At 35.2% G+C, this 115343-nt stretch carries 102 protein-coding genes (2 of these 102 cut by a window edge); 29 read left to right on the top strand and 73 right to left on the bottom strand.

Annotation, left to right across the window (positions count from 1 at the left end; all coding sequences use genetic code 11):
• The 3 genes from MHH42_RS03500 to MHH42_RS03490 form a co-directional block, all read right to left on the bottom strand.
• A protein-coding gene (locus MHH42_RS03500; protein WP_001081109.1) for a hypothetical protein crosses the window boundary here: on the bottom strand, positions 1-364 show its 5' portion. 110 nt of this gene lie to the left of the window's left edge; 364 of the gene's 474 nt are visible here — the first part of the coding sequence; its start codon is at positions 362-364; the stop codon falls past the left edge of the window.
• Entirely contained in the window at positions 357-575 is a 219-nt protein-coding gene (locus MHH42_RS03495; protein ID WP_000154014.1) for a helix-turn-helix transcriptional regulator, read from the bottom strand. Before MHH42_RS03495 ends, MHH42_RS03500 begins: the two co-directional genes overlap by 8 nt.
• A gap of 111 nt (positions 576-686) precedes the next feature.
• Entirely contained in the window at positions 687-1961 is a 1275-nt protein-coding gene (locus MHH42_RS03490; protein WP_001105797.1) for a 3D domain-containing protein, read from the bottom strand.
• A gap of 220 nt (positions 1962-2181) precedes the next feature.
• On the opposite strand from MHH42_RS03490, the gene MHH42_RS03485 reads away from it, so the two are divergent.
• The 3 genes from MHH42_RS03485 (at position 2182) to MHH42_RS03475 (ending at position 4537) form a co-directional block, all read left to right on the top strand.
• The gene (locus MHH42_RS03485) at positions 2182-3126 is read left to right on the top strand and encodes a methyl-accepting chemotaxis protein (RefSeq protein WP_000495005.1); all 945 of its coding nucleotides are present in this window, start codon (positions 2182-2184) and stop codon (positions 3124-3126) included.
• Positions 3127-3258: 132 nt separating this feature from the next.
• Positions 3259-4071: an undecaprenyl-diphosphate phosphatase gene (locus MHH42_RS03480; RefSeq protein ID WP_340892902.1), complete on the top strand. Its 813-nt coding sequence runs from the start codon at positions 3259-3261 to the stop codon at positions 4069-4071.
• A gap of 178 nt (positions 4072-4249) precedes the next feature.
• A complete protein-coding gene (locus MHH42_RS03475; protein WP_000471246.1) occupies positions 4250-4537 on the top strand; it encodes an antibiotic biosynthesis monooxygenase in 288 nt (95 codons plus the stop codon).
• 86 nt (positions 4538-4623) lie between these two features.
• Here the strand turns inward: MHH42_RS03475 and MHH42_RS03470 are convergent, their stop codons facing one another.
• Entirely contained in the window at positions 4624-4827 is a 204-nt protein-coding gene (locus MHH42_RS03470) for a hypothetical protein (protein ID WP_001268327.1), read from the bottom strand.
• Between the two features lie 171 nt (positions 4828-4998).
• On the opposite strand from MHH42_RS03470, the gene MHH42_RS03465 reads away from it, so the two are divergent.
• Positions 4999-6150 carry a VanZ family protein gene (locus MHH42_RS03465; protein WP_070174235.1) on the top strand — a complete coding sequence of 384 codons (1152 nt, stop codon included), beginning with the start codon at positions 4999-5001 and terminating at the stop codon, positions 6148-6150.
• 7 nt (positions 6151-6157) lie between these two features.
• Here MHH42_RS03465 and MHH42_RS03460 read toward each other — a convergent pair whose 3' ends face one another.
• From MHH42_RS03460 to bdhA, 6 genes are all read right to left on the bottom strand, one after another.
• A complete protein-coding gene (locus MHH42_RS03460) occupies positions 6158-7471 on the bottom strand; it encodes a D-arabinono-1,4-lactone oxidase (protein WP_097837725.1) in 1314 nt (437 codons plus the stop codon).
• Positions 7459-8631: an amino acid deaminase/aldolase gene (locus MHH42_RS03455; RefSeq protein WP_097837724.1), complete on the bottom strand. Its 1173-nt coding sequence runs from the start codon at positions 8629-8631 to the stop codon at positions 7459-7461. Before MHH42_RS03455 ends, MHH42_RS03460 begins: the two co-directional genes overlap by 13 nt.
• A 106-nt stretch (positions 8632-8737) precedes the next feature.
• Positions 8738-9739: a sphingomyelinase C gene (gene sph / locus MHH42_RS03450; RefSeq protein ID WP_000837526.1), complete on the bottom strand. Its 1002-nt coding sequence runs from the start codon at positions 9737-9739 to the stop codon at positions 8738-8740.
• 73 nt (positions 9740-9812) lie between these two features.
• On the bottom strand, positions 9813-10664 hold the full coding sequence (gene cerA / locus MHH42_RS03445; protein WP_097837723.1) for a phospholipase CerA: 852 nt from the start codon (positions 10662-10664) through the stop codon (positions 9813-9815).
• A 264-nt stretch (positions 10665-10928) separates the two neighbouring features.
• Positions 10929-11273 carry a potassium channel family protein gene (locus tag MHH42_RS03440; protein ID WP_340892896.1) on the bottom strand — a complete coding sequence of 115 codons (345 nt, stop codon included), beginning with the start codon at positions 11271-11273 and terminating at the stop codon, positions 10929-10931.
• A 119-nt stretch (positions 11274-11392) separates the two neighbouring features.
• A complete protein-coding gene (gene bdhA, locus MHH42_RS03435) occupies positions 11393-12445 on the bottom strand; it encodes a (R,R)-butanediol dehydrogenase (RefSeq protein WP_340892895.1) in 1053 nt (350 codons plus the stop codon).
• A gap of 225 nt (positions 12446-12670) precedes the next feature.
• Here bdhA and MHH42_RS03430 point away from each other — a divergent pair, with 225 nt between their 5' ends.
• A complete protein-coding gene (locus MHH42_RS03430; protein ID WP_000873273.1) occupies positions 12671-13825 on the top strand; it encodes an MFS transporter in 1155 nt (384 codons plus the stop codon).
• An 18-nt stretch (positions 13826-13843) separates the two neighbouring features.
• On the opposite strand, the gene MHH42_RS03425 is transcribed toward MHH42_RS03430, so the two are convergent.
• The 12 genes from MHH42_RS03425 to MHH42_RS03370 form a co-directional block, all read right to left on the bottom strand.
• A complete protein-coding gene (locus MHH42_RS03425) occupies positions 13844-14173 on the bottom strand; it encodes a hypothetical protein (protein ID WP_000964464.1) in 330 nt (109 codons plus the stop codon).
• A 16-nt stretch (positions 14174-14189) separates the two neighbouring features.
• Entirely contained in the window at positions 14190-14531 is a 342-nt protein-coding gene (locus MHH42_RS03420) for a hypothetical protein (protein ID WP_000665295.1), read from the bottom strand.
• 321 nt (positions 14532-14852) lie between these two features.
• The gene (inhA2, locus tag MHH42_RS03415; protein WP_016107545.1) at positions 14853-17252 is read right to left on the bottom strand and encodes a M6 family metalloprotease immune inhibitor InhA2; all 2400 of its coding nucleotides are present in this window, start codon (positions 17250-17252) and stop codon (positions 14853-14855) included.
• Between the two features lie 471 nt (positions 17253-17723).
• The gene (gene fsa, locus MHH42_RS03410; protein ID WP_000667666.1) at positions 17724-18371 is read right to left on the bottom strand and encodes a fructose-6-phosphate aldolase; all 648 of its coding nucleotides are present in this window, start codon (positions 18369-18371) and stop codon (positions 17724-17726) included.
• Positions 18372-18405: 34 nt separating this feature from the next.
• On the bottom strand, positions 18406-19332 hold the full coding sequence (gene rbsB / locus MHH42_RS03405; protein WP_000758982.1) for a ribose ABC transporter substrate-binding protein RbsB: 927 nt from the start codon (positions 19330-19332) through the stop codon (positions 18406-18408).
• A 14-nt stretch (positions 19333-19346) separates the two neighbouring features.
• Positions 19347-20282 carry an ABC transporter permease subunit gene (locus MHH42_RS03400; RefSeq protein WP_001074641.1) on the bottom strand — a complete coding sequence of 312 codons (936 nt, stop codon included), beginning with the start codon at positions 20280-20282 and terminating at the stop codon, positions 19347-19349.
• Between the two features lie 2 nt (positions 20283-20284).
• The gene (rbsA, locus tag MHH42_RS03395; protein ID WP_016107544.1) at positions 20285-21769 is read right to left on the bottom strand and encodes a ribose ABC transporter ATP-binding protein RbsA; all 1485 of its coding nucleotides are present in this window, start codon (positions 21767-21769) and stop codon (positions 20285-20287) included.
• Positions 21770-21787: 18 nt separating this feature from the next.
• Positions 21788-22183, bottom strand: coding sequence for a D-ribose pyranase (gene rbsD, locus MHH42_RS03390; protein WP_000716145.1), 396 nt, complete (start codon positions 22181-22183; stop codon positions 21788-21790).
• On the bottom strand, positions 22180-23076 hold the full coding sequence (gene rbsK / locus MHH42_RS03385) for a ribokinase (RefSeq protein ID WP_001132872.1): 897 nt from the start codon (positions 23074-23076) through the stop codon (positions 22180-22182). The genes rbsD and rbsK overlap by 4 nt, the downstream gene beginning before the upstream one ends.
• A gap of 13 nt (positions 23077-23089) precedes the next feature.
• Positions 23090-24061: a ribose operon transcriptional repressor RbsR gene (rbsR, locus tag MHH42_RS03380; RefSeq protein ID WP_016107543.1), complete on the bottom strand. Its 972-nt coding sequence runs from the start codon at positions 24059-24061 to the stop codon at positions 23090-23092.
• Between the two features lie 137 nt (positions 24062-24198).
• Entirely contained in the window at positions 24199-25812 is a 1614-nt protein-coding gene (locus MHH42_RS03375; protein WP_000437662.1) for an MDR family MFS transporter, read from the bottom strand.
• Positions 25813-25831: 19 nt separating this feature from the next.
• Entirely contained in the window at positions 25832-26290 is a 459-nt protein-coding gene (locus MHH42_RS03370; RefSeq protein ID WP_001132370.1) for a MarR family winged helix-turn-helix transcriptional regulator, read from the bottom strand.
• A gap of 271 nt (positions 26291-26561) precedes the next feature.
• On the opposite strand from MHH42_RS03370, the gene glpT reads away from it, so the two are divergent.
• The gene (glpT, locus tag MHH42_RS03365; RefSeq protein ID WP_000466380.1) at positions 26562-27911 is read left to right on the top strand and encodes a glycerol-3-phosphate transporter; all 1350 of its coding nucleotides are present in this window, start codon (positions 26562-26564) and stop codon (positions 27909-27911) included.
• A 128-nt stretch (positions 27912-28039) separates the two neighbouring features.
• Here the strand turns inward: glpT and MHH42_RS03360 are convergent, their stop codons facing one another.
• From MHH42_RS03360 to MHH42_RS03345, 4 genes are all read right to left on the bottom strand, one after another.
• Positions 28040-28156, bottom strand: a complete 117-nt coding sequence (locus MHH42_RS03360; RefSeq protein WP_000834733.1) for a DUF4027 family protein — start codon at positions 28154-28156, stop codon at positions 28040-28042.
• Between the two features lie 208 nt (positions 28157-28364).
• Positions 28365-28787, bottom strand: coding sequence for a universal stress protein (locus tag MHH42_RS03355; protein WP_000277986.1), 423 nt, complete (start codon positions 28785-28787; stop codon positions 28365-28367).
• A 108-nt stretch (positions 28788-28895) separates the two neighbouring features.
• Positions 28896-30347, bottom strand: coding sequence for a SulP family inorganic anion transporter (locus tag MHH42_RS03350; protein ID WP_016107542.1), 1452 nt, complete (start codon positions 30345-30347; stop codon positions 28896-28898).
• Positions 30348-30501: 154 nt separating this feature from the next.
• Complete coding sequence (locus tag MHH42_RS03345) at positions 30502-31749, bottom strand: cell wall-binding repeat-containing protein (protein ID WP_016107541.1); 1248 nt, start codon at positions 31747-31749, stop codon at positions 30502-30504.
• A 175-nt stretch (positions 31750-31924) separates the two neighbouring features.
• On the opposite strand from MHH42_RS03345, the gene MHH42_RS03340 reads away from it, so the two are divergent.
• Complete coding sequence (locus MHH42_RS03340; RefSeq protein WP_016107540.1) at positions 31925-32617, top strand: response regulator transcription factor; 693 nt, start codon at positions 31925-31927, stop codon at positions 32615-32617.
• On the top strand, positions 32614-34005 hold the full coding sequence (locus MHH42_RS03335; protein ID WP_097854574.1) for a sensor histidine kinase: 1392 nt from the start codon (positions 32614-32616) through the stop codon (positions 34003-34005). The genes MHH42_RS03340 and MHH42_RS03335 overlap by 4 nt, the downstream gene beginning before the upstream one ends.
• Before the next feature lie 13 nt (positions 34006-34018).
• Here MHH42_RS03335 and MHH42_RS03330 read toward each other — a convergent pair whose 3' ends face one another.
• Positions 34019-34540, bottom strand: a complete 522-nt coding sequence (locus tag MHH42_RS03330; RefSeq protein ID WP_016107538.1) for a dihydrofolate reductase family protein — start codon at positions 34538-34540, stop codon at positions 34019-34021.
• 106 nt (positions 34541-34646) lie between these two features.
• On the opposite strand from MHH42_RS03330, the gene MHH42_RS03325 reads away from it, so the two are divergent.
• Entirely contained in the window at positions 34647-35588 is a 942-nt protein-coding gene (locus tag MHH42_RS03325) for a helix-turn-helix transcriptional regulator (protein ID WP_097895837.1), read from the top strand.
• 51 nt (positions 35589-35639) lie between these two features.
• Here the strand turns inward: MHH42_RS03325 and MHH42_RS03320 are convergent, their stop codons facing one another.
• The 15 genes from MHH42_RS03320 to MHH42_RS03250 all read right to left on the bottom strand — a co-directional run bounded on the left by MHH42_RS03320 (position 35640) and on the right by MHH42_RS03250 (position 54116).
• Complete coding sequence (locus MHH42_RS03320; protein WP_016107537.1) at positions 35640-37064, bottom strand: DUF4367 domain-containing protein; 1425 nt, start codon at positions 37062-37064, stop codon at positions 35640-35642.
• A complete protein-coding gene (locus MHH42_RS03315; RefSeq protein WP_000869287.1) occupies positions 37030-37587 on the bottom strand; it encodes an RNA polymerase sigma factor in 558 nt (185 codons plus the stop codon). Before MHH42_RS03315 ends, MHH42_RS03320 begins: the two co-directional genes overlap by 35 nt.
• 179 nt (positions 37588-37766) lie before the next feature.
• Entirely contained in the window at positions 37767-38201 is a 435-nt protein-coding gene (locus MHH42_RS03310; RefSeq protein WP_000388979.1) for an HIT family protein, read from the bottom strand.
• A 61-nt stretch (positions 38202-38262) separates the two neighbouring features.
• Positions 38263-38640, bottom strand: a complete 378-nt coding sequence (locus tag MHH42_RS03305; protein WP_000778840.1) for an OsmC family protein — start codon at positions 38638-38640, stop codon at positions 38263-38265.
• Positions 38615-40042, bottom strand: a complete 1428-nt coding sequence (locus tag MHH42_RS03300; RefSeq protein ID WP_001187119.1) for an amino acid permease — start codon at positions 40040-40042, stop codon at positions 38615-38617. The genes MHH42_RS03305 and MHH42_RS03300 overlap by 26 nt, the downstream gene beginning before the upstream one ends.
• Positions 40043-40247: 205 nt before the next feature.
• Positions 40248-40892 (bottom strand): amino acid ABC transporter permease, encoded by a 645-nt coding sequence (locus MHH42_RS03295; protein ID WP_000345979.1) that lies wholly within the window; start codon positions 40890-40892, stop codon positions 40248-40250.
• Positions 40893-41549, bottom strand: coding sequence for an amino acid ABC transporter permease (locus tag MHH42_RS03290; protein WP_016107533.1), 657 nt, complete (start codon positions 41547-41549; stop codon positions 40893-40895).
• An 87-nt stretch (positions 41550-41636) separates the two neighbouring features.
• Positions 41637-42467, bottom strand: coding sequence for a glutamine ABC transporter substrate-binding protein GlnH (glnH, locus tag MHH42_RS03285; RefSeq protein WP_016107532.1), 831 nt, complete (start codon positions 42465-42467; stop codon positions 41637-41639).
• A gap of 12 nt (positions 42468-42479) precedes the next feature.
• Positions 42480-43208, bottom strand: coding sequence for an amino acid ABC transporter ATP-binding protein (locus MHH42_RS03280; protein WP_165406238.1), 729 nt, complete (start codon positions 43206-43208; stop codon positions 42480-42482).
• A gap of 138 nt (positions 43209-43346) precedes the next feature.
• Positions 43347-44807: an alanine/glycine:cation symporter family protein gene (locus MHH42_RS03275; RefSeq protein ID WP_097854572.1), complete on the bottom strand. Its 1461-nt coding sequence runs from the start codon at positions 44805-44807 to the stop codon at positions 43347-43349.
• Between the two features lie 159 nt (positions 44808-44966).
• Positions 44967-45938, bottom strand: a complete 972-nt coding sequence (locus MHH42_RS03270; protein WP_000401664.1) for a phosphotransferase enzyme family protein — start codon at positions 45936-45938, stop codon at positions 44967-44969.
• Between the two features lie 216 nt (positions 45939-46154).
• A complete protein-coding gene (locus MHH42_RS03265) occupies positions 46155-46754 on the bottom strand; it encodes a TasA family protein (protein ID WP_016107529.1) in 600 nt (199 codons plus the stop codon).
• Between the two features lie 252 nt (positions 46755-47006).
• Positions 47007-51248: a S8 family serine peptidase gene (locus MHH42_RS03260; RefSeq protein WP_016107528.1), complete on the bottom strand. Its 4242-nt coding sequence runs from the start codon at positions 51246-51248 to the stop codon at positions 47007-47009.
• Positions 51249-51649: 401 nt separating this feature from the next.
• Positions 51650-52291 (bottom strand): response regulator, encoded by a 642-nt coding sequence (locus MHH42_RS03255; RefSeq protein ID WP_000590680.1) that lies wholly within the window; start codon positions 52289-52291, stop codon positions 51650-51652.
• Position 52292: 1 nt separating this feature from the next.
• The gene (locus tag MHH42_RS03250) at positions 52293-54116 is read right to left on the bottom strand and encodes a GAF domain-containing sensor histidine kinase (protein ID WP_000655902.1); all 1824 of its coding nucleotides are present in this window, start codon (positions 54114-54116) and stop codon (positions 52293-52295) included.
• Between the two features lie 407 nt (positions 54117-54523).
• On the opposite strand from MHH42_RS03250, the gene gerKA reads away from it, so the two are divergent.
• The 3 genes from gerKA to gerKC are packed head-to-tail and all read left to right on the top strand — an operon-like array spanning position 54524 to position 58218.
• The gene (gerKA, locus tag MHH42_RS03245; RefSeq protein WP_016107526.1) at positions 54524-56026 is read left to right on the top strand and encodes a spore germination protein GerKA; all 1503 of its coding nucleotides are present in this window, start codon (positions 54524-54526) and stop codon (positions 56024-56026) included.
• The gene (locus MHH42_RS03240) at positions 56007-57113 is read left to right on the top strand and encodes a GerAB/ArcD/ProY family transporter (protein ID WP_340892888.1); all 1107 of its coding nucleotides are present in this window, start codon (positions 56007-56009) and stop codon (positions 57111-57113) included. Before gerKA ends, MHH42_RS03240 begins: the two co-directional genes overlap by 20 nt.
• Positions 57094-58218, top strand: a complete 1125-nt coding sequence (gerKC, locus tag MHH42_RS03235) for a spore germination protein GerKC (RefSeq protein WP_016107524.1) — start codon at positions 57094-57096, stop codon at positions 58216-58218. Before MHH42_RS03240 ends, gerKC begins: the two co-directional genes overlap by 20 nt.
• A gap of 31 nt (positions 58219-58249) precedes the next feature.
• On the opposite strand, the gene treC is transcribed toward gerKC, so the two are convergent.
• The 3 genes from treC to treR all read right to left on the bottom strand — a co-directional run bounded on the left by treC (position 58250) and on the right by treR (position 62202).
• Positions 58250-59911 (bottom strand): alpha,alpha-phosphotrehalase, encoded by a 1662-nt coding sequence (treC, locus tag MHH42_RS03230; protein ID WP_340892886.1) that lies wholly within the window; start codon positions 59909-59911, stop codon positions 58250-58252.
• A gap of 13 nt (positions 59912-59924) precedes the next feature.
• Positions 59925-61352 carry a PTS system trehalose-specific EIIBC component gene (gene treP / locus MHH42_RS03225; protein WP_340892885.1) on the bottom strand — a complete coding sequence of 476 codons (1428 nt, stop codon included), beginning with the start codon at positions 61350-61352 and terminating at the stop codon, positions 59925-59927.
• Positions 61353-61491: 139 nt separating this feature from the next.
• Entirely contained in the window at positions 61492-62202 is a 711-nt protein-coding gene (gene treR / locus MHH42_RS03220) for a trehalose operon repressor (protein WP_000987224.1), read from the bottom strand.
• A gap of 450 nt (positions 62203-62652) precedes the next feature.
• Between treR and MHH42_RS03215 the strand changes: the two genes are divergently transcribed.
• The gene (locus MHH42_RS03215) at positions 62653-64050 is read left to right on the top strand and encodes an amino acid permease (protein ID WP_000448439.1); all 1398 of its coding nucleotides are present in this window, start codon (positions 62653-62655) and stop codon (positions 64048-64050) included.
• Positions 64051-64081: 31 nt separating this feature from the next.
• Here MHH42_RS03215 and MHH42_RS03210 read toward each other — a convergent pair whose 3' ends face one another.
• The 3 genes from MHH42_RS03210 to MHH42_RS03200 form a co-directional block, all read right to left on the bottom strand.
• Positions 64082-65785, bottom strand: a complete 1704-nt coding sequence (locus tag MHH42_RS03210) for a putative bifunctional diguanylate cyclase/phosphodiesterase (protein ID WP_016107522.1) — start codon at positions 65783-65785, stop codon at positions 64082-64084.
• Positions 65786-66262: 477 nt separating this feature from the next.
• A complete protein-coding gene (locus MHH42_RS03205; RefSeq protein ID WP_016107521.1) occupies positions 66263-66580 on the bottom strand; it encodes a hypothetical protein in 318 nt (105 codons plus the stop codon).
• Positions 66580-66726 carry a hypothetical protein gene (locus MHH42_RS03200; protein ID WP_000274355.1) on the bottom strand — a complete coding sequence of 49 codons (147 nt, stop codon included), beginning with the start codon at positions 66724-66726 and terminating at the stop codon, positions 66580-66582. The genes MHH42_RS03205 and MHH42_RS03200 overlap by 1 nt, the downstream gene beginning before the upstream one ends.
• A gap of 335 nt (positions 66727-67061) precedes the next feature.
• Here MHH42_RS03200 and MHH42_RS03195 point away from each other — a divergent pair, with 335 nt between their 5' ends.
• From MHH42_RS03195 to MHH42_RS03185, 3 genes are all read left to right on the top strand, one after another.
• The gene (locus MHH42_RS03195; protein ID WP_340892882.1) at positions 67062-68591 is read left to right on the top strand and encodes a cardiolipin synthase; all 1530 of its coding nucleotides are present in this window, start codon (positions 67062-67064) and stop codon (positions 68589-68591) included.
• Positions 68592-68718: 127 nt separating this feature from the next.
• The gene (locus tag MHH42_RS03190; protein ID WP_340892881.1) at positions 68719-69612 is read left to right on the top strand and encodes an ATP-binding protein; all 894 of its coding nucleotides are present in this window, start codon (positions 68719-68721) and stop codon (positions 69610-69612) included.
• 3 nt (positions 69613-69615) lie between these two features.
• On the top strand, positions 69616-71499 hold the full coding sequence (locus MHH42_RS03185) for a vWA domain-containing protein (protein WP_001248839.1): 1884 nt from the start codon (positions 69616-69618) through the stop codon (positions 71497-71499).
• Positions 71500-71535: 36 nt separating this feature from the next.
• Here the strand turns inward: MHH42_RS03185 and MHH42_RS03180 are convergent, their stop codons facing one another.
• From MHH42_RS03180 to MHH42_RS03170, 3 genes are read right to left on the bottom strand one after another with little or no spacing between them, the layout of a single operon-like run.
• Complete coding sequence (locus MHH42_RS03180) at positions 71536-71958, bottom strand: NUDIX hydrolase (protein ID WP_016107518.1); 423 nt, start codon at positions 71956-71958, stop codon at positions 71536-71538.
• Positions 71959-72017: 59 nt separating this feature from the next.
• Positions 72018-72983 (bottom strand): L-threonine 3-dehydrogenase, encoded by a 966-nt coding sequence (locus MHH42_RS03175; protein ID WP_000723133.1) that lies wholly within the window; start codon positions 72981-72983, stop codon positions 72018-72020.
• 44 nt (positions 72984-73027) lie between these two features.
• Positions 73028-74218 carry a glycine C-acetyltransferase gene (locus MHH42_RS03170; RefSeq protein ID WP_000095899.1) on the bottom strand — a complete coding sequence of 397 codons (1191 nt, stop codon included), beginning with the start codon at positions 74216-74218 and terminating at the stop codon, positions 73028-73030.
• Positions 74219-74431: 213 nt separating this feature from the next.
• Here MHH42_RS03170 and MHH42_RS03165 point away from each other — a divergent pair, with 213 nt between their 5' ends.
• The gene (locus MHH42_RS03165; RefSeq protein ID WP_340892880.1) at positions 74432-75163 is read left to right on the top strand and encodes a class I SAM-dependent methyltransferase; all 732 of its coding nucleotides are present in this window, start codon (positions 74432-74434) and stop codon (positions 75161-75163) included.
• 31 nt (positions 75164-75194) lie between these two features.
• Here the strand turns inward: MHH42_RS03165 and MHH42_RS03160 are convergent, their stop codons facing one another.
• The 3 genes from MHH42_RS03160 to MHH42_RS03150 are packed head-to-tail and all read right to left on the bottom strand — an operon-like array spanning position 75195 to position 78088.
• Positions 75195-76016, bottom strand: coding sequence for an ABC transporter ATP-binding protein (locus tag MHH42_RS03160; protein ID WP_001167946.1), 822 nt, complete (start codon positions 76014-76016; stop codon positions 75195-75197).
• 12 nt (positions 76017-76028) lie between these two features.
• A complete protein-coding gene (locus MHH42_RS03155) occupies positions 76029-77087 on the bottom strand; it encodes a FecCD family ABC transporter permease (protein ID WP_000760041.1) in 1059 nt (352 codons plus the stop codon).
• On the bottom strand, positions 77084-78088 hold the full coding sequence (locus MHH42_RS03150; protein WP_000925228.1) for a FecCD family ABC transporter permease: 1005 nt from the start codon (positions 78086-78088) through the stop codon (positions 77084-77086). The genes MHH42_RS03155 and MHH42_RS03150 overlap by 4 nt, the downstream gene beginning before the upstream one ends.
• Before the next feature lie 172 nt (positions 78089-78260).
• Here MHH42_RS03150 and MHH42_RS03145 point away from each other — a divergent pair, with 172 nt between their 5' ends.
• Both MHH42_RS03145 and MHH42_RS03140 read left to right on the top strand, forming a co-directional pair.
• A complete protein-coding gene (locus MHH42_RS03145; protein ID WP_001010273.1) occupies positions 78261-79229 on the top strand; it encodes an ABC transporter substrate-binding protein in 969 nt (322 codons plus the stop codon).
• 380 nt (positions 79230-79609) lie between these two features.
• Positions 79610-80959: a peptide MFS transporter gene (locus MHH42_RS03140; protein ID WP_000338302.1), complete on the top strand. Its 1350-nt coding sequence runs from the start codon at positions 79610-79612 to the stop codon at positions 80957-80959.
• A 37-nt stretch (positions 80960-80996) separates the two neighbouring features.
• Here MHH42_RS03140 and MHH42_RS03135 read toward each other — a convergent pair whose 3' ends face one another.
• Both MHH42_RS03135 and MHH42_RS03130 read right to left on the bottom strand, forming a co-directional pair.
• The gene (locus MHH42_RS03135) at positions 80997-81176 is read right to left on the bottom strand and encodes an acid-soluble spore protein H (RefSeq protein WP_016107514.1); all 180 of its coding nucleotides are present in this window, start codon (positions 81174-81176) and stop codon (positions 80997-80999) included.
• A gap of 191 nt (positions 81177-81367) precedes the next feature.
• The gene (locus MHH42_RS03130) at positions 81368-81655 is read right to left on the bottom strand and encodes an ArsR/SmtB family transcription factor (protein WP_000081428.1); all 288 of its coding nucleotides are present in this window, start codon (positions 81653-81655) and stop codon (positions 81368-81370) included.
• An 810-nt stretch (positions 81656-82465) separates the two neighbouring features.
• Between MHH42_RS03130 and MHH42_RS03125 the strand changes: the two genes are divergently transcribed.
• A complete protein-coding gene (locus MHH42_RS03125; RefSeq protein WP_016107513.1) occupies positions 82466-84085 on the top strand; it encodes an L-lactate permease in 1620 nt (539 codons plus the stop codon).
• Between the two features lie 85 nt (positions 84086-84170).
• On the opposite strand, the gene aspA is transcribed toward MHH42_RS03125, so the two are convergent.
• From aspA to gloA2, 3 genes are all read right to left on the bottom strand, one after another.
• On the bottom strand, positions 84171-85607 hold the full coding sequence (gene aspA / locus MHH42_RS03120) for an aspartate ammonia-lyase (RefSeq protein WP_016107512.1): 1437 nt from the start codon (positions 85605-85607) through the stop codon (positions 84171-84173).
• Positions 85608-85780: 173 nt separating this feature from the next.
• Entirely contained in the window at positions 85781-87079 is a 1299-nt protein-coding gene (locus MHH42_RS03115) for a hemolysin family protein (RefSeq protein WP_016107511.1), read from the bottom strand.
• 108 nt (positions 87080-87187) lie between these two features.
• A complete protein-coding gene (gloA2, locus tag MHH42_RS03110) occupies positions 87188-87574 on the bottom strand; it encodes an SMU1112c/YaeR family gloxylase I-like metalloprotein (RefSeq protein WP_098180366.1) in 387 nt (128 codons plus the stop codon).
• A 91-nt stretch (positions 87575-87665) separates the two neighbouring features.
• On the opposite strand from gloA2, the gene MHH42_RS03105 reads away from it, so the two are divergent.
• The 3 genes from MHH42_RS03105 to MHH42_RS03095 all read left to right on the top strand — a co-directional run bounded on the left by MHH42_RS03105 (position 87666) and on the right by MHH42_RS03095 (position 91688).
• Complete coding sequence (locus tag MHH42_RS03105; RefSeq protein ID WP_000668851.1) at positions 87666-88844, top strand: NupC/NupG family nucleoside CNT transporter; 1179 nt, start codon at positions 87666-87668, stop codon at positions 88842-88844.
• A gap of 330 nt (positions 88845-89174) precedes the next feature.
• A complete protein-coding gene (locus MHH42_RS03100; protein ID WP_002105716.1) occupies positions 89175-90191 on the top strand; it encodes an LCP family protein in 1017 nt (338 codons plus the stop codon).
• A 234-nt stretch (positions 90192-90425) separates the two neighbouring features.
• Positions 90426-91688 (top strand): VanW family protein, encoded by a 1263-nt coding sequence (locus MHH42_RS03095; RefSeq protein ID WP_000777338.1) that lies wholly within the window; start codon positions 90426-90428, stop codon positions 91686-91688.
• 54 nt (positions 91689-91742) lie between these two features.
• Here the strand turns inward: MHH42_RS03095 and MHH42_RS03090 are convergent, their stop codons facing one another.
• Together MHH42_RS03090 and MHH42_RS03085 are read right to left on the bottom strand one after the other, a co-directional pair.
• Complete coding sequence (locus tag MHH42_RS03090) at positions 91743-92015, bottom strand: hypothetical protein (RefSeq protein ID WP_000288801.1); 273 nt, start codon at positions 92013-92015, stop codon at positions 91743-91745.
• Positions 92016-92030: 15 nt separating this feature from the next.
• Entirely contained in the window at positions 92031-92549 is a 519-nt protein-coding gene (locus MHH42_RS03085) for an RNase A-like domain-containing lipoprotein (RefSeq protein WP_000822696.1), read from the bottom strand.
• A gap of 399 nt (positions 92550-92948) precedes the next feature.
• Between MHH42_RS03085 and MHH42_RS03080 the strand changes: the two genes are divergently transcribed.
• The gene (locus MHH42_RS03080; protein ID WP_000852217.1) at positions 92949-93497 is read left to right on the top strand and encodes a TVP38/TMEM64 family protein; all 549 of its coding nucleotides are present in this window, start codon (positions 92949-92951) and stop codon (positions 93495-93497) included.
• Positions 93498-93560: 63 nt separating this feature from the next.
• Here the strand turns inward: MHH42_RS03080 and MHH42_RS03075 are convergent, their stop codons facing one another.
• From MHH42_RS03075 to MHH42_RS03065, 3 genes are all read right to left on the bottom strand, one after another.
• The gene (locus tag MHH42_RS03075) at positions 93561-95261 is read right to left on the bottom strand and encodes a M4 family metallopeptidase (protein WP_000730354.1); all 1701 of its coding nucleotides are present in this window, start codon (positions 95259-95261) and stop codon (positions 93561-93563) included.
• Between the two features lie 165 nt (positions 95262-95426).
• Positions 95427-95555 carry an NprX family peptide pheromone gene (locus tag MHH42_RS03070; RefSeq protein ID WP_000733136.1) on the bottom strand — a complete coding sequence of 43 codons (129 nt, stop codon included), beginning with the start codon at positions 95553-95555 and terminating at the stop codon, positions 95427-95429.
• A gap of 14 nt (positions 95556-95569) precedes the next feature.
• Positions 95570-96829 carry a helix-turn-helix transcriptional regulator gene (locus MHH42_RS03065; RefSeq protein ID WP_001187940.1) on the bottom strand — a complete coding sequence of 420 codons (1260 nt, stop codon included), beginning with the start codon at positions 96827-96829 and terminating at the stop codon, positions 95570-95572.
• A gap of 199 nt (positions 96830-97028) precedes the next feature.
• On the opposite strand from MHH42_RS03065, the gene MHH42_RS03060 reads away from it, so the two are divergent.
• Positions 97029-98492 carry a nicotinate phosphoribosyltransferase gene (locus MHH42_RS03060; RefSeq protein ID WP_001110354.1) on the top strand — a complete coding sequence of 488 codons (1464 nt, stop codon included), beginning with the start codon at positions 97029-97031 and terminating at the stop codon, positions 98490-98492.
• A gap of 202 nt (positions 98493-98694) precedes the next feature.
• Here the strand turns inward: MHH42_RS03060 and MHH42_RS03055 are convergent, their stop codons facing one another.
• The 8 genes from MHH42_RS03055 to fdhF form a co-directional block, all read right to left on the bottom strand.
• Positions 98695-101061 carry a heavy metal translocating P-type ATPase gene (locus tag MHH42_RS03055; protein ID WP_016107506.1) on the bottom strand — a complete coding sequence of 789 codons (2367 nt, stop codon included), beginning with the start codon at positions 101059-101061 and terminating at the stop codon, positions 98695-98697.
• A gap of 20 nt (positions 101062-101081) precedes the next feature.
• Positions 101082-101459 carry an ArsR/SmtB family transcription factor gene (locus tag MHH42_RS03050; protein ID WP_097872797.1) on the bottom strand — a complete coding sequence of 126 codons (378 nt, stop codon included), beginning with the start codon at positions 101457-101459 and terminating at the stop codon, positions 101082-101084.
• 291 nt (positions 101460-101750) lie between these two features.
• Positions 101751-102299 carry a class I SAM-dependent methyltransferase gene (locus MHH42_RS03045; RefSeq protein WP_000894486.1) on the bottom strand — a complete coding sequence of 183 codons (549 nt, stop codon included), beginning with the start codon at positions 102297-102299 and terminating at the stop codon, positions 101751-101753.
• Between the two features lie 129 nt (positions 102300-102428).
• On the bottom strand, positions 102429-103844 hold the full coding sequence (locus MHH42_RS03040; protein WP_001284896.1) for an amino acid permease: 1416 nt from the start codon (positions 103842-103844) through the stop codon (positions 102429-102431).
• 103 nt (positions 103845-103947) lie between these two features.
• Positions 103948-105081, bottom strand: a complete 1134-nt coding sequence (gene ald / locus MHH42_RS03035) for an alanine dehydrogenase (protein WP_001219740.1) — start codon at positions 105079-105081, stop codon at positions 103948-103950.
• 368 nt (positions 105082-105449) lie between these two features.
• Positions 105450-107321: a glycerophosphoryl diester phosphodiesterase membrane domain-containing protein gene (locus MHH42_RS03030; RefSeq protein ID WP_097872796.1), complete on the bottom strand. Its 1872-nt coding sequence runs from the start codon at positions 107319-107321 to the stop codon at positions 105450-105452.
• A 168-nt stretch (positions 107322-107489) separates the two neighbouring features.
• Positions 107490-107972, bottom strand: a complete 483-nt coding sequence (locus MHH42_RS03025) for a DUF1641 domain-containing protein (protein WP_001040512.1) — start codon at positions 107970-107972, stop codon at positions 107490-107492.
• Positions 107973-107984: 12 nt separating this feature from the next.
• Positions 107985-110921, bottom strand: a complete 2937-nt coding sequence (gene fdhF, locus MHH42_RS03020; RefSeq protein ID WP_016107503.1) for a formate dehydrogenase subunit alpha — start codon at positions 110919-110921, stop codon at positions 107985-107987.
• A 301-nt stretch (positions 110922-111222) separates the two neighbouring features.
• Here fdhF and fdhD point away from each other — a divergent pair, with 301 nt between their 5' ends.
• Positions 111223-112029, top strand: coding sequence for a formate dehydrogenase accessory sulfurtransferase FdhD (fdhD, locus tag MHH42_RS03015; protein WP_000397291.1), 807 nt, complete (start codon positions 111223-111225; stop codon positions 112027-112029).
• A gap of 226 nt (positions 112030-112255) precedes the next feature.
• Positions 112256-112762, top strand: a complete 507-nt coding sequence (locus MHH42_RS03010; protein WP_000405887.1) for a GNAT family N-acetyltransferase — start codon at positions 112256-112258, stop codon at positions 112760-112762.
• A gap of 455 nt (positions 112763-113217) precedes the next feature.
• Here the strand turns inward: MHH42_RS03010 and MHH42_RS03005 are convergent, their stop codons facing one another.
• Positions 113218-113340 (bottom strand): hypothetical protein, encoded by a 123-nt coding sequence (locus MHH42_RS03005; protein ID WP_001068390.1) that lies wholly within the window; start codon positions 113338-113340, stop codon positions 113218-113220.
• Between the two features lie 329 nt (positions 113341-113669).
• Between MHH42_RS03005 and MHH42_RS03000 the strand changes: the two genes are divergently transcribed.
• Positions 113670-114341, top strand: coding sequence for a response regulator transcription factor (locus tag MHH42_RS03000; RefSeq protein WP_000238941.1), 672 nt, complete (start codon positions 113670-113672; stop codon positions 114339-114341).
• 64 nt (positions 114342-114405) lie between these two features.
• On the top strand, positions 114406-115343 hold the 5' portion of the coding sequence (locus tag MHH42_RS02995; protein WP_000041010.1) for a HAMP domain-containing sensor histidine kinase. It continues 508 nt past the right edge of the window; 938 of the gene's 1446 nt are visible here — the first part of the coding sequence; the start codon lies at positions 114406-114408; its stop codon lies beyond the right edge, outside the window.

Raw genomic sequence — 115343 nt, 5'->3', positions numbered from 1 at the left:
GAGAAAGAGTTAAAAACCCAACCGCACAAGGCAACACATACCATAATGACATAAATGTAGTACGACAAGCCTTTTCTGTAATTGCCTTTTCACGCTCATCTTCTTGAGGAAATAATAGTGGAAACATCCAATACGAGAGCTCTTTATATTTTTTCTTTTGAATTTTATAAAGAACCGTCGATACAATACCAAATGTTAAAAGTAATCCGAGCGGTATTAAACTTATTGAAACTTCAAATGGTACTCTCTTCGTTTGAATAAAATTAGCGACTTCAATAGTAAAATAATACAACTCAATAAAAGCCCAACCTGCTAATACCATCAAAAGTACATTTAGCATATAAGAAAATACAAGTCTATTCATCCTCTTTCCCCTCCTTATTTAAAACAAACACATCTTCCATCTTTAACTGGAACACATCACAAATCGTAAGTGCCAATAACAACGACGGAACGTAATCCCCTTTTTCAATTGCAGCAATTGTTTGTCTCGTCACTCCAACCTTTTCTGCTAATACACTTTGCGAAAAATTGAAGCGAGCCCTTAATTCTTTCACTCTATTTAAAATGGTCAATTTTACCACCTCTCACCATTATTGTATGCTATCCTTAACAAAATGTAAACTCAACTTAACAAGTTTTGCAAAAAAAATCCAACTTTACGTATTGTAAAGTTGGATTACGTGTTAGTTTAAAATTGTAACTTTAACATTTTTTCTGCCCCAATTACTAGATGAAGCTTTATCAGGCATTAAAACATCGATTTTGTGACCTTTAATCGCGCCACCAGTATCTGCTGCAATTGCTTGCCCGTATCCTTCAACATATACAGTAGACCCTAATGGAATAACACTTGGATCTACAGCAATTAATTTCATTCCTGGGTTTGCAGTTAAATTATAAGGTTTACCACCTGGTCCCCATGCAGAGTATACTTGTTGGCCTGGTGCATAACCATTTTCACCTGGATCTGCTGTATAAGCTGTTGCATGTACATAGATTTCTCTTCCACCAGCAGTTGGCTTCGAAGGTTGTGCAGGTTCTACCTTCGAATTATTATTAGCAACAGGTTCAGCTGGTTTATTAGCTTTCTCTTGCTTTTGTTTTTCAGCAATTTCTGCTTGTGCTTTCACTAAAGCTTCTTGCTCAGCCTTTGCAGCCGCTTCTGCTTTCGCACGCTCTTCTGCTGCAATTCTTGCTGCTTCTTGCTCACGAGCAATCGTTTCTTGTACTGCCTTCATATTTGACTCAATTTTAGCTTTTTCTTCTGCTGCTAAATTAAGTTGGCTTGCAATCTGGTTATATTTAGCTTGAACTGCTTGTAAGTTATCTTGACGCTTTTTCAAGTTATCTTGCAAATCAGCTTGCGCTTTTGCTAATTTTTGTTTGTCTACTACTAAAGATGCTTCTTTTTCGTCAATTGTTTTCTTATCTTCTTCAATTTGACGAAGATCTTGTTCTTGTAGACGTAAAATTTCTTTATCAGCTTCTAAAATAGTAGAAACTGCATTCATACGTTGTAAGAAATCTGCAAAGTTTTTTGACTCTACAACAACTTCTACTACTAAACTTGTATTTGAACTGTTTTGAACAGAAACCATACGTTTTCTCATAATATCTTTACGAGCAAGGACTTTATCCTCTAAAACGACAATTTCATTCTTTTTTTGCTCAATCTGCTTATGCGTTTCATCGATTTTACGTTGAATAGCAGCTTGATCCTCTTTATTTTTTGCAATTGTATTATTTAAGTTATGTAGTTCGTTTTCAATACCTTGAATCTCTTTACTAACAGCTTGCTTCTCTTGCTCTTTCTTCTGCATATCTGCATCGTTTTGCTGCAATTGCTGTTGCATGTTGTTAAGTTTCTCGTCGTTTGACTCTGCTTTTACAGCGACTGTACTAGAAAGACCGATAATTCCTGCTAATACTAGACTACTGATTCGCTTAAAATAGTTCATAATCCGACTCCCTTCTTATACAGTTATACATGATTTATTTTACAGTTTGTTTACAATACTATTAAATACAGTTTATTTTTCATGACAAAAAATAGGGAATTATAAATAAAATGTAATAGATTCTTAAATATTTAACAATTCCTATATTTAAAAATTATAAAAGATGCTAAAATCCAAATATAGAGAAAATATAACTTCCAAAGGCGGTTGAAATAAATACATGTTTACTCAAAAGAAATCACTCCAACATAAAATTGATCAATTAGAAGATCGTATAAAAGAATTAGAGGCAGAATTAAAACAAAAAGATATTGAAAAACAAAATATGATTTCTTCTATCCATGACCGTGTGCAAAACGTCGTTCAAGAGCATCAACTTGTAAATAACCAGCACCATACACTTCAAAATTTAATTCAGCAATTAAACTCGTGTTTTGAAAATGTTTCAACACGTACAACAAATTCTAATGAATTAAATAGTGAAATGTTACAAAAAGAACAAAGCTTAATTCAGTCTATTGAAGAGATTATTGACTGCTCTAATGAAGGAAAAGAATCTGTTCACCGTTTACTTATTGTAATTAATAAATTAGGTGAACAATCTCAGCGCACGTCTAACAGTATGAATCATTTAAGTGAACGCTCAAAAGAAATCGAGCAAATTGTAGAAGTCATTCAAAACATTGCAGCACAAACAAATTTACTTGCGTTAAATGCAAGTATTGAAGCAGCGCGTGCTGGAGAGCACGGTAAAGGTTTCGCGGTTGTTGCCAATGAAGTAAGAAAACTAGCAGAAAGTACGGCAGAGAGTACAAAAAATATTGGCAACTTAACGAAAAAAATTCAAGAAGAAATTGAAAAAGCATACGAAAACACAAAAGATAATTTACATTTAGTCGATGAAGGTGTAGAAATGAGTGCCGATACAAACGCTAGAATCGAAAACATTTTAATTATGATTCAAACGTTACAAAATGGTGCTACAAATGTTATTCAAGCAATTGAAAACCAAAAATCTTGTAATGATGATATATTACGAGAATTTGCAAACACTCAACAAATGTTCCAAAAATTAAATACTACTATTATGAACCATATTCATGATGCAGAAAAAGTCGATGTTCAATTGACTAATGGTCTTCAAGAAACAGTATCTTCTCATTAACAATAAAAACCCCTTATATCTCTATAAGGGGTTTTTATTATATTTCGAATATTTATTTCTTCCCAATATTCATCTATATCTTTGTTATAATGGGAAAGTTGTTTCTTTAGACTAATTAACAAGGAGGATGTTATGGAACAATTTTACTACATTTTAAAATACTTAATTCTTGGTCTGTTCCAAGGACTAACAGAACCAATTCCGATTTCTTCAAGTGGTCACCTCGTTTTAGCACAACATTTGCTAGGACTAAAAATAGAAGGATTTAGCTTTGAACTACTTGTTAATTCAGCTTCATTACTAGCTGTGTTACTTATTTATAGAAATGATTTAATTCGTCTAACAAAGAATGGTCTATCTTATATATTTACAAGAGCAGAAGATGCAAAATCAGATTTCTTCTTCATTATTTACCTTGTAATTGCAACTATTCCAGCAGGTGTAATTGGCGTTTTATTTAAAGATTATATCGATCAGTACTTAAAAGGTGTGAAAATGGTTGGGATTTCCCTTCTTATTACCGCTATCGGCCTTTGGATTATTCGAAACTTACGTGGACGTAAAAATGATGGCGACCTTTCTATGAAAGATGCAATCATTATCGGTCTAGCACAAGCTTGTGCACTAATCCCTGGAATTAGCCGATCTGGCGCTACAATTGTAGCAGCGATGTTACTCGGTATGAAGCAAGAGACCGCTCTTCGCTTCTCATTCTTACTATATATTCCTGTTAGTTTAGGTGGATTATTGCTAAGTATTACAGACATTGCTAAAGATCCTAATTTAGACACATTATTCGTACCATATATCGTTGCATTTATAGCAACATTTATCATGACATATATTTCTTTAAAATGGTTTATGAACATTATGGCAAAAGGAAATTTAAAATATTTCTCTTTCTATTGTATTATCGTAGGGGGACTTACTATCATTTTCTTATAAAGTAAACTTACAAATTTAAAGCGAGTCATTCTACTACACAAAGATGGCTCGCTTTTTTATACTTCTATTAAGTTGAAGTGCATTATTTACTTTAAATTTTCAGAATAGTATAATATCAATTATATTCCTACTAATAAAAATCCGTCTTCTTTACTACTATTATAAAAGAGGTGTTCATATGTTTATTGTTACTAAACTAATTCATATTAAATATGGCTATGAGAATGATTTACTATATTCACTTAAACAATATTATCCATCAACTGGAACAAATGGTTTTATTAACATAGAATTTTCACCTATGCATCGTACAGATGATGGAGAAAAATATATGGTCCGTATGTTATGGAAAACACAACAAGATTACCATGCGTGGCTTTCTCAAAGAAACGAAAATGAAAATTGGAAGCACAAAATACAAAACTATATCCTTTCTTCCAAATCCAATGCTACTTATATGCATTAAACTCCACTCGATATTCCTAAAGAGCTTTTCCTAATGTAAAATGATAAAACCCTCTTACCTTTTCTCATCCAGTAAGAGGGCTTCCCTTATTTATAAACTTTCTTTTCTTGACAATACAAACGAATAACATGTTTATTTTGTTGAAATACATCATGCGTTAGGCGAATAATAATAAAATTTCGTTTTGTTTGATCATCATGAACAAAAATCTGTTCTCCCTCTTGAAAACGCCATGCACTTTCAAAATTCGTAATATGATCTCCACTTACAGAAAAAAGTTCATATCGCATATCTAGTACCCTCTCTCAACTTATATAATCACAATATCCTTATATTAAATTTAGTATAACTTAATTTCGATAAAATTTGTAATTTTTTCTATTTCGAAATATTTTAACTTTGTTTTATACTCTTTTTAGCGCTATAATGATAAACGAATTTTCATTGAAAGGAGCTTCATTTTGACTGCATATTTATTTCCAGTAAAAACAGCATTTATTTTATTTCCTATTTTAGCAATGTTTCTGTTAATTCCATTTTTAATATTTAATTATCGAAAATACGGTTATTTAAATAAATGGCGCTCATTTATTTTATATTCATTACTACTCTATTTATTAAATGCCTATTTTCTTGTTATTTTGCCATTACCACAAACGTATGATACTTGTAGCCTACAACCAGCTAATACACAGCACATGCAACTCTCACCATTTTATTTCATACAAGAGATTAGTAATCATACATCGGCAATTTTAGCGAAACCAACTACTTACTTCTATTTATTAAAAGAATCTGCGTTTTTACAAGTAGCATTTAACGTTCTATTAACCGTTCCATTCGGTGTTTATTTACGTTATTATTTCCGACGTAGTTTCTTACAAACAGTTTGTATTTCTTTTTGTCTTTCACTATTTTTTGAACTAACACAGGTAACTGGACTATACGGTATATACAATTGTGCATATCGCTTATTCGATATCGATGATCTATTTTTAAACACATTAGGCGGCGTAATTGGTTTTATCATTGCACCAATATTTACGTACTTCCTTCCGAAAACAAGCGAATTAGATAGTCATATTGATTTAGAAACGAAACCAGTCGGATTCGTTCGTCGTCTTATCGCTATGCAAATTGATTGGCTGTTCTTATCTATCGTCGTTCCTGTCATTAAAAATAAAGGAAACTCTCTATTTATTTCTAATATCCAATCTTACACAAATGTATACGAACTCCTTTTCATTACATGTTCAATCTTTATTTACTTTATTATCATTCCATACTTTACAAATGGAAGAACGATAGGAAAAGCTTTGCTTCGTATTTACATTAAAGGAAAATCAGATCGTATTACGATGAAGGAACTATTCATCCGTTACGGTATATTCTATTTCGTTTTAGGTGGAATCAATTATATTCTTTCTAGTAGCTCTATCTTAAATCTTACAGAGCCTTTAGTATTACTAGTTATACTGTTATTCCAATTCGTAATTAACGGCATATTTATTATTCATGTTTTCTTACATGTATTTAGCCGTGATAAGTTACTATTCTACGAGCATATTAGTCAAACAAGAAATGCGATTATACTAAAAAAAGCTGACAAGTAATATTTTGTCAGCTTTTTTTCATAATCGTAAATAACTTTTCTGTATAAGGGTTTAAAAACATTCCTGTTTCATCTAGCGACTTCCTCATTTTTAGAAACGAATGCAATTCTGGATATATGTTTTGTAACTTTTCGTATGTTAACGTATGCATTTTCCCCCAATGTGGACGACCTTCATATTTCAGAAAAATTTTCTCCACTTCACCAAAATAAGCGGCATACTTCATACCTTTATACATATGAACGGCGATATATGCCGAGTCCCTTCCATACGCTGGACTAAGCCATATATCATCACCTTTCACGTAGCGACATTCAATCGGGAAGTGCACCTTATACTTTTTCTTTTCAATAAGACTTGAAATTTCTTCTACAACAGCTCTCATATGCTTTGAAGGGACACTGTACTCCATTTCATAAAATGGAACCGTACGTGATGTAGCGAACACTTCATAGCTTGGGCCAATTATTTTTGTGTTTGGTGCAGCCTTAGCTGATAATCGACTTACTCCTTTACTTATGGAAGGAAACCATTTGCACCCTTTAGATAACAAAGAGAACATCCTATTTTCAAGTAACTCCACCTTTAGTTTATGCCATTTTAAATCAGTTCCTTTACTCGTTGTTTCATTTGTAAACTTCACCTGTACTTCATTTGAATAAGGAAAAACGAAAAACTCAAAATGACGATTCTTCTTATATTCTTCTAACTTGTTCATTACAGTAGATAGTGACTGTTTTTCGCTTTCATAAACGAGCGAATATGATGGGATAATCTTTAATTTTATCTTTACGATAATACCTAGCATTCCAAGCGATAACTGAAATGCTTTCCAATATTCGACGTTCTCGGTTTCTGAACAAACTATACTCTCACCTGTTGATAAAACTGTCGTAATCTCTATAACTTGTGTTGATAAACTCCCAAAGGTAACACCCGTCCCATGCGTCCCCGTACTAATTGCTCCTGCAATAGATTGTGAATCAATATCCCCTAAATTTTCTTGTGCATAACCTTTTTCTTCAAGTAACTTCCCTAGGTCATGTAGCTTTGTTCCTGCCCATACTTCGGCAACCATCTTCTCTGCATCAATATTCACAATGCCCTTCAATTCGTCTAAAGAAACTAAAATTTCTTCTGTTTGCACGAGAGGCGTAAACGAATGCCCTGAACCGACAACACGAATTTTCTTCCCTTTTTTTCGTGCAAGCTCTACAACTTCTACTACATCTTGTATAGTTTCTGGATACATCGTATAATGCGGCGTTCCTTCTACATTCCCTGTCCAATTTCTCCATTTTTTCCCCTCTATAGAAAGCATTGGCCATCCCCCCGATATGTTGAATACTCCCCAATAATCTTCCCTTGTTTCACACGATACAAAATTGGAAACCGCTCACATAATTCCCCAGCTTTACTATGACGAAACAATATAGAATCTCCTATATTCACTCGCTCTTCACCGTTATAATGAACGGGAGTTTGTACCTCACCAGCACCTTCTAAAGCTAATAGTTTTGCACCATCTGGTCTCCAAACCTCAGGATCTTTATCTTTACCAACTGCGCCTGAAGCAATATATCCACCACCTAGGCAAGTATAGATAAACGGAGCTGGTTTACGTACAACTGGTAAAGCAAATCCGACAGCTGGATGAAATTGTACTTCTTTATAATAGTCAAACAGTCTAGGGGCATAAAAAGCAGAACCTATTGTAATCTCTGAAACTGAGTTATCTTGCTCAGTTGTTTTTATACTTCCTGTTCCACCCCCATTTACAAACCTAAGTTCAATGCCAAGGTTTTGTATTTCTTTTACGATACGTCCTCTTCTTTCTTTAACTTCTAACACTGATTTCTTCTTTAAATAAGAAATTACTTTACTTTTTATCCATTGATTCGGTATATGATCTCCAACCCCAGCAATTTGAGCTTCATATCCCATTACACCATCTAATATTAAAGATGATGAGTTCTTCACCTTTTCTACTATTTCCAAAGCGCTCCGCACATCTTTTACCGGGGATCTTTTTACACCAAAATGAAATTGTAAAAAACGGCTACTCATATCAATATCCAAACAAACACGAAAACACCCTTTAGACTTCTCAGCAATTTTTTCTAAATAAACAATATGCTCTTCACAGTCCACCATACAAGTTATAATAAGCCCTTTCTTTGTTAGCAAACTAATTTCATATAAAGCCCTGTCATCATAAGCTGGATATCCTAATAATAAATCATTAAATCCTTGTTCAATTAAAAACAAAGCCTCTCTAGGTGAAAAACACATAATACCTTGAAATCGGTTGTTTGTAGCTAAAATCCGTTTCATAATTGGAACGGATCGTAATGATTTACTCGCTATTCGAATCTTTTTATCGCCACTTAGCTCTATAACCGATTGAATATTTCTTTCCAAAGCTACTTCATCTAAAAATGCACACGGTAATGGAACTTCTTTAAAAATTCCTCGATCCACATTTTTCGCTCCTCTTCTATATATGTCTTATACATATTGGAAAGAAAGAGTGATTTTCCTGTTTGCAAATAAAAAAAGTTTCTTCTTTACGAAGAAACTTTTTTGACTACTTCATAGAAATAGTAGCCTCTACTGGATAATGATCAGAGTAATCATTATACGTATATTTTTTAAACCATGATGTAACAGTCCATTGTGGAGATTTCGGCTGTAACACTTTATTTTCTATATGCGATGGGTTCGCATGATCTTTACTTGCAATAATATAATCTAAATACTCGGCAGGGCTATCGGGGAAATTGTATTTCGCAATACTGTTTGTCGTCGCATCCCAAGTCGCTGTATGTCCAGTATAAGATGGAATAGAAGCATGTAATGTTTTAAACATAGATGCATACTCTGAATCACTATTATTCTCAGCGTTTATTTTATTTACGTTCATATCTCCACCAATTAACACATACTCGTTATTTGGTATATTTTTATTTTTAATAAATTCTTGAATTTCTTGTAGCTGTTTTGTACGTACAGATGCAGGTGAAGTTTTTCCACACATACTATCTTCAGCTTGTAAATGCGTCCCAATTACATGAACAAAACTATCATTTCTCTTAATTTTCGTGTATACAAATCCTTTATTTGATAAATTATCTGGTCCGCAGCCTTTTTCGAATACATATTGAATTTTTTCAACGATTGGCCATTTACTCACAATCGCAACGCCCCCATCTTCAGGAGTCGAAGATGAATAGTTCCCTAATGTTTTATCCCATTCGTTTCCACTACTACGACCTAATACCGCCGTTTGATTTGGATATTCTCTCTTCAAATTTCCTAACAAACGATCTGAGGCGCTATTATCAAACACTTCATTTAATATAACAACGTCCTGATTCTTTATATAACCTGCCGCTCCAATTAAATCAGCACGCTCACTTTGTCCCCAATTCGGATATAAGTTTGTTGATAGCATGTACACGTTATGCGTCATTACTTTTAATGTATTATTTTGATTTGTAGGCGTTTCTGCTTGAGCTGAAGATCCACTATATAAAGCTCCTAAACCAATTCCAAAGCTAAGTACACCTTTTAGCAATTTACTTTTCACGTTTCATACCTCCATGTGTATAGTGATAAAAAGGCCAAATACTCTATTCTGAGATTTGACCTTTTTTAAATACTTAACGATTTCCGTACGTATCAAACCAAAGCTGGATGTATCCAGCAGTAACACGTTGTGCATCCATTAAACGCTTACCTGTCATTGGTGTAACTTCAGCGCGCCATTTATCTGCATAATCTTGCGATACAGCAGCTCTCACGAACCAATCTTTCGTATTATCATTTACAATGCCAGCGTAATCTTGTTTCGCAACTACTGCCGCTCCATGAATCCAATCTTCTGGATTTGTACCTTTCCAGTTCCAATATCCATTTCCATCCGTTACTTTGTAATTATCTTTTATCGTATCTACAAAGTTTTCATATTTAGAATGGAACCCTTGTGGATACGAAAGATTTGTAAAGTTTGCCGCATGCATCGGTTGGTTTACATCTCCTAAATAATGAAGAGATAATCCTAAATAGAAGAATGCTTGTTTCATATCTTTATTTTTGTATGACTCACCAGCTAATTTAAAATATTTAGCTCCAGTTTCCTTCGCCTGCTTTGCATATGGAATATACGTTTTCCCGTTATCAGGGTCATAGAAGTGTGAAGCAAATGTGCTATTATCATAATAAGGATTTTCATAGTCAGCAGCATAAATACCATTCTCTAACTCCGTACGCCATTCTTTTAATAGTGCAACTCGCTCTTGTTTTACAAGTGTTGTATTACGAGACATAATATCCATTGCACGGTTTACAATCCATAAATGAGAGTTTACGCCTTCTTTATGTTTATCTTCAGCAGACCAGCGCGGAATAACGCCTACTCTCTGTCCTCCATCGTTTTCATGAGCAAACGCAACACTTTGTAACGGTGCTACTAACGTAATAGCTGCTGCTAAAGCAAGAACTTTCTTTTTCATCTGAAATCCTCCATTTTATAATTGAATTATTGTAAACATTTTGCTAGGATCCTATGATGTCGTCTGGTTAACCTATGACTAGAATATCCCACCTTTCATAAAATTTCTATCACTAAATTAAAATATGCAAATGTTCATATCATTATAACTTTATACATAGTGAATATAATGAATGAATGCACTTACATTGTAATAAAGTATTGTTAAGCTACTGCAAATACTTGTCTAAACTAATGTAAAAAAAGAGTAAAACAATTACATGCTTTACTCTTTTCTTCTATTCGATAATATACTTGGTAGTTGCACATTAACCGCCAACTTATGAATAAATCCAAACACTAATCCAATCCCGATAAATATGTATAGTATCGTAAATATCTTCCCAAAATCAGTTTGAGGACTAAAATCTTTATCGCCTACAGTTGTCAGTGTCACAACACTAAAATATAAAGCATCAAGGATACGTAATCCTTCCACTGTGCTATAAAAGATTGTACCCGATATTAAAGTCAAAATTGTTAATACGAATAAAACTTGAAATTCTTTATCCTTCCACGCTCGCAAACAGACTCTTAGCATACGTTTCAATGTTAAAAAAAATGAAAGCATTCAACTTTCCCTCCCAACCAAAAGTACATTTAGTCAAAGGAAAGTCTATCACCTTTCCGTATAGAAAAAAAGTAGCCCTCTTCTATTTCTAGAAAAGGACTACTTTTTTCAATTCTTTATTATTTGGGTGAAACAAGAATTTTCACTTGTGTTTTATCTTTTACAAGTGCTTCAAATCCTTCTTCAACAACTTGATCCACTGTAATTTTTTTCGTAATTAATTTCTCTGCTTGAATTTGACCAGAGCTAATTAATTTAATAACAGATGGGAAGATGTGACGGTATCCAAGAATACCGATAACTTCTTTTTCTTTTAATACAAGGTTGTTCGGAGTAATTGTTGCATCTTTTTCCCATACGCTAACAATTACCGTTTGTCCTTCGAAACTTGTACTTTCAATTGCTTGACGTAGTACAACCTCAACACCTGTTACTTCGAAGCTAACATTTACACCTAAACCGTTTGTTAAGTTACGAATTTCTGCTAATACATCTTGAGTTGCTGGATTTAATACGTAATCCGCACCTGCTAATTTTGCTAACTCTTGACGTTCTTTAGAAAGTTCAACTGCGATAACAGGAGTTGCTCCTGCTGCTTTAGCTGCTTGGATAACAAGAAGTCCAATTGGACCACAACCAAATACTGCTACAGCTTCCCCTTCTTTTAATTTACTTTGACGTACTGCATGAACTGCTACTGCTGCTGGTTCTACAAGTGCACCTTGTTCATACGTCATTTCATCTGGAATATGATGAACCATATCTTCTGGTACTACTGTATATTCAGAGAAACCACCACCGTCTCCACCAAGACCGTGGAAAACAAGCTGTTCACAAACATTGTAATGTCCATGTTTACAAGCTTCACATTTACCACAAGAATAAATTGGTTCTACAACAACGCGGTCTCCCACTTTATGAGATGTAACTCCTTCACCAATCTCTATTACCTCACCACTAAACTCATGACCTAAAATAACAGGTGTTTTCACATGTGTTAATGGATGTTCTTCTGTTGGAATAAAAATAGGCCCTGCTAAATATTCATGCAAGTCTGTCCCACAAATACCACACCATTTAACTTTGATTTTCACTGTTCCTGGTTTGACTGTTGGTTCTGGTACTTCTTCTACTCGTACATCACGTTGATTATGCCAAAGTAGTGCTTTCATTTTATACATCCCTCTCTATGTATATACTTAACCTGGTGAAGTTTACAATTCTATTATAATACTTCTATCCATATATTTCAAAAAAACAATCACATTCCCACTAATTTTTTACAAATAACGTTCAATATTTTGTCACTTTGTACTTTTTTCCACATCTGTTAATTCAATTTCATTGCAGGTGAAATTAGCATTGTGCCATAATAGCATAGGAGAGGTGAATATCGCTTGAAATATTTTATTTACTTTATCGTTATCGTGGCATTTTTAGATACATTTTCACAATTACCTATTATGAGTACTTTCGCTCAAAGTCTTGGAGGAACCCCTCTTATTATCGGGCTAGTTGTCGGTATGTACTCATTCGCTAATATGATCGGTAATATTATTGCTGGAGCCGCTGTCGATAAATTTGGTGCAAAAAAAATCCTTTATATAAGCATGGGAATTACGAGTTTCATAGTCTTGTTATACACCGTTGTTCAAAGTGGTGAACAACTATTAGTTGTTCGCTTTATGCATGGATTTAGTGATGGCTTTTTAATTCCTGCTGCCTTTACATTTTTATCAAAACAAACAAATGCAAAAAGACAAGGAAAAGCAATGGCTCTATCTGGTGCTGCTGTTGGAACAGCGGCAATCGTAGGACCTGCTTTCAGCGGTATTATGAAAGCAACAGCTGGTGTAGAATGGGTCTTCATTACTATCTCTATTTTAATGGCTCTTGGTACCATCGTATCTCTATTCTTCTTACCAAATAACGTATCAAGAAAAGATACATCAAGAACGCAAATGATGAACAAAGAAGATATGGTTGAACTTTTAAAATCAGAACCGTTATTACAAGCATATATTGGTGCTTTCACATTAATGTTTTCACAAGGGATTGTCACTTATATGTTACCAGTAAAAGTTGAGGCATTAGCGCTTAAAGCATCTACAACAGGCATGATGTTAAGTGTATTTGGTATTACTGCTATCCTCTTCTTCTTGCTTCCAACAAATCGTATTTACGATCGATTTAATCGTTCGAAACTAATGCTAATCGGAATTGCAGTTATGGCATTCGCATTATCTTTACTCGGATTATTTGCTACAAAAGGTATGCTCTTTATCGTAATGATGATTTATGGAATTGGATTCGCAATCCTCTTTCCGTCTATTAACGCTTTACTCGTTGAAAATACTACAGACGATAATCGCGGAAAGGCATTCGGATTATTTTATGCATTCTTCTCATTAGGAGTTGTTGCTGGTTCCTTTACAGTTGGAGCAATCGGGGCATCACCTAGCGTCAGCTTCATTATCGGAACTGCATTCTTATTAACCTTTGCCAGTATGATTTACGTAAGAAGCAAAGTAAAAAAGACAATGATGGGTTAATTCCATCATTGTCTTTTTTTAAAATGCATATTGATATAACCCATAATATAACGGCAAAGTTGGGATCACACCAATTAATTTGAATATAAAAGGTAGCGGTTCATCCTTCTCTTCATATAAACGTAAAATAAAAACGGCACTCAAAGTCCAAATAATGCTAAACACGAAGATGCATTTCCAAACGATTGAGGTTAATATTTCTACATCGAAGACAAAACCAAATAGCCCTATCCACGTAATAATGGACACTACAAAATCAAATTTTTGAATTGGTGTTTGAAACATCCCTCTTATTAATGAAGTAATAGTTAATATCGCTACAATTACTAAATAAATTTTCCACAACATAATGATAAGCTCCTGTTCAATTTTTCACTTTCAATAAACCATACTTAATAAATAAGCTGGCATTATATTTTTCATAGAAATAATACAACGGATAACAAAATAAGAAGAAAATAAGTACGGTTGGTACATTGTCTATAATAGAAAAATATTTTCCTAGCAATTCTTTAATGCTCTCACCAATCATAATAAACAGTGGGATTATACAAATTGCCGCTAATATTAAACATGGCGTTATCCTTATTTCTTTCAGCTTCACCTTACAATGTGGACACCTTAATGAAAAAAGATGTGGGATGTCGATAATATGTTGTGCAGTAATATTTCCTTTACACTGTGGGCATACAATTGTTTCTTTCATTTATAACTTCTCCTTTCTACTCACAAAAAAAAGCTCTATCGAATAGAGCTCTTTTTTCGCCTAATATACATTACTTCTGCGTATAACCAAGTAATACTGTAAATAAACTTATGTATAAAAGCAATACTACTTTCTCCCTAAAAAAAAGAAACTGAATAAATACCGACGATACTTCGACAATTTCCTCGGAAATATTTCCTTTCCCCATATAATTTGATACACTACATATGAACAGACACTTGTATTACATAAACTAAAATAATAACTTACTGTACAAATTAAAAAGCACATTCTTCATATGAAGAATGTGCTTTTATTTTATTAACGCTTAATCCAAACCGCACCTGCAGACTTATCCTCTGCTTGTCCAACAACTTGGAATTTAAGACCAAGATTTGGCACTTTTCGTCCTGCATCAGCAATTTGCTTGTTACTGTATACTTTTGAATCATCAAATGTTGTAACACCTTGTAATCCAGCATAATTAAACTGTCCACGTGTTAATGAATTTACACTCCATGCTGGTGTTTGATCAAATGAAAATGCAGCGTCTGCAATTTGCATGCCTGTATTACCGTACGCTGATTTCCCGTTCAAATTACCAACAAACGCTTCTGGATGAGAGTCTACAACCCCAAGGAAGCCTTCACCTGGATGCACCCCAACCCAGTTATCTTTGAAACTATCATCTGCATACCAAACGACAAGACCTGTATTGTATACCGGACCTCTTCCTGCTTTTAATCCATTATCTGATCCAGCGTAGTTTCTCCACTCTAAATAATAATAATGAGCTTTCTTCTCTGTCCCATCAGAAACAACGAATCCATTTAACTGCATTTTTGACTGTCCTTCTGCATCATCAGAGAATACACCTTGTCCGTCAACAGTTACACTTACATTATCCATCGCGAAACCTTTATATGTTACAGCTGGATCTGTAATGTAGTCGAATTGTAGTTTCACTTTCTTCCCTTTAAATTGACTTAAATCGTATGATTTATCAATCCATTTCCCATCTGTTGTATCTTTATCTCCTTGTACTACTTTTTCTCCAAGTCTATCAATTAATGTTTTTGTTCCATCTTCTGTTACTGCATGTACTTCAACAAAATCGCACTCTGCTTCTAACTCATAATTTGCTTTATAATCGAATTTTGCATGTGTTCCTTTTGTTAAATCAAAGAATGGTGTCTCTAGTGTTGTGTGCATATCATCTCCTCTTGTACTATAATATGCATGCTTTCCAAACTCAGGTTTAATCGTTTCAACACTCTTACCTGGCAAATTAACACGTACAACACCTGGACGATTTGATTTCGTAACACTTTGATCAATATATGTAGGAATTCCTACACCACGCTTAATTTTATCGTAATCTACTTCTAAAATTTTTGCCCAGTTGCCACCCATATTCTTTTGTAAGAAGTCTTTATTTTGTGGTGAAAAACTAGTCGGCTCTGTTCCTGCAATTTTTCCTGTCCAACTGCCTCCACTCATTAATGACCAAGCTTCAACAGGTGATCCAGCTCCAGTATATTTCGTATCATATTCATCCGGTAAACCAAGGTCATGTCCAAATTCATGTGCAAACACACCTACAGCGCCATCTTCTGGTTCAATTGTGTAATCATGCGCTGCTACTTTTCCACCAAAGTAATCTACCTTTGATTTTGTCCCTTCAATCGCTACTGGATCTGTAGCTAATTTTGAACGATGTGACCAAATTGCATCATCACCTAATTTACCGCCACCAGCTTCTTGACCAACACCAGAATGAATTACCATTAAATGATCAATTACACCATCAGGTTCATTTTGATTCCCATCGCCATTTGTATCATATCTATCGAATTGATCAAACTGAGATAAGTCTAACCCTTTCTCAGCAGCTGCATGTAAAGCTTCCTTCACTAAATCACGTGCACCTTTTGGACCTTTATTATCGTGACCACTACTACCATCAGCTCCATAATCAGATGCTTTTCCTGGAACAGTTAGCCACTCCGTTACATATCCGTCTGTCGTATAGCTACCGCCAGACTGCTCTTCATAATATTGTTTAAATGTTTTTACTTTCGAACCATCAAATAATGTATAAGGCTCATTACCAAACAACATCTTTTGATAATGTTCTCTACTAAAGTCTTTCGAATACATATAACCTGGTGTTTGATCAATATTATTATGTTTATAATCACTAAATTCAACGAGTAGCACTAATACTTTATCAGATCGAACAGATCCCTTATATGGAGCTTGCTTTGCCTTGGAAGTTGGAACTTGTCCATTCAATTGCTTTTTATTTGGTTCCGGCTTTTGCTCAGGGCTAACATTTTTTTCAGCCTTCTTTACGTTCTCCTTTTCTTCCATCTTTTTCTCTTTTACCTTTTTCACGAAATCAGATGCTTCTTTTGCCGTATCCTCTGGAAGAATTTCTTTATTCGCTTGATCTCCTTGCTTCTTTTCAATATACTGCTCGACAGCTTTTTTCGTTTCTTCTTTAGAAGATGCTGGATTAATTGTTCCTCTTTCTTTCAGCGCTTCCGCTAAACGATCTTCTTGAATTAAATTGTAATCAATTGGTGTTGTAGACACATTATCTTTTTCTTTCGCTGGCGTTTCTGCGTATGCTAACGGAGCACTCATTACAGATGTACATCCGATAATTGCCGCAATTGCTAACGTTGATAGTACTTTAAATGGAGCTTTTCTTTTCATCCTCTGTCTCTCCTTTTATAAAACTTAAAATTCAGATAAATAAGTGCGTTTAAATCGAAATCCCGGCTTTCTGCCCTCCCTATATAAAAAGGCATAATTCTATAAACGTTAAGCTTTCTGTTATAGAATCATGCCCTCCAGTTTTCTGGTCAGACCCTCTATCTTTTTATCCCACTATTTGCTAGGCAGTAAGACTCCCACCTCAAAATTCAGCGAACCCGAGGAAGTTAATTGGGAGATAACTGCCCGTAAAAGCCCAATTGGCGAGGGCTAATAATCCGGTGGGGGATGAACAACCCCCATCACTGATTAAAGTGTTACTTTATATCGAAATATAAAAAATAAAGAGTGATTTGTATATATTAAATAGCTTATATTAAAAATTTAAAAGACAATATGCAAAATTGCATGAAAATTCCTTCAAATAAAAAAAGAACCCTAGTCAATTAAACTAGGATTCTCGATTTCATATTATTTCTCTTGTGTTTTTTCCCAATCAGCTAGGAATTTCTCAATCCCTTGATCTGTTAATGGGTGCTTCACTAATGAAGCAATTACGTTTGCTGGGATTGTTGCAATATGTGCACCATTTAGTGCTGCGTCAGTTACGTGAACGCTGTGACGTACAGATGCTGCAATGATTTCTGTTTCAATGCCGTGAATTGCAAAGATTTCTGCGATTTGGCGAATTAAGTCCATACCGTTATGACCGATATCATCTAGGCGACCTAAGAATGGTGAAACGTATGTCGCACCAGCGCGAGCTGCAAGTAATGCTTGAACTGCTGAGAATACTAATGTAACGTTTGTACGAATTCCTAAATCTGAAAATGCTTTTACTGCTTTTAAACCTTCCGTTGTCATCGGTACTTTTACAACAACGTTTGGAGCAATCTTCGCTAATTCTTTTCCTTCTTCAATCATTTTATCAGCTTCTAAGCTAATTACTTCTGCACTTACAGGTCCTTCTATAAAGCTGCAAATTTCACGAATACGCTCATGGAAATCTACGCCTTCTTTTGCTACAAGTGATGGGTTTGTCGTTACTCCAGCTACTACGCCTAATGCATTTGCCTCTTTAATTTCGTTAATGTTTGCTGTATCAATAAAGAATTTCATTTGTTATTCTTCCTTCCTAATTTTCATTTTATATTTATTTATTTTTTTTAATAAGCTCTAATTCAATCGGAATAGATTTGTCCACTTTTTTACCTTGTGTTATTTCTTTTGCTGTTTGCATCGCCTTCTCTCCGATTAATTCCGGTTTTTGAGCGACTGTTGCAGCCATACGCCCATCGTTAACCGCTTTCACAGCATCGTCTGTTGCATCAAATCCAACAACTACTACATCCGTTTTCCCAGCAGATTTTAATGCCTCAAGTGCCCCTAATGCCATTTCATCGTTATGAGCAAATACCGCTTTAATATCGCTATTCGCTTGCAAAATATTTTCCATAACAGATAAACCTTTTGCACGATCGAAATCAGCTGCTTGTTTTGCTACTACTTTTAAAGACTTATCAGCTACGTTATGGAATCCTTTCCCACGCTCACGAGCAGCTGAGGATCCAGGGATTCCTTCTAACTCAGCAACGTTCGCTCCCCCGCCAACTAATTCACGAATGTAATCACTAGCCATTTGACCACCTTCGATATTGTTAGAAGCAATGTGCGAAACAACTTTACCTGAATTCGCAACGCGGTCTACTGTAATAACAGGAACATTCGCTGCATTTGCCGCACTTACTGCTGAAGCAACAGCATCTGAATCGGTTGGATTAATAACAACTACGTCCACACCTTTTTGAATTAAATCTTCAACATCGTTCGTTTGCTTTGCTGCATCGTTTTGTGCATCAACAGCAATCAATTCAATGCCACTATCTTTCGCTTTCTTTTCTGCACCTTTTTTCAAAGTCACGAAAAATGGATTGTTTAAAGTTGAAACAGAGAATCCAACTTTAATAGTTTTATTTCGACCTTTATCGCTAGAATCCTTTGCCCATTCTGGTGGTTCCATTGAACAACCAGCAGTAATGACCATAATACATGCAACGAGTATAAGTAACCATTTCTTCATGAACTGCCCCTCCATTACGCTTCTTTTCGACGATCAATTAATACAGCTAGTAAGATTACAAGTCCTTTTACAACTTGTTGGAAGAAAGAAGATACACCTAATAAATTTAAACCGTTATTTAGTACACCGATAATAAGTACACCGATGAATGTACCAACAATCCATCCTCTTCCTCCAGAAAGACTTGTCCCTCCTAATACAACTGCTGCAATTGCATCTAATTCGTAAGAAGTACCCGCAGTCGGCTGTGCTGAATCTAATCGTGATGTTAAGACAATACCTGCAAGCGCTGCCAAGATTCCGGAAAGACCGTAAATCATTACTTTAATTCTCGTAACATTAATACCTGATAGTGCTGCTGCTTCTTCATTTCCACCAATTGCAAATGTACGGCGACCAAATGTCGTTTTCTTCAAAATGAAGTACAGCACTGCGAAAGCGATCATCATTGTAACAGCTGGTACCGGAATACCAAGAAAATAACCGCGGCCAAACATTTGGAACATTAAATGATCACCAAGACCAGTGATCGGACGTCCGTCCATATAAACAAGCGTCAACCCACGAAAAATAGTCATTGTTGCTAAAGTCGCAATAAATGGAGCTACTTTTCCTTTCGCAATGATGATACCGTTTACAATTCCCATTACAAGACCAGCAAGTAGTCCAACTGCCATTGCAAGGAACGGGTCCATGCCACTTGCCATCATTCCAGCAACAAGTGCACTTGATAATGCTAAAATAGAACCTACCGATAAGTCAATACCCCCTGTTAAAATTACAAAGGTCATTCCGAATGCAATAAGCGCATTAATCGATACTTGACGCAGTATATTAAATAAATTTGGAATTTCAATAAATGCTGGATTTAAAGCTGTAATTACGACAATAATTAATACTAAACCGATTAAAGAACCGAGTTGTTGTAATACATTCCCCTTCTTAGCCATCCTTACTCTCCCCCTGTAGCTAGTGCCATTATAGACTCTTGTGATGCCTCATCTTTCCCTAAAATACCGCCGACTTTTCCTTCATGAATAACAAGAACTCGATCGCTCATCCCTAAAACTTCGGGAAGCTCAGATGATACCATAATAACGGCATCTCCTTGTTCAGTAAGCTTATTCATAATAGAGTAAATTTCTTTTTTCGCTCCAACATCCACACCTCTTGTTGGCTCATCTAAAATGAGTAACTGCGGATGAATACCTAACCATTTCGCAATTACAATCTTTTGCTGATTTCCACCAGAAAGAGATTTCACCGCTTGCTCTCCACTAGATGCTTTCACATTAAGAAGTTTCATCATGTCCTCTGTAAACTGTTGTTCTAGTTCGTTACTAAGGACACTTCCCTTTGAAAGACTTTCTAAATTCGGTAACGCTAAATTTTCTCGAATTGAGAAATCTAACACTAATCCTTCAGACTTTCTATCCTCTGTAATGAAAGCAATTCTTTGTCTAATTGCATCTATCGGACTATCAATCTTTACTTCTTGTCCGTTTATAAAAATTTGTCCAGAGTCTAAAGGTTCATATCCAAATATCGCTTTCATAATATCTGTGCGACCAGCTCCCATCAAGCCAGCTACACCAAGAATTTCACCTTTTCTAACTTGAAACGAAACATTTTCAAATTTCCCCTTTTTCGTTCCGTTACGCATTTCAAAAATTACTTCACCAATTTGACTATTTCGCTCTGGGTAACGTTCACCAATGCTGCGCCCCACCATCATACTCACTACTTCATCAAATGACGTTTCCGGAATTAATCTTTTCCCTACATATTCTCCATCACGCAAAATTGTAATAGCATCACATATTGAGAATATTTCTTCCATGCGGTGTGAAATGTAAACGAATGAAACCCCTTCTTTACGTAACTTATTTATAACTGTAAAGAGCGTTTCAATTTCACGATCCGTCAGTGCCGCAGTTGGTTCATCCATAATAATAACGCTTGCGCTTGTCATCAATGCTTTCGCAATTTCAATAATTTGCTGTTGTCCAACTGATAGCTCTCCTGCTAACATAGCACCTTTTACATGTAATCCTAGCTCCGCCAATTGCTGCTGCGCAATCGCGTTCATTTGACGAGTACGTAAAATACCTGTTTTCCCATACATTAACTCTTTACCGAGAAACATATTTTCAGCTACTGTTAAATTTGGCAATATGTTCAGTTCTTGATGTATAAATGCAATGCCGTACTCTTCCGCTTCTTTCGCATTTTTAAAAGTGCGTTCTTGCCCATCAATCGTGACTGTTCCACCATCTTTTGTATATACACCTGTTAAAATCTTCATGAGCGTCGATTTACCCGCTCCATTTTCCCCCATCAATGCATGGACTTCTCCTGCTTCAATCATAAACTGTGCATTCTTCAAAACAGGATTTCCACTGAACGCCTTTGAAATGTTTTTCATTTCAATACGCATTCTCATCACTTCCTTTTATTAAAAAATCACGCCTGCATGCAAAATTACATTGGCATAAGGCGTAGCCTCTCCTGTACGGATAATTGCCTTCGCTTTTTTTGTATTTTCTTTAAATTGTTCATGTGATACATATTCAAATGCTGGTTCTTTTAATTGCAGCTCAATCTCTTTATTTACTTCCGCATTATTGATAATGACTTCTTCTGCTAACGTCACTTTTTCAATTGCCATATCATCAGCTACAACTTGTAATACATCTAAAAAACTCGGCTTTCCAAGTTCAACAGCTAAATCAATTCGCTTTACTCCATCAGGAATCGGTAATCCGCAATCAGCAATTACAAGCGTATCTGTATGTCCGAGTGAAGCCAGGACTGCCGCAATCTCACTGTTTAATACACCGTGCTTTTTCATCCGACAATCACCTGCACTTCACGTACTCTATCTCTCGTCGGCATACCGCCTTGTGCCCCAAGTTTTGTTACAGAAAGGCCTCCAGCAATATTCGCAAAACGAATTGCTTTTTGAAGCGTTTCTCCTTCAGAAAGTGCAACTGCTAACGCACCATTAAATGTATCACCAGCTCCAGTCGTATCCACTACATCAACAGCAATGCTAGGAATATGTAGAATCTCCGTACCATTATGGAAACGAACACCGTTAGAACCTTCTGTCATCAATAGTTTATTTGGATATTTCGCCAGTAAATCTTCAATTGGTGATGTAAAATCATCTAATACAATGCGGCACTCATGTTCATTTGGCGTAATATACGTTGCCTTTTCTAATATGTCTTCTGATAACACTTGTGCTGGCGCTGGATTCAACATAACTGGAATTTTATGTTCTTCGCAAATAGATAGAACATACTTTACTGTTTCAAGCGGAATCTCTAATTGTAGAACAACCATATCAGCTTTTACGAGAAGATCTTTTGAACGATCTACAACCGATTCATTCACAAGAGCATTTGCTCCTTGTACGACAACAATACTGTTATCCTCTTCTGCTAAAACGATATGAGCAATTCCTGTCGTTCTATCTGTAACCGGTACCACATAGTCGATAAAAACACGTTCGTTCTCTAAATTTTTTCTAACTACTGTTCCGTAATCATCATTTCCTACTGCTCCAACCATTGCTACATTGGCACCTAATCTAGCTGCAGCAACTGCTTGGTTCGCCCCTTTCCCTCCTGGGATCGTATGAAATGCTTCACCAATTACTGTTTCTCCTGCTTTCGGCCGTTTCTTTGAAACAGCCACTAAGTCCATTGAAATACTACCTACTACTGCAATATTTGGCATCTGTTTCATCTCCTTACTTCGTTGTATTTCTTTCTATAATTTTAATCGGTAAACGATAGTGTTTCTCTTCCAATGCATTTCCTTCCATTTGCTCTAACAACAACTCTGTTGCAATTTTCCCCATCTCATATATTGGCTGTGCAACAGTTGTAATAGATGGATACATCATTTCTGTTAAAGAAATTCCATCGAATCCGATAATTTGTAAATCGTCAGGAATAGCCATTCCTTTTTGAAGTGCAGCCTTTACAATACCAATTGCAATTAAATCATTCCCAGCAACAATACCATCAATATGCGGGTATTCTTCTAATAATTCCATTGCTACACGCTCACTATTTGCTGGGTCAAATGTACTCTCTGCAATCATATATGAAAGATTATTTTGCGTAATGATATCTACAAAACCTTCAAAACGCTCATTCGCTGTACTTACATCACGTGGTCCACGAATATATGCAATATGTTTGCATCCTTTATCTATTAACAACCTTGTCGCATCCTGACTTCCTGCATAGTTATCAGCATATACAGTAGGAATACGCTCATTAAACATACGGTCAATCGCAACGACTGGAACTGATAAATTCATGTAATTTATACTATTTTGTGGATTCGTTGCTACAATAAATCCATCTACATTATTTTGTCTAAGTACATCAATGTATTGTTTCTCTTTTTCTAAACTTTCATCAGAGTTACAAAGGACAACTGTGTAACCTTGTTTATGTGCTACATCTTCTACGGCACGTGCAACTTCTGGAAAGAATGGATTCACGATATTTGGAACTACTAACCCAATTAAACGAGATTTTTTATTATATAAAGAACGCGCTACTGTACTAGGTTTATAATCTAGCATTTCAATTGCTCGTTCTACTTTCTTTAACGTATCCTCATGAACATATCCATTTTTATTTAACACTCTGGAAACGGTCGCAACAGATACTCCCGCTAATTTCGCAACGTCTTTAATCGTACTCATTCTCTTTTCTCCTCATTTCATGTAACCGTTTACAGAAAATAATATAACGCATTTATAAAAATACGTCAATCATTTCTCACAAAAAAGCTTTTAAGGTTATACTCAAAAAAGCATCGCCTAATGGCGATGCTTTTTCATTACGAATATGATACAGTTTTTTCTTGTTCTTCTACAGCAGGCTCTTCAGCATCTTTTTTACGATCCGACAGTTTAATTTTCTGTAAGAAAATCGTAAAGATAGCGCCTACTATGATAAATACTAATCCTGTTAAGAATACAGTATGAAGTGAGTCTACTAAAGAATTTTTCAAAATTGGTACGATACTGTTAGCAAATGCTTCTGGCATTTGTTTTAATGCCTCTGGACTAAATAGCATCGAATATAAACCTTGTGGGTCTGTATGAATCATATCTTTAAATTTTGTTACCATTTGTCCCGCTTCTTTCGGGAATGTATCTAATACAGGTACTAACTTATTTGTTAATGTTGTACCTGACGTGTTATTCATAATTGATCCTAAAATTGTAATACCGAATGTCCCACCGATTTGACGGAAAAACTGACTTGATGATGTTACGACACCAAGGTCTTTTTTCGGGAAGCTTTCTTGTAACGCTAATGTTAAAGTCGGCATTACAAGACCCATGCCTAAACCGATAACCATCATATAAGAAGTTGCAGTCAGTTTAGTTGTGTGCATATCCATCGTTGTTAATAACCAGAAACCACCAGCCATAATGAGCATACCTGCGATAATTTGTGGTTTTACACCGACTTTTAATACAAGTTGCCCACCAATAATACTCATAACAATCATTGTAATCATCATCGGTGTCATAATCGTTCCCGATTCAGCAGCACTTACTCCTACAATACCTTGCATGAAGAATGGTACGAACATAATCGCACCGAACATTCCGATACTCATAAAGAATCCAATCGCATTAAGTATTGTAAACGTACGGTTTTTAAAGAAATGCATCGGTAAAATTGGTTCTTCAGCTTTCGTTTCAACGATAACGAAACTAACGATACCAATTACAGCTAGTGCAAATAAACCGATAATTTGCCAAGAATCCCATGCGTAATCTTTTCCGCCAAACGTTAACGCAAGTAATAAACTTACAACACCGAGAATCATCGTAAAGATTCCAGCGATATCAATTTTAATTGGTCCCGTTTGTTTATGTGATTTTAATCCCATTGCGATAAAGACTGTTGCTAAAATACCAACTGGTAAATTAATGTAGAATACCCATCTCCAGTTCACTGCGTCTACAATCCAACCACCAACTTGTGGTCCAATTACAGAAGCAAGACCGTATAACGCACCAAAAATACCTTGCCATTTCGCACGTTCTTTTCCCGTGAACATGTCTCCAATAATAATCATAGCCATCGGCATCATAATACCGCCACCAAGACCTTGGATACCACGGAAAATAATTAATTCTGTCATACCATTTGCCATACCACATAACGCTGAACCAATCATAAAAATAACTAGCCCTGTTATATATACGTTACGACGCCCAAGTAAATCCGCTAATTTACCTGCAATTGGTACGACTGTCGTTGATGTTAACATATAAGCTGTTGTTAACCATGTCATTAAGCTTAGTCCGCCAAGTTCACCAACGATACGCGGCATCGCTGTACCAACGATTGTTCCGTCTAACGCAGCAAATAGCATCGCAATTACTAAACCAATTAACAACAACTTTCTATTTGTATTGCCTTGTTGCTCCATGTAATCTCCTCAATTCCTCTTATTTATTCTCTTTTTTCTCTTGTGTCCCGCAAATAATGGTTTCTAACTTTTCAAAGAGGCGCAACAAATCTTCTCGTTCTTGTAATTCTAATTGTGAAAAGTATTTTGCGATATGCTCATTACGAGCTGCCATCGCCTCTTTTACTGTATTTTTCCCCTTTTTCGTTAGCTCAATGACAACAACACGGCGATCATTATCATCGTGATAACGCTCTACTAACTCATGATCAATTAAACGGTCGATCATTACTGTAATGGCGCTCGGTTTTACGTACATTTTCTCCGCCAATTGTGTCGCTCTTGAAGCTCCGTAATGATCTAAAATCTTTAAAATATAAAATTGCGGTGGTGTAAGTCCTGATGCTTGCATTTGTTCCAATAGCTCTGTTTGCATTTTCTTTCCTATAGCGAATGTAAGAGCTTGAATCTTATCAATATGAGTCATATCATTTGGCATGTTATCCACCTCTTATTTAAACAATAAAATATTTAACGTATTTAAATATTAATCCCACGAACAAAATCCGTCAATACCTTTTATTCATAAAAACGTTTACATTTTTGTCACAAAGTTGTATAATTTTCGTCGAAGTTAATATTGACAGTCACGGAGAATCGGAGTATACGGCTATGAATCATAAAAAAGGGAACTTTTTTATATTTCATGGCCTTTTTATATTCTCTCTGTCTTAAACGCTTCCAATTAATTAGGGGAGGATTTTCATTTTATGTTTTTCACACAATTATTTAAACCTGCGCCCCATGCAGAACGCTTACCAGCTGATCGCATTGATAGCGAATACCGTAAATTACGTTTACAAGTATTTTTAGGTATCTTCATCGGTTATGCAGGTTACTACTTTGTTCGAAAAAACTTTTCACTAGCAATGCCATACTTAATTGAACAAGGCTTTAGTAAAGGGGAACTTGGGGTTATCCTTTCAGCAGTATCTATCGCTTACGGATTAAGTAAATTTCTTATGGGTATCGTATCCGACCGTTGTAATCCTCGCTACTTTTTAGCAGCTGGGCTATTTTTATCAGGTATCATTAATATTATTTTCGGCTCATTTTCTTTCATTACAACGAGCATTATACTTATGTTTGTACTTCAGTTTTTAAATGGATGGGTACAAGGGATGGGATGGCCTCCTTGTGGTCGTACGATGGTTCACTGGTTCTCTATTAGTGAACGTGGTACAAAAATGTCTATTTGGAACGTCGCTCATAACGTCGGCGGCGCACTTATGCCTTCTCTCGTTACATTAGGCTTATACTTCTTTGCAAATGACTGGAAAAGTATATTTTACTTCCCAGGTATTCTTTCAATTTTAGTTGGTATTTATGTATTAATTACGATGAGAGATACACCCCAATCTTGTGGATTACCGTCTATTGAGGAACATACTGGCGAATATCCATCAGGTGAAAAAGTGAAAGATCGCGAACGCGAACTTTCGGTAAAAGAAATTTTATTTAAATACGTACTAAACAATAAATTTTTATGGTACATCGCTATCGCGAACGTTTTCGTATATTTCGTACGTTACGGCGTTGTAGACTGGGCTCCTACTTATTTAGTAGAGGAAAAAAGCTTTACTCATAGTAGCTCACGTACAGCTTACGCTCTATATGAATGGGCTGGTATTCCAGGTACACTTCTTTGCGGATGGATGAGTGATAAACTATTTAAAGGACGCCGCGCACCTGCTGGTATTTTATTTATGGTCGGTGTATTCATTGCCGTTCTTGTTTACTGGCTAAATCCTGCTGGTCACCCAATCATTGATAGTATCGCACTTGTTTCCATTGGATTTTTAATTTACGGACCTGTTATGCTAATTGGTCTTCACGCACTTGACTTAGCACCAAAGAAAGCTGCTGGAACTGCAGCAGGCCTAACTGGTTTCTTTGGTTACCTAGGCGGAGCTACTTTTGCTAGCGCAGCTATGGGCTTTATTGTAGATGCATTCGGATGGGATGGCGGATTCATTTTATTACTTGTATCTTGCGTACTTGCAATGTTCTTCCTTGCCCTTACTTTAAATACAGGATCTGCAAAGTCAAAACAAGCTTAAACAAAATATAAATATGTAAACAAACATAAAAATAGCTCTTAGCGTTTATTCTATACGCTAAGAGCTATTCTTTATTTACAGCACTTTTCTTACTAGCTATAACAATCAATTCCTTCCCTACTATAAAATTAAAAAATTTGATGAAATACCTTTATTAATACAGCTAACGTAACAGATGCAGCAAATCCCCCTAAACAAATTAAGCTTACCCCTTGACTATATGATAAATTTTGAAATGATTTCATACCTTCCATCCTCCCTATCTCCCCTTTGATACTTTTATTTTACCAATGGGAAAATTTTCATAACATCGATTTTCCTAACAACAAACTTACAAATTTGTAAGTTAACATCTTTTCAACTTATATATCTAGTATTTCCACAAAAGGATGTCATTTATACATAAAAAAAGACCTCGGGTATCCCAAAGTCTTAGTTACGTGCTATTTCATTTTATTTTATAATCATTACTGGACATTTCACTCGTTTTGCTATTTTATGACTTACGCTACCAAGCATCATTTCTTGTAATGTATTTAATCCTCTGCTCCCAGCAATAACAAGATCTATATCCCCTGTATTTACATATTGAACGAGCGTATCACCAGGATCACCATGCAGAATCGTAAATTTATAAGAAATCTTCTCTTCCTTTAATAATCCTTCAATCTCTTTTAATTTATCTTTCCGACTAGCTGATATTGTTTCAAAATCTGTTTGTCCGTGTATAATATCTGATTTTGCTGTTCTATTATCTACGACATATACAATTTCAACATTTGCTTCTTCACTACATTTCGCAATATGTATTGCATGCTCCGCTGCCCGAAGTGCATGTTCAGAACCATCACATGCTAATATGATTTGTTTGTACATATGCTGAATCCCCTTTTCATTATCTTACTCGTATTATAATACAAAAGCCCCTTTTTTGTTTTTTAAAAGGGGCTAATAAATAGTATAAGATTAAAAAATCATAGTCCTTTAGCCAGCAATCCTTTTATTATAAGCCGCTAAATTTGTAACGAGCTTCGAACTACGTTCATTTAATCCCGTTATACTTACTTTTACACCAATCTGTTCATACTTTATGATAACTTTATCAATTGCGGCCACTGCTGAATCATCCCATACGTGTGCATGAGTAAAGTTCATTTCAATTTCTTTTACATCTTCATTAAATGAAAAAGCATTTATAAAATCTGCCGTAGATGCGAAGAATAGTTGGCCATGAATTTCGTATATTTTCTTATTTTCAATATATAAATGTTTCACGTGAATCTTTGCCATGTTGAATGCAAATAAAACAGCACTAATTACTGTCCCAATAATCACGCCTAATCCTAGATTGTGGGTGATAAGAACAACGAAAACCGTTACGATCATGACGAACGCATTTCCTTTTGGCACTTTATGAATCGTCGCTACAGAGTTCCAATCAAATGTTCCAATTGAAACCATAATCATAACTGCAACTAAAGCTGCCATCGGAATATGAACAACATAATCACCTAAAACAAATAGTAATACGATTAAAAATCCGCCCGCTACAAATGTTGATAAACGCCCTCGTCCACCTGACTTAATGTTAATAACAGATTGGCCAATCATTGCACATCCTGCCATTCCTCCGAAAAATCCAGCAACAATGTTCGCAATCCCTTGTCCACGTGCCTCTTTATGTTTATTACTTTCTGTATGTGTCATATCATCTAAAACCGAAGCAGTTAATAAAGACTCTAGTAAGCCAATAATTGCAAGCATAACTGCGTATGGCAAAATAATACCTAATGTCTCAAGTGTAAACGGAACATCAGGAATACTAAAGAACGGTAATTCTTTCGGTAAGCTTCCCATATCCCCTACTGTTTTCAACTGTAATCCACTCATAAGCGCAATGCTTGTCACAATAATAATTGAAATAAGTGTAGACGGCACAGCCGTTGTAATACGTGGAAATAAATATATAATTGCAAGTCCTAATGCGACAAGCGCATACATTTGCCAAGTTGCATTTTTAAACTGCGGCAATTGCGCTGTAAAAACTAAAATTCCAAGTGCATTTAAAAAACCACTCATAACAGATTTCGGAACAAACTTCATAAATGAGCTCAGTTTGAACACACCAAAAATAATTTGGACAATACCTGTTAATATTGTCGCAGCAAATAAATATTGCAAACCGTGATCTTTAACGAGCGTCACCATTAATAATGCCATTGCACCTGTTGCAGCTGAAATCATCCCAGTTCTTCCACCAACAAACGACATGGTAACCGCAATACAAAAGGCTGCGTATAATCCAACAGTCGGATCCACGCCTGCAATAACAGAGAAAGCAATCGCTTCAGGAATTAACGCTAAAGCAACAACAATTCCTGATAGCACATCCCCTTTCACGTTGGAGAACCAATCATTTTTTATCGTTTGAAACAAAATACCCCTCCTCTACTCTTCTATCATTTGATTTTCTCCATAAGAAAATCATGCCGACTGCACGAAGGCTATTATATAACGAGTAAAGGATATTGCGCTATGTAAAAGTTTCCTAAAAAAAGACGCTATCTTCGTAGCGTCTTTTCTCGTTTCATTAATGTCCACCGTGACCTTGACCACTTTCTTGAACAATCTCTAATCTCTCATCTAATATTCCTTGTGTTTCAAATGAAATATTACTCGTACTGCCTAAAAGGAAACCATGGTTATATGGTCCCAGTGTTGGGTCAGCTTTAAACTTTGGCTGAATACTAGCAAGGAAGTCATACACTGGTTGTGAAGCTTTACCTTCTTCTAATAATACAACAGGTGCGTGTTTACCCATATGTGAAAACGGTGCTCCTGCAATTGCTAAGTCTGGTGTTTCGCTTGAAACAAATGACAAACCGTGACCTGGTTTTGTGAATCCCCAGCCGAACTTTGTTTTTTCATCTTTAAACTTCGCAAATGCGATAGAATTTTCTAGTGGAGTCTCTCCACTAATACGCGTTACTTTCCCATATTTACTTAACTCTCGTTCTACTTCTTTTGAAACGATTTTCTCTGGTCCTAACACATATATATTCGCTTTATCTTTTCTCATCTTTAACGCCTCAATTGTCGCTTCTGGCACTTTATTCTTTTCTGTATAGAGTAGTGGCTCTGGCATATGAGAAATCCAGTTTACAGCTGGTGTTGTATACAAACGTCCTTCTTCTTCAGACGAACCGACAATAACGCTATTTGGATAGCTTCCTGTTATATCGGCATATTCTTTATCAACATCTTTAGCAAATATAGCTGGATCTGTTTCTTTTATTTGCTTTACTTTATATTCTTTTAATTGCTCAAGGATAGATGCACTTACATCCCCCATCACCATAATTTGTGTTCCATCTTTCGTTCCGAGCGGATTTAATCGTTTTATTTCTTTTAACGTCATTTCAGGTACCTTTTCTTTTTCTATAAATAAAATCGGCCCATTATTCGGATGGTGAATAAGATCCGCACTCGCAATACTTAATTGCCACTCATTTACTGGTACTAAAATAATAGCGCCTGGCTGATTCTCTTTATGCGTTGCTGGCCATATCGTTTGCGAAGTTAGTACTGCCATTTGCAATGGATCATTTGTATTTAATCTCGTTACGTTTTTTAAACTTGTCGTTAATAAATCATTCGATGCCCCTTTATTCATTTCTTTCGGCGCAGTTACCTCTTGATTCATTTTCATTTCCTTTTGCTCTGTTTTCTTCTCTTTTGTAGATTCATGGTTTTTATGGTCTGTATTCGTTTGTCCGCATGCAGCAAGACCAACTGCTGTAATTATTGTTATCCCAAAAATTCGGGTCATTTTTTTCACTATACCGCCTCCGTATTAATCATTTTTGAGCCAATATGATTACCTAAAATGTAATTTCAACTCCATAATAACAAGCAATTCTGAAGAAATTATGCAGACACATCATAATCTGCACCATTTCTTCATGATTTTGCATTACACTTTAAGTAACGATTATAAATATGGAGGGCTCTCTATGATTGATATACTACTCGTAGACGATGAACCGAGAATGCTTGAATTATTAACGCTTTATCTTACTCCAATCGGATATAACTGCGTATGTGCGACGTCAGGAGAAGAAGCTATTTTACATATAGAAAACCGAAACTTTAAATTTGTTTTACTGGATATTATGATGCCAAAGATGGACGGATGGGACACGTGCAAAAAAATCCGCTCATTTAGTAACGTTCCTATTATTATGGTTACCGCTCGTGATCAAACAGTTGATGTCGTCCAAGGATTAAAACTCGGAGCGGATGATTACGTAACGAAACCTTTCCATGAAGAGGAACTTTTCGCAAGAATTGAAGCTGTTTTAAGGCGCACAAATGAACATAAACAAATCCAATATCACGGCATTCTATGGGATGAGGCGAAGCACTTTGCTTCTGTATATAATGAAGAACTTCTTCTCACACCAATCGAATTCTCTTTACTCGGATTATTTTTACGCCATGTAAATTATGTATTAAGCCGTGATCAGCTCATTGAACGAATTTGGGGATTAAACACAAATACCGAAGATCGCACAGTCGATTCACATATTCGTAATTTGCGTGATAAATTGCGAAAAGCAAATTTCCCTATTGATCATCATTTAAAAACTGTGTACGGGGTAGGTTACAGGTGGGTTGATACCGAATATTTAGGAGCGAAACGATGAAGCGAATTTCTATTCAATTCGGATTTTATTTTTTAATTGTTACACTTTTAATCGAAAGCGTCCTCTTTGTTTTGCTCTATTATAGTCTGGTAAACAATAGAGTGAATGAAGAAATGACTGCTCTATTAAAACGAGGAAATAGTCATCGAGATGTACTTGAAAAATATTATGATAAACAAACAATCTCTCACGTTGCATTAATGGAGTCTGAAGCTGAAACTACTGTTGTTATTACAAATGCAAATAAAGCAGTACTAGCTAAATCTAACGAAATAAACACGACTATAAAAAATCATATTAGTGGAATGCAAACTCGAACCGACCATAACGGAGCTATTATAGAAAATCATTGGAAAACATCTAATTATATTTGTACAGTTAGCCCCATTGTAGTGGGTGGAAAACATGAGGGCTATGTGTACATGTTTCTTGGAACTGAATCAATTGAAGAGATGGTTAATAGGCTAACAAAACAATTCATTATTGCCGGTATCATCACATTTCTACTAACAGCCATCACCATTTTTCTATTATCCCGTTTATTAACAAAGCCATTGTTACACATGAAACATGCCACTGAAAAAATGAGTAAAGGTGATTTATCCGTTTCATTAACGACTACTCGAAATGATGAAATTGGTGAACTCGCACAATCTATTCAAACGCTCGCAAATGATTTACATTATATGAAAACGGAAAGAAGTGAATTTCTAGCAAGTGTTGCTCACGAATTACGTACACCTTTAACATACGTAAGAGGTTACGCTGACATTGCCTTAAAAGACAGCACACCTCCTGAACAACGTTTACGATATTTATCTATAATAAAAGATGAGTCTGATTATATTACGAACTTAGTTCAAGATTTATTTTCACTCGCTCAAATGGAACAACATAACTTTTCTATTCAAGTAAAGGAAGTACATTTACACACTTTCCTTACTCGCATAGCCGAAAAAGTAAACGCCATGTATAAAGAAAGACACATTAAAGTTTCTTTCACTTGTCCTCCTACACTGTTAGTCAACTTAGATGAACAGCGATTCGAACAAGTGATAGTGAACATTTTAAATAACGCTTATAGACATTCAAAAGAGCATTCTCATATCAACATTTCTGTTACAGAAGAATATAAGCATATTTCCATCACCATTGAGGACGACGGTGAAGGTATTCCCCCTGAAGACCTCCCTCACATTTTCGACCGCTTTTATCGTGTTGATAAAGCAAGAACACGATCTACAGGCGGAACTGGTTTAGGGCTATCTATCGTAAAAGAAATTGTAGAACTACACGGCGGAAATATTATTGTAACGAGCGAAGTCGATTACGGGTCTTGCTTTATAATTTCATTACCATCTATAAAGAAACACGACTACCATCAATAGTCGTGTTTTTTTATCACTTTACTTTATAATATAAATTTACAAATTGCCCAAAACGTTTCGTATCTGTTAAAGTTAAATTGATTTCCGGATTCTTGTCTTGAAATAACGGAACTCCAGAACCTAATATATGCGGTGTAATCGTGACAACATATTCATCAATTAGATTATTCTTAAAGAACTCTCTTAATAAACTCCCTCCACCAACCATCCATATTTTAGATCCTTCCTGCTCTTTCAACCTTTTCGTAAACTCCACTACATCTTCATTTACAAACTCCACGTGTTCGTTTGAACCTTTTTCCGAGTTAGAAAAAACATAACATTTTTTATCTACATACGGGAATGTTTCCGTATGCTCTACTACATAATCGTACGTTCTTTTTCCCATAATTATTGTATCAATCGTTTCGTACATTTCTGTATAACCGTTGTCTCCCTCTCCTTCCGTTTCCATTAACCACTGTAAATCGTCATCTTCTTTCGCAATAAATCCATCTAAGCTCGCCGCAATAAATAAAACAATTTCACGTGACATATTTTTTCCTCCTTACGTTTCATCTTGATAAAATTATGATGTAAGCAATATACTAACAGTAAAACATGACAATTAATGTCATATTAAAAAGAAACAGGTGGTATATTTGTCAAAAGCTAAACGCTTATTAGATATTCTTATATTTGCTTCTGCGAAAAAAACATTTACAGCGCAAGAAATAGCTGATGAATTTAATATTTCCGTTCGTACTGTTCATAGATACATTTTAGATTTAAGTGATATGGGGTTGCCTATTTATGCTGAACAAGGTCGTAACGGAGGATATAAAGTATTAACGAATAGGGTCATTCCGCCTATTTTATTTACCGAAGAAGAAGCCGTATCCATCTTTTTTGCTTTTCAATCTTTAAGCTACTATCGAGACTTGCCTTTCAATACAGAAATCAATTCTGTTACTCATAAACTGTATAGCTCTCTTCAAAATGAGGCGAAAGCGAAAGTTGATAAAATCCGCTCTTATATCGCCTTTTGGAATCCTAAGAGAACAATTGATACACCACTTTTAAAAGAAGTGTTAACAGCGGCTATTGAAAATAAAAATTTACACTTTCAATACGAATCTAAATCAGGGATAAAAACAAAACACGTTCACCCTATCGGTGTATATGCTCACGATAGTTTATGGTATTTGCCATCCTATGACTTTAGCAGGCAGAAAGTATTACTGTATCGTGTTGATCGTATTCTTTCTATACTATCCACGGAAGAAAACGAAGATACTTTTATGAATTTAGAAGAATGGTTTGCCTCTAACTCTAACGTAATAAACATTCCTACTCAGTTACATGTTTTACTCACAACCGAAGGCGTACGCCAATGTAAAAGCGTTCCTTACCTTGAAGAGTTCATTGAAGTAAACGAAGATGGGACGGGGTATATACATTCAACAATTGATAAAGGTGAAATTCATTTTATTACGCCTTTATTTTATAGACTAGGAAAAGATGCAAGAGTTTTAGAACCAAAGGAATTAATAGATGGTCTACGTATACGTGCGAAAGAAATTTTAAATATGTATGAAAATTAAAAAGCTGCTAAATATAAGCAGCTTTTTAGTCTAGTTATTCCTATTGTTTTATTATTGGCGAATATCGAACCACCAACGATTTTTCGCATTCATATTCTCCGTCCCACTAAACCCACTGTAACGGAAAGCATCAAGGAAAATTGAATCTAGCTTATCCTCATCTACAAAATAACCTAAGTTAACTTTTACCGTTTGTCCTGGTCGGATACTGCCAATATTGTAAAAGCTTTTCCCTTCTCCGTGAGGTTCTAAATAATCAACTTCGCCTGTCATAATATTTTTTTCCGCAATTCCATCTCTTTCAGCGTAGTTCCATGCATTACCTTCAGATTTAAGCAACTTTATGGATGGATGCATATAAATTTCTTCTGTCGACTTTTTCCCAATATTTTTCACTTTTGTTGTTAAGTAAACAAATTTAGGATTAACTAATTTTGATTCTACTAGTTTATCAATTGAATCTTTACCATTTCCGAGTTTATATTCATCCCGTCTGTATGGTAGCAATTCTCCTATCTGATTTAAAGCCTTATTCTTGCTTAGTATTTCTAAGCCAAGTTCATTAAAGTTTTCTTGTTTAAAATCTTTGATTGAATCGAAGACTTCAACTTTTTCTATCACATATTCAATTTGGCTGTTATCCATGATTATAGTTACTGGAGCCTTTTGCCCTATATGAAATAGTCGTTTGCTATCTTTTTTCAAAGGAATCACCTTAGTTTTTTTAGGTTCATCTGCTTTGCTAAAACGATTTTCATCATATTCTACTATATGTGATGCCTTTTCTTTTGACGTAGGTTCAAGTGAAATGCTCCCTAACACTTCCATCATTTGTTCTTCGTTTATATCGGATCCAATATAACTCTCTAACATAATCCCTTCTTTCTCAAAAAAGAGAAAGACCTTTCTGTCAAACATTACATTGTTGTTTCCTGTTTCTTTATGGACAATTACTGCTTTCCTACCATTTATCTCTTTTTCTTCGTAACTTTTCGAATACAGAGTTTGAAAATCTGTATTTTCCCCTACCCTCCGAAGAGCGAATGAAAATCCCCCCATTGCGTAGTTATCTTTAAATGAATATTTCATAGCACTGTCATCAATTGCTTCCATATTTTCTGGCAATTTACCAATCTTTAACTTATACCACTTATCACTCTTTTTCGAATCCTTATTTGTTACTGAAACATTTACTTCATAATTTTGTTTTTGGACAATCATATTATAGACTTTCACTGCACCAAAAACGGTTGTCGGCATACCAATCAATAAGCAGGCAGCAGCGATTAACATACGGTGTCTTTTACGCTTTTTCTGCGATTGTCCATCTTTCAGCTTCATTTCCTCCATAAACAATTTCTTTTTGCGCGTATATGTATGTGAAAATTCATGTTGTTCTTCGAGTTTATCAAAATCATCTAAAGCAATCTTTTCAGCAAGTTCATATATTTCTTTGGAGTTCTTTGAATTCGTCATGTTGTATACCTCCCATCATATTTTGAACTCGTTTTCGAGCGCGTTCAAACTGCTTACGGACATTGGCCTCCGTTATCCCCATGACACTTGAAATTTCTTGATACGTTAAGTTATAGAAGACTTTGTACTTAAACACCTGTCTGTTCGATTCATTTAACTCTTTTAGCAATGTATCAATTTGAACCTCAGACATTTTACGTTTTTCCCACTCTTCAATATTTTCATCTACTGCTTCTATTGATTCTCTTTCATATTCTTCTAAAAATGTTTCATGTCGTTTATTTTTCCGGTAACTATCAATCGCCTTATTTTTCGCGACCCTCAAAGTGTAGCGTTTAAGCTCTTGAGTGTTCAAGCTATGGAGCTTTTCCAAGTTCTTATAAAGAGTAATAAACGTCTCTTGAACTGCATCTTCAGCCTGCTGAATATTATTTAAAATAGAATACGCTACATAATAAACTTTTTGTTCGTACAACTCGTATAGCTCTTCCATCTTTTCATAATCGTTGTTTGTAACTTTCATATAATTCCTCCTCTCATTCTATATAACGAATGAGCGATATACTTTGTGACACTGCAGCATTCTTTAATAGATAAAATTTAATAATAGAATAAACAAAAGCCCAATTTCTCTATTTTAACTGAGAAATCGGGCTTTTGTTTATTAGAATTTTCCTGACTGTCCCCTTAAGAATATCACTCTTACGCCTTTTCGGGATGCAGTATGTTCTCTATCGCTTCTTTTAACAATGTCTTTGTTTCTTCAAAGTTATGATTCTGTTTTTCTCCAGGTTGTACCGTATAAAACTCGGCAAACGAGCGCTCTTTATATCTCGGTACGACATGCATATGGTAATGCGTTAACTCATTAAAGATTCCACCATTTTGACAAATTGTAACTCCATCTGGTTTATATAATGACTTAATCGCTTTTACAATAAGCTTAGAAGCATCCATAATCGATTTTGCTACAACATCATCTAATTCGTCCACTTCTACAACATGATGCTTTGGCACAATTAAAATATGTCCTGGATAGAAAGGGGCATGATCTAAAAAACATGTTACATATTCATTTTCATATACTTTATATATTTTTTCCTCTTTGTTTGCTAATTTACACCCTAAACATTCCATTAAATTTCTGCTCTTTCTAAAACATAAAAACGTGAGAGCCGTAGTCTCACGTTTTTATGTTTCACCCTATTAATTCAATCGTTTCCGTAACCTTTATACTATCTTTTACAGATTGAACAATCGTACAATTTTTCACTGCAAGTTGCAGCGCCTTGTCCAACTGCTCTTCTGTAATGTTTTGTGCTTTGATTTTATAGTGCAAATGAACACTTTCAACTGGTTTTGATAAAGCTTCACTTCTACCAATTTCGGTTTCAATTGTAAACGTATCGTATGTAATACGTTTCTTTTCTAAAATTGTTCGGAAGACAATTGCACTACATCCTGCGATAGAAGAAACGAGTAATTGTAACGGTGAATACCCATTTTCTTTTCCAATCGCTAATTGACCGTACGATAAATCTGCTTCTATATCATCGTGTTTGATTGTTAGTTTCATTTGTTTTTTCCATCTCCACTTTCATCGGTTTCTTCCGTTTCTTACTCATATAATAATATATGTAGCAGAAAATGATAAATGGAATACCACAATATAACGCCATTCTTTGTTCAGGAATAAACGCTAAACTAATAACAACGATGCTATTTGTAATTAAAGCTAAAATTGGAACAATCGGGTATAGTGGTGTTCTATACTTTAAGTCCTCTAATTTCCCTCCGCCTTTTATATACTGACTTCTAAAACGAAGTTGCGATAGCGCAATAATGATCCAACTTGAAACAGCCGATAAACCAGCTATCGATAATAAGTACATGTACACTGTATCTTCTGCAAGGAAACTTGTGAATAGAGATAATCCAGCTACCGCAATCGTTACGACTAGCGCTGTAATTGGAATACCACGTTTATTTACTTTCTTGAAAGAAGTTGGTGCCATTCCTTCATTTGCAAGTGACCATAATATACGCGTTGCTGCATATAATCCTGAATTCGCTACAGATAATAAAGCAGTAATAATAACGAAGTTCATAATATCAGCTGCATACGGAATACCGATTTTATCAAATACAACTACGAATGGACTTTCAATTACGCCTGCTTCTTTCCAAGAAATTAATCCTACTAAAATCGTCATTGTTAAAATGAAGAATAACATAATGCGCCATACTGTATTACGAATTGCGCGTGGAATTGTTTTTTCTGGATCTTTACTTTCTCCTGCTGCAATCCCGATTAACTCTGTTCCTTGGAATGAGAAGTTAACCGTAATCATTGTAAGTAATACGGCAGCTAGTCCATTCGGGAATAACCCGCCATCGCTTACGAAGTTAGAGAAAAGAGGTGCCGCTTCTTTTCCATCGTATGGTAAAAATCCTAGTAATGCACTACCACCAAGTAGAACGAATGCAATAATTGTAACTACTTTAATACTAGAGAACCAAAACTCTAATTCAGCGTAACTTTTCGCTGAGATAGCGTTTGAAGCATATAAAATAACTCCGAATACGAGACACCATACCCAAACATCAACAGTTGGAAACCATCTTTTCATCATTAAACCGATCGATGTTAATTCCAGTCCTACTGTTACTGCCCAGCCAAGCCAATATAGCCAGCCGATCATAAAGCCTGTTCCTGGTCCAATAAACTTCGTCGCATACTTTTGGAAAGACCCTGAAACTGGCATTGCTACCGTTAGTTCTCCAAGACAAAGCATTGTTAAATACATAATAAATCCGCCCACTAAATATGAAAGGATGGCACCCCCTGGTCCAGCCTGATTAATAGTGTAACCTGAACCTAGAAAAAAGCCAGTTCCGATTACACCACCAAGTGCGATCATAAATAAATGTCTACTCTTCATCGTACGATGTAATTTCTCATTTGTTGGTTGCTGCATCTTAATCCTCCCCCTACAAGTACCCCTATCTCTTTTTAAAATTTTCTGATAATAAAAATATACACGAAAGCGATTACAATTTCTATATAAAATTAACACTTTTCTGATAAAATAATATAAAAAATCGAATTATTGCAAGATTTAGATACTATTTAGAGGAAAATAAGGAGAAACAAGGAAAAAACCCTTACATATATTGTAAGAGTTAACGAAGCTCTAATCTTCTCGATAAAATTGATAAACTATAATTCACTATAAAATACATACAAGCCACTACTATAAAAGTCGGAATCATATAATTTACATTTTGCCCGCTAATAATTTGAGCATTATGCATAAGCTCTGGCAATGATATAACAACTGCGAGCGACGTATCTTTTAGCAATGAAATAAACTGACTAACAAGCGGGGGGACCATTCTTCTTAATGCTTGCGGCAAAATAATATGCCAAAGCGCTTGCACATACGTTAACCCTGAAGACCTTGCAGCCTCAATCTGCCCTTTTTCGATAGATAATAGACCGCTTCGAACAATTTCAGATATCATTGCCGCTTCAAATATTGTTAAAGCAACAATTGTAGCTGTTATAATTTCTAACTTCAATCCCGCTTCTGGAAGTGCAAAATACGTAAAAAATATAATTAAAAGTAGCGGTAAATTTCGAATCACTTCCACGATAACTCCTAATATTTGTGAAACGACAGGTATTTTCGTATAGCGCAATATTCCTATTACACTACCAATAATAAAGCTAAGTACAATTGCTACGAGCGCTACCTCTAACGTTATAAGTAATCCTTTTAACAAAAAGAGGATATGATCACCTGTTATTGCTCCTTTAAAATCCATTTATACCGCCTCCTTTGCCAAGCGTTTTTCTAAATAACGCACTAGCATACTGAGCGGAATTGTTAATATTAAATAAAACATCCCGACAAATATATACACATCGAACGTAACAAATGTCTTCGTTGAAATTAAATCTCCTTGATACATTAAATCAGCACCAGCAATAATTCCAAGTATTGAGGAGTTTTTAACTAAATTGAGAAATTGGTTTCCTAAAGGGGGGATTACAATTTTCATAGCTTGGGGTAAGACGATATAATACATTCCTTGCACATACGTTAATCCTGAAGAACGCGCAGCCTCCATTTGCCCTTTTGCCACTGATAAAATGCCAGCGCGAATTACTTCCGCAATAAACGCTGCAGTATATACGGTAAGCGTAAGTGTTCCTGCTACAAAACCATTTAAAGTAATTCCTATTACAGGTAAAGCGAAATAAAATATAAATGCAATTAATACGAGTGGAATATTTCTTACAAACTCTACAAAAGCGGACCCCACCCAATTTAAAATACGAATCGGTGCAATACGCATTACCGCCAAAATTACCCCTAAAATAAAACTACCTATTAATGCGATTACACTAGACATAACCGTATATTTAAATCCTTCTAAATACATATCAATGTTATTCGTTAATATAGAAAAATCAGGCACATATTCTCCCCTCTTTCTTTACAAGAAGAGGATGAGTACTCTCATCCTCTCACTCTTACTATTTATCACGAGAAATAAAGTTTCACTTTACTTCTCTTGTTTTTGACCGATCCATTTTTCATATAATTTGTCGTACTCTCCACTCGTCTTCATATCTTTTAGTAAGTTATTAATCTCTTTCGTTAAATCATCTGCACCTTTTTGTACTGCAATTCCGTACGGTTCATCCGTAAAAATTTTCCCTACAACTTCATAATTAGCATCTTGTTTTGCCATTCCGTAAAGAATCGCATTATCTGTCGTTAAAACATCGCCTTTACCTGCTTTTAACGCTGTAAATGCCTCACTATAATTTTCAAATTCTAATACAGTCGCTTCTGGTGACTTTTGACGAATGTTATTTGTAGATGTTGAACCTTTTACCGCTAACACTTTAACGCCTTGTTTTATATCATCAATGCTCTTAATATTACTTCCTTTTTTCACAAGTAACGATTGTCCCGCTTTAAAATATACATCTGAGAAATCCACTTCTTTTTTGCGTTCTTCCGTAATAGTCATTGTTGCGATAATTGCATCAATGTCACCATTTTTCAGTAGTGGAATACGCGTTTTAGACGTTACTTCTTTTAATTCTAGTTTCTTTTCATCTCCGAGGATTTTTTTCGCAAGCGCCTTTGCAACATCAACATCAAATCCTTCTACCTGCCCTGTTGAAGGGTTTTTCAATCCAAATAAATTCGTATCATTCTTCACCCCAACTACTAATTTCCCACGCTTCTTAATTTGCTCTATGGCCCCGCCTTGCTTCGTATTCGTTTCTTTCGCCTCATCTTTTTTACTCCCGCACCCGGCAACGACAAGTACGAATAAACATGAGAATACGATTAAGGTAAACAACTTTTTCATTTTAAGCATAAAATTCCTCCTCTAATGATTTAACACTCGGCTTAAAAATAGACGCGCCCTTTCTTGTTCTGGGTTTGCAAAAAATGCTGCTGGTGTTGTATCCTCAATAATTTGGCCCTCATCCATAAATAAAATCCTATCTGCTACTTCTCGCGCAAATCCCATCTCATGCGTGACGACGACCATCGTCATTCCTTCTTTAGCTAGCGTTTTCATAACGTCAAGCACTTCTCCAATCATCTCCGGATCAAGAGCAGACGTAGGCTCATCAAACAGCATAATTTCAGGCTGCATCGCAAGTCCCCTAGCAATCGCTACCCTTTGCTGTTGACCTCCGGATAATTGATGCGGGTATACATTAGCCTTTTCCGGGATTCCTACTTTCTCTAAATAAAACATCGCTGTTTTCTCAGCTTCCTCTTTTGAAACTTTATTTACTTTAATAGGCGCTAGTGTAATATTTTGAAGAACCGTTCTATGTGGATATAAATAAAAATGTTGAAAGACCATCCCGATATCTCGGCGTAATTCATTCATATCCGTTTTCTTATTGTGTACCTCTGTATTTTGTACAATTAATTCCCCATCTGTAATTGTCTCTAATTGATTTATACAACGAAGCAATGTACTTTTCCCTGACCCTGAAGGTCCAACAACTACTACCACTTCACCCTTTTGTACTTGCAGATTAATATCTTTTAAAACTTGGAAGTCACCATAATATTTATTTACATTACGAAACTCAATCACCATACTCCCCCCTTCCTCTAACAAAGCATGTACATTCTTTTTATATTCAAAAATAGGCAAAAAAATAACTTTCAGCTTCATTTTGTCCATAAAAAAAAGAGCAAAGGTCGTTCCCTTTGCTCCTTCGTTCCTATCCTATTAAGATACTTCTTCTTTTTTATCTTTCCCATATTCATGCTCCCAGAAATCAGCATTTTTAATTCCTAATTCCTGCGGATCAAATACTGGATCTTTCCCTTCTTTTTTCTGCTTTTCATAGTCTTTTAAGGCGATCAATGCTGGTTTTTGTAGTAGTAAAATCGCGATAATGTTAACCCATGCCATAATTCCTACACCGATGTCACCTAAAGCCCACGCTGTTGCAGCTGTTTTTACACAACCATAGAATACGACTCCTAAGAATACAAACTTTAGTACGATGGACATCCAAGGACGGTCTTTATCACGATTTAAGTATGCAATATTCGTTTCTGCAATGTAGTAATACGCCATAATTGTTGTAAATGCAAAGAATAATAGCGAGATTGCGACGAAACCGTTTCCAAATCCAGGTAAAACAGATTCTACTGCTGCCTGTGTATAACCAGGACCCGGCTGTGCACCGTTTAATTTATTGACGATAAAGTTTTTTCCGCTTGCATCAAATACGTTATACATGCCTGTAATAATCATCATAAATGCTGTTGCTGAACAGACGAATAATGTATCAATGTAAACGGAAAATGCTTGTACTAACCCTTGTTTAGCTGGGTGTGATACTTCAGCAGCTGCCGCCGCATGTGCCCCAGTTCCTTGCCCTGCTTCATTGGAATAAATACCACGTTTTACTCCCCAAGAGATTGCTAAACCAATAATCCCACCAAAAGCTGCTTCTAATGCAAATGCACTTTTTAAAATTAACATGAAAGCATCTGGTAACTTTTCAATATTCATAGCTACAATTACACAAGCTACTAAAATATAACCAAGCGCCATAAACGGCACTACAACTTGTGCTACGTTAACAATTCGCTTAACTCCACCAAAAATAATAAGCGCTAATGCCGCTACTAATACCGCTCCAGATACAGAAGTATTAATACCGAAAGCTGTTTCCAAACTTACAGCAATGCTATTTGCCTGAACACCCGGTAACAGCATCCCCGTTGCAAGAATTGTTGCCGCAACGAATACTAATGCATACCATTTAACTCCTAGCCCTTTTTCAATGTAATAAGCCGGACCACCACGGAATTGCCCTTGATGCTTCGTCTTATATATTTGTGCAAGTGTTGATTCTACATAAGCAGAACCTGCTCCTAGAAAAGCTACCGCCCACATCCAAAAGACAGCTCCTGGACCACCAAATGCAACAGCCGTTGCAACACCCGCAATATTTCCTGTTCCAACGCGCCCTGATAATGAAAGTGCTAACGCCTGGAACGAAGAAACACCAGCATCCGATTTTTCTCCTTGAAATGTAAGCTTCACCATTTCTCCTACATGCCTTACTTGTAAAAACCTCGTTCGAATAGAAAAATATAAACCTGCTCCTAAACATAAATAAACAAGTGCTGGACTCCAAACAATATTATTGATCCAACTTACGATTGCTTCCAACATTCCCCCTCCTCATTTATAAAGAATATTCAGAATATAAATAAAATTATACGTGCATACCGAATCTATAACAATATTATTTTAATAAAATAAACATATTTTTGTATAAAAAAACAAAGTATATATTTATTTTATATACTTTGTTTTAACATGAATGTATTATATATTCACAATCGCTTCTCTTTTTATAATTCTTTCATAGAGTTGTTCAGCTAATTCTCTGAAATGATCTGGCATATCTTTCCCTTTAAATTTCTTTTGGAGCGTGCCATACAAACCTATATCACGTAAACGTAAAAATAAAGGTAACGATTCATACCAACTATCCGCCAGCCTGTGCTCATATTCGTACCCTTTTCTTAACACTTGTAACTGTTTACGAGCGAATGTCGTCTTTTCTTCCACTGTCCACGGTGTAAAAAGAACAGAGTAATAAAGAACCATTGCCAAATCATGAATGAAGTAATTATAGGCCGCATCATCAAAATCAAAGATTGTTAACTCTTTTCCATCATAGTGAAAATTGCCTGGATGAATATCACCATGCATAAGGCCGAATGTTTCTCTTTCAATTGGAAGAGCATTTATTTCCTCCATTAATACAGCTGCAATTTCTTTCACGTTCTCATCTTCTAATTCATTAACAATACTACTTTCATCCTCTTCCCACGTATCACGGTAGTCAGTTTTAGGGTAATTCATTGTAAGGCGGTGCAATTGTCCAATCGCTTTTCCCCACGCTTCAAAGTAAGCATTTCCCCAATATGGCGATCCTTCTCCTTTTACTTGCTCACCTTTTGCGTATGTAAATAAGGAAGCAAAAAAGAAAGTTCCATCCTCTACTACAATTTCTTCTACAAGATTTTGAGATGTTGAGTAAAGAGGTCCCGCTACCTTTGCACCGTTCTCCGCAACATATCGTAAAAAATCTAGTTCAGCCTCTACCTCTTTTTTAGAACGATGGGAAGAATGCGTTAAACGTAATACGTAATCTTCATCACTATCACCCTTCGCCTTAAAAATGTAATTTTCAAAATCTCCAAGTGGCTTTTCTTCCACCGTTACATGAAACAAACTTGCAGCTCTTGTTAAAATCTCTTTTGTAAAAACTCGTTCTACAGCTATTTCCATATGTATCCCTCCTATATATCTTCTTAATTCGACATAAATGTTAGAAGTACTGCTATGAATGTGAAAAGTACCGTTATGCCTACTATAAAAATGCAATCTCTACACATAAAGAAATCTAAAAACAAAAAAGGCTGATTCACTAAATCAACCTTTACACTATTAAAAATACTATTTCTTAATTCTTCATCAATTCATTCTTATATATAACATTTACCTTTATTTCTCTTCACCGTTTGTCTGCATTGAATTGAAGGTCCAATTTAATTTCAATGAATCTCCTTGAAATACATTTTGTTCTTCATCATTATCTACAAATGTGAACATTACATAGAAAGTATCATCATCACCAGGAGCAAGTCCATTTCCTTCTCGGTCTACAACACCTTTTTGTACAAGATCAGGAATACTTCCATTTTGCGTAGCTACCTTTAACTCAGATAATGTAGTAGACCAAATTGGAACCTCATTTTTATCCAAATTCCATAAGAAATCAACACGGATATAATCACCAAAATCAGCATTTCCATTATCTCCTTTAGCATCAATAACACTATAATCTGTAAGAAGTTTCACGTCTCCTATCGCTAAGGTTCCTTTGTTAACTAATTGAAAACCGCGCTCCATTTCATCACCCGGTTTAATATTGTCGACATTAATAACAACTTCAGGATTAACACTCAAATCTAAAGTACCCGCTGCAAACGCGTTTTGTGATACTTCTTTATCACTAAAATACGCATATGTTCCCCCACCAATTAAAGATAGACCAAGCGCTGCAGTTACAACACCCATACCAAGTTTTTTCTTAATACTCATTTCACAAGCCCCCCTATTTTAAAGTTCAAACAACAACCTTATTTTCATCCCACAAACAATATTAATTAAGCAACTACCTTGTCCCATAACGAAAGCAAACTAGCTTTAAACTATTTTCTTCATGTACTCAAATAGCTATTTTTTAAATAACCGGTAATGTTACAGTGAATCATTACCGGTTCGTTGTTAGCAAAAACCATTTTTTCTGTGTTCATTGCTTTATCGTTTAGTTTCCCTTAGAAGTATATCCCCTTATTTTTTTGGCTCTAAACCAATCGAGCGTAAGATTTTCTCTAACGTCACTGGCCCTACATTTTCTTTCGGTTTCTGATTTTCTTTAGCATCTGGACCCTTTTTCAAGAAGTTTTTCTCGATAAAACGAATATCTGTTTCATCTACAACACCATCTTGATTTATATCTCCATCTTTTACAGATACTTTTCCTTTTCCATACGATAAAGCTGCTATTCTAGCATCTTGAATATCTACCATTTTATCGCCGTTTACATCACCTGCAAGGTTATCATCCATATCAGCTCTAAAGTTTTGTCCCACTAATTCTCCGTCTTGCATTTTCCCTATTTTGGTTGTCAGTTTACTATTTAAATGACCTGGCATTTCTACGAAAATATCGTATTCTTTATCGCTTACTGGAACACTATGAATCTCAAATTGCCCATTTTCATTAATCGTTCCTGTATATTTCTTTCCATCCTTGCCAACTGCGTACACTTTTGCTCCTAGTTTTGTATAGTCTTTCTTACCTAAATACCCCTCTTCATTCAAGAAAGCTTCCGGGCCAATATATCCTGTAACCGTTGAATGTTTCGAAACAATAGCAAAAGATTTATCTTTAAACGCAGGAATCTCAATGCCTTCAGATGCACCAGCTTTTGTATAAGAGAACTTATCTACTCCAAATGCAGTTAAATCATTAAAGTATTCATCGTTCGCCATCTCGAATGTAACATCTAAAAATGGTGTATCTCCATCTAATCCTTTAAATTCTTTTCCTTCCAATAATGCGCCAACTTTCACCTTGTTTTCCCAAGCTCCTTCTTCACTTATCTTCGGATCTTCTAATTTAAGGTTCAGTCCATGTTGTTTTACATATTCCGTAAGTGCTGGATTTGGTTTCACATCTGTAAATTTAAATAGCTGCTTGTAATAAGGAATTTCAAATGTACCTGACATAAGCTGTTTTACATTATTAAGATTCAAAGTTAACGTAATTTTCTCTCCTAATTTGATTTTATCTTTGTCATAACTTGGAACAGCGTATTCTGTCCCTTCCTTTACAAAGACGTAATCTTTATATCCAGTTGCCATATTCCCTGCAGTTGCAAGATCATATCCAAATAATTTTAGATTTAACGGCTCGTTTATTTCCTCTGGAAGTACTCCAAATTTAAAATCACCATTTGCTTGAATTGTATTCAGCCAACCTGATGGAAAGGCTGAGTTTTGATAATATACAATTTGGTTCGCTTTTTGATCATACTGCAAGCCTTTTGCCTTTAATGCATCTACTGTAGAATCATAAATATTACCATGCACCCATAATGCACGCTGGCCGTCTTCTTCTTTAAACATAGAATCATTGACTTCGTGTATACCAGGTTGTACATCCTTAAATTTCATTTCAGGTATTACATTATCAATGATAATGCTATCGCCTTTTGTATAAGATTTTCCTTCTTTATCATATCCAACGAAGTTCAATTCGTAATCTCCATCAGGCAACATAACAGGTTTATCCGCAATTGGATGAGCTGGATCTCCTGTGAATGGAAGTACATACCCTCCCATACCAGAAAACATCATATATTCAACATTCGGTGTTAGACTACTTGCATTAAGTGTACCAACGACTCCTAATGCCTTCCCTGTCTTTCGGTCCTTCACAACTGCATCAATGGTTTCAAGAGGACTATTTAATTTAAATGTCAACGGCGAACTTGGTCTTTCCATAAATGGATGGAATTTAGAAGCATCTGTTGCCATTGCATCTCTCAGTAAATCTACAGACGCAATCCCTTTTTCTGTGAATTTAACTGCAAATGGTACTTGATATACTTCTTTTTCATTGTTTTTATTTGAAATATGAATATAGCCCTCATATCTACCAAATTCAGCGTTTTCTGGAATGATAATTTCAGGACTAATTTCCTCTGATGCACCAGGAGCTACTTTAATAGAATCTGGTACGTTTAGCTTCACACCATTCTTCGCTGCATCTTGCACACCTACACTTGTAGGTGAAAATTCCACCTCTAATTTAAACTCTTTCCCATCTGTTTTACTGCTGTTCTTAATTAAAACTTTTCGACTATCTTTAATAGGCCCATTTTCAATTTGATTTTTATACCCAAATGCAATAGAACCTGTTTTTTCTTCAATTTCTACTTCTTCATCACCTACAACGTTTGATGTTTTATCAACAACCTCGATAGATGTATCTGCATGAACTGCACGATATGCATCAATTCGCCCTGAGCCCACCTCAAATACAGAACGCTCTTCTTTTAAGTCAACTGCGGTATTCATGAGTGCTTCTTTTACTTCAAATGGACTATAGTTTGGATGTTCTTGTAAAATGAGTGCCGCTACCCCTGCAGTATGAGGAGTTGCCATAGAGGTACCTGACATACGCCCATACGCTACCGGATAATTTTCTCCATCTTTTGGATCATTAATATATTCAGGAACAGTTGAGAAAATAGACACACCTGGTGCTACAATATCTGGCTTAATATCATCTGTCTTAGTTGCAGGACCACGGGAGCTGAAATCAGCTAAGTGATCTCCCTCTGTTTTTATATTACTTAGTTCCCCAAACGCTAACGACACATCTCCTTGTACAGCTTTTGCTTGTAATTTCTCACCATCTACTTTTGTTAGGCGGAACGATGGAATAGATGAAGTACTTTCCCCAAGATAACTTGTAATTTCACCATCTACATTGTTATATACGATTACCGCCTTTGCGCCTGCTTCCTTAGCATGCTTAATTTTCTCATCAAATGTAATCTCACCGCGTTGGATAAGAGCTAATTTTCCTTTTACATCTTTTCCTGTAAAATCATCTGATTTCCCGAGCCCTGCATATACAACTGATACGGATTGACCTTTCAAATCTTCAATCTTATCAGTAAAGCTTTTTCCAAGTAGCATCATCTTATCCACATGTAAATCACCTGCATCGACGGAAAACGTTGGGATCTTCATTGCAGCGTCACTGGCTCCAACTGTAATTGGAAGTGCCGCTGCACTAGGTGATCCAATGGTACCTTCTTCCGGACCACTATTACCTGCCGCTACTACTGTAACAACACCAGCTAACATCGCATTGTTTACTGCCACAGAAGTAGGATATAAAGGATCATTAATAGACGCACCTAGTGATAAATTGATAACATCCATATCGTCTTTTACTGCTTTATCAATCGCAGCAAGAATACCGCTTGTTTGTCCGCTTCCATACGGACCTAATACGCGATATGAATATAAGTCTACATCTGGAGCGACTCCCGTAACCGCGTAATCAACATTATTCTTTTTGTCTGCAGCGATTGTCCCAGCTACATGAGTTCCATGGGATGTATAATATGCACTTCCATCATAAATTTCAGGATATCCCCCAGAATTTTGCCAATCCTTATACGTTGTCTCCATTGGATCAGCATCATTATTAACAAAATCCCATCCTTTTATTGAGTTCGGATCTATTTTACTTGAATCTTCACCTTGTTTTGCACGATATCCTTTATATGCATCTTTCAAATCCGGGTGGTTGTAATCAATACCTGTGTCCAGTACACCCACCTTAATTCCTTTACCTGTTATTTTTTCAGCATGCAGCTTGTCCACACCAATTTGTGGTACGCTATCTGCCATTTTTGGTTCAACAGCCGCCTTAGCTGTTTCTTTCGGTAAATCAATTTTAACCTCATGATCTTCCCATACGCGCTTAACAATACCAGTGCGAACTAAGTCTTCAATCATATTCGCAGGCAACGAAATCGCCACACCATTAAAAGCACTCTTATATTCTCTTGTTATTTTGGCAGATTTAAAATTCTTCCCTTTATCTTTATTCTTTTGAAGCTGTTCAAGCTCTGCTTTAAATCCTTTATGGGATGCCTCTACCTTTTGTTCCGCATTTGAAAGAGCTAACTTTTTCCCTTTAGCCGCTTGTTTTAACACCTCAATCTTACTAGGTGCTTGCTTAAATTCTATAATCACATTCACATTATTAGGACTTGCTGTATTGATACCTGGTGAAATAACAAAACCCGGTTTTGTATCTAACGTTTTCAAAGCATTACGTTGTTCCTTTGTAAGACCTTTCAAGATAGCATTTACATCATCAATTCCAGTTAAATTAGATGTATTTACCTCTTCAGCTAATACGTTATATGGAATTCCTTGGGACAATAACATTCCAACTGTTAGTGTTCCAATAAGAACCTTTCCAAATTTCCCTCGTTTCATATTGCATCTCCCCACTATTAAAATTATTTTTCTAACCAAATTGCTTCTTAAGCTCCCATTTAGCATTGAAAATTCTATTAATCTTAAACTTTTATTTTGCATCATTAAGAATTTTCAACACTACTACCATCCCTATATAGCTAATCACTTACTTTACTCTCTCTATAAAAGCCCCCCATCATTTATTTTCAATAAAAGATTTTCACAAAATGAATTATTAATAGGATTAAAATATAATTCTATATTTATTATTTCACGTTCTGACTTTTCTGAAAATTGAACAAAAGGAGTATCTTTTTTCTAATGATTCTATACCTACATAGTACAAAAGAACTATCTTGCTCTTTATTCTTTGTAATATAGAATAAAGAAACACGATAGTTCTTTTAAACATCTCTTATTTAATCCAACGGAACCAATTGATTTCGAACAGCATAAATCACCGCTTGCGACCGACTTTTCACATTTAGTTTTTTAAAAATTTTATTGATGTGAATTTTAACTGTTTTATCACTAATATACAGAGCTTCAGCAATTTCTTTATTACTAAGTCCTTTTACTAATTCAAAGAGAATTTCCTTTTCACGTTCCGTCAGCTCATTTTCATTTGATTCTACTTTCATTTTTTGCTGATGATATGTAATTAATTTTTTAGTCATACGCGGATGAATAACTGAATCGCCTCGATATAACATCCGAATTGCTGCTACTACCTGCTCCGATGATGAATCTTTCAATAAATACCCATCAGCACCAGCTTGGAGTGCATCCATTAAATACTCATCATGCTCATACATTGTAAACACAAGTACTCGGCAATTCGGATAATTTTTTTTCACCAACTCTGTAGCTTCAATACCATTTTTCCCAGGAAGATTAATATCCATCAAAATACAATCTGGTCTGCATTCTTCTACTTTTTCCAATACTCCGTCCCCAGAGCTAGCTTCTCCAACCACGTTCATATCAGATTCATCCTCTAGTATGCTCCGAATTGCGTCTCGTAAAAAAGCATGATCATCCACTACTAATATTTTAATCATTTTACGCACCCCTTGTTTGTGAATCTGGAATTAATAGTGTAATTTCTGTCCCTTTCCCTACAGAACTATCAATCTGTAAAGTAGCCCCTAATTGTTCAGCTTGTTCATTCATATGTAATATACCATAATGTGGCTCATTCTTCGTTTTAACCATAGACTCAAATAGTGAAAAACCAACCCCATTATCCTTAACCCTTAAAAGCACGTGCTCACTTTGATAGCTAAGTAAAACATCAGTCTTGTCTGCTTGTGCATGTTTTACAATGTTTTGCAAACTCTCTTGTAATGTATCAAAAATAGCTCTTTCTTTTGAAAAGCTAAGCGCACGTGCATGACCTCTTTCATGATATGTAATATCTAGTTCATATTCTTGTTTTAAAGACTTTATTTTACTTGCTATCGCCTGCTTTAGCCCTAATTGTTGTGTCGGATATGGTTTTAAAGCATAAATAGAATAGCGAACTTCTCCTAAGCTTCCTCTTAAATCTTTTATACTTTTCTCTACTATTTGTTGCATATCTATTGGTTTATCACGATATTTTTTCTGCGCGGATTCTAGTTGATATATCACCCCTGCCAATGTTTGCGCAATACCATCGTGAATTTCGCGTGCGATTCTATTTCTTTCTTCTAAAATCATTCTTTTTTCCTGTTCAGAAATCAATATCCTTGTTTTAACTACGTTAGCTAATTGATTAGAAAACGTAGCTAAAGACTGTACATCTTCCGGGAAAAAACCCGCAGTTCTACTTTTCCCTGCAACAAACATTCCGACTAGTTCATCATTTACAATAAGAGGAAAATATACAAGGGAGCGTATGACACTATCAAATATTTCATCCCCAGGAGCCGTACCAGTTTTCCAATCATTAAACACAAGATTTTTAGAGATTCCCTCAAACTTTTCCGAATGATCAGAAATATCGAGACGGACTTTCCCATCTTTTAATAGAAGATTCCAGTTTCCATCATCTTTTGTCCATATTCCATATGCTTGTATGCCAAAAAAACCTTTAAGTGCTTGTTTAATATGTTTCAGGTTCCCTCCGGTTAGTCCACGACTAATTTCTGTCGTAATAAGAAACAGCTCATATAATCGTTCCTTCTCCATCCTTATCCGTACAGAAAAAGAGCTAATAACTGAAATTGCTACAAGTGGAAAAAAGAAAAACAGTACTGTAATCTCATTTACTTCCACACTATATGTACTAATTAATACATGCATCAAGGCCGCATAAGAGAAACCAAAAGTTTCGCAAAGGAATACCGTTACAGTTTTTTTATACCACTGATAGATTGAATATGGCTGTGGAAGGAGTATCATTAACAAATCGTAAAAGCGGTTGTTGAAAAAACAAAAAAACACGCAAAATAATAACAAAGATATTAAATTTTCATACAGAACTGACATATCTATATTGTTAATTAATAAGTGCATACATTTATTTGAAAACCATTCGGCCAAGATCAAACTAAGCGCATGCTGAGTACTATTAAATAACATTCTTTGTATTGGTGAACGACGATGCAGGTGAATAATTAACGTTACGAGTACAATAGCAATAATAGTTATATGGATTCCAAACTGCCAACTCATAGCGTAAATTATGGGAAAGGTAAGCGAGCTCGTTCCTCTCCAAAATCGTACAGGAAAATACTCTGCAATCCCCATAAATATTAATAACAATATTAGTATTGTTGAATGAGAAGGGATTTTAATTTCAAGTAAAGATATAGTTATAGTAATCAAACCAAGAAAAGAAATAAAATAAAGATAAGAACTAGCAATCTTTTCTCTTATAAAAATAGAATTTACATCCTTCAAAACAACCCCTTCTTTCTTTATAAAACTTCATTTTCTCTATTATCCAATAAAAAACCGGCACTGGCAAAATGGAAGAACCTCCACTAGCCAATCACCGGCTGTGTACTGCACCTAAAAAGGCAAGACACAATACTATTATTATAAATCGATTTTCTTAAATTTCCTATTCATCGAATGATGTAATTATATGTGCCGCTAGGTTTACCCTCCTATAGTACAAAAGATTTATATCAACACCGCTAATCTAATATATACTTTCTTTCCATCCCCTACTTTTCATTTTCTTTAGTATAAAAGATGACGTAACATAACTTTCAAGCTACTTATTTTCAAATAATCCAAGCATAAATTTCTCACAAAAAGCAAAAATTAACAGAAGCGACTTTATTCTAAAAGAGGTGGAAATTATGACAGAGCAAAAAGAACAGCAAAAGAGTGAAAATCAAAAGCATATGTTTCCATCGCTTCCGGAAAATATTAATTACATTGAAAATAAACTCTGTCATTCAGATGATATAAAAAAATTAGATATCCCTTTTCAAAACGGAAAAGGAACGATTATATATATCGAATCTTTAGCAGACCCAAATTTAATTCATCAATTAGCTCTTGAGCCATTATTAACTCGATCGGATCTGTCTTTAGATAAAGCTTTTGCCACATTAAATATGAAAAAAGAAACAAATTTAAATTATAGTGTGCAGCTTTTATTACAAGGTAAATCTTTATATTTTCATGAACACGTCGACAGTTTTTGTATTTTCGAAACAGCTCTATCTTTAAAGAGAGATATAACAGAACCTGATAATGAAGGGATTGTCCGTGGACCGCATACTGGTTTAGTAGAAGATTTAGCAACCAATTTAGCTTCTATTCGTAAACTCATAAAAAGTCCACATGTCGTCGTTAAATATTTCACACTCGGTGAAGAAATGCATACGAAAGTGGCAATTGCTTATATGCAAAACATAGCTAATGACGATCTAGTTACAGAAGTAAAAAGAAGGTTAGAAACGATTAAGACAGATGCACTTATGCCTCCAGGATATATACAAGAATTTATAGAGGATACGTCTTTCTCACCCTTTCCGCAACAATTAAATACAGAGCGTCCAGATAGAGTCGCAGCAAATTTAATGGAAGGACGAGTCGCTGTTTTATCTGATGGAGATCCAACTGCACTTATCGTTCCTGTTACGTTATTTGCTTTCTATCAATCACCAGATGATTATAATAACCGCTGGATTGTCGGTTCTTTCATCCGAATGATTCGCTTAGTCAGTTTCTTGATTGCCTTTCTCTTACCCGCTATATATATCGCAACAGTTGCTTTTCATCCTGATGTGTTGCCGCTCGAACTTGTTTATACGATTAAAGCTTCATTAGAAAAAGTGCCACTTCCTCCTATTTTTGAAGCTCTCTTAATGGAATTAATCTTTGAATTATTACGGGAAGCTGGTATTCGCTTGCCAAGCCGAGTTGGACAAACAATCGGTATTGTAGGTGGTTTAGTAATTGGTGATGCAATTGTAAAAGCCGGTCTCGTTTCTTATACAATGATTATCGTTGTAGCTTTAACTGCAATCTCATCTTTTCTTGTTCCATCAAATGATATGAGTTCCGCAGTTCGGATTCTTCGTTTTCCGTTAATGCTCCTTGCTGCCATATTCGGCTATGTAGGAATATCATTTGGTCTCATTATAACTTTCGTTCATTTATGCCAGTTACATTCATTTCATACCCCCTATCTTTCTCCTGTTGCTCCGATGCGGATAAAAGATATGAAAGACTCTTTTGTACGACTACCAATTTGGTCGTTTTGGGAACGACCACATGATTCAAAACCGAAAAAAATGCAACGACAACATGTAACGAGAGAGGATGAGAACGGTGACAAACACGCAAAGTAAAATTTCACTTGTTCAATTTACCTTTTTCGTTATTCAATGCCAAATCGGAGTTGGTATACTTTCTCTACCAAACCGTCTTCACCCAATAGCGAAAGGTGGCGGATGGATTTCTGCTCTCATCGCTGGTCTTGCAATTCAACTTATTATTTTACTTATGTGGCTTTTCTTAAAACGATTTCCTGATGCAGATATGTATGAAAGTGTTTGTATGCTATTTGGGAATAAGTTTGGAAAACTATTAGGTTTTGCTTATGTTTTTTATTTTACCCTTATCGGTATGACGGTTATGTTAAATGCTTGTAATGTCATTAAAGTTTGGATATTACAAGCAACTCCTTGGTATGCCACCCTCATGCTATTTACAATAACTTGTTGTTACATAGCTTATAATACGTTCAAAGTCATCGTACGGTTTTACGTCATGGCTTCTATTCTCATTTTACCAATGGCTCTTTTAATTGCCCTAGGGCTTACACGAGCTGATTTTTCTTACATTCTTCCAATTACAGAAGCCGGATGGTGGAATATTATTCAAGCATCAAAAGAAACCATTACAGCTATGTATGGTTTTGAGATTATTCTTATCGCTTTCCCAAAAGTAAACGGGAGTTCTGTGGCAAAACTGAAAGCAATTTCTATCGCTAATGGATTTGTAACTCTTTTTTATACTTTTACTGTTTGGATTTGCTTTGTCGTATTTAGTCCAAAACAAGTTGAACTTATTCCAGAGCCAGTTGCTTACTTATTGCGTTCTCTGCATATTGGGATTATAGACCGCACCGATTTACTATTCATCCCAATATGGATGATAACTGTTGTAGCTTCTATTGCTAGTTATTACTGTGCTGCTTCTATAGGAATTGGACATATCTTCAATCTGGCTAATCATAAAAAGGCTGTTCCAATCGTTGGTATTATTGCTTTTAGTGTAGCCCTATTTATAGATACACCTGAAGAATTAAAAGTAATTGCAACTTTTACTGATAAGTTCACGTATATTTTCATAGTTGTCCTCCCTCTTTTATTTCTACTTTATTCAGTAATAAGAAATAAGAAAGGAGAACAGTATGTTCCAAAAAAGAGTTAAATTACTTTTTATATTATGTACTAGTGCATTCCTTTCTGGCTGTTGGGATCAAGAACCATTAAGAGAAGCGAGATTAGCTTATAGCATTGGATATGATATTACGGAAGAAAATAAACTTCAGCAAACGCTTGAACTCGTAAAAAGTTCAAGCGGAGAGCAATCTTCATTCGAGAATGAAATACATTCAGCAAACGGGCATAACATAAGGGATACAAGCGACGCCCTAAAAAAAAATGTGACTGGGAATATTCGCTATTTTAAATATGGTGTTCAATTACTAGGAACCAAAATTCTAAAAAAAGGTATACTCCCCTATTTAGATGTCAGCTTTCGGGACCCAACAAACCCAACTGCTTTAGTAAAACTTATTGCAGTAGATGGTGAAACATCCGAGATACTAGAAAAAAAGAAGGTAGGAAATTTACTAATTGGAGATTTTCTAAAGAAAAAAGTGAAAAGCTTAGAAGATATGAGTGTATTTCCAAAAGAAACTTTAGAAACAGCTGCTACAAAAATGTTAGATCCCGGTAAAGACTTTACCCTCCCTTCTATAAAAATAAAAGGAAAAGAAGTAATTACAAACGGGTTAGCTTTATTTAACAATGATAAATTAACTGGGCATTTACCTTTGAAACAATCTGTTTTATTCGTATTATTAACCGGAAAAATGGGAACTAGTGCCCGTATAACCCAAAAACTTACTAGCGATGAATCAGAGAAGACATCTGATTATTTAACAATGGAAGTTAGTAATCGAAAGTTAAAGCGAGACTTAAAAATAACAACAGATAAAAAAGGAAATGTATATGCTCACATTAAGCTTCAACTAAAAGTTATAGCCCTTGAGGCTCCAAGAGATAATATTTATAAAATGGGAGAACGAAAAAAACTAAATAAAGACTTATCGAAACAACTTACGAAAGAAGCGAAAAAAATAACAAACAAACTACAAAAAGCAAATTGTGATGCTTTCGGTATCGGAAGACATCTTATCGCATATCATCCTGAATTATGGAAGAAAAAAAATTGGAATAAAGATTATGCAAAAGTAAAATTCAAACCAGAAGTAGACGTAAATATTTTGTATAGTGGTGTCTTAAAATAAAAGGTTGTATGCCGCGTGGGCATACAACCTTTTATTTCGTATATCGATATATAATTGATTCATATGGTCTTAAGTTAATTTTTGTAATATCCTTGCTGGAATCTTTATAATTCGACAGTAGTACTTCTTGTTTCATTCCATCTAATTGAACATGGGCTGGTACAGAATACGTTATTTCTTCTCCATAGAAGTTATTAATAATAAGTAATACTTCATTATTTACAGTACGTGTATATGCCCAAATCTTAGGGTGATTTTCATCTAAAATAGCATATTCTCCTTCTGTAATAACATCGTAAGTTTTTCTAAGTTCAATTAACTTTTTATAATGATAAAATACAGACTCCTTATCTTGTAATGCTTTTTCTACGTTTATTTCTTTAAAGGTTTCAGCTACTGAAATCCAAGGGGTACTTGTTGTAAAACCACTATTTACCTCTTCATTCCACTGCATCGGAGTACGAGAATTGTCACGAGATTTTTGTTTTAAAATCCCTATAATCTCTTCTTTTAATAAGCCTTCTTCCTGCTTTATATCATATATATTTAACGATTCCACATCACGATATTGCTCGATGGATTCGAATTTAGGATTCGTCATACCAATTTCTTCCCCTTGATAAATGTAAGGCGTTCCTTGCAGCATGTGCATAGCTGTCGCTAACATTTTCGCAGATTCATTTCGGTACTTCCCATCATCCCCGAAGCGTGACACGATGCGAGGCTGGTCATGGTTACACCAGAATAATGCATTCCATCCCCCGCCCTTTTGCATTTCAATTTGCCAGTTAGACATAATTTCTTTTAATTTAATAAAATCAAAATCAGCTTTCGTCCACTTATCACCATTCGGATAATCTACTTTCAAATGATGGAAACTAAACGTCATACTCAGTTCATTGCGCTCGGGGTTTGAGTATTTAATACAATTATCAATTGTCGTCGATGACATTTCTCCAACTGTAATTACCTCTTTCCCTTCAAATACATTTCGATTCATCTCTTGTAAATATTCATGAACACGCGGACCATCCGTATAATATTTACGTCCATCACTTGTCGCAGTACTTCCGTCATCGCTTAAGAAACGTTGGTCTTTTGAAATTAAGTTAATAACATCAAGGCGGAATCCAGTTACCCCTTTATCAAGCCAAAAGCGCATCATATCATACACTTCTTCACGAAGCTTTTCATTTTCCCAATTTAAATCTGCTTGTGTCTCATCAAATAGATGTAAAAAATATTGCTCTGTCTTTTCATCGTACTTCCAAGCCGATCCACCAAACTTAGACTGCCAATTATTTTTTTCATCACGCCAAATGTAATAATTGCGATATGGACTATTTTTATCTTCTTTCGCTTCTTTAAACCACTTATGCTCCGTCGAACTATGGTTTACAACGATATCAAGCATAATTTCAATGTTACGTTCTTTCGCCTTTTCTAGAAGCTCTTTAAACTCTTCCATCGTTCCGTAAGATGGATCAATGCTATAATAATCACTTACATCGTACCCATTATCATTTTGTGGTGATTGGTATATCGGTGTTAACCAAATATAATCCACTCCGAGTTCTTTTAAATAATCTAGTTTCTCTGTAACTCCTTTTATATCACCGGTTTCTTTATTGTAATAACTATTAAAGCTCTTCGGATAAATTTGATAGACTACACTTTTATGCCAATCCTTCATGTTTAACTTCCTCCTACTTCTGTTTAACTCTTTTCGCAAATAACCATGTTAACGTAAATGGGATTACAACTGCAATAATCATTCCTACAATAAACATTGGAATCGATTTCGGAATGATCGAAATAAATGCTGGCAATCCGCCAATTCCGATAGCAGGTGCTAATACACCATTTAATGTAATGAATATCGCTGCCACAGCAGATCCTATAATTGCTGCATAAAACGGAAACTTATTTCGTAAATTCACACCAAACATCGCTGGCTCTGTAATACCGAAGTACGCGGAAATTGCTGATGTCGATGCCATACTTTTATCATTTTGATTTTTAGAAATCCAGAACATTGCAAGTGCCGCACTACCTTGCGCAATGTTAGAAAGAGCGATCATCGGCCAAATAAATGTACCGCCGTGTTGTGCAATTAATTGTAGATCAATTGCAATAAACATATGATGCATACCTGTAATTACAAGCGGTGCATATAATGCTCCAAATAATACTGCTCCAACTACTGGTACTGTTTCATATACGCCTACTAATCCAGCTGTTAATAAATCTCCGACATGACGTGTAACTGGACCGATAATTCCTAATGCTAATACACCTGTTACAACGATTGTTGTAATTGGTACGACTAATAATTGAATTGCATTTGGTACATGTTTCTTTAAGAAAATCTCTACTTTACTCAATACAAATGCTGCTACTAACACCGGTAAAATTTGACCTTGATATCCTACCTTTTCAATTTGGAACAATCCTAAAATATTGAAGTACTCAATCTTTTGACCCTCTAAGCCAGTCGCTGCTTTTCCATAATCCCAGGCGTTTAATAAGGCCGGATGCACAAGCATTAAGCCCATAACAATACCTAGTATTGGACTACCACCAAAACGCTTCGTTGCTGACCAACCGACAAGTGCTGGTAAGAATACGAATGCTGTATTGGCCATCATATTAATTAAATCCCAAAGCCCACCTAAATTCGGATAAACATCTAATAAATTTTTACCATCAAAAAATAAGTCCTTTGCCCCTAATAAATTGTTAATCCCCATTAGTAAACCAGCTGTTACGATTGCTGGTAATATCGGCATAAATACATCTGAAAATACTTTTACAAACTTTTGAGCTGGATTTAACTTTTGATTTCCAGAATCTTTCACGTCAGCCACTGTCGCTTCCTTCATACCTGCAAGCGTTATCAATTCAGCGTAAACACGATCTACATCCCCTGGACCAATTACAATTTGAAATATCCCAGCATTATGAAACGCTCCCTTTACTAATGAAACAGACTGTAATTTATCATTATCTATTTTACTTTCATCTTTTAAAGCGATACGGAGCCTCGTTACACAGTGCGCAGCTTGTTCAATATTGTCTTTCCCACCAATATACTGCAACACTTCCTCTGCTGTTTTTCGATAGTCTTTCCCCATATTCCCGTCCCTCTTTTCTTTTTTTGATACCGTTTACACTTACATATTAACTCGTATATATAAGTTAGTCAACACTCGTATATACGAGTTGCTGTTTTTTTTATAAAAAAAAGATGAAACATTATTTCGTTTCACCTCTTTACTTTCTTCGCGCCACATCCGAAAAGTGAAAAATATCTAAGCGGTGACGTGATTCCGTATATTCGAACTGACTCCCATCATATAAATGAGTAAAGTTTTTCACAACGACAACATAATCTGTGCCATTTAAATCTAAATACTTTCGGTCATCATCTGTACACGGCTGCACTTCAATTACCCTTTGCGAATAACTAATATGTAGCCCTAATTCTTTCTCAATGTATTTATAAATTGATGCCGTTGCAATTTCTCTCGTTAATCCTGGAATAAACTCAGATACAAAATGATTTATATCTAAAATTACTTTTTCTCCATCAATATTTCGTACACGTTTAATATGATCTATTTCTGTTTTTTCTTTCACATTTAATAATTTTGCAACCTCTTTTGTCGCTTCTTCTTTCTCCATTTCCACGACTTCTGTAATACAATGACGTCCTAGACGCTCATTTTCTTCTTGAAAACTTACAATGCCACCGAAGTTAAACTCAATATTTTTTCGCTTTAATACAAAAACACCTTTTCCATGAATTTTTTGCACATATCCACGCTCTTGCAATAAATCTACTGCTTTTCTTACAGTACCTCGGCTTGCCTCATACTGCTTCATTAATTCTGTTTCTGATGGGATTTTGCATCCCTCTTTTAATTGCTTATTATCAATAGACTTACTGATTTCTATATAAATTTGCTCATACTTACTCATCATCTACAATAGCCCCTTGTCACCTTCTAATTCTATATGTATTATACCATGCTACACTCTTCTGCCAATCTCTCACTTATTTTCCAGTCCAAGAAAAATATAGGTAAATATTTAATCTCTAAAACGTATTTTTATAAAAATTTTTATATTTTTCTTTTCATTCAAAAAAACATGTAGTATACTAACTTCAAAATCAGAGGAGAAAGGGAGCAAAGAACTATGCTTACTTATACAACAATTGTAGTTACATTTGCACAAAAACATCATCATCATACGTAACCCTTGAAACCTAGCGGAAAAATTACGCGTAGGTACAAGGGTTATTCCCGTTGTACCTACGCTTTGGCGAAGAGCCATGTAGGTATTTTTTATCTACATGGCTCTTTTTTTATTGCCAAAAAGCTAGTAAAAAATGATGTTTAAGCAAATCTTACTACAAAGGAGTTAACAAAAATGGAAACGAAAAAATGGGGATTATGGGTTTTAACAGCTTTTGTTATCGGGAATATGGTTGGCGGTGGCGTATTTATGCTCCCAGCAAATTTAGCACAAGTATCAGGTCCAATGGGTTCTACACTCGCATGGAGTATTACAGGACTTGGCGTATTTATGATTGCACTCGTATTTGGAAATTTAGCAATTCGAAAACCAGAATTAAAAGCAGGACCACAAAGTTACGCTCAAGCGATGTTTCCTTCAAAAAAAGCAGGTAAAGTTGCAGGTTATAGTATGGCGTGGGGATATTGGGCTGCGAACTGGGCTGCAACAGCATCTGTTATTATTTCTTTTGCTGGATATTTATCAACATTTTTTCCAGTTTTACAAAGTAAGCAAATTCTCTTTTCAATAAATGGATTTTCACTAGAACTAGGAAAAGGGTTAACTTTTCTAGTATGTAGCCTTATGTTATGGGGAATTCAATATATTCTTTCTCAAAATATTGATCGAGCTGGAAATATGAATCTTCTTGCTACCATTGCAAAAATTATCGGATTTACAATGTTTATTGTGATTACATTATTCATTTTCAACGCCTCTAATTTCGGAGACGGTCAAACATTTATGAATGAAGCTGGACAATCCATCTCGTTAGGTGGACAAATCAATTCAGCTGCTATTGCAACACTTTGGGCGTTTATCGGCATCGAATCAGCAGTTATGCTTTCTAACCGCGCAAAATCACAGCGTGATGTAAAAAAAGCTACAATTTTCGGCCTAATTATTGCTCTTATTATTTACATGTCAATTACTTTACTTACAATGGGAGCTCTCTCGCAAGAAGCTTTAAAAGAGTCTCAAAAACCATTAGTAGACGCATTAAATTTAGCAATCGGCAATAAAGGCGCATATATAATGGCGTTACTAGCACTTGTATCTTTATTTGGATCTACTGTTGGCTGGATTGTTGTTAGTTCAGAAGTACCTTACCAGGCTGCCAAAAATGGACTTTTCCCTAAGTTTTTCAGTAAAACAAATAAAAAGGGTAGTCCTTCAAAATCATTATTTATTACAAATGTGATGACACAAATCTTCTTATTCTCAACGATTTCTGGCACTGTTTCAGAAGCATATAATTTCGCTATCGTTGTAGCAACATTAGCTTATTTAATTCCATACCTTGTTTCTACTCTGTACCAATTTAAATTGGTTATTACAGGAGAAACATATGATATAATGCCAGGATCTCGAATAAAAGACGGGGTTATTACTACATTAGCATTTGTATACTCTATTTGGGTTATCAAAACGGGAACTGCTGATTTAAAAACGTTCTTCTTAGGAATTGGATTGTTTATATTAGGTCTTATTCTTTACCCCGTATTAATGAAAAACTCACAAAAAACGAATTAAAAAAAGAGAAGCTTTTAGCTTCTCTTTTCTATTAAAAATCCGTAATTAACTTTTCTTTTAACTCTCCTACGGATAAAGGTTTTGCATAATAAAATCCTTGTACATAGTCACAGCCCATGGATTGTAATAAACTTTCTTGTTCTACCGTTTCTACCCCTTCAGCAACTACTGCTAAATTTAAACTATGGGCAATTTCAATAACAGATTTTACAATCGTTCTTTCTGGCTGTGCATGATCATAATGAAATTCACGAATAAAATTACGATCAATTTTTACGATATCAAGTGGCAATTGTTTTAAATAATACAATGAGGAATAGCCAGTTCCAAAATCGTCTAAAGCAATTAATACGCCCATACTTCTTAATTCTTGTAATGTAGCGATAATATAATCAAAATGGCGAACAGCAATACTTTCCGTTATTTCTAAAATTAAACGATTCGGAGGAAAACCAGTTCTCCTTAAGATGCTACGTACAGACAAAATAAAACGCTTCTGCATTAATTGTTGTATGGATAAATTCACAGATAACCTTAATCCTTCTTGGTAATCCGGTAATGTTTTAAACAGGCGACACGATTTTTCTAATACCCAATCTCCTAATTTTATAATAAGTCCAGATTCTTCAGCTACTGGAATAAATTCGCTTGGTGAAATAGGCCCTTCTTCTGTCATACAGCGCACTAAAGCCTCAATGCCAGTATATTTCTTCGTTTTCAAATCAATGATAGGTTGTAATACTACATCTAATTCTTCATCACGAATTGCCTTTTGCAAAGCAAACTCGATTTTCATTCTACGATTTATTTTTGCACGTAACTCATCTGTAAAGAAACACGCCGCATTTCTTCCCTGTTCTTTCGCACTATACATAGCTAAATCCGAATTTTTCAATAGTGTTTCCACGTCTTGTCCATCTTGTGGATATGAACAAAGTCCTAGACTAGCTGAAATGTATACTTCATGACCTTCAAGCATAAATGGTGCCTGAAAACATGACAATACCGATGTCGCTAACTGCCGCATCTCATCTTGTGTATGTTCATTTGTTAACAGCACAAATTCGTCGCCACCTAGCCTAGCCAGAACATCTTTCTCTCCTAACACATAATGCAACCGTGAAGCAACTTCGCTTAAAAGTAAATCTCCTATCATATGACCTAACGTATCATTTACTAATTTAAAACGATCTAAGTCAAAGTATATTATGCCAAATTCCTTTTTCCCTGCAATCAGCTCATTAACAGTCGTTATTAGCTGTAATCGGTTCGGTAAACTCGTTAAAGCATCATGATATGCAAGTTCCCTATAACGGCTTTCACTCAATCGTAATCTCTGTTCTGCTTCTTTTCTACTACTAATATCATTTCGAATCGCGATAAATTGATACGGCTCTCCTTTTTCGTTTAAAAATGGAACAATTGTGGTTTTAACCCAATAATATGTACCATCTTTTGCTTGATTTTGGATTTCACCTCTCCATACTTTCCCATTCAAAATACGCTTCCATAAGTTTTGAAAAAAAGTTTTCGGATGATATCCTGAATTTAAAATACGATGATCTTTTCCTATTAACTCTTCTCTTGTATATTTGGAGATTTCACAAAACTTATCATTTACATATGTAATAAGACCTTTTCGGTCTGTAATTGCAACAATTGAAGACTCATCTAATGCTAACTTTAAATCTCGCAATGAAGAGTCATATAATGCATGACCTCTTTGTTCTAGCATGCTCATCTCTCCTTGCTTCCTATCTAACTAAAACACAACTTGTTTCTTTTCATAGAAATAGAGATATTTCATTTTCTAATAATAACCCTTTACATACATCACATTTTGAATTATGCCGATTAAAATAACATAATATTATTTGTAAAAAAAAGCAATATAATACCGTTCCAATTATAATTAGTAGCTTCTCATCTCCCTAATTAGCTTGCCTTATTATACCGCATTCCTTTAACTTGCTCTATGCAACCCTTGTTTCCTACTCATTCCACTCGCGTCTAACCTCTATGCTTTTTAATAGCAAAATAGACATTAGAACATACTATATAACTATTCACGAATAATAATATAAAAGTTTAAATTGGTATATATGTTTTTGAATTACAATAATAAAATATTAACATATTTTTACCTTTATTTTGGAAGTATTTCATAAATAAATATAGTATTAAACAAAAAAGAGGATAACCTCTTTTTTGTTTAATACTGATATGGTATTTGCTGATAACCTGGGTATGGGGCTGGATATGTTACTGGGTACGGTGCTGGATAATAACCTCCACTTGCTGCACCCGTTAATGCACCTGCTGTAAGCCCACCTAACATACCTCCCGCAAAACTTCCTGGGAAAAATCCGCCGCCCCATGAGCCGCCTCCACCCCAGCCCCATCCACCACCGTGATGATGATGGTGATGATCATAATGGTTGTGTCCTCCATGATGATTATGTCCGCCATTATGATGGTGTCCTCCATGATGATTGCGATAATACACTCCGTTATTTTCTATATAATTCATTATTCACCTCTCCCTTTCAATTTCCTCACTTTAATATTGTATGAATAATACGGATCTTGTTGGTAATCTGGATAATAAGCATAATTCGAGTAATATGGATAACCATATCCGCCATGACCAAATCCTCCAATTGGACGACCATACATTTTATTCATCCTTTTGCTATATAAAGTGAAATTTTAATCGGCGCGGGCTTTGTCCCTCCCCACTGATTATTAGCCCAAATCAATCGGGCATTTATGGACAATCATTTCCCGCCTAACTTCCTTGCACTCGTCGAATTTTGAGATGGGATTTTTACTACCCAGCAAATAGCGGGATAACAACGTAACAATATACTGTATGTAGGACAAATGCGGAAAGTATAGGACAAATGTCTATATTTTGTAAAAAAAACAAAACACTTTATAATAAGGATGTCAGATTATATCTTCTATTTAAGAAGTCTATATTTAAGAAAGATTAGAGGAATTATATAGAAATGAAGAAACCTATCGTTCAATTATTATTAATATTTACAATCGTATCTATCGTTCTTTTCCTATTAAATACATCGGTTATTTCGTTATATACGTTTGTCGGTGCTCTATGGTCCATCACAATCGTAGGAATTTCATTCGTTATTTTTATAGAAAATAGATCTCCCCAAAGTACTTTAGCTTGGTTTTTAGTATTAGCACTTCTTCCCATTGTAGGTGTACTTTTATACTCTATTTTCGGGCGTAGCCGTTGGAGAAGAAAAAAACATCTCCATCGTTCAGAAGAACAAAGAAAATTATTCCGCGAAATATTAGAAGGAAGACGACTAGAATTATCACTCACAGTCCCATTACATGAACGTTCCATACATTTAACAAAAGTCGTACAAAAATTTGGAGGCGGGCCTGCCGCAGATAGAACGACGACAAAACTTTTAACAAACGGCGATCAAACCTTTTCAGAAATTTTGCAAGCAATCGAGAATGCAAAACATCACATACATATTCAATACTATATTTATAAATCTGATGAGATTGGTACAAAAGTACGAGATACTTTAATACAAAAGGCAAACGAGGGTGTTATTGTACGCTTCCTTTATGATGGACTCGGAAGTAATACGTTAAGACGACGATTTTTACAACCTATGAAAAAAGCTGGAATTGAAATTGTCGAATTTGACCCTATTTTTTCAGCTTGGTTACTGGAGACAGTTAATTATCGTAATCATCGTAAAATCGTCATTGTAGATGGAGAAATTGGTTTTACCGGAGGGCTTAACGTAGGTGATGAATATCTTGGTCGCTCAAAAAAATTCCCTGTTTGGCGTGATAGTCATTTAAAGATAGAAGGAAAAGCATTGTATAAATTACAAGCCATCTTTCTAGAAGATTGGCTTTATGCGTCTAGTGGATTGAATACTTATTCTTGGGATCAATTTATGAATAGACAATACTTCCCAGGAAAAGAAATTCTGGATGCAACAGGTGCGGTGCAAATTGTAGCAAGTGGACCAAGCTCAGATGATAAAAGCATTCGTAATACATTACTAGCTGTTATGGGCTCAGCCAAAAAATCTATTTGGATCGCTACACCATACTTTATTCCGGATCAAGAAACTTTAACATTATTACGCTTAAGTGCAATATCTGGCATAGATGTACGCATTTTATATCCTGGTAAGAGTGATAGTATTATTAGCGATCAAGCATCTCAATCTTATTTCACTCCACTTTTAAAAGCCGGTGCTTCTATTTACAGTTATAAAGATGGATTTATGCACGCAAAGATTGTACTCGTTGACGATAAAATTGCAACAATCGGAACAGCAAATATGGATGTACGTAGCTTTGAATTAAATTATGAAATTATTAGCGTACTCTATGAATCAGAAACCGTTCATGATATTAAACGCGATTTTGAAGAAGACTTTAAACACTCTACTGAAATTAAATGGAACTCATTCCAAAAAAGAAGTATCAAAAAAAGAATATTAGAGTCCTTTATGCGACTGATTTCTCCTTTACTATAAGCAATCAATGTGATATTGATTGCTTTTTCTTTTATATTTCCCCCTTCTCCTTTTCTTTGCATACCATATTAAAACAAGTTATCATAAGATGTATTACTTTATGAAAATAATGTTAGGTGGGAAATACATGTTAGAACAATTTCATATACATTCTGATTTAAAACAGCAGCTTTCTACAATTCATGAAAAGAATAAACAAGAAGCTGGTGAAAATGCTCATTTAATCGGTACTAAAATATATAAAGCATCTGATAACAGCATTATCGAAGATGCTATTACGGCACTTCTTCTTGGCAAAAATATTCTATTAAAAGGACCAACTGGTAGTGGTAAAACAGTACTAGCGGAAACTCTTTCTTCTTTATTCCAAAAACCAATGCATAGCATTAACTGTTCTGTCGATTTAGATGTGGAAGGTATTTTAGGATACAACACATTACAAACGAAAGACGGAGCATCTGAAGTTACGTTCGTTAACGGTCCTCTTATGAAAGCAATGAAAAACGGTCACTTCCTATATATTGATGAAATCAATATGGCAAAACCTGAAACGTTACCACTTCTTCACGGTGCACTAGATTACCGTAAAATGATTACAAACCCATTTACACAAGAAGTTGTATACGGTGATAACGAATATCGCGTAATTGCTGCGATTAACGAAGGTTATGTTGGGACAAGTGAACTAAACGAAGCATTAAAAAACCGTTTTGTTATTATTGAAGTTCCTTATATTCAAGGTGACACATTAAAAGAACTATTACTATCTGAATCAAAATTAAATGATGTTGCAACAATTGAAAAGTTCGTTGCATTTGCAAGCGACCTTATGCCTTTAGCTCGTGATGGGCGTGTAAGTGAAGAAGCAGCAAGTATTCGTGGTATTATCGACGCATGCGATTTAGGTGTATATATTCCTGTTATGCGCGCTATTGAGCGAAGCATTATTGCGAAATTAAATGATGAAACAGAACAAATGACTGTCCGTGAATTAGCAGAAAGTTATTTCTTTGAGGGATAATTCATGAGACAAATTTTTAGTGACAAAAAAATTGATGCGTCGCTGTTTCTACAAATGGAAAACTTAATGTATGCCCTTCTAAAAGAAGACGATGCCTATCTTGAATATGGCTATAAAGCATACTACGACGAAATTGAAAAAAAGGTTGTCATTAGTCACTTTTGGGATGATCGAAAAGAAGAAGATACAGTAATCGGATTAAAAAGCGAAGTGTTCTTAAAAGCACTTGGTAATAAACATTACTCGGACATGGCTTTAATTCGTTCTTACGCGATTGAATTACAAGAATCGCCCCTAAAGAAGTTCTTAACACAATTATTTGTTCTATTAGAAGATTTACGTGTCGAGGAAATCGTAAAAAACTTACGACCTGGCACGAAACATATTTTTAAACGCCGAAAAGAAATGTACCGCAATTACTTCGGCTCACAAAATGAAATAAACCGCGTTCGTAACTATCACGGTGATCGTCTATTTTGTCTATGTTACCTTTCATTAACGAGCGATAAATATGAAATGTTTACTAATGAATATTTCGAGCAAATTGAAGTAATTTTGCATGAGACATTCCAAGCCCGTAATACGGAAGATATTATGTATATCGTTGAGAAAATTCGCTACCGCTTAGAGGAGCTTCTTGAAAATGATATGCTTAACAATTATTTCGGACATGCTCCGCTTTATTTATCTGTCATTGCAGATGAAAAGAACTGCCGCGTTGAAGATTTAGCAAATGATGATACGCAGCTCATAGATGACGATGACAATAAAAACAAAATGGATGAAAGCTTCTCCACATGGCATCGTGAAAATAAAAATAACGAAAACGAGAACTTTTTACGCTTTGAATTAGAAAGCGGAACAAAAACAAACATGATGGGTGATACTGCTCGTGAATCAGAAGATGGCGATCAAGCACTTGGTTCTGTACAAGGTACTTCTCAAAAAAGTACACAATCCAACTTTGATGGTGCTGATACAGAAGAAGCAAGAGCTTCACACGCTTCTAGCCAAAGCGAGGGTGCATATGGTAAGTATAATGTAGGTGCCTCTCATACATTTAAAGAAGCTCGCAAATCAAATCCTGACGAGAAAAAAGATTACCAAGCTATCAAATCAGTCGTTAATAAAGATGTAAAAGAATTAAAGAAAATTATCGAAAAAACGATTGAAAATAAAACGAATGCAAATAGTGATAAATACTACGGAAGACTTCGGAAGAAATTCCTTCGTATTTATACTGAAAAGCAGCCGCGCATGTTTTATAAAAAAGGACAAGAATCGCAAGAGCTCGACGTTGCATTCCAACTATTAGTGGATTGTTCTGGTTCTATGTATAACAAAATGGAAGAAACGAAGAAGAGTGTTGTCTTATTCCATGAAGCGTTGAAATCTTTAAAAATCCCGCACGCTATTAGCGGATTTTGGGAAGATGCTTCTAGTGCTAAACCTGAAGATAAACCGAACGTTATCCATGAGGTTGTAAATTACAAAAACTCAACGTTACCAAACGTTGGTCCAGAAATTATGCAACTTCGTGAAGAAGAAGATAACCGCGACGGATATATTATTCGTATCGTTTCTGAAAAGCTTGCGAAAAGACCAGAAAAACATAAATTTCTATTAGTCTTCACAGACGGTGAACCTTCTGCCCTAGACTATCAACAAGACGGAATTTTAGATACGCATGAAGCTGTGAAACTCGCTCGTAAAAGTGGTATGGAAGTAATCGGTATCTTCATCGAAGAAGGCGAAGCGAAAGAAGCGACTTATCAATTAATGAAAAACATTTATAATCATCACTTCTTAGTTGCAAATCATGCTGAAGATTTACGATTGAAGATTAAACCATTGCTGAAAAAACTATTACTGAAGACGATTGAATAGAAAAAAGGAGCCTTTTGGCTCCTTTTTCTCGTTCAATTACTTTTTTTCTGGTTGAAACTTGTATGGAATGGCTACTTCTAACAATGACTCGAATCCTCCATCGTAGAATGGGAATCGTTCATTTGCAATTGTTCGCTCCACCCACTCTATCGCAGAAATTTCTCCCTCATCTTCTGCATGTAGCTCGCCCGTTAGTACTTTCGCTCGAAATGTAAAAAGTAGTGCGTGATTCCCGGATTCTTCAAAGAATTTTTCATTGATTGCAACAAGTCCACCTGCCATAGCAGTTAAACCTGTCTCTTCTTTTACTTCCCTTACTAGAGCTTCCTCTAACGTTTCACCCTTTTCAACAGCCCCGCCTGGCAATGACCAAACGTTTTGTTCTACATTATGTACCATTAATATTTTATCTGTTTCTTCGTCATGTATTAGTGCATATATGACATCAACTCTTTGCATGTTATTTTCCCCCTCTCAAAAAGAATGAAGAGCCGATTCCTAAGAATCGACCCTTCCTATTAGTTCATCACTAACTCAGCTGTGAGCTTTTTTTTTAACTTAGCCAACATGTCCGTTGTCATTTTGTCTAAATCGTATTCTGCTTTAAAGCCCCACTCTTTCATTGCTGCTGTTGCATCAATAGAGTTTGGCCAGCTATCAGCGATTGTTTGACGAGCTGGATCTACTGCGTAATCCATTGTAAACGTCGGAATGTGTTTACGAATTGATGCTGCAATTTGCTCTGGCTCGAAGCTCATTGCTGTAATGTTGAACGCATTTCTATGCACTAGCTTACTTGAATCAGCTTCCATTAATGAAATGATCGCTTGTAAAGCATCTGGCATATACATCATATCCATGTACGTTCCTTCAGCAATGTATGAGGTGTATGCACCTTTTTTAATCGCCTCATAATAAATTTCAACTGCATAGTCAGTTGTTCCGCCTCCTGGAGGAGCTACGTAAGAAATTAAGCCTGGGAAACGTACACCGCGCGTATCAACGCCAAACTTTTGATGATAATAATCACATAGTAATTCTCCTGCTACTTTGTTTACCCCATACATCGTAGTAGGACGCTGAATTGTATCTTGTGGCGTATTATCTTTCGGCGTTGATGGACCGAATGCACCGATAGAACTTGGCGTGAAAAACTTACAGTTTAATTCACGAGCTGCTTCTAATGCATTTACAAGTCCACCCATATTTAAATTCCAAGCAAATAACGGATTTTTTTCTGCTGTTGCTGAAAGTAAAGCTGCTAAATGAATAATTGTATCTACTTCATTACGCTTTGCAATATCATGTAGTTTTTGCCCATCTGTTACATCTAACGTTTCAAATGGACCAGACGTTACTACTTCACTATCTGTTTCACGAATATCTGTTGCAATAACGTTTGATGCGCCGTATACATCACGAAGTTTCATTACTAGTTCAGAACCAATTTGCCCTAAAGAACCGGTTACTAGAATTTTTTTCATTTTCCCCACTCCTCATTTGCAAGCTATTCAAAAGATGTCGTTACTTAAATGATGCCCATTTCTTTCCCTACTTTTTCATATTTAAGAATTGCTTCATCTAGCATTTCCTTCGTATGAGCTGCTGTAGGCATATTACGAACGCGTCCTGTTCCTTTAGCTACAGTTGGGAACACGATAGATTTTGCGTATACACCTTCTTCATTTAGACGTCTACTAAATTCTTGTGTTAATACTTCATCACCAATAATACAAGGTGTAATTGGCGTTTCACTTTCTCCGATGTTAAAGCCAAGTTCTTTTAACCCTTGTTTTAAATAGCGACCATTTTCCCATAAACGATCGTGTAACTCTGTGCTTTCCATTAAGATCTCAATTGATCTCATGCAAGCTGCTGCATCAGCTGGTGTTAATGCTGTAGAGAATAAGAATGGACGTGAACGAACTTTTAACCAATCAATTAAGTTTTGTTTCCCTGCTACATATCCACCAATTACCCCAATTGCTTTTGATAATGTACCAATTTGGAAATCAACTCTATCAGAAAGACCGAAGTGCTTCACAGTACCTGCACCTTTTCCAAGTACCCCTGAACCATGTGCATCATCTACATATGTCATTAAATCTAGCTCTTCTGCAATCTCAACAATTTCTGGTAATTTTGCAATATCTCCATCCATTGAGAAAACACCGTCTGTAATAACCATTAATTTATTGTAAAGACCTGATTCTTTCGCCGCGATTGCTTTTTGGCGTAAATCTTCCATATCAGAATGTTTATAAACGATGATTTTCGCTCTTGATAGACGACTACCATCAATAATAGATGCATGATTTAATTCATCTGAAAGAATCGCATCATTTTTATCCATAACAGCTGAAATCGCTGCCATATTACAATTAAATCCTGATTGATAAGCAATTGCTGCTTCTGTATGTTTAAACTTTGCAATTGTTTCTTCTAATTTAATATGCAAATCTAAAGTACCGTTAATTGTACGAACAGCTCCTGCCCCAACACCGTACTTATGAATTGCACCAATCGCTGCTTCTTGTAAGCGATTATCAGTCGCTAATCCAAGATAGTTGTTTGAAGATAAGTTAATATATTCTTTGCCGCCAATTGTAATAATCGGTCCATTTGGACTTTCAAGCGGATCAATTACGTTATAAAGCCCCTTTGATTTTAAATCCTCTAAATTTTCTTCTAAAAATTTCGCAAGTGTTTTACTAGACATCGTGAAGCCTCCCATCGTTCATGTAAGCGGATTATTGTCTTAATAGTTCTAATAATCCCTCTACTAGCTTAACACGTTTTCAGAATTTATTATAGAAAAATAGTTTAAAGAAACCGCTTACAAATTTTAATTATATATGATTCATTACAAGAAATCTATCATTTACATTCCATATTTGATAGAATTAAAAAAATATTTAGGGAGGCTTCAAACATGGCATTTACAGAATCTGATGTATATAATAACGAAGCGTTTTTTGAGCAATATATGGAACGAAGATACCGCGAAAATAGCCCCAATGAATCCATTGAAAAGCCAGCATTCTTTCAACTCATTGGTGATGTAAAAGGAAAACAAATTCTCGATTTAGGTTGTGGCGATGCTAAGTTTGGCGAGGAATTATTAGAAAACGGATGCCACTCTTACACTGGCATTGAAGGCTCTCAGCTTATGTATGAAAAAGCTAAAAAACAACTAGAAAATAAAAATGGATCTGTTCATTTGATAAACCTCAAAGATTATACATACTCCCCATCCACTTTTGATTTAGTCACATCTAGACTCGCTTTACATTATATTGAACATCTTCATATCATTTTTCAAAATGTGTACAAAACTTTAAAAACAAATGGAACCTTCATCTTTAGCGTTCAACATCCTGTTATTACCTCTTCATTTGAAAGCTTGCAAACGAGTGGTAAAAGAACGAGCTGGTTCGTCGATGATTATTTTAAACTAGGCAAACGGGTTGAACCATGGATTGACCAAGAAGTTATTAAATATCATCGTACAACGGAAGAGTATTTCACATTATTACAGCAAGCCGGATTTACCATTATAAATCTAAAAGAAGCTACACCAAATCAAACCTATTTTCAAAGTGAAGAGGAATATGAACGACGTTTACGAATTCCCCTCTTTCTATTATTTTCTTGCAAAAAATAAAAAGACGATGAATCCCCATCGTCTTTTTTCGTTATCTCATTGCTTGAGCAACTTCTTTAACTAATCGTCTTCCTCTTCCGTGCGGGATACATAGTGGTGTTCCAAACAACGGATCCGTACTGATTTGACACTCCATACGGAATACATCCCGAACTAACTTCTGGTCAATAACTTCTTCTGGTTTACCTTGTGCATATATTCGTTTATCTTGAATAGCTACAATGTTGTCTGCATAACGGCATGCCAAATTCAAATCGTGTAATACCATAACAATTGTTCGTTGCTCTGTTTCATTTAATTCAAATAATAAATCTAGCACTTCAATTTGGTGAGTCATATCTAAATATGTAGTTGGCTCATCTAGTAAAATAATGTCTGTATCTTGTGCAAGCGTCATTGCAATCCAAGCACGTTGACGTTGCCCACCTGAAAGAGCATGCACATCCCGTTCAGCAAATTCTGTCATACCTGTTGCTGCAAGTGCCTTCTGTACCATTTCCTCGTCTTTTTCTGACCATTGCTTTAACCAAGTTTGATATGGATAACGTCCTTGCTTTACAAGTTGCAATACTGTAAGCCCTTCTGGTGCTTGGGGTCCTTGCGGTAAGATTGCCATTTGACGAGCAATTTGCTTCGTTTGCATACTTTGTAACGCTTGATTATCTAACAAAATATCACCATTTGTTGGCTTTAATAATCTAGCTAGTGAACGTAATAAAGTTGATTTTCCACAACCGTTAGAACCGATGAAGATTGTAATTTCACCTTTTGGAATTTCTAAATCCAACTCATCGATAATAATTGTTTCACCATAGGACAGCGTCAAGCGTTTTGTCTCCAATGCTTTTTGCATATTCATCTCCCTTTATGAATTCCGACTTTTATAAAGTAAATAAATAAAATAAGGTGCACCAATTGCTGATGTAAATACCCCTGCTGGAATTTCAAGTGGTGTGAAAATTGTGCGCCCGATTAAATCCGCAGCGAGTACTAAAATTGCACCGACAATAGCTGCAACTGGGAGTAATGCACCGTATAAAGAACCAACTAATCTTCGCGAAATATGAGGTGCCATTAAACCAACAAACCCAATCCCTCCGGCAAAGGCAACCGCCCCACCAATTAAAGCTGTACTAAGTAATAACATAAATACACGCGACTTCGTTAAAGGAACACCAAGTCCTACCGCTATATCATCCCCTAGCTCTTGTGCATTTAAATGTCTAGCAGCAATAAAGGATATTACCGTTAAAATGAGCACCCAAGGCGCAAGTACCATCACATTTTGCCATGAAGAGCCGTAAACAGTACCTGTAATCCATACATTTGCTTGGCTCGCTTGATAAATTGGTGCTAATAACATAAATAACGTTGTTGCCGCTTTCGTTAACGCCCAAAATCCAACACCAATTAAAACAAGACTAATCGGTGATAAGCCATCATTTTTCCATGCAAATAAATATACAAAAAGCGCTACAATCGTCGCTCCAGCAAAAGCTGCGAGCGGCATATAATGAATGCTTACTGTTAGCGCATTGTTTTTATCACTAAATATAGCTAAAAAGAGTACAACTGCTACGCTTGCACCACCTGTAATTCCAATGATATCAGGGGAAGCAAGCGGATTTCTAACGAGCCCTTGTAAAATACAACCTGCTACAGCAAGTGCAATTCCTACAAGGATCGCAATTAAAATACGCGGCATACGAAACTTATTTACAACCATATTTGACATCGCATCGCCATTTCCAGTAATCGCTTGCCATACGTCATAAGGAGCAATCTTCATATCTCCCATACCTGCACTTGCAAAAAATAATCCTATTAAAATTACTAATAAACTCACCAAGACGAGACTAGCTCGTTTATACATTAAAAACGAGAATCCATCTTTTCCTATACGAAACGGGATATACTTCTTCATTTGCTAAGCCCTCTCTTACGTGCAATATAAATAAAGAATGGGGCCCCGATAAATGCTGTCATAACCCCTACTGGTACTTCTTGTGGCATAATGACATATCTTGCGGCTATATCCGCTAAGATTAATAGTATTGCACCTAACAATCCGCTATAGGGCACTCTCCATCTGTGGTCAACTCCAACAAGAAATCTGGCAAAATGCGGAGTTACAATTCCTATAAATCCTATTGGGCCAGCAACCGCAACTGAACCACCCGACAACAATACAATAATGAGTAGTACGAATGATTTCATTAAAATTGTTCGTTGTCCGAGACCTTTTGCAACATCTTCTCCCATCATCAATGTATTTACTTTCCCTGCCATCATAAGAGAGGCAATCCATCCTACTAATAAATACGGAAATACAGATTGTAAAATTTCTATTTTTCTTCCTTGTACAGATCCGGCAAGCCAAAACAATACTTCTTCCATTGCCTTTTCATTCAAAACAAGCAACCCTTGTGTTAATGATGAAAATAAAGCACTTATCGCGACACCTGCTAATGTTAACTTAAGAGGAGTCGTCCCTTCTTTTCCTAAAGAACTAGAAGCAAATACAAGTACAGCTGCAATTGCCGCTCCTAAAAAGGCAATCCACGTGAAAGCCGATAATGACGTCACGGAAAAGATAACAATTGCTACAACTATGAAGAACGCAGCGCCTGAATTTAATCCAATAAAATCTGGTGAAGCAAGTGGATTCTTAGTTAAAGTTTGCATAAGACAGCCTGCAATGGCTAAACTAGCACCAACACTAGCTGCAATTAACGCCCTAGGCAGACGTACATTTTGAATAATAATATGTTCATTGGAACCATTAAAATGGAAAAAAGCATCCAATGCTAGTTTCCAACTCGTATTTGTATATCCGAAAATAATACTTCCCCAAATACAAATAACGACTGCAATGATTCCAACAAATAATCCAATCCATTTTGCTCGATTTGTTTTTAATAACATGCAGCGTTTCCCCTTCAATGTATAATGATACGTTGTTAGTGTATTTCAACTTAATTCTCATTGTCAACGGAAATGAGAATTATTTTCAGCCATATGTATTGACAATCAAAAGATAAAGGCTTAATATCATGCTTGCTATTGAAAAATATTCTCAACATGTAGGGGGTACATAATGAATTTCATGCGGAAGAAATCGTTTACAGTATTTGTATTTTTACTAGCATTTTCAATGCTTTTAAGTGCTTGTGGAAAATCAAATAACAAAGAAGAATCTACAAAAGAAGATAATAAAAAAGAAGTGGTTACTGTAGAACATGCAATGGGTAAAACAGAAGTTCCTGCTAATCCAAAACGTGTAGTTATCTTAACAAATGAAGGAACTGAAGCTTTACTTGAATTAGGTGTGAAACCAGTTGGTGCTGTAAAGTCTTGGACTGGTGACCCATGGTATCCACATATTAAGGATAAAATGAAAGATGTAAAAGTTGTTGGTGATGAAGGACAAGTTAACGTTGAAACAATTGCTTCTTTAAAACCGGACTTAATTATTGGTAACAAAATGCGCCACGAAAAAGTGTACGAACAACTAAAAGCAATTGCACCTACTGTGTTCTCAGAAACATTACGTGGTGAATGGAAAGATAACTTCAAATTTTATGCAAAAGCATTAAATAAAGAAAAAGAAGGCCAAAAGGTTTTAGCTGATTACGAAACACGTATGAAAGATTTAAAAGGCAAACTTGGTGATAAAGTAAATCAAGAAATTTCTATGGTACGCTTTATGCCTGGTGATGTTCGTATTTATCACGGTGATACATTCTCTGGTGTTATTTTAAAAGAACTTGGATTTAAACGTCCTGGTGATCAAAATAAAGATGATTTTGCAGAGCGTAACGTATCTAAAGAACGTATTTCGGCAATGGATGGCGATGTATTATTCTACTTCACATTCGATAAAGGCAATGAGAAAAAAGGTTCTGAACTAGAAAAAGAATATATAAACGATCCTCTATTTAAAAACTTAAATGCAGTAAAGAACGGAAAAGCATACAAAGTTGACGACGTTATTTGGAATACAGCTGGCGGTGTAATGGCTGCTAACTTGCTACTAGACGACATTGAAAAACGCTTCGTTAAATAAATTTATTCTAACCAGCTCCCCTCTTTTATGGAGCTGGTTTTTTCATTTCACTGAAGTGTCACATTATTTCATTTTGTATTTTTATTCCCAATATGTTATATTATAAAAGTAAATAGAATATATTTTCTCTATATCAGAATAAATATTTTAATCTAAATTTTCTGATTAATCACTATTTTAAATTCGTTTAGAATTCAATTACTACATTTGAAAACGCTTATTATCAAATTTTCAGGGCAAAATACAATAACGGTTGAAGAAAATAGAACTTTTTTAGAAATTTTCTTTCTATTTCCATATAATTCTATTGACTTCTAAATATTTTGTAAATTAAAATGATTACATAAATATCCGTTATACAGGATTAGGGGGAAACAAAAATGGATGCAGCTTTAAAATTAGACAAAGCTGGAGAGCAACAATCACCAAAAAAACATCCACCAGGGTTATACTTGTTGTTCTTTACAGAAGCATGGGAAAGATTTAGTTATTACGGAATGCGTGGCTTATTAGTTCTTTATTTAACAACGAGCTTAGTAAGCGGCGGTTTAGGCTTTGATAAAGCAGTTGCAGTTCAAATTTACGGTATTTTCACAATGCTTGTATATTTCACACCTATTATTGGTGGCTGGTTAACTGACCATTTCATTACGAAACGACACGCCATTACTATTGGCGGTATCATTATGGCGATTGGTAACTTCGTACTATTTTCAATGAATACGAAAACTGGACTATTTTTAGGATTAGGATTATTAGTTATCGGTAACGGATTCTTCAAACCAAATATTTCGACTTTACTAGGTCAATTATATAGCGACAACGATTCTCGTCGTGATAGTGCCTTCACTATCTTCTACATGGGAATCAACTTAGGAGCTCTTATCGCTCCATTCATTTGCGGTTACTTCGCAGATTATAGATACGGTTTCTTAACAGCTTGTATCGGTATGATTATTGGGCAGATTGCATTTAACTTATTAGCACCTCGTTACTTAGGATCAGCTGGAACAACAGTTGTGGGTAAAAAATCTAAAGAACAAAATGCAAAAGCTGTTGAGAAAAAACCTTTAACACCACAAGAGAAAAAACGTACTGTTGCAATTTTAATTTTAACTTGTTTCGTTGTATTCTTCTGGGCAGGATTTGAACAAGCTGGTAGTTCTTTAACACTTTACACAGATAAGTTCGTAGATCGTACAATTGGTGGATTTACAATTCCAACACCTTGGTTCCAATCTGTAAACCCATTATTCATTATCTTATTAGCATTACCAGTTTCTGCATTATGGATTAAACTTTCAAAAACAAAAAATGGTGATTTAAAAATCCCTACAAAAATGGCTTTTGGTATGATTTTACTAGGAGTCGGGTACTTAGTTTTAACTTTAGCTGTTCTAAAAACTGGTAGCGATGAAGGTAACATTACAATGAAAGCAAACTTACTATTCATTGTATTCACTTACATGTTCCACACAATCGGTGAACTATTCTTATCACCAATTGGATTATCTATGGTAAGTGCAATCGCTCCTGTTAAATTAGCATCATTATTAATGGGTGTATGGTTAGCTGGTACTGGCTTTGCAAACTTATTAGCAGGACAATTAGCTGCTTTCACTCAATCTTTAGGATATTTAGAAGTATTTGCAAGCATCGGTGTTATCGTAATCGTACTAGGATTAGTACTTCTTATGTTCTCTAAGAAAATTGCACATATGATGGAATAACAAAAAGACGCTTCTAAAATTAGAAGCGTCTTTTTTATTATTTCTCCTCTAAAGCCATCACGTCCACATGAACGCTCTCACCAGGATTAGATACGTCATACACTTGGGCACTCCCCTTCTGCTCATCACAGCTCTCAATCCATACTGGTACGCCCTCATATGTAACGTCAATTTTACTTGAAGAAGATAAGATTTGTTTCACACGTTGCACATCCATACTACTATCCCTCCTTTTGCTTACTACACTCCTTTCTATTTTTTCTTTTCCTTTTAGAATATATTCCGTAAGGCAGCATGTTGATTGATAGTCATTTCTTCCTCACCTGTTAATATTTACTCTCTCGATACCTTTCTGACAAATAAAAAAAGACGTATATTTCACACGTCTTTTTCCATAATATTCAAATTTTAAGAAAATAATGTTTTTACTACTGCACTTACTTTATCATTATGGATTTGATAATACACTTCTAATCCTCGTCTCTCAAAGCGTACTACCTTATTTTGCTTTAACTTTGTTAAATGTTGTGAAACCGTTGATTGCGGAATTTCTAATACTTCCTGTAGTTGTGTTACATTACACGTTCCACGTTGCATTAGTTCCATTACTAGGCGTAGACGCAAAGGATGCGCTAACGCTCTTAACATTTGTACATCTTCTTCTGAAATACGACATTCGAATTGATTTTGGCTCATAAAGTTCCCCTCATTTTCGTTTTTATTTTCTTTTTATTTATTTATATATCTGTTCTTATATTTCCTGTTACGACATAACTTTATCAACCTATAACGCTGAAAATTTTTTCCACCTTTATCAGCATAGAATTCAGGAAAAAATCCTTACTGATTTTGAATATTATACTATATGATATAACGAAAAAGCAAAACAAAGGGCTACAAATACTTTGCTTGCAAACGTTGTTTTATCAGGCTTTTTGTTATATTTTCACCTCATTGAAACGCAAAGTAATGATATTGTAAAATACCGTCTATAATTGATAAACTTCCGTAAAGTAGTTGGAGTATACTTAACCTCTTTGTTACACTAAAAGGAATTTTCAGTAAAAAGAGATGCTCTAGTATTAAGAATTTGCTTCTTATTTTTTATTCATATTACATTTGGCTGGAATGTTATTCAAAACCTCATAATGAAATAAACCACTCCTTCCCCCACTAGATCAAACAGGACAGATAAGTGCAATATATCAAACTTTATATTCGATACAAAAGACGGCATCTACTATACACCTATTGGGACAATGACATATGAACAAAATACTCACTGAATAAAGTTTCACTTTAAAAAACGCACTCAAATACATTTAAGTGCGCTTTTTGTCTACTTTATGAACAAAGCTTTCTTTTAACACTATTATGGAATAATTATACTTTTTTACGTTGACAATAGTGTTGAAGGAGAATATACTAAGCATGTAAGTTGATTGTGAATTGTTTCACAAATAATGTGAATTTCTTCACATAAAATAGATAGGAGTTGTCATTATTATGAGTACTTGGACACAAATTTATGACCCTTTAAACAATATTTGGCTATCTGCACTAATCGCAGCACTTCCAATTTTTTGCTTCATTATTTGTTTAGTGGGATTCAAAATGAAAGGTTACATGGCTGGGCTTTACAGTGTAATTGTTGCTATTATTCTTGCTATATTTGTTTATAAAATGCCTACAACTGCAGCAGTAGCATCTGCCGGATTTGGTGTTTTATCTGGATTTTATCCAATTTGTACTATCGTTATCGCAGCTATCTTCCTTTACAAATTAACTGTTAAAACAGAACAATTCAATGTCATTCGTGATAGCATTTCAAGTATTACAAATGATCAACGTTTACAAGTATTATTAATCGCTTATTCTTTCGGCGCTTTCTTAGAAGGCGCAGCTGGTTTCGGTGTTCCGGTTGCTATTACAGCTGCATTACTTGTAGGTATGGGCTTTAATCCATTAAAAGCAGCGGGTATTTGCTTAGTAGCTAATATCGCTGGTGGTGCTATGGGGGCTATGGGTATTCCAGTTACAGTACCTGCACAATTAACTGGAATAGATGCATTAACTGTCGGTCGTCAAGCAGTTTACATTTTGCCATTCATTAGCATTGTTTTACCGTTCTTACTTGTTTCAATGGTAGATGGATTTAAAGGCATTAAAGAAACTTGGCAAGGTATTCTTGTAAGTGGTGTTTCTTTCGCAATTACTCAGTTCGTTGTAACTTACTTCTTAGGCGCTGAACTTACTAATATTTTCGCAGCAGTCATAAGTATGGTCGCTCTTGCATTATTCTTACGTGTTTGGCAACCAAAATCTTCTGCTAAAGAAGAAAAACAAGAAGAAAAAGAATCTCATACATTCAATCAAATTTTATATGCTTGGTCTCCATTCGTATTCTTAACTGCATTTGTAACAATCTTTAATTTAAAACCAATTAAAGCTTTATTTGCTCCGGATGGTCCATTAGCAAACTTAGTATTTAACATTCAATTCCCTGGTCTTCATAATCAAGTTATAAAAACTGCACCAATCACAAAAGCTGATACACCTTTCGCAGCGATTTTCAAACTAGATGTATTCTCTTCTACAACTACTGCGATTGTATTAGCAATTATCGTTTCACTTATCGTCTACCGTGTAAACGGCAAAATGATTAAAGAATTAATGATTGAAACAATAAAAGAATTAAAGGTTCCAGTATATACAATTTGTAGCGTTATCGCTTTAGCTTACGTAGAGAACTACTCTGGTATGTCATCTACACTTGGACTTGCATTCTCTTCTACTGGAAATGCATTCCCTATTCTTTCTCCAATCTTAGGATGGATTGGCGTATTCATTACTGGTTCAGTAGTATCTAGTGGTTCACTATTCGCACCACTTCAAGCAGTAACTGCCGATCAATTAAACATCGTCCCATCTACTCTCGTTTCATTAAACGTAGTTGGTGGCACAATAGCAAAAATGGTTTCACCACAATCTGTAGCAGTTGCTTGTGCAGCAGTTGGACTAGTTGGTAAAGAGTCTGCTCTATTTAAAACAGTGATGAAATATAGCTTAATCTTCTTAGCAGTTATTAGCTTACTTCAATTAAACGCTGTATTTAATATCTTTTAAAAAATAAAACACCGATCCAAATGGATCGGTGTTTTTTACATTACATTTTTTTATCCCGCATTAACGTGGGATGCTCTCCCACTGATTAAAGTTTCACTTTATCCTTTAATAAAGAAGCTCCAGCAATTTCAGGGTGAGTCATTTCGAATGGATCTAAAATAATATCCAATTCTTCTTCTGTTAGTACACCATGTTCTAAACATAACTCTCTAACAGATTTCCCTGTTTCAATCGCTTCGCGAGCAATGCGAGATGCTGCTTCATAACCAATGTGAGGGTTAACTGCTGTAATAATTCCAACACTTTTCTCAACATATTGCTTCAGCAATTCTTCATTTGCTGTAATTCCTTTAATACAGTATTCTCGGAATACACGGAATCCGTTATTCATAATACTAATAGATTGAATTAAATTAAATACAAGCACAGGCTCCATTACGTTTAATTCTAATTGTCCTGCTTCTGAAGCCAAGCAAATTGTATGATCATTACCAATTACTTGGAAAGCAACTTGATTAATTACTTCTGCCATAACTGGATTTACTTTACCTGGCATAATAGATGAACCTGGTTGGCGTGCAGGCAATTGAATCTCTGCTAATCCGACACGTGGCCCAGACGCCATAATACGAAGATCGTTTGCAATTTTAGACATATTCATCATACATACTTTTAATGCCGCAGATACTTCTGTGTATGCGTCTGTGTTTTGCGTTGCATCAACTAAATGCTCTGCGCCGACAAGTGGGAATCCGCTAAATGTTCGTAAATGTTTTACCACTTGTTCAATGTACGTAGGATTTGCATTTAATCCCGTACCAACAGCTGTCGCCCCCATATTCACTTCATATAAATGTTGACGAGACTGTTTAATTCTTTTTATATCACGCGCAAGCACGCGGCTATACGCTTCAAATTCTTGTCCAAGGCGAATTGGCACTGCATCTTGTAAATGTGTACGTCCCATTTTAATGACGTGATCGAACTCTTTTGCCTTTGTACGGAAAGCAGCATGAAGTTCTTCCATTGTAATAAGAAGCTCTTCTAACATCATAAGAGTAGCAATATGAATTCCCGTTGGAAAAGCATCATTTGTTGATTGAGCCATGTTCACATGCGTGTTTGGACTAATTTTCGCATACTCACCTTTTTCGTATCCCATACGTTCTAATGCTCTATTCGCAATTACTTCATTTGTATTCATATTAATAGAAGTTCCAGCACCGCCTTGAATTGGATCTACAATAAATTGATCATGGAACTTTCCGTCAACAATTTCTTGTGCTGCTTCCGCAATTTCTTGCCCAATATCTTTAGCTAGGTAACCAGTATCCATATTCGCAAGTGCCGCCGCTTTTTTCACAATTGCCATTGCCGTAATGAGTGACGGATGAATGCGATATCCTGTAATTGGAAAGTTTTCTACGGCACGTAATGTTTGTACACCATAATAAGCTACACTTGGTACGTCCTTTTCACCTAAAAAATCTTTTTCTATACGTATATCCTTCGTTGCTATCATTTGCATCACCTATACTTTTTCATTCTAAATCCTTATCTAAAAAATCCGCCATCTCAAAATACGAGTATTATTCAGAAGAATTTTTCAGTATCCACCTTCACTATATAGCACCTCTTTTGAAAGCGCAAACATTTAATTTTCTATATATCCTTTTTATTAAAGTTTATAGAAAATCATTCTTCTACTTTCTTTATCTCCACTCGTTTAATTTGATGCATATCCTTTTCAAGGACTTTAAAATAAAAGCCATGTTTCTCAATAACATCCCCTTCAGCAACGACTTGTTTTTGTACCATGATCCAACCACCAATTGTATCTACATCATCAGCAACCAAATGTATGCCAAATAAATCATTTACTTCACTAATAAGCACTTTTCCCTCTACAATTTTACATCCTTCGCTTATGTGTTCGATAGGCGGGTGTTCATCTTCATCGTATTCATCTCGAATTTCTCCAACAATTTCTTCTAAAATATCTTCTAGCGTGACAATGCCTGCTGTACCACCATATTCATCATATAATACAGCTAACGGAATTCGCCTTCTTTGCATTTGTAATAGCAAATCATGAATTGGGATATTTTCTAATACTTCAATAACTGGCCTTGTATATGGTGTAATCGAGCACTCTTCCTCTCGATTACCATCCATATAACGAATAAATAAATCTTTTACATTAACCATTCCGATAATCTCATCTTTATCTTCACCAAATACAGGATATCTCGTATATTTTTCTTGCGCAATTACTGTAATATGTGTTTCAAACGGCTCGTCCTCATATAATCCTACAACTTCCGTACGAGGTACCATAATTTCCTTTGCTACTCTATTATCGAATTCAAAAATATTATTTACGTATTTAAATTCCCTTTGATTAATCTCTCCGCTCTCATAGCTCTCCGATAAGATTAACCTTAATTCTTCTTCTGAATGAGCTACTTCATGTTCAGAAGCTGGATGTAATCCAAATAAACCTGTTACAAGCCTTGCCGAACCATTTAAGGCCCAAATAAACGGATACATAACTCGGTAAAAATAAATAAGTGGCTTCGATAATAATAAGCTAACTTGCTCTGACCTTTGTATAGCTAATGTTTTTGGGGCAAGTTCCCCAATAACAACATGTAAAAATGTAATCACCGCAAAGGCAATAATAAATGAAATTGTACTAGCAATTGCAGGAGATAATTGTAACTTTAAGAACAATGGCTCGAGTAAATGTTTTATAGTTGGCTCTCCTAACCACCCGAGCCCTAACGCAGTAATCGTAATACCTAACTGACATGCTGATAAATACTCATCTAAATTTGCAGTTACTTTTTTAGCAGCCAATGCACCTCGTCGTTTTTCAATAACGAGTTGATCAATGCGACTGCTACGCACCTTAATAATTGCAAACTCAACAGCCACAAAAAAAGCTGTTAATGCAATAAGGATGGCTACCATCAATAATTTTAAAATATCCACATATGTCCTTTAGCTTTCTTAGCTAAAGTTACACCTCCTTTTAAAAAGAAGTTTCACTTTAGTTTCTTCAATTATTAGAAAGCAACCCTATATAAAATTCACCAATTTTCAAACCTCATACAATTCTAAAGGTAAACCGTCAGGATCTTGGAAAAAGACGAATTTCTTCCCCGTTATTTCATCAATACGTATCGATTCCGTCTCAACACCACATTGATTTAAATGCGTCACAGCTTCTTCTATATTTATAACTGCAAATGCTAAATGTCTAAGTCCAGCTGCTTCTGGAAAACTTGGGCGCTCAGGCGGACTTGGAAATGAAAATAATTCTATTTGATACTCTTCTCCTACACATAAATCTAACTTATAAGAATCGTGTTCCTTTCTATATACTTCATTCACCACTTTAAAACCTAATATTCTAGTATAAAAATATTTTGACACTTCATAATTCGAACAAATAATTGCAACGTGATGCACTTTACATATATTCATGATTTCTCTATTCCTTTCTTTACCAAAGATGCATATTCTCCCTTGAAATGAAAAACATATATAGCAGAACATCTCTTTTAGGGGGCTTACTATGAAATTTATCACTTTTTTTGTCGGACTTATCGTCGTTTTCTTCCTTGCTTATATTGCTAGCAATAATAAGAAACACATTAAATTCAAACCTATTTTCATCATGCTTATTATACAGTTAATTTTAACCTATTTATTATTAAATACAGAAATTGGTCTCATACTTATTCGGTTCATTTCCAGCCTTTTCACAAAGCTACTCGAGTATGCTGCTGATGGTATAAACTTTGTGTTTGGCGGTCTTGCAAATAAAGGTGAGATGTCATTTTTCCTTACTGTATTATTACCGATTGTCTTTATTTCCGTCTTAATTGGTATATTACAACATTTCAAAATACTACCATTTTTTATTCATTGGATTGGTTTCTTTCTTAGCAAGATAAATGGTCTTGGGAAATTAGAATCTTACAATGCCATCGCTTCCGCTATTGTCGGCCAATCAGAAGTTTTTATTACGGTAAAAAAGCAATTAGCACAAATTCCAAAACACCGTCTTTATACACTTTGTGCATCAGCCATGTCAACAGTATCTATGTCTATCGTAGGTGCCTATATGACGATGATTGAACCTAAATATGTAGTAACCGCACTCGTTCTCAATTTATTTAGCGGTTTTATTATCATACTCATCATTAACCCTTACGACGTTAAAGATGAAGAAGATATTTTGGAAATAAAAGGTGAAAAGCAAAGTTTCTTTGAAATGCTTGGCGAATATATTCTTGATGGTTTCCGGGTAGCCATTGTCGTTGGCGCCATGCTCATCGGATTCGTAGCATTGATTAGCTGCATTAATGACCTATTCCTCATTATATTCGGCATTACTTTTCAGCAATTAATCGGCTACGTATTTGCACCTATTGCATTTCTTATCGGTGTACCAAGTTCTGAAATTGTCGCAGCTGGTAGCATTATGGCAACGAAGCTTGTAACGAATGAATTTGTAGCAATGATGGATCTTAGTAAAATTTCCAATAGCCTTTCTCCCCGTACAGTTGGTATTATTTCTGTTTTCCTCGTTTCTTTTGCCAACTTTTCTTCTATTGGAATTATTTCCGGTGCAGTAAAAGGGTTAAACGAAGACCAAGGAAACGTTGTCGCAAGGTTTGGGCTTAAATTACTATATGGAGCTACTCTCGTTAGTATTTTATCTGCAATTATCGTAAGTATTATGTTGTAATTAGGTAAAATTTTATCATTTTCTTATCCCTATCTTTTGTATACAATAACGAATAGGTGTCTTATAAAGTGAAACTTTACTCAGAGGGGACTATCCCCCTCTGAGTATTAGCCTTCACCAATCGGGCTTTTACGGGCAGTTAACTCCCACCTAACTTCCTTGCATTCGCTGGACTTTGAGGTGGGAGTTTTACTGCCCGTTAATGCGGGATAAATAATCAAGACATCTATTTTTTATACATGTACAATCGCTTTTATTTAGCGTAAAATATTTTTTATGTGTTTTAATACACCTAGATGTATACACTTTGATAGTTTTAAAGGAGAAAAAATGATGAAATCCGACACAAACAACAATATGCGAGCCAAAAAAGGACGCTCAAAGAAAAAACGCCTACTTTGGTTCCTTCTTATTCCATTACTAATTGTAGCACTTGGAGCAGGAGGTTACTCCTTCCATATATACAGTAAAGCAAAATCCATTTTAAATAACGCTTATTCTGAACTAGGTCGAGGAGATAAATCCAACAAACGTGAAAAAGCAGTTAAACCTATGACTGATAACATTTCCGTACTTATTATGGGTGTTGATGAAAGTGATATTAGAGAAAAAAATTATGGAAAAGCAACTCGTACGGATGCGCTATTACTTGCAACAATTAATAAAAACGATAAATCCGTTAAACTTGTAAGCATTCCACGTGACTCACGCGTCTACATTAAGTCACGTGATAAATACGATAAAATTACACATGCACACGTATTCGGCGGTGTAGACAGCACGATTGATACAGTAGAGAACTTTTTAGACGTTCCTGTTGACTACTACGTAAAATTTAACTTTAAATCCTTTATCAAAATCGTTGATTCCCTTGGCGGTATTACTGTCGATGTTCCTGTTGAGTTTACAGAACAAAATAGTAAAGACGAAGCAAATGCAATTCATCTTAAAAAAGGACGTCAACATTTAAACGGAGAAGAGGCACTTGCACTAGCTAGAACTCGTCACATCGATAGCGATTATATGCGCGGTCAACGACAACAACTTGTTTTAGAAGCTATTGCCGAAAAAGCACTATCTCTTAATTCCATTAATAAAATCGGTGGCCTACTAGATGCTGTCGATAATGATTTAAAAACAAATTTAACTTTTGATGATATGATGACAATTGCAAAAAATTCAATGGATTCAAGTTTAAAAATGGACAAATTTCAAGTGGAAGGTACAGATAAATATATAGATGGTATTTATTATTACGTTCCAAACGAAAAAAGCGTCAATAATATATCGACAACACTTCAAGAACATCTCGGTGTTACGAATAAAAATGAGCATAAAAAATTATAATAAAAAGGCTGCTAGATTTTTCTAGACAGCCTTTTTATTATAATTTTCAACAAATTTTTCATGCATATTGTGACAAAAAGAGACAATTATTACAACAGTGTAACATTTTTTATAAAAACATTACACACACAGTGGAAATAATAGTATACTAGAACTTACATACTGTTATTTTCATCATTTTTATACAAAAAATGTAATACATATATTTATACACAAATTTCTGGGGGGAAATAAATGAAGCTAAGTAAAATACTGATCGGTTCTGCAATTGCAGGGGGCATATTACTTTGTGTAGGCGGTATTGGTGGATATCAATATGTATCCAAATTAAATAATCAATTAAATAACACCGCATTACCAAATACTACGTTTGAAGGTATTTCTCTTGCTGGAAAAAATAAAGCAGATATTCAAGCAATTATTAATCAAAAAATAAATGAATTAGATCAAAAATCTCTTACCTACATATTCCAAGATGATAAACAAACTTACATATGGAAAGATTTAGGTATAAATTATAAAGAGAAAGATATTGTAAACAAAATCTTTAAAGAACAAGAAGGAAACGTAATGAGTCGTTACAAAATGCGGAAGCAAGCTGAAAACGATGAATTAAAACGTGACTATAAATTAACACCACAATTAAATACAACAGCTTATGAAACCTTTATAAAAGATAAATATAATGAAACATTAAAAAATCCTGTTAATGCAGAATTAAGTATTGAAGGCTCTACTGTAAATGTTAGTCAAAGTCAAAACGGAGAAAAAATTGATAAAGGCAAACTACGCGATTTAACAAACGAAGCTATTACTACTGGTAAATCAGATGTTACATTACCGGTTACATTAATAAAACCAGAACGTTCTACAGAAGATATACAGAAAATGGGGATTAAAGAAGTAATTGCTGAGTACTCTACTCCAATGGCTGGCCGTAATGGTAATCAATCCTTTAACGTAAATAAATCAGCTAATACTTTAAGTGGAGTTATTGTAGCACCTGATGAAACGTTTAGTTTTAATGGCCGTGTTGGTGTAACTGATGCTGCACATGGTTATAAATCTGCCGCAGTATATTCACAAGGTAAAGTTATACAAAGTGCAGGCGGAGGCGTTTGCCAAGTCAGTAGTACTTTATATAGCGCAGCTTTAAGGGCAGATTTAGGAATTGTTTCTCGAAGTAATCATTCTATGCCCGTAAATTATTTACCACTTGGGCAAGATGCAGCAGTGGCAGACTATGGTCCGGATTTAAAATTTAAAAACAATACAGGTAATCATATTTATATTCAAGCATTTTCAAATGGAGGGAGTATTACTACACGCATTTTCGGTACAAATACTGGTAAAAATGTTGAAGTTTCTTCTCAAGTAATTAGTAGAACTAATGATAAAATAACAGCGGTTACGTATAAAAAAGTAACACAAAACGGCGAAGTACTATCAAATGGACAAATTTCAAAAAGCGTATATAAAAGTGCCCCAAAACAATGAGATACTATCAAACGGACAAATTTCAAAAAGCATAAAGAAAAAGGCGTGATCTACTCACGCCTTTTTCTTTTGCAGTAATAGTAAAAAAGTTTCAAGATGATCCTTCGTTTCTTCTAAAGACCATATACGATTCCCTTGCTTCGCAGCCAGTACGCACGCTTCTTCCCACGCGTTCTTGTTCTTCATATATACTAATTCATCGCGTAATTTCAAAACAATTTCTTCATCTTCTTGCTCTATAAACTCTGCCATCACGCTTACTATTTCATCCTCATGAATACTTAACGTACAGTATGATTTAAGAAAGTATTGTAATGTCGTATACATATGTACTCCCCCTTCTTATTTGTCAGATGGATAAGAAGTAATAATCTTATATCCTAAATCTCCTGACTTATCTCTCGCTAAAACAGTAACAGTTTTTACTAACTTATCTTTTACATTCATATTTTTCTTTATTACCGTTTTCCCGACCGGGAATGAATGAGTTGTATTTAATACGAGACGAGCCTCTTTAGAATTTTTTAACCAATCTTGAATTTCTTTATCATGTTGCTTCAAACTATCTTTTACAGCTTTCGTCGCTGTTTCTTTATCATAATATGTACTTGCCGCTGATACTTTATCTGTCTTCAAACGATTCTTCAAATCCTCTTCTGATTTACCTACATGCCTTTCAATCGTATGACCATTTTTAGGCGGCCCTTCCATTTCATCTAAAATATTATCACTAATTTTTTCTACTGACGTACCTTGATTCCCTGTTTGTTTCTCAGTTTTTTGTTCTTTTCCTGCACATCCACTTAAGATCAGCATCAATGCCAGTAAACTACTGAAGAAAAGACTACTTATTCGTTTCATCATATCACCTCTTCCATGATTATTATCGTAACTTCACTAAAAGTCAATTTCACAACGAAAAAACACATACATTTTTTAAACCCTTCAGCTATTTTGCTATGTTTACCACTCTATCTTCATCAAACCACTATTTTTCACCTACTTTAAAATATACCCCTGTGATTTTCTAATTATTTCCCGAATTAAAATACCATTTAAAACACTACATAAACCCTTTAAAAACAAGGTTTATGTAGTGTTTTTCAACAAATTAAAATATACCCCCTTTTTTGTATACCCAATACCTATATACCGTATACAAATGCCGTTCTGTCAACGTTTTCTACATTATGTAAATTTCTCCTTGCCTATCCATTCGAAATATGGTGTAATGCAAAAAAAGATAAAGGATTTTATAATATGGCAGAAACGATTCAAAATTTCCTAACAGAATACTATTCAATCGCAATTCCACTTAGTATCTTAATCAATATCATCATCAGTCTTTTAGGTTTTATCCCTAGCATCTTTTTAACCGCCATTAATATACAGCTATTTGGCGTTACAAATGGCACACTCATTTCGATCGCAGGCGAAGCATTAGGCGCTATTATCTCGTTTTATATTTATCGCATAGGCCTTCAAAAGTTCACTCACGATAAAGTAAATAAGTATCCAAAAGTAGAGCGTCTTCTTTATGTAGAAGGTAGAGAGGCCTTTCTACTCGTTCTATCGTTTCGATTTATACCTTTCATCCCATCAATTATCGTGACTTTATTTGCAGCTCTAGGGAAAATGTCATTACTCTCCTTCAGTATTGCCAGTACAATAGGTAAAATACCGGCCTTATTGATTGAAGTATATTCGGCATATCATGTTATGAACGGAACAAATGAAGCGAAGTGGATTGTAACAATCGCAGGTTGCATTGGATTGTTCTATTTGTGGAAAAAATGGAGAAAAAAATAAAGAAGGAGCCTATGCTCCTTCTTTATTTTTGAAGTATTTTATTAATATCTATCCCTTAAATCCTTAGTTTACACCAACAGCACTAAATGATTGCTTCACTGCATTTACTTCTGCAGAGCTAGCACCATATAAATCCGCTGCAGCTTGTACTGCACCAGCACGAGCTTGACTAAATGTAGTAGATTGCGTGAAATACTGTGTATTTGCACGGTAGTAAATCGCACCTAATTTATCTTTACCAATACCAGTTACAGTTACACCAGAATGCGTACCGCCATTTGCTAATAAATAAGCTTGCTTGTTAATAATACCACTGTTCGTATGAACCCCACCGTTATCACTAGTACCAGTGTAACGCTTAGAATAATGGTCTGGGTCACCATATTTCGCTGGATCACTCATAGAGCGAAGTGCATCTCCTGCTTTACCAGGCGTGTAAATATCTTCACCAATTTCCCAATCTGGATTACGATTATCATAGTATTCTACTAAAGTACCAAAGATATCAGAAATTGCTTCATTTAGCGCTCCTGATTCATTTTGATAAATTAAATCCGAGCTATTTTCCGTAACAGCATGCGTTAATTCGTGACCAATTACATCAATTCCACCAGATAATGAAGTGAATGTTACACCATCACCATCTCCGTATACCATTTGTGAACCGTTCCAGAATGCATTATTATACTTACTTCCGTAATGAACTGTTGATTTTAATGGTGCTCCTGCATCATTAATAGAGTTTCTATTAAATGTAGCTTTATAATAATCATATGTTCTACCAGCATAGAAATGAGCATCTACTGCTGCTGCATCATACGCTGCATTGAAAACATTATCTGCATCTGCCCATAATGTTCCCGGTAATGTTGAACGGTTTTTCGCATCATATGTGAAAATTGTTGCCCCGCGCGTATTATCTTGCAAGTAGTAAGATGACCCAGATAACGTTGTATTAAGCGATTTCGTATCTCCTAATACACCTTTACCAGTTCCCACTTTATTCGTTCCTGTTACTGGCTTTGCAGCAGCTTTTGCTTCCTGTTTAGGAGCATCTTGCTTAACTGGTGACTTATCTTCATTTGTTACATGATCAAGTTTATTATATTTATTTAACACTTTGCCGCTGTCTGCTTCAATGAAATAGTAGTAGTTTCCTGGGCTTGGATCTAAGAAGTTTAGATTTACAACGTATGCATATGTTGTTTCTTCACCGTTTTGATATACATATAAGTCCGCTTTTGGTTCTACCTCATATTTCGGTGTTACACCTAAATCTTGCTGCGCGATTGCAATCGCTTTTGCGCCTTCAATCTTATTTTTATTTTTCAACTTTTCTTTCTTGTCTAAATCAGGTGCAACTGTTCCAGACAATACTTTTAAAGAACCATCTTTACTTACGTGAGCTACTTGAGTAGAACCCCATACAGGTACTCCTTCGTAAACTTGTTGCATACGTACTACTGTTGAATCAGTTACAGCATCTTTTTTCACTTGTTTCACTTTGAAAGAATCTTGCGCACTCTTTTCCCCTAGCTTATAATCACCTTTTGCTGCATTTAAATAATCAAACACAACAGATTCCGCTTTCTTGCCAGTTGCTCCAGTTAGATCACCAGAAATAAACTCAGGCGACTTCACTGTCTCATTGTACTTCTTCGTAGAGAGCACATTTTTTGAATCTGCAAACGCAGAGCCTGTCCCTCCAAATGTAGTAACTGCCATTCCTGCCGCTAACACTAACGCTAAACTTTTCTTTTTCATGAACCTTCCCCCTAATAAAAATTTTTTTGAAAAAGAGTAGTTTCATATTAGCATTATGTTTCCACTATTAATATACTAAAAATTCAAATAATTATTTTCTCAAGTTTTGTAGAATTTTGAGGAACAAATATTGAAAAAACCCTTTCCGTTAGGAAAGGGTTTTTTTTATAAATTAATTTGTTCAACTGTTTTAGCTTCTTGCCCTAGAGTATCCGGCTTCCAAGCATACTGAATATCCAATACTACAGCTGCAATTGCCATAACCACAAATGTTCCTGCAATTAACTTTTTCATACTATCCCTCCTCTTTATTCTTCTAATAAAGTAATTGCTAATTTATAATAGCGATTACTTTCTTTAAAATCTGAGCATTCTTCTAAGTATTCAGCTAGTTCTAAGTATACTTTCTTTAAATCTTTTATATTTTCCTCTGTTTTAAAGAAAGGAACTACTTCTGTTTCTAGAAATTTTTTATAGAGGTCTCTTTCTTCAAAATATTTATATCTTAAATTTAACAATAAATATAACATCCCTTTGTATCTCTCATCTTTCCTTGCAGCAAGGATACCTTTTTCAATCCATTCAGCCGCTTCCTCAAGTTCTCCTAATTGAATACACTGCAACGAGAGCTCATACATGGCATCAATATAATTCATATCCTCTTCTTTTTTATATTTTAAGCATTCTATATAATACTCTTTCGCCTTGGCATAATTTTTTTGTCGGTAGTACAGATAACCAATATTATTTAAAGCAATAGAAAGAATATTATCTTTATCAGCAAAAGAAGTTGCTTCTCTTATGATATGATTATAGATTTCCATAGCTTCATTATATTGTTTTTTTCTAGTATAACTAAACGCAATTAAAAACTTACAATTAATTATATTTCTAAATTTATATTCGCTTTTAAAACCTTCTAATGCCACATTAGCAAAGTATAATGTCATATGATCTATTTCCATCTGACTATATGTCAATGCTAAATTATAATATATTCCTGTTTCATAATATCCTAACTCTTTCGCCATCGATTCTGTTTTTAACAAATACTCTAACGCTTGCGTATATTTGTACTGCACAGAATATAATAATGCCTTATTATACGTATATAACATCTTCTGAAAAGGCGAGTATTTCTTATACACTTTCTTCAATCCGTCCAATTCTTCTTCAACAGCAGGGAGATCCCGCTTCATCATTAAATAACGTGTATACAGCAGTTTATAATAATTTATAATTTCAAAATCCAAAACATGCTTCATTTCACCTTGCAACTCTTCATATATGCGTTCTACTTGTTGCTTATCCAAATGAACTAGTGCATTCAACCATTCATCCAGCTTCCCCTTCACATCTTCTTCTACATCTCTTAAATCCGTTACAGCAATCTCTAATCTTGCGCAGAGCAATTGTAGAATTTCTTCTGATGCTTCGATCTTTCCATTTTCGATCTTACTTAAGTATGAGACAGAACAAATGCCCTGACATAATTCTTCTTGTGTCATTTTTTGCTGTAGCCGTTTATAAAAGACTTGTTTGCCTATTTTTTCTAATGTTTGTTGCATTGTCCTCCTCCATTCTCATTACCCCCATTACTCTAATAATACATAAAATTTAAAGAAATATAAATTGATAAATGTTAATTTTCTAAAAAATATGCATTATTTCATTTTTTTCTCTCTTGACTTCACATCAATATCTCTTCTTTGCTACGAACGTCGTAAAATTGGTATACTATAACCAAATTACGGAGGTGTTTTCGCAATGAATTATTATAAAGACGATAGTTATGCCTTACATACAGATTTATATCAAATCAACATGGCTTATACATATTGGAAAGATGGTATTCATAATCGCCGTTCTGTTTTTGATTTATATTTTCGAAAGCTTCCATTTGAGAATGGCTACGCTGTTTTTGCTGGTCTTGAAAAAATTGTAGAGTACATAGAAAATTTCAGTTTTACCGAGAGCGATATCGCTTATTTAGCAGAATTACAATTTGAAGAAGAATTCCTTCATTATTTACAAAATATGAAATTCACTGGGGTCATTCGTGGTATGCAAGAAGGTGAAGTTGTATTCAATAACGAGCCTTTATTACGTGTTGATGCACCACTCGGTGAAGCACAAATTATTGAAACTGCCCTTTTAAACATTGTGAATTACCAAACATTAATTGCAACAAAAGCTGCTCGTATGAAGCATGCTGCAAATAACGATGAACTTTTAGAGTTTGGCACAAGACGTGCTCATGAATTTGATGCTGCCCTTTGGGGAACACGCGCTGCCTTTATTGGCGGTTTCTCATCTACAAGCAACGTTCGTGCTGGAAAACGCTTCGGGATACCTGTAGCCGGCACACATGCTCACTCTTTCGTTCAAGCGTATCGCGATGAATATGTCGCGTTTAAAAAATACGCTGAAACTCATAAAAAATGTGTCTTTCTCGTCGATACATATGACACATTAAAATCTGGTGTTCCAAATGCGATTCGTGTTGCAAAAGAATTTGGAGATCGTATTGATTTCTATGGCATTCGTCTTGATAGTGGTGATATGGCTTATTTGTCTAAAAAGGCAAGAATATTACTAGATGAGGCTGGGTTTACAAATACAAAAATTATCGCTTCTAGCGATTTAGATGAATACACAATTATGCACCTTAAATCTCAAGGTGCAAAAATTGACGTATGGGGTGTTGGAACAAAATTAATTACATCCTTTGAACAACCAGCATTAGGGGCTGTTTACAAACTAGTTGCGATTGAAGATACTGACGGGAAATTAAATGACACGATTAAAATTTCATCTAACCCTGAAAAGATTACAACTCCAGGGCTTAAACGAATTTATCGTATAGTCAACAGGGTTAATAATCATGCTGAAGGCGATTATATTGCGTTAGATTCTGAAGAGCCTGAAAAAGAAGAACGCTTAAAAATGTTCCACCCTGTTCACACATACATAAGTAAATTCGTAACAAACTTTGAAGCACGTGAACTGCATAAAGACATTTTCGTTAACGGTGAAAGAACATACGAACTACCAAGTATATTAGATATTCAAAAGTATAACGAACAGAGTCTCGCTCTATTTTGGGAAGAATACATGCGAACTTTAAACCCCGAAGAGTATCCTGTCGATTTAAGCCAAGAATGCTGGGATCATAAAATGAATTATATTCAAACTGTTCGTGAACAAGTTGAAAAAAACATACAAAAATAAACAGAGAAGTTTCCTCCTTCTCTGTTTTTTCAATACTATATGAATATTTGTAAAAAATATATTAAAATAACAAGGTGAATATTTTTTATTTGTAAAATTTAATATTGCGTTATTAAAAACTAAAATAATATTTGATATTATTTTATTGAGTCACTTTCAACAAAATAACCGATAAAAAAGAGGACGCAATTGCGCCCTCTTTTTATAAATCTTTCACTCGTAGTACACGCATTGCATTTAATACTGCAATTAACGTCACACCCACATCTGAGAAAACAGCTTCCCACATTGTCGCTATACCAAAAGCACCAAGTAATAAAACTAATCCTTTTACACCTAATGCAAATATAATATTTTGCCATACAATACTTCTTGTGCGTTTTGCAATTTTAACAGCTGTTGCAATTTTTGAAGGTTCATCAGTCATTATAACGATATCTGCAGCTTCAATCGCTGCATCCGATCCTAAGCCACCCATAGCAATACCAACGTCCGCTCGTGCTAATACTGGCGTGTCGTTAATACCATCACCAACGAAAGCAACTTTTTCTTTTCCACGCTTAGCCGCATCAATTTTTTCAATCTCTTCTACTTTTTGTTGTGGTAGTAGTTCTGCGTGAACTTCATCTAGACCTAATTCTTTTCCAACAGCTTCACCAACTGCTTTTGCATCCCCAGTTAACATCACTGTCTTCTTGATACCTAGTTCTTTTAACTTTTGAATCGCTTGTTTTGAATCCTCTTTTACCTCATCTGAGATAACAATATAACCTGCGTATTTACCATCTACAGCAACGTGAACTAATGTGCCTACTGTTTCTGGTTGCTTAAATTCAATATTTTCTTTTCTCATTAGTTTAGCATTACCTGCGAAAATTTCTTTTCCTTGTACTTTTACAACTGTACCATGACCAGAAATTTCACTATAGTCTTCAATAGCATTTTCATCGATTGATTTTCCATATGCATTTCGAATAGATTGTGCAATTGGATGATTTGAATATACTTCTGCAAACGCTGCATACTCTAACAGTTCTTCACTAGTAGTACCTTCACTTGGCTCCATTTTTGTAACTTTAAAGACACCTTTTGTTAATGTACCTGTTTTATCAAAGACGATATATTTCACATCATTCAATGCCTCTAAATAGTTACTTCCTTTTACTAAAATCCCACTTTTGGATGCACCACCGATACCTCCAAAGAATCCAAGAGGAATGGATACGACTAACGCACATGGACAAGAGATAACTAAGAATACTAACGCTCTATAAATCCACTCGGAGAATGTAGCACCTTCTAAAATAAGCGGTGGAATAAACGCCATGATCGCTGCTGTAATAACTACAACAGGAGTATAATAGCGCGCAAATTTCGTAATAAAGTTTTCTGTCGGTGCTTTTTTACTACTTGCATTTTGAACTAAATCTAAAATTTTTGATACAGTAGATTCACCAAATTCTTTTGTAACTTCAATTGTTAATACACCATTTTGGTTTACAAAACCACTTAATACGTCATTACCAACTTCTACTTCACGCGGTACAGATTCACCTGTAAGTGCTGAAGTATCCATCATTGATGTTCCCTCGACTACTTTTCCGTCTAATGGTACTTTCTCACCCGGTTTTACGATAATATAATCGCCGATTTGTACATCTTCCGGTGATACTTGTTTCGTTTCATTTCCAACCTTTACATTCGCATAATCAGGGCGAATATCCATTAATGAAGTAATTGATTTTCGAGAGCGATTTACTGCAATACTTTGGAATAGTTCCCCTACTTGATAAAATAGCATTACCGCAACAGCTTCTGAATATTGTTGAATTGCAAAAGCTCCTACAGTTGCAATTGCCATTAAAAAGTTTTCATCGAATACTTGGCCGCGAGTTATATTTCTTACTGCTCTCCAAACGATATCTCCACCTATTAATAAATATGCAAGGACGAATAACGGAATTGTTATCATTTGTGGTAAATCAGCTAAAGCAGCAATTCCTGTCAAAATTCCACCGACTACTAATCGCCCTATCATCTTTTTCACATTTGCTTCACCATGATCGTGACTATGCCCGTGGTCATGACCGCTCTTTTCTTCACGAACAACTTTCACATCTGGTTCTAACTTTTGAACGACATTTTTTATATCTTCTACAGTCGATTCTAACTCTCTTTTATTCGCAACTTCTACCCGTAATTTCTTTGATACGAAATCAACAGTTGCTTCTGAAACTGTCGGCATTTCCTTAACTTTATTTTCAATCTTCATTGCACAGTTCGCGCAATCTAAACCTTCTAATATAAAAACTTCTTTTGCAGCTTTATTTTTTTGCTCTTCTTGCACTTTAATATGTGGTTCTAACTTTGTAACAAGCTGTTTTGCTTCTGTCACAACTTCATTTTCTTTATTTTGTGCTGTTTCTAAAACCATCGTCTTTGTTGCAAAGTTTACAGAGCAAGAATTTACTCCTTCTATATTCCCAACGCCTTTTTCAATTTTCATTGCACAATTCGCACAATCTAAACCTTCTAACATCAGTTTCTTTTTCACTAATGCTTCTGCCATCGTTCTCCCTCCTCGCGTTTTTATTCTTCCTCGTTTACGTGTTCAAACGCTTGCTCGAAGATATGAATTACGTGCTGATCAGCTAACGAATAATAAACGACCTTTCCTTCTTTACGATTCTTTACAAGTTTCGCTTGCTTTAACACACGTAGCTGATGTGAAATAGACGATTGTGTCATTCCTAATAAATAAGCTAAATCACAAACGCACATTTCAGCTTCAAATAATGCATGTAATATTCTCGTACGCGTACGGTCACCTAATACTTTAAATAGTTCTGCTACTTTACTTAAACTTTCATCAGTCGGAATTGTTTGCTTCACTTGATCCACGACTTTCTCATGAATTACCGTTTGAGAACAAGTTTCCTGCGGTGTTTCTACTTTATTTTCAGCCATTATAGCTCACCTCTTTAATTGAACATATGAACAACTGTTCATATATCTTATACTTTTATTATATGAGCGCCTACTCATATGTGTCAATAAAATCCGAAAGATTTTTTTGACAATTCCATTCATATTTCAACATATACATATCAATATTCTCCACACCTATCATACTCTTCATACAAAAAGGATACACGAAAACTATCGTGCATCCTTCTCTTATTTCCCCTACATTAGCTACCCGTAAAAGCCCGATTGTTGAAGGCTAATAATCAACAGGAGATGAAGAACCCCCACTGATTAAAGTTTCACTGCATCCACAATTAACGAAGCAAATTCTAATGTACCATCTTGATTTCTATGATCAAAACGTTTCGAGCGATAAATAAAACCATCTTTCTCATTCCAATCATTATAATGAAACTTACCATTCTCATCACAGTATTCTAAAATCCTAACTTGAAAACCTGCCGATTCAAACATGGACGTGATTGTTTTATAGTTATGAACGATTTTATGACTTGCTGCTGGATGATCTAATGGCCCTGGTCCACCTACTTGTACACCTTGCTGATATTCTTCATCTGGGAAAAATGCATCTGGCACTGCACAACGAATATATCCACCCTCCGTTAAAAACTCATAACAAATTTTTGCAGCTTCGATTCCTTCTTCGTACGATAAATGCTCCCATACATGTTCCGCTAAAATTGCTGATAAAGAATTAGGTTGAAATTTATCAAGCCAAGTTTCTCTTCGCAATAAATTTAATTCTTCTTCATTCGTATGTAACCAACCAGGGTTATTATTATACTCCTCTGCTCCAACAACCACTTTCGTTTCTAGCATTCCTCTTCCTCCCCTTTTTTCATATTCCGACATAAAAATTCGACAATTTAACATTTATTTCCTTCCTTATCCAAAAGAAAAAGCCTTGTGCGCTCCCTAGACGCACAAGGCTTACTATTTTATATCCCTTTAATTAGCTTGATCTAAATTATCCTGCGAACTTCCATCGTCTTTTAAATGACTATGTTTTTTCGAATAAACAAAGTATACAACTACTCCAATTGCTAACCAAATACCGAAGTATATCCATGTTGTTAATGGTAAATTTACCATTAAGAATAGACAACATGCAATTGAAATAATCGGTAAGATCGGTACAAGTGGTACCATAAATCCACGTTGTAATTTCGGATGCGTTTTACGAAGAATGATAACAGTTACACCAACCATGGCGAATGTTAATAACGCTCCAATATTCGCTAAATTCGACAATTCTTTTAAATCGATAAATCCAGCAATTAAAGCACTACCAATTCCTGTTAACCAAACTGAAAATGTTGGCGCTTCAGTCTTCTTGTTAATTTTCGCAAAAGATTTTGGTAATAAACCGTCACGGCTCATTGCGAAGAATACACGTGTTGTCGCATAAATGTAAGCGAAAATTACAGCCATAATACCGATTACAGCTCCAATAGCAATTACACCAGCCACTTTATCTTGTCCTACAACTTCTAACACATATGCCATAGCTTCAGGTACATCTAATTCCTTATAAGAAACCATACCTGTCATAACGAGACAAACTACAACATAAATGATTGTACAAATAACTAACGAGGCAATAATACCAATTGGTAGATCACGTTGCGGATTTTTTACTTCTTCAGCAGAAGTTGCTAATGCATCAAATCCTAAGAAAGCAAAGAATACTGCTGCTCCCCCTGCGAACACTCCACTTAAACCGTAAGGTGCAAATGGTATCCAGTTTTCTGGTTTCACGTAGAATACACCAACTGCAATGAATAAAACAACAATACCAATTTTAATTAATACCATTATGTTATTCACACGCTTACTTTCTTTCGTACCTCGTGATAATAACCAAGTTATCACTAAGGTAACGATAACTGCCGGTAAGTTTACCATACCACCTTGCGCTGGAATCGTTAGCAATGCTTTTGGGATTTCAAGTCCCAATCCACTCACTAAATTATTGAAATAACCCGTCCATCCGCCAGCTACTGCGGCAGTCGTTACGACATATACGGATAACAATGTCCATCCCATTAAATGAGCAACAAACTCACCAATTGTTGCATACGAATATGTGTACACACTACCTGAAACAGGGAGTGTAGATGCAACTTCCGCATAACATAAAGCTGCAAATCCACAAACAATTGCTGCAATCATAAATGAAAAAATAACTGCTGGACCAGCATCTCTTGCTGCTACTAATCCAGTTAATACTAGAACTCCTGTACCAATTATCGCACCAATTCCTAGCATTGTTAGGTCGAATGCCCCTAGCGTTTTCGTTAAAGTTTTACTTTTACTTTCCCCTAACAATTGCGTAACGGATTTCTTTTTAAATAGGTTGGCCACGATGAATGCCCCCTTTTGCCAAGAAGAGCTAAGAGGTATTATCTCTTAGCTCTTATCATGTTGTTTTATATATTGTTCGATTTTGTTTTGTATAATGCTTCTATTAGCAAGATACTGTTTCTGCTTCTAATAATTCTTTAGCACCTTTGTACTCTACACCGTGAGCTTCTGCAACAGCTTCAAATGTTACATAGCCATCTAATGTGTTAATACCTTTTAATAATGCAGTGTTGCCTAGGCAAGCAGCTTTGTAGCCTTTGTTAGCAATTTGTACTGCATATGGTACTGTTACGTTTGTTAATGCAAGAGTTGATGTACGTGGAACCGCACCTGGCATGTTTGCAACTGCATAATGAACAACACCATGTTTTTCGTAAGTTGGGTTATCATGAGTTGTAATACGGTCAGTTGTTTCGAAAATACCACCTTGGTCAATCGCGATATCTACAACAACAGAACCCGGTTCCATTGATTTAATCATTTCTTCTGTTACAAGTTTTGGCGCTTTTGCACCTGGGATTAAGACTGCACCAATTACAAGATCAGACTCTTTTACAGCTTCTGCAATATTGTAAGGATTAGACATTAAAGTTTTTACTTGGTTTCCGAAAATGTCATCTAATTGACGAAGACGTTCTGCACTTAAGTCGATGATTGTTACATCCGCACCTAGTCCAACTGCAATTTTAGCAGCATTTGTACCAGCTTGTCCACCACCGATAATTGTTACTTTACCACGTTTAACCCCTGGAACACCTGCAAGTAAGATACCTTTACCGCCTTTGTTTTTCTCAAGGAACTGTGCACCAATTTGTGCAGCCATACGACCAGCTACTTCACTCATAGGTGCAAGTAATGGTAATGAACGGTTTTCTAATTGTACTGTTTCGTACGCAATAGCTACTACTTTCTTCTCGATTAAAGCTTTTGTTAATTCTGGTTCTGGAGCTAAGTGTAAGTATGTGAATAAGATTAAACCTTCACTGAAGTGTTTGTATTCGCTTTCAATTGGTTCCTTAACTTTCATAACCATTTCCATGTTCCAAGCTTCTTCAGCTGTATCAACAATTTTTGCTCCAGCTTCAACATACTGAGCATCTGTGAAACCAGATCCTAAACCTGCACCCTTTTGAATAAATACTTCGTGATTGTTACGAATTAAATGTACAACACCAGCTGGTGTCATTGCCACACGGTTTTCGTTGTTTTTAATTTCTGCTGGTACCCCAATACGCATAATGAAATGCCCCCTTATAATTAACAGAAAAAAGAAAGTCTTTTTTCTTTTTGTAATAATTAATAACTTATGTCCTTATTCTAGCATAACTTAAAAGTTATGAAAACGCTAACATATCATTTTTCTAAAGTTTATATATTTAGAATAGTGTAAATATATAAAACATTGATTCTATTAGGAAGTTCGTTCTATTTCATTATCTATTACTCTATTTTTATTATATCCCTTCAAAATAAGCAGTAATCATTTATTATTTGACAATAATATAACAATGTAAAAACTCCAAATGAAGACGTATACATATACAGTTATTACTTTACACAATATTTTAGAAATATATTCTTTTTACAAAAAACAGCTGCTGGCATTTAGCCAGCAGCTGGATAACTTATAAATAACTTTGAAAACAAATCATCTGTTGTTTCAGTAATTTTATCAAACAGATCACTTTCTTCCGCTTCTTGCTCTTTTAACTCCTTAATTGTTTCACGTGCATCTTCAGGATAATCGGTAATGATACCATCTACGTTTAACTTATAATATGCCTTTAAACTCTCCATATCATTTACTGTCCATACGTAAATTGGCTTATTTAACTTCCTTGCTTCTTTTACTAATTTCTTATTTAACATGTATTCTTCTGCTACATAAAAGTCAGCTTTTACATTCTTTAAGTTAGCTCTACTTGCATACAGTATATATCCTACTTTTATATCTGAATTTGCACGCTTAAACTCTTTAATGAGTGGATAGTGTAACGTTTGAATTACACATTGCTTCTCAAATTCATTATCTTTAATCGCTTTTAATACTTTATTTACAAAGTCTTTTTCGCCCCCATGAAGCTTCACTTCAATATTGAGTTTGATTTTCCCCTTTGCAAGCTTAATGATTTCATCAAGTGTACTTATTTGTCCTGAAAATCCATCTTGACTAAGAGTAAGCTGTCTTAATTCATCCATCGTTAAATCTGACACATGCACATTGGCATTTGCAAGACGTTTTAACTTCAAGTCATGTATAACCGCTAGCTCACCGTCTTTCGTTTGTAATACATCTATTTCAGCGTAGTCTGCTTTTGCATCAATAGCACCTTGCACAGCTTCTTTCGTATTTTCTACCCCTTTTGATATATATCCGCGGTGCGCCATAATAATCGGTTCTTTATACGAATTTGAAATAAACGTTACAATGAAGGCAACGACCATTCCGGCCGTAATAATCCCTACAATATATACACTAATAAATTTCCAGCGATGTTTTTGAAAGAAACATTTATCCGCTTTCGTTTTCGAATAATCTAATCCTTCTTCTAATAAAACATCTTCAACCGGAACCTTTTGTAAGTACAATCTTGTTATAGCCATAATATAAAATGGTGTAACGATAAAGCTAAATAAATACAATGTACTTGTTAGGAATACAGAAATCGTTGATTCAGCTAATAAAGCAAATGTTCCTTTTGGGTTTGTAAATTCATACACACCCCATAGACACAATAAATATATTCCAAAAAACACAATATAAACAATTCCTATTGAAATAAAAAACCCTACTAAAAAGAATAGTACTTTAAAAAAGCTTTCTTTTACTAAAGCTGCACTTTTGCGTGCTGCTGTGCGAAACGGCTTTTGTTCTAAAACGACAATAGGTAGAACGAAAATCCAGCGAAGGTTCAAATACGCAACTACGGCAAAGAACGTGTAATAACCTACTTGTCCCATCGTCGTCTTAAACAGTTCTCCTGTAATAAAATTAGGAATTTGAATTTGCGGAATTAATGCCGTTTCGTATCCCATATTTAAAAGAGGTAATAATACGACAGCATATAAAATAAATCCTGGTAAGCAATATGTGAAAAGCGTAGGTAAGTACGTTACGGTTTTATATAAAATCGGGCGTAATTTCACCTTTTGTCTTTTATGAGCGAAATACGAAATAATAATAAGCACCGCAAATTCCGTAAAGATAAGAAACAGTGCTAACAAGGATAAAATTACGATTGCCAAAATGCCGTATGGTGTTTTCAAAAATGCTAATAATTCATCATTTGTCGCATTTGCGTAACCACCAAAATACAATAATTTATTAAAAATGATCCCAAACAGTGGAACAAACACAATCGCTGCTAACAATTTATAAGCAAGTTGAAAGGTTAATACATTCCAAAAAGCAAATTTTACTGTTTGAAAGGAATGGCTCATTACTCCTGGTATAGATAGTCTTTTACGGTGTTGCATATATTCCTCCACATTCTAAAACGATATTTGAGATGGATTCCACATTTCCATTTCTAATCCATCTTTTTAATAATAATAATAATAATAATATATTCCGCTTAACATGAACACTCTTATACATATAATGAAAAAAGTGATGGCTACTTCCCATCACTTTTTTCATCTACTCTATTTTTTCTCTAATCCTTGCCCAAATGCTTTCAAAAAGCTAAAACCGAATGTGATTGCTCTATTGATATCTGGATCTTTTAATACTTTAAAGAAATCCATCACTTTTGTTTTTTTACCACTATTTAATTCATCTGTTGCAAATTGCAATCCAGTAACTAAGCTCGATGTGATTTGTTTTGTTACCTCTGGGTCAACTGAAGATAAAGCCTCTCCTGCCCCCATCATATTGTTCAGTGCATTTTTCACTGGTTCACGATTTAATTGCTCAACAGCAATTTTCGAAACATCTTCTTTCGCAGCAAGTAAACTAATCGCCGCATCTAAAATACCAGCTTTCTGTAATTGCGCTAGTAATTGCATCGTTTCCTCAACTGCTTCACGGTTATTCGCTAATTCCGTGAACAGTTCCTCTGCTAATTGCTGTTTCTTCTCTTCTTCTGTTACAACTTTCTTTTTAATTAACGTAATTTCTTTTGCCACTATCTCCGCCCCCTAGTCCACCAGTGATACGTATTGTTTTCTTTGCCATTTTTGCTGAATTTCAACACCATTTTGTGGATGGCGTTTTTTATCTCGCGGGTTTGAAGATGGTAATGGACGATTTCCTTTTTCACGTAATACGCGCAGTTTCACCATCGTTTGTTTATAAGCTGGTGTACACGTATAAATATCTGTCGCTGTTCCTGTTAAAATATTAATAGCCTCTTCATTTACTGTTGCATGCATTGGTAAATATAACTCATTTCCCGTTACACGGTCTGTAACAAGTGCTTGTACTTTAATCTTACCAAACGGCGATGCTAATTCTACAAGACCACCATCTTTCACATTACGCTCTTTAGCAAGTTCAGGTGAAATTTCAACGAATACTTCAGATACTTTAGATAAAATACCAGCCGACTTATTCGTCATATTCCCTTCATGGAAATGCTCTAGCATACGACCATTATTTAATAGTAAATCATACTCATCCGGCGCCACAACTGGTGGTACCCATTCATCTAATGATAAACGAGCAAGTTTATCTGGGAAGTTAAATCCATCTACATATAATAGCGGTGTATCGCTACCATCATGGCTACCCCAACATAAACTATTCCATCCTTCTAAACGATCATATGTTGCCTGAGAATATAACGGTGCAAGCGATGCTATTTCATCCATAATCTCACTTGGGTTTTCATAATTCCAATCTCCGCCTAGTGCACGAGCTACTTTTTGTAAAATCCACCAGTCTGGTTTTGAATCACCAAGCGGCTTCAATACTTCATATAATCTTTGAATACGACGTTCTGTATTCGTAAACGTCCCTTCTTTTTCTAAGCTCGGTGCTGCCGGTAAAATAACATCAGCAAAACGAGCTGTTTTTGATAAGAACATATCTTGAACAACAAGGAAATCTAAATTCGCTAAAATATGTTGCACATGGTTCGCATTTGAATCTACTAAAGCCATTTCTTCACCCATAACATACATACCGCGCAGTTTTCCTTCTTCCGCCGCAAGTAACATTGCAATATTATTTAATCCTGGCTCTTTCGGAATCGTCGTACCGTACGCTTTTTCAAATTTAGCACGGAGCGTATCATCAGATACCGCTTGATAACCTGGAAGCCAATTCGGTAAGGTCGCCATATCACAAGCGCCTTGTACGTTATTATGTCCTCTTAATGGGTATGCACCTGCACCAGGACGACGGTAGTTACCCGTAACAAGTAATAAATTTGAAATTGCAGCTGAAGTTGTACTACCACCTGTATTTTGAGTTACACCCATTCCCCAAAGTACACAAGTACCGTCTGCTTCATATACCATACGAGCCATTTCTTTCAGGTTCTCTTTAGAAATCCCCGTAATTTCTTCTGTGTAATCAAGCGAATACTTTTCTAACATTTTGCTATATTCATCAAAGTTCTTTACATTTTCAGCTAAGAACTTTTTATCATGCCAATCTTGATCGATAATATATTTCGTAATACCAGCAAGCCATACATAATCAGTTCCTTGACTCGGATGAACAAATATATCCGCACGCTCAGCCATTTCATGTTTACGAAGGTCTGCTACAATTAATTTTTGTTCGTGTAATTTATGAGCACGTTTCACACGCGTCGCAAGTACAGGATGTCCCTCTGTCGGATTCGCACCAACGATAATAACAAGACCTGCTTCAGCGATATCTTTCACTGTTCCAGCATCCCCACCCATACCGACAGTTTTAAATAAGCCGTCTGTTGCTGGAGATTGACAATAACGGGAACAGTTATCTACATTATTTGTTCCATATATTTGACGAGCTAGTTTTTGCATAAGATAATTCTCTTCATTCGTTACTTTCGAAGAAGAAATAAACCCAAATGCATCGCTGCCGTATTCTGATTTAATATGCTGCATGTTAGATGCAACAACTTCAAGAGCTTCTTCCCAAGAAGCTTCAACAAACATATCTCCTTGGCGAATTAATGGCTTTGTAATGCGATCTTCACTATTTACAAAGTCCCATCCAAATTTGCCTTTTACACATGTAGAGATACCATTAACCGGTGCATCTGAAACAGGTTGTACTTTTAAAATATGACGGTCTTTCGTCCACACTTCAAACGAGCAACCTACACCGCAAAATGTACAAACTGTTTTCGTCTTTTTAACCTTCGTCTTGCGCATCGCAGATTCCACTTCTGAAACTGCTAAAATACTGCTATATCCTGGCTCTACATCTTTTACAAAATCAATCATCGGATCTAACACATCTGGTTTTAATCCTGTCATAAACCCAGCTTCACCTAGCATTGTTTTTTCCATTAACGCATTACATGGACAAACTGTTACACATTGCCCACAACTCACACAAGACGAGTCATTTATACTTACACCATTGTCCCAAATAACACGCGGGCGGTCTAAATTCCAATCAATCGATATAGTTTCATTGACTTGTAGGTTTTGACATACTTCTACACACTGTCCACAAGCAATACATTGATTGGGATCATACCGGTAAAACGGATGTGACATGTCCACTTCACACGCACTTACTTTCGGTTCATACGGGTATTTCTGTTCTTCAATTTCCATCATATGCACTGTATTATGCACTTTACAGTTACCATTATTGTTATCACAAACAGTACAATACAATAAATGGTTCTCTAATATTCGATCCATCGCCTCAGTCTGCGCCTCTTTTGCGCGCTGCGACTGTCTTTCAATATGCATACCGTTCTCTATTTGCGTTGAACAAGCACGCATTAACTTCCCATCTACTTCTACAATACATGTATCACAAGTTTGAATTGGATCTACTTCTGGTACATGACAAATTTGAGGATGTTCCAAGTTACTCTCGTTAAATAATTGTAGTATCGTCTTTTCACCTGATGCAGCAAATTCTTTACCATCAACGGTTACACGGACTGTCTGTTCTGCCATAGTTTCCCCACTCCTTACAACCAACTGTACAACACGTTTATGAATCCGTTTTCAAAAAACAAGTTACTGTACATATTTTTGAAACGCTCTGCTGAAATCCTTTTCTTATGAAGTCGATTCTTGATGTTATAAGGTATAACTACGAAAGCTTGAAAATGTCACTATTCTACAGTTCTATTATATCGTACATATACAATAATAACCAAAATAATCTGTGATTTCCCTGCTAATAGGTGTTTTTATTTTTTCAATGTTTTATGATAAATGTGGGAGAAAAATACATATAAAAGGGGAATTTAATATGGAGTTTACGCAAGAGACATATACGATTGTACGCTATCAATCTGGCTCATTTTCAAAACAAGTTGATGAGATTGTTACAGAATCTCCTATTACTATTAAATTAAATGGTGAAGAATACGTAACAGTTGTATGCACACCAAATTACATTGAAGATATGGTAGTTGGTTTTTTAATTTCTGAAGGAATTATTTCTTCCTATAAAGATGTTGAAGAAATATGGGTTCAAAAAGAGAACGGAATTGTCCATGTAAAATCATCAAAAGTGAATCCACTCTATCAAACTTTATATAATAAACGATACATCACTTCTTGCTGCGGAAAAGGTAGACAAGGTTTTATTTTCGTAAACGACGCCGCAAAAGCAAAAGATTTACATGATATACATGTAAAAATTACTCCTGAAGAATGCTTTTACTTAATGAATGCCTTACAACAATCTTCCACTACATTTCGCCAAACCGGCGGTGTTCACAATACTGCGCTATGTGATCGAAACAATATCCTTATATCAAGAATGGATATCGGAAGACATAACGCATTAGATAAAATATACGGCTATTGTTTACGTAATGATATATCTGTTAAAGGAAAAATTATCGCATTTAGCGGACGTATTTCATCTGAAATTTTACTCAAAGTTTCAAAAATCGGCTGTGAAATTGTTCTATCCAAATCCGCTCCAACAAAACTAGCCTTGCAACTTGCTCATGACTTAGGCATTACAGTCGTAGGATTTATTAGAAATGACTCTTGTAATATTTACACACATCCAAAACGAATTGATGGCTATCAATTGAATGTTTAAAAAATAACTCCTCGATCGAGGAGTTATTTTAGTTATAAAAATGTAATATATTAAATACTTGAATAGTTAATAAAGTTAATATATAATTTCATTACACAATTAAATCAAAACATTGTAGCATATATCTTTTCATTCTTTTACAAATTAAAAGAGACTGCTAAAAAACGCATACTCAATCTTATAAAAGTAATGGATTTATTTGAAATCCACCAAGGAGGTTACAACTATGGAAATTCGCTTATTAACAACAGAGGACGCAGAAATATATTTAAAAGTTTGTATGGAAGGTTTAACGAAGAACCCGGAAGCTTTTAGCTCTTCTTATGAAGATGTTCTTAAACATGAAAATCCTGTAGCTGCTATGGCAAAAAGATTAAGCAATCCTGATAAGTATACTCTAGGTGTCTTCAACGATAACGATTTGATTGGTATTGCTACTTTAGAAACAAAACCATTCATTAAACAAGAACATAAAGCAAAAATCGGCTCCGTTTTTGTTTCCCCAAAAGCACGTGGCCTTGGGGCAGGACGAGCTCTAATTAAAGCAATTATTGAAAATGCCGATAAATTACATGTAGAACAACTTATGCTCGATGTTGTAGTTGGTAACGATGCCGCAAAAAAACTATATGAGTCATTAGGTTTCCAAACTTACGGCGTGCAAGAACGTTCATTAAAGCACAACGGTCAATATTGGGACGAAGAACATATGGTTTTATTCTTAAATGATTAATACTTCAATATAAAGTGAAACTTTAATTGGTGGGGGTGTCTATCCCCACTGATTATTAATCCACAAATAGCGGGATAGTTTTCCCAAAGCATCTTCTTATTAAGAAAGATGCTTTTTTCATTACAACAATGTAATCTTCATGTCACCTTTATCGATCGTACCAATCCTTTCCATTCATTATACTAAAAATATAAAATGAACGAACAGCATTCAATTGATATGTAGAGGAGAATGTGACATGAAACAAAAAAAACGAGCTATCTTTTTAATATGTGCTACAGCAATGGTAACTTCTGGATTAGCAATTTTACCTTGGTTTATTATATAAAAATATGCCTCTTGATAAAGTAGAACTTTAATCCAGGAAGTCATTCCCCCACTAGTTATTACTCCACACCAATCGGATAAAATAAAAAAAGCTGATTGCTTGTTAACAAGTAATCAGCTTTTATATATTATAAAATCCCCAAAATTTTATTTACGCAACTTATAATAATAATCATAGATACGGCAACACACATTACAACCGTATTACGATCTTGCTTTTCTTTTTTTGAAATTTCTTCTTTTGGATTCATGTGTATTATCTCCTTTTAAAAAAAGTGTGAGATAGGAAATTTTTCTTATCCGATGCGAGGTGAATACGAAAACCCTCTCTATCTCACATACACAATAGAATGGAATTGTCATTTTATAAATAAAATGACATGACGTTATGTCGCAACATAGGGTATTTGTGTCGCTACGTTTTCTATTATAAATAATAGTTGTGCAAAACTAGTGCATTTTTTATGTCAATTGCCCTGAGCGAAAAAATCAGCCATCCATTCAATCACATAAAAAGAGTTTTTTATTATTTTCATGTAAACTATACAAGTAGAATGAATAGTTTGGGGTGCACAAGATTATGGTAAAAATTTTATTAGTAGACGATGAAGAACGTATGTTACGATTGCTAGATCTTTTCTTAAGCCCTCGCGGCTATTTTTGTATGAAAGCTAAATCTGGCCTTGAAGCGCTGGAATTAATCGAGCAAAAAAAATTCGATATTATTTTATTAGATGTTATGATGCCAAATATGGATGGATGGGATACTTGCTATCAAATCCGTCAAATTTCCAACGTTCCAATCATTATGCTAACAGCTCGTAATCAAAATTACGATATGGTTAAAGGCCTTACTATGGGAGCAGACGACTATATCACAAAACCATTTGATGAGCATGTATTAGTCGCACGAATTGAAGCTATATTACGCCGGACAAAGAAAGATGGCTTTGTTAGCTTCAATGGTATTGAGTGGGATAAAACGAAACATACTGTCACAGTGTATGACGAAAAAATCTCACTAACTCCTATCGAATTTTCATTACTTGGACTGTTTTTACAAAATACAAACCGTGCTTACAGCCGAGATGATTTAATCGAAAAAATTTGGGGCTATGAAACAGACATCGAATATAGAACGATTGATTCGCATATTCGCAATATCCGTGATAAATTACGTAAAAAAGGATTTCCAGTCGAGGATTATTTAGAAACCGTTTATAAAGTCGGATATAAATGGAAAAGTGAATAATTATTTAGGTCAGTGGAAATATCATACCACTGACCCTTTATTATGAATAAGGTATGGTGGGAAAATGAGTAAACTTTCACTTAAAATTGGGACATACTTTTTAATATTAGCTTTATGTATTGAAACAATTGCTTTCGTATCCTTTTACAAAAGTATTTCAAAAATGCGGATTACAGAAGAAACAGGTGCTCTATTAGAAAAAGGCAATCGGTATCGTGACAAAATTGTAAACCGCGCAAAATGGAATGAATATTCTAAACAAAAACCAAACACCGAACGACCTAAACGCCCTTGGTATCAAGAGTTCACTATCGAGCATGCAGCTGAAGAATTAATTGGCTCAGAATTAATTGCTAACACCGATACCACTATCATTATAACTGACAAGAACGGCAAAATTATTTCCACCTCAGAACCCGTAACAAAGGAAATGCAAAAACAACTTATTTGCAAAACGAAAAATATCCCCCAAAACGGGGTGATCGTAGAAAAAAACTGGAAAAAATCGAAATTCATCTCTACAGTAAGCCCACTTGAAATAACTGGATTTCAAGGTAACTTACATATGTTATTAAAGACATCTTTTTTAGAAAATATGTTAATTAAACTCATGGACCAATTTCTTATCATCAGTATTTTAACAATTATTTTAACAACGATTTCTGTTTTTGTTTTTTCTCGAGTTATTACAGAGCCGCTTATAAAAATGAAAAGAGCGACCGAAAAAATTTCAAAATTAAATAAGCCAATTCAATTAGGAATTAAACGAAATGATGAACTTGGAAGTTTAGCAAAAACGATTGAAGATTTATCGAGTGAACTTACGTATATGAAAAAAGAACGAAATGAATTCCTCGCTAGTGTTGCTCACGAATTATTAACTCCATTAACCTATATGAAAGGTTATGCAAAGGTAGCAAAGAGAGACTCTTTAACGAAAGAAGAACGCGAAGAATATTTACAAATCATTGAGGACGAAACGGATAGTGTAACCGATCTCGT

It is taken from the genome of Bacillus sp. FSL L8-0099 (assembly GCF_038006385.1).
GTDB lineage: Bacteria > Bacillota > Bacilli > Bacillales > Bacillaceae_G > Bacillus_A > Bacillus_A toyonensis.
This window is presented reverse-complemented; position numbering and strand designations above follow the sequence as displayed.

What these genes read in the sequence shown, in the direction of transcription:
- rbsR (WP_016107543.1), bottom strand. Translation starts at nt 24,061, where the DNA reads ATGAGTACGATTAAAGACGTTGCGAAATTAGCGGGAGTATCTGTTGCG.
- MHH42_RS03175 (WP_000723133.1), bottom strand. Translation starts at nt 72,983, where the DNA reads ATGAAAAAAATTCTAGTAACCGGTTCTTTAGGGCAAATTGGTTCTGAA.
- MHH42_RS03145 (WP_001010273.1), top strand. Translation starts at nt 78,261, where the DNA reads ATGAATTTCATGCGGAAGAAATCGTTTACAGTATTTGTATTTTTACTA.
- MHH42_RS03420 (WP_000665295.1), bottom strand. Translation starts at nt 14,531, where the DNA reads ATGAAAGAAACAATTGTATGCCCACAGTGTAAAGGAAATATTACTGCA.
- MHH42_RS03305 (WP_000778840.1), bottom strand. Translation starts at nt 38,640, where the DNA reads ATGAAACTAACAATCAAACACGATGATATAGAAGCAGATTTATCGTAC.
- MHH42_RS03190 (WP_340892881.1), top strand. Translation starts at nt 68,719, where the DNA reads ATGTTAGAACAATTTCATATACATTCTGATTTAAAACAGCAGCTTTCT.
- MHH42_RS03375 (WP_000437662.1), bottom strand. Translation starts at nt 25,812, where the DNA reads ATGGAGCAACAAGGCAATACAAATAGAAAGTTGTTGTTAATTGGTTTA.
- MHH42_RS03300 (WP_001187119.1), bottom strand. Translation starts at nt 40,042, where the DNA reads ATGCAGCAACCAACAAATGAGAAATTACATCGTACGATGAAGAGTAGA.
- MHH42_RS03060 (WP_001110354.1), top strand. Translation starts at nt 97,029, where the DNA reads ATGAATTATTATAAAGACGATAGTTATGCCTTACATACAGATTTATAT.
- MHH42_RS03130 (WP_000081428.1), bottom strand. Translation starts at nt 81,655, where the DNA reads ATGAGCCAAAATCAATTCGAATGTCGTATTTCAGAAGAAGATGTACAA.
- gerKC (WP_016107524.1), top strand. Translation starts at nt 57,094, where the DNA reads ATGTTCCAAAAAAGAGTTAAATTACTTTTTATATTATGTACTAGTGCA.
- MHH42_RS03425 (WP_000964464.1), bottom strand. Translation starts at nt 14,173, where the DNA reads ATGTTGTGGAAAATTTATTTAGTAATTGTAGCGATATTAACTATTACT.
- cerA (WP_097837723.1), bottom strand. Translation starts at nt 10,664, where the DNA reads ATGAAAAAGAAAGTTCTTGCTTTAGCAGCAGCTATTACGTTAGTAGCA.
- fsa (WP_000667666.1), bottom strand. Translation starts at nt 18,371, where the DNA reads ATGAAATTCTTTATTGATACAGCAAACATTAACGAAATTAAAGAGGCA.
- MHH42_RS03050 (WP_097872797.1), bottom strand. Translation starts at nt 101,459, where the DNA reads ATGGCTGAAAATAAAGTAGAAACACCGCAGGAAACTTGTTCTCAAACG.
- MHH42_RS03260 (WP_016107528.1), bottom strand. Translation starts at nt 51,248, where the DNA reads ATGAAACGAGGGAAATTTGGAAAGGTTCTTATTGGAACACTAACAGTT.
- MHH42_RS03460 (WP_097837725.1), bottom strand. Translation starts at nt 7,471, where the DNA reads ATGCTTTCTATAGAGGGGAAAAAATGGAGAAATTGGACAGGGAATGTA.
- MHH42_RS03165 (WP_340892880.1), top strand. Translation starts at nt 74,432, where the DNA reads ATGGCATTTACAGAATCTGATGTATATAATAACGAAGCGTTTTTTGAG.
- MHH42_RS03195 (WP_340892882.1), top strand. Translation starts at nt 67,062, where the DNA reads ATGAAGAAACCTATCGTTCAATTATTATTAATATTTACAATCGTATCT.
- MHH42_RS03205 (WP_016107521.1), bottom strand. Translation starts at nt 66,580, where the DNA reads ATGAATTATATAGAAAATAACGGAGTGTATTATCGCAATCATCATGGA.
- MHH42_RS03470 (WP_001268327.1), bottom strand. Translation starts at nt 4,827, where the DNA reads ATGCGATATGAACTTTTTTCTGTAAGTGGAGATCATATTACGAATTTT.
- MHH42_RS03080 (WP_000852217.1), top strand. Translation starts at nt 92,949, where the DNA reads ATGGCAGAAACGATTCAAAATTTCCTAACAGAATACTATTCAATCGCA.
- MHH42_RS03330 (WP_016107538.1), bottom strand. Translation starts at nt 34,540, where the DNA reads ATGTCACGTGAAATTGTTTTATTTATTGCGGCGAGCTTAGATGGATTT.
- MHH42_RS03170 (WP_000095899.1), bottom strand. Translation starts at nt 74,218, where the DNA reads ATGTCTAGTAAAACACTTGCGAAATTTTTAGAAGAAAATTTAGAGGAT.
- bdhA (WP_340892895.1), bottom strand. Translation starts at nt 12,445, where the DNA reads ATGAAAGCACTACTTTGGCATAATCAACGTGATGTACGAGTAGAAGAA.
- MHH42_RS03155 (WP_000760041.1), bottom strand. Translation starts at nt 77,087, where the DNA reads ATGAAGAAGTATATCCCGTTTCGTATAGGAAAAGATGGATTCTCGTTT.
- MHH42_RS03320 (WP_016107537.1), bottom strand. Translation starts at nt 37,064, where the DNA reads ATGACGAATTCAAAGAACTCCAAAGAAATATATGAACTTGCTGAAAAG.
- MHH42_RS03055 (WP_016107506.1), bottom strand. Translation starts at nt 101,061, where the DNA reads ATGGCAGAAGCATTAGTGAAAAAGAAACTGATGTTAGAAGGTTTAGAT.
- treP (WP_340892885.1), bottom strand. Translation starts at nt 61,352, where the DNA reads ATGGGGAAAGACTATCGAAAAACAGCAGAGGAAGTGTTGCAGTATATT.
- rbsD (WP_000716145.1), bottom strand. Translation starts at nt 22,183, where the DNA reads ATGAAAAAGCACGGTGTATTAAACAGTGAGATTGCGGCAGTCCTGGCT.
- MHH42_RS03095 (WP_000777338.1), top strand. Translation starts at nt 90,426, where the DNA reads ATGAAGCTAAGTAAAATACTGATCGGTTCTGCAATTGCAGGGGGCATA.
- MHH42_RS03000 (WP_000238941.1), top strand. Translation starts at nt 113,670, where the DNA reads ATGGTAAAAATTTTATTAGTAGACGATGAAGAACGTATGTTACGATTG.
- MHH42_RS03045 (WP_000894486.1), bottom strand. Translation starts at nt 102,299, where the DNA reads ATGCTAGAAACGAAAGTGGTTGTTGGAGCAGAGGAGTATAATAATAAC.
- MHH42_RS03255 (WP_000590680.1), bottom strand. Translation starts at nt 52,291, where the DNA reads ATGATTAAAATATTAGTAGTGGATGATCATGCTTTTTTACGAGACGCA.
- MHH42_RS03370 (WP_001132370.1), bottom strand. Translation starts at nt 26,290, where the DNA reads ATGCCAAATGATATGACTCATATTGATAAGATTCAAGCTCTTACATTC.
- fdhD (WP_000397291.1), top strand. Translation starts at nt 111,223, where the DNA reads ATGGAGTTTACGCAAGAGACATATACGATTGTACGCTATCAATCTGGC.
- rbsA (WP_016107544.1), bottom strand. Translation starts at nt 21,769, where the DNA reads ATGCGTATTGAAATGAAAAACATTTCAAAGGCGTTCAGTGGAAATCCT.
- MHH42_RS03030 (WP_097872796.1), bottom strand. Translation starts at nt 107,321, where the DNA reads ATGCAACACCGTAAAAGACTATCTATACCAGGAGTAATGAGCCATTCC.
- MHH42_RS03090 (WP_000288801.1), bottom strand. Translation starts at nt 92,015, where the DNA reads ATGTATACGACATTACAATACTTTCTTAAATCATACTGTACGTTAAGT.
- MHH42_RS03135 (WP_016107514.1), bottom strand. Translation starts at nt 81,176, where the DNA reads ATGGATGTGCAACGTGTGAAACAAATCTTATCTTCTTCAAGTAAAATT.
- MHH42_RS03150 (WP_000925228.1), bottom strand. Translation starts at nt 78,088, where the DNA reads ATGTTATTAAAAACAAATCGAGCAAAATGGATTGGATTATTTGTTGGA.
- MHH42_RS03185 (WP_001248839.1), top strand. Translation starts at nt 69,616, where the DNA reads ATGAGACAAATTTTTAGTGACAAAAAAATTGATGCGTCGCTGTTTCTA.
- MHH42_RS03085 (WP_000822696.1), bottom strand. Translation starts at nt 92,549, where the DNA reads ATGAAACGAATAAGTAGTCTTTTCTTCAGTAGTTTACTGGCATTGATG.
- MHH42_RS03070 (WP_000733136.1), bottom strand. Translation starts at nt 95,555, where the DNA reads ATGAAAAAGTTAATTGCAGGAACATTTGTGGTTATGGCAATTGCAGCT.
- MHH42_RS03160 (WP_001167946.1), bottom strand. Translation starts at nt 76,016, where the DNA reads ATGCAAAAAGCATTGGAGACAAAACGCTTGACGCTGTCCTATGGTGAA.
- MHH42_RS03265 (WP_016107529.1), bottom strand. Translation starts at nt 46,754, where the DNA reads ATGAGTATTAAGAAAAAACTTGGTATGGGTGTTGTAACTGCAGCGCTT.
- MHH42_RS03490 (WP_001105797.1), bottom strand. Translation starts at nt 1,961, where the DNA reads ATGAACTATTTTAAGCGAATCAGTAGTCTAGTATTAGCAGGAATTATC.
- MHH42_RS03075 (WP_000730354.1), bottom strand. Translation starts at nt 95,261, where the DNA reads ATGAAAAAGAAAAGTTTAGCGTTAGTGTTAGCGGCAGGAATGGCAGTT.
- MHH42_RS03335 (WP_097854574.1), top strand. Translation starts at nt 32,614, where the DNA reads ATGAAGCGAATTTCTATTCAATTCGGATTTTATTTTTTAATTGTTACA.
- glnH (WP_016107532.1), bottom strand. Translation starts at nt 42,467, where the DNA reads ATGCTTAAAATGAAAAAGTTGTTTACCTTAATCGTATTCTCATGTTTA.
- MHH42_RS03100 (WP_002105716.1), top strand. Translation starts at nt 89,175, where the DNA reads ATGATGAAATCCGACACAAACAACAATATGCGAGCCAAAAAAGGACGC.
- MHH42_RS03310 (WP_000388979.1), bottom strand. Translation starts at nt 38,201, where the DNA reads ATGGAATGTTTAGGGTGTAAATTAGCAAACAAAGAGGAAAAAATATAT.
- MHH42_RS03065 (WP_001187940.1), bottom strand. Translation starts at nt 96,829, where the DNA reads ATGCAACAAACATTAGAAAAAATAGGCAAACAAGTCTTTTATAAACGG.
- gerKA (WP_016107526.1), top strand. Translation starts at nt 54,524, where the DNA reads ATGACAGAGCAAAAAGAACAGCAAAAGAGTGAAAATCAAAAGCATATG.
- MHH42_RS03480 (WP_340892902.1), top strand. Translation starts at nt 3,259, where the DNA reads ATGGAACAATTTTACTACATTTTAAAATACTTAATTCTTGGTCTGTTC.
- glpT (WP_000466380.1), top strand. Translation starts at nt 26,562, where the DNA reads ATGTTTTTCACACAATTATTTAAACCTGCGCCCCATGCAGAACGCTTA.
- treR (WP_000987224.1), bottom strand. Translation starts at nt 62,202, where the DNA reads ATGATGAGTAAGTATGAGCAAATTTATATAGAAATCAGTAAGTCTATT.
- rbsK (WP_001132872.1), bottom strand. Translation starts at nt 23,076, where the DNA reads ATGCCAAATATTGCAGTAGTAGGTAGTATTTCAATGGACTTAGTGGCT.
- aspA (WP_016107512.1), bottom strand. Translation starts at nt 85,607, where the DNA reads ATGATAGCAACGAAGGATATACGTATAGAAAAAGATTTTTTAGGTGAA.
- MHH42_RS03270 (WP_000401664.1), bottom strand. Translation starts at nt 45,938, where the DNA reads ATGGAAATAGCTGTAGAACGAGTTTTTACAAAAGAGATTTTAACAAGA.
- treC (WP_340892886.1), bottom strand. Translation starts at nt 59,911, where the DNA reads ATGAAGGATTGGCATAAAAGTGTAGTCTATCAAATTTATCCGAAGAGC.
- MHH42_RS03010 (WP_000405887.1), top strand. Translation starts at nt 112,256, where the DNA reads ATGGAAATTCGCTTATTAACAACAGAGGACGCAGAAATATATTTAAAA.
- ald (WP_001219740.1), bottom strand. Translation starts at nt 105,081, where the DNA reads ATGCGTATTGGGGTACCAGCAGAAATTAAAAACAACGAAAACCGTGTG.
- MHH42_RS03315 (WP_000869287.1), bottom strand. Translation starts at nt 37,587, where the DNA reads ATGAAAGTTACAAACAACGATTATGAAAAGATGGAAGAGCTATACGAG.
- MHH42_RS03440 (WP_340892896.1), bottom strand. Translation starts at nt 11,273, where the DNA reads ATGCTTTCATTTTTTTTAACATTGAAACGTATGCTAAGAGTCTGTTTG.
- MHH42_RS03180 (WP_016107518.1), bottom strand. Translation starts at nt 71,958, where the DNA reads ATGCAAAGAGTTGATGTCATATATGCACTAATACATGACGAAGAAACA.
- MHH42_RS03485 (WP_000495005.1), top strand. Translation starts at nt 2,182, where the DNA reads ATGTTTACTCAAAAGAAATCACTCCAACATAAAATTGATCAATTAGAA.
- fdhF (WP_016107503.1), bottom strand. Translation starts at nt 110,921, where the DNA reads ATGGCAGAACAGACAGTCCGTGTAACCGTTGATGGTAAAGAATTTGCT.
- MHH42_RS03210 (WP_016107522.1), bottom strand. Translation starts at nt 65,785, where the DNA reads ATGCTAGAACAAAGAGGTCATGCATTATATGACTCTTCATTGCGAGAT.
- MHH42_RS03295 (WP_000345979.1), bottom strand. Translation starts at nt 40,892, where the DNA reads ATGGATTTTAAAGGAGCAATAACAGGTGATCATATCCTCTTTTTGTTA.
- MHH42_RS03200 (WP_000274355.1), bottom strand. Translation starts at nt 66,726, where the DNA reads ATGTATGGTCGTCCAATTGGAGGATTTGGTCATGGCGGATATGGTTAT.
- MHH42_RS03360 (WP_000834733.1), bottom strand. Translation starts at nt 28,156, where the DNA reads ATGAAATCATTTCAAAATTTATCATATAGTCAAGGGGTAAGCTTAATT.
- MHH42_RS03105 (WP_000668851.1), top strand. Translation starts at nt 87,666, where the DNA reads ATGAAATTTATCACTTTTTTTGTCGGACTTATCGTCGTTTTCTTCCTT.
- MHH42_RS03140 (WP_000338302.1), top strand. Translation starts at nt 79,610, where the DNA reads ATGGATGCAGCTTTAAAATTAGACAAAGCTGGAGAGCAACAATCACCA.
- MHH42_RS03125 (WP_016107513.1), top strand. Translation starts at nt 82,466, where the DNA reads ATGAGTACTTGGACACAAATTTATGACCCTTTAAACAATATTTGGCTA.
- inhA2 (WP_016107545.1), bottom strand. Translation starts at nt 17,252, where the DNA reads ATGAAAAGAAAAGCTCCATTTAAAGTACTATCAACGTTAGCAATTGCG.
- gloA2 (WP_098180366.1), bottom strand. Translation starts at nt 87,574, where the DNA reads ATGAATATATGTAAAGTGCATCACGTTGCAATTATTTGTTCGAATTAT.
- rbsB (WP_000758982.1), bottom strand. Translation starts at nt 19,332, where the DNA reads ATGAAGAAATGGTTACTTATACTCGTTGCATGTATTATGGTCATTACT.
- MHH42_RS03215 (WP_000448439.1), top strand. Translation starts at nt 62,653, where the DNA reads ATGGAAACGAAAAAATGGGGATTATGGGTTTTAACAGCTTTTGTTATC.
- MHH42_RS03005 (WP_001068390.1), bottom strand. Translation starts at nt 113,340, where the DNA reads ATGAATCCAAAAGAAGAAATTTCAAAAAAAGAAAAGCAAGATCGTAAT.
- MHH42_RS03400 (WP_001074641.1), bottom strand. Translation starts at nt 20,282, where the DNA reads ATGGCTAAGAAGGGGAATGTATTACAACAACTCGGTTCTTTAATCGGT.
- MHH42_RS03355 (WP_000277986.1), bottom strand. Translation starts at nt 28,787, where the DNA reads ATGTACAAACAAATCATATTAGCATGTGATGGTTCTGAACATGCACTT.
- MHH42_RS03340 (WP_016107540.1), top strand. Translation starts at nt 31,925, where the DNA reads ATGATTGATATACTACTCGTAGACGATGAACCGAGAATGCTTGAATTA.
- MHH42_RS03475 (WP_000471246.1), top strand. Translation starts at nt 4,250, where the DNA reads ATGTTTATTGTTACTAAACTAATTCATATTAAATATGGCTATGAGAAT.